General features: G+C 34.4%; 101 protein-coding genes (2 of these 101 running past the window's edge). 57 read left to right on the forward strand and 44 right to left on the reverse strand.

Annotated elements, in window-relative coordinates:
* The 11 genes from K7G76_RS04010 to K7G76_RS04060 form a co-directional block, all read right to left on the reverse strand.
* Positions 1-1,144: the 5' portion of a tetratricopeptide repeat-containing hybrid sensor histidine kinase/response regulator gene (locus tag K7G76_RS04010; protein ID WP_255572919.1), read on the reverse strand. It extends 1,034 nt beyond the left edge of the window; only the first 1,144 of its 2,178 coding nucleotides appear in the window; it begins with the start codon at positions 1,142-1,144; the stop codon falls past the left edge of the window.
* Between the two features lie 85 nt (positions 1,145-1,229).
* On the reverse strand, positions 1,230-2,246 hold the full coding sequence (gene gap / locus K7G76_RS04015; protein ID WP_223032909.1) for a type I glyceraldehyde-3-phosphate dehydrogenase: 1,017 nt from the start codon (positions 2,244-2,246) through the stop codon (positions 1,230-1,232).
* Entirely contained in the window at positions 2,246-3,124 is an 879-nt protein-coding gene (lipA, locus tag K7G76_RS04020; protein WP_223032910.1) for a lipoyl synthase, read from the reverse strand. The genes gap and lipA overlap by 1 nt, the downstream gene beginning before the upstream one ends.
* 63 nt (positions 3,125-3,187) lie before the next feature.
* Positions 3,188-3,925, reverse strand: a complete 738-nt coding sequence (locus K7G76_RS04025) for a glycosyltransferase family 2 protein (protein ID WP_223032911.1) — start codon at positions 3,923-3,925, stop codon at positions 3,188-3,190.
* A gap of 9 nt (positions 3,926-3,934) precedes the next feature.
* Entirely contained in the window at positions 3,935-4,483 is a 549-nt protein-coding gene (locus K7G76_RS04030; protein WP_223032912.1) for an RNA polymerase sigma factor, read from the reverse strand.
* On the reverse strand, positions 4,474-5,586 hold the full coding sequence (locus tag K7G76_RS04035; RefSeq protein ID WP_223032913.1) for a glycosyltransferase: 1,113 nt from the start codon (positions 5,584-5,586) through the stop codon (positions 4,474-4,476). The genes K7G76_RS04030 and K7G76_RS04035 overlap by 10 nt, the downstream gene beginning before the upstream one ends.
* Positions 5,587-5,591: 5 nt before the next feature.
* Positions 5,592-5,795 (reverse strand): membrane or secreted protein, encoded by a 204-nt coding sequence (locus K7G76_RS04040; protein ID WP_223032914.1) that lies wholly within the window; start codon positions 5,793-5,795, stop codon positions 5,592-5,594.
* A 102-nt stretch (positions 5,796-5,897) separates the two neighbouring features.
* Positions 5,898-6,695, reverse strand: a complete 798-nt coding sequence (locus K7G76_RS04045; RefSeq protein WP_223032915.1) for an anti-sigma factor — start codon at positions 6,693-6,695, stop codon at positions 5,898-5,900.
* A gap of 8 nt (positions 6,696-6,703) precedes the next feature.
* The gene (locus K7G76_RS04050; RefSeq protein WP_223032916.1) at positions 6,704-7,237 is read right to left on the reverse strand and encodes an RNA polymerase sigma factor; all 534 of its coding nucleotides are present in this window, start codon (positions 7,235-7,237) and stop codon (positions 6,704-6,706) included.
* 56 nt (positions 7,238-7,293) lie between these two features.
* A complete protein-coding gene (gene murB, locus K7G76_RS04055; RefSeq protein WP_223032917.1) occupies positions 7,294-8,304 on the reverse strand; it encodes a UDP-N-acetylmuramate dehydrogenase in 1,011 nt (336 codons plus the stop codon).
* On the reverse strand, positions 8,304-9,494 hold the full coding sequence (locus tag K7G76_RS04060; protein ID WP_223032918.1) for a pyridoxal phosphate-dependent aminotransferase: 1,191 nt from the start codon (positions 9,492-9,494) through the stop codon (positions 8,304-8,306). Before K7G76_RS04060 ends, murB begins: the two co-directional genes overlap by 1 nt.
* A gap of 120 nt (positions 9,495-9,614) precedes the next feature.
* Here K7G76_RS04060 and K7G76_RS04065 point away from each other — a divergent pair, with 120 nt between their 5' ends.
* Positions 9,615-10,958 carry a PDZ domain-containing protein gene (locus K7G76_RS04065; RefSeq protein WP_223032919.1) on the forward strand — a complete coding sequence of 448 codons (1,344 nt, stop codon included), beginning with the start codon at positions 9,615-9,617 and terminating at the stop codon, positions 10,956-10,958.
* Positions 10,959-11,012: 54 nt separating this feature from the next.
* On the opposite strand, the gene K7G76_RS04070 is transcribed toward K7G76_RS04065, so the two are convergent.
* Entirely contained in the window at positions 11,013-11,441 is a 429-nt protein-coding gene (locus tag K7G76_RS04070; protein ID WP_223032920.1) for a DUF1573 domain-containing protein, read from the reverse strand.
* Positions 11,442-11,627: 186 nt separating this feature from the next.
* Here K7G76_RS04070 and K7G76_RS04075 point away from each other — a divergent pair, with 186 nt between their 5' ends.
* Positions 11,628-14,264: a valine--tRNA ligase gene (locus K7G76_RS04075; RefSeq protein ID WP_223032921.1), complete on the forward strand. Its 2,637-nt coding sequence runs from the start codon at positions 11,628-11,630 to the stop codon at positions 14,262-14,264.
* Positions 14,264-15,073, forward strand: a complete 810-nt coding sequence (locus tag K7G76_RS04080) for a DNA/RNA non-specific endonuclease (RefSeq protein ID WP_223032922.1) — start codon at positions 14,264-14,266, stop codon at positions 15,071-15,073. Before K7G76_RS04075 ends, K7G76_RS04080 begins: the two co-directional genes overlap by 1 nt.
* Here the strand turns inward: K7G76_RS04080 and K7G76_RS04085 are convergent.
* The 4 genes from K7G76_RS04085 to gcvP all read right to left on the reverse strand — a co-directional run bounded on the left by K7G76_RS04085 (position 15,066) and on the right by gcvP (position 20,581).
* Positions 15,066-15,914 (reverse strand): glycosyltransferase family 2 protein, encoded by an 849-nt coding sequence (locus tag K7G76_RS04085; RefSeq protein ID WP_223032923.1) that lies wholly within the window; start codon positions 15,912-15,914, stop codon positions 15,066-15,068. The genes K7G76_RS04080 and K7G76_RS04085 overlap by 8 nt on opposite strands.
* A 22-nt stretch (positions 15,915-15,936) precedes the next feature.
* Positions 15,937-16,458 carry a methyltransferase domain-containing protein gene (locus tag K7G76_RS04090; RefSeq protein WP_223032924.1) on the reverse strand — a complete coding sequence of 174 codons (522 nt, stop codon included), beginning with the start codon at positions 16,456-16,458 and terminating at the stop codon, positions 15,937-15,939.
* Between the two features lie 31 nt (positions 16,459-16,489).
* Complete coding sequence (locus K7G76_RS04095) at positions 16,490-17,548, reverse strand: 3-oxoacyl-ACP synthase III family protein (protein WP_223032925.1); 1,059 nt, start codon at positions 17,546-17,548, stop codon at positions 16,490-16,492.
* A gap of 183 nt (positions 17,549-17,731) precedes the next feature.
* On the reverse strand, positions 17,732-20,581 hold the full coding sequence (gcvP, locus tag K7G76_RS04100) for an aminomethyl-transferring glycine dehydrogenase (RefSeq protein ID WP_223032926.1): 2,850 nt from the start codon (positions 20,579-20,581) through the stop codon (positions 17,732-17,734).
* Between the two features lie 118 nt (positions 20,582-20,699).
* Here gcvP and K7G76_RS04105 point away from each other — a divergent pair, with 118 nt between their 5' ends.
* Positions 20,700-21,533: a UbiA prenyltransferase family protein gene (locus K7G76_RS04105; RefSeq protein ID WP_223032927.1), complete on the forward strand. Its 834-nt coding sequence runs from the start codon at positions 20,700-20,702 to the stop codon at positions 21,531-21,533.
* On the opposite strand, the gene K7G76_RS04110 is transcribed toward K7G76_RS04105, so the two are convergent.
* From K7G76_RS04110 to K7G76_RS04135, 6 genes are all read right to left on the reverse strand, one after another.
* On the reverse strand, positions 21,516-21,773 hold the full coding sequence (locus K7G76_RS04110) for a hypothetical protein (RefSeq protein WP_223032928.1): 258 nt from the start codon (positions 21,771-21,773) through the stop codon (positions 21,516-21,518). The genes K7G76_RS04105 and K7G76_RS04110 overlap by 18 nt on opposite strands.
* A 3-nt stretch (positions 21,774-21,776) precedes the next feature.
* Positions 21,777-22,331 (reverse strand): sigma-70 family RNA polymerase sigma factor, encoded by a 555-nt coding sequence (locus K7G76_RS04115; RefSeq protein ID WP_223032929.1) that lies wholly within the window; start codon positions 22,329-22,331, stop codon positions 21,777-21,779.
* An 80-nt stretch (positions 22,332-22,411) separates the two neighbouring features.
* Complete coding sequence (locus K7G76_RS04120; RefSeq protein ID WP_223032930.1) at positions 22,412-22,840, reverse strand: hypothetical protein; 429 nt, start codon at positions 22,838-22,840, stop codon at positions 22,412-22,414.
* 13 nt (positions 22,841-22,853) lie between these two features.
* Positions 22,854-24,887, reverse strand: coding sequence for a M3 family metallopeptidase (locus K7G76_RS04125; protein WP_223032931.1), 2,034 nt, complete (start codon positions 24,885-24,887; stop codon positions 22,854-22,856).
* A 205-nt stretch (positions 24,888-25,092) separates the two neighbouring features.
* The gene (purE, locus tag K7G76_RS04130; protein WP_223032932.1) at positions 25,093-25,572 is read right to left on the reverse strand and encodes a 5-(carboxyamino)imidazole ribonucleotide mutase; all 480 of its coding nucleotides are present in this window, start codon (positions 25,570-25,572) and stop codon (positions 25,093-25,095) included.
* 2 nt (positions 25,573-25,574) lie between these two features.
* On the reverse strand, positions 25,575-26,729 hold the full coding sequence (locus K7G76_RS04135; RefSeq protein WP_223032933.1) for a 5-(carboxyamino)imidazole ribonucleotide synthase: 1,155 nt from the start codon (positions 26,727-26,729) through the stop codon (positions 25,575-25,577).
* Positions 26,730-26,899: 170 nt separating this feature from the next.
* Between K7G76_RS04135 and K7G76_RS04140 the strand changes: the two genes are divergently transcribed.
* From K7G76_RS04140 to K7G76_RS04160, 5 genes are all read left to right on the forward strand, one after another.
* Positions 26,900-28,009, forward strand: a complete 1,110-nt coding sequence (locus tag K7G76_RS04140) for an adenylate kinase (protein WP_223032934.1) — start codon at positions 26,900-26,902, stop codon at positions 28,007-28,009.
* 77 nt (positions 28,010-28,086) lie between these two features.
* Complete coding sequence (gene obgE, locus K7G76_RS04145; protein WP_223032935.1) at positions 28,087-29,085, forward strand: GTPase ObgE; 999 nt, start codon at positions 28,087-28,089, stop codon at positions 29,083-29,085.
* Positions 29,086-29,097: 12 nt separating this feature from the next.
* Positions 29,098-29,805 (forward strand): ion transporter, encoded by a 708-nt coding sequence (locus tag K7G76_RS04150; protein WP_223032936.1) that lies wholly within the window; start codon positions 29,098-29,100, stop codon positions 29,803-29,805.
* Positions 29,806-29,827: 22 nt separating this feature from the next.
* Positions 29,828-30,340, forward strand: coding sequence for a DUF4136 domain-containing protein (locus K7G76_RS04155; RefSeq protein WP_223032937.1), 513 nt, complete (start codon positions 29,828-29,830; stop codon positions 30,338-30,340).
* Between the two features lie 82 nt (positions 30,341-30,422).
* Positions 30,423-30,983, forward strand: coding sequence for a DinB family protein (locus K7G76_RS04160; protein WP_223032938.1), 561 nt, complete (start codon positions 30,423-30,425; stop codon positions 30,981-30,983).
* 27 nt (positions 30,984-31,010) lie between these two features.
* Here K7G76_RS04160 and K7G76_RS04165 read toward each other — a convergent pair whose 3' ends face one another.
* Positions 31,011-37,283, reverse strand: coding sequence for an alpha-2-macroglobulin family protein (locus tag K7G76_RS04165; protein ID WP_223032939.1), 6,273 nt, complete (start codon positions 37,281-37,283; stop codon positions 31,011-31,013).
* 143 nt (positions 37,284-37,426) lie between these two features.
* Between K7G76_RS04165 and K7G76_RS04170 the strand changes: the two genes are divergently transcribed.
* Both K7G76_RS04170 and K7G76_RS04175 read left to right on the forward strand, forming a co-directional pair.
* The gene (locus tag K7G76_RS04170) at positions 37,427-38,380 is read left to right on the forward strand and encodes a tetratricopeptide repeat protein (protein ID WP_223032940.1); all 954 of its coding nucleotides are present in this window, start codon (positions 37,427-37,429) and stop codon (positions 38,378-38,380) included.
* A gap of 77 nt (positions 38,381-38,457) precedes the next feature.
* Positions 38,458-39,813: a UDP-N-acetylmuramate--L-alanine ligase gene (locus tag K7G76_RS04175; RefSeq protein WP_223032941.1), complete on the forward strand. Its 1,356-nt coding sequence runs from the start codon at positions 38,458-38,460 to the stop codon at positions 39,811-39,813.
* A 300-nt stretch (positions 39,814-40,113) separates the two neighbouring features.
* Here K7G76_RS04175 and K7G76_RS15375 read toward each other — a convergent pair whose 3' ends face one another.
* The 5 genes from K7G76_RS15375 to K7G76_RS04195 all read right to left on the reverse strand — a co-directional run bounded on the left by K7G76_RS15375 (position 40,114) and on the right by K7G76_RS04195 (position 42,284).
* Positions 40,114-40,461: an RDD family protein gene (locus K7G76_RS15375; RefSeq protein WP_369412176.1), complete on the reverse strand. Its 348-nt coding sequence runs from the start codon at positions 40,459-40,461 to the stop codon at positions 40,114-40,116.
* A 59-nt stretch (positions 40,462-40,520) separates the two neighbouring features.
* The gene (locus tag K7G76_RS15380; protein WP_255572920.1) at positions 40,521-40,694 is read right to left on the reverse strand and encodes a hypothetical protein; all 174 of its coding nucleotides are present in this window, start codon (positions 40,692-40,694) and stop codon (positions 40,521-40,523) included.
* A 61-nt stretch (positions 40,695-40,755) separates the two neighbouring features.
* The gene (locus tag K7G76_RS04185; protein ID WP_223032942.1) at positions 40,756-41,130 is read right to left on the reverse strand and encodes a hypothetical protein; all 375 of its coding nucleotides are present in this window, start codon (positions 41,128-41,130) and stop codon (positions 40,756-40,758) included.
* Between the two features lie 111 nt (positions 41,131-41,241).
* Positions 41,242-41,835, reverse strand: a complete 594-nt coding sequence (locus K7G76_RS04190) for an FMN-binding negative transcriptional regulator (RefSeq protein ID WP_223032943.1) — start codon at positions 41,833-41,835, stop codon at positions 41,242-41,244.
* Complete coding sequence (locus K7G76_RS04195) at positions 41,835-42,284, reverse strand: DUF1569 domain-containing protein (protein ID WP_223032944.1); 450 nt, start codon at positions 42,282-42,284, stop codon at positions 41,835-41,837. The genes K7G76_RS04190 and K7G76_RS04195 overlap by 1 nt, the downstream gene beginning before the upstream one ends.
* A 67-nt stretch (positions 42,285-42,351) precedes the next feature.
* Between K7G76_RS04195 and radC the strand changes: the two genes are divergently transcribed.
* Genes radC through K7G76_RS04215 form a run of 4 tightly spaced genes read left to right on the forward strand, consistent with a single transcriptional unit; the run spans position 42,352 to position 45,840 of the window.
* Positions 42,352-43,050, forward strand: coding sequence for a RadC family protein (radC, locus tag K7G76_RS04200; protein ID WP_223032945.1), 699 nt, complete (start codon positions 42,352-42,354; stop codon positions 43,048-43,050).
* Positions 43,050-44,351, forward strand: coding sequence for a polysaccharide deacetylase family protein (locus tag K7G76_RS04205; RefSeq protein WP_223032946.1), 1,302 nt, complete (start codon positions 43,050-43,052; stop codon positions 44,349-44,351). Before radC ends, K7G76_RS04205 begins: the two co-directional genes overlap by 1 nt.
* Positions 44,341-45,030: a YjjG family noncanonical pyrimidine nucleotidase gene (locus tag K7G76_RS04210; protein ID WP_223032947.1), complete on the forward strand. Its 690-nt coding sequence runs from the start codon at positions 44,341-44,343 to the stop codon at positions 45,028-45,030. Before K7G76_RS04205 ends, K7G76_RS04210 begins: the two co-directional genes overlap by 11 nt.
* A 33-nt stretch (positions 45,031-45,063) precedes the next feature.
* The gene (locus K7G76_RS04215) at positions 45,064-45,840 is read left to right on the forward strand and encodes a hypothetical protein (protein WP_223032948.1); all 777 of its coding nucleotides are present in this window, start codon (positions 45,064-45,066) and stop codon (positions 45,838-45,840) included.
* Here the strand turns inward: K7G76_RS04215 and K7G76_RS04220 are convergent.
* Positions 45,837-47,114 (reverse strand): replication-associated recombination protein A, encoded by a 1,278-nt coding sequence (locus tag K7G76_RS04220; RefSeq protein WP_223032949.1) that lies wholly within the window; start codon positions 47,112-47,114, stop codon positions 45,837-45,839. The genes K7G76_RS04215 and K7G76_RS04220 overlap by 4 nt on opposite strands.
* A gap of 130 nt (positions 47,115-47,244) precedes the next feature.
* Between K7G76_RS04220 and K7G76_RS04225 the strand changes: the two genes are divergently transcribed.
* A complete protein-coding gene (locus tag K7G76_RS04225; RefSeq protein WP_223032950.1) occupies positions 47,245-47,979 on the forward strand; it encodes a rhomboid family intramembrane serine protease in 735 nt (244 codons plus the stop codon).
* On the opposite strand, the gene rlmB is transcribed toward K7G76_RS04225, so the two are convergent.
* From rlmB to K7G76_RS04255, 6 genes are all read right to left on the reverse strand, one after another.
* The gene (gene rlmB / locus K7G76_RS04230; RefSeq protein ID WP_223032951.1) at positions 47,976-48,710 is read right to left on the reverse strand and encodes a 23S rRNA (guanosine(2251)-2'-O)-methyltransferase RlmB; all 735 of its coding nucleotides are present in this window, start codon (positions 48,708-48,710) and stop codon (positions 47,976-47,978) included. The two genes, K7G76_RS04225 and rlmB, sit on opposite strands and share 4 nt — an antisense overlap.
* A 66-nt stretch (positions 48,711-48,776) precedes the next feature.
* A complete protein-coding gene (locus K7G76_RS04235) occupies positions 48,777-49,676 on the reverse strand; it encodes a hypothetical protein (protein ID WP_223032952.1) in 900 nt (299 codons plus the stop codon).
* A 25-nt stretch (positions 49,677-49,701) separates the two neighbouring features.
* Positions 49,702-50,556 carry a hypothetical protein gene (locus K7G76_RS04240; protein WP_223032953.1) on the reverse strand — a complete coding sequence of 285 codons (855 nt, stop codon included), beginning with the start codon at positions 50,554-50,556 and terminating at the stop codon, positions 49,702-49,704.
* A 19-nt stretch (positions 50,557-50,575) separates the two neighbouring features.
* Positions 50,576-52,066 carry a SusD/RagB family nutrient-binding outer membrane lipoprotein gene (locus K7G76_RS04245; protein ID WP_223032954.1) on the reverse strand — a complete coding sequence of 497 codons (1,491 nt, stop codon included), beginning with the start codon at positions 52,064-52,066 and terminating at the stop codon, positions 50,576-50,578.
* Positions 52,067-52,078: 12 nt separating this feature from the next.
* Complete coding sequence (locus K7G76_RS04250; protein WP_223032955.1) at positions 52,079-55,168, reverse strand: SusC/RagA family TonB-linked outer membrane protein; 3,090 nt, start codon at positions 55,166-55,168, stop codon at positions 52,079-52,081.
* A 120-nt stretch (positions 55,169-55,288) separates the two neighbouring features.
* Positions 55,289-56,986 (reverse strand): BamA/TamA family outer membrane protein, encoded by a 1,698-nt coding sequence (locus K7G76_RS04255; protein WP_223032956.1) that lies wholly within the window; start codon positions 56,984-56,986, stop codon positions 55,289-55,291.
* Between the two features lie 177 nt (positions 56,987-57,163).
* Between K7G76_RS04255 and rpsL the strand changes: the two genes are divergently transcribed.
* From rpsL to K7G76_RS04435, 36 genes are all read left to right on the forward strand, one after another.
* On the forward strand, positions 57,164-57,538 hold the full coding sequence (gene rpsL / locus K7G76_RS04260) for a 30S ribosomal protein S12 (protein WP_006795815.1): 375 nt from the start codon (positions 57,164-57,166) through the stop codon (positions 57,536-57,538).
* Positions 57,539-57,561: 23 nt separating this feature from the next.
* Positions 57,562-58,038, forward strand: coding sequence for a 30S ribosomal protein S7 (gene rpsG / locus K7G76_RS04265; protein ID WP_223032957.1), 477 nt, complete (start codon positions 57,562-57,564; stop codon positions 58,036-58,038).
* 6 nt (positions 58,039-58,044) lie between these two features.
* On the forward strand, positions 58,045-60,174 hold the full coding sequence (gene fusA, locus K7G76_RS04270; protein ID WP_223032958.1) for an elongation factor G: 2,130 nt from the start codon (positions 58,045-58,047) through the stop codon (positions 60,172-60,174).
* A gap of 12 nt (positions 60,175-60,186) precedes the next feature.
* Positions 60,187-60,492, forward strand: coding sequence for a 30S ribosomal protein S10 (gene rpsJ, locus K7G76_RS04275; RefSeq protein ID WP_007650482.1), 306 nt, complete (start codon positions 60,187-60,189; stop codon positions 60,490-60,492).
* Positions 60,493-60,621: 129 nt separating this feature from the next.
* On the forward strand, positions 60,622-61,239 hold the full coding sequence (gene rplC / locus K7G76_RS04280) for a 50S ribosomal protein L3 (RefSeq protein WP_223032959.1): 618 nt from the start codon (positions 60,622-60,624) through the stop codon (positions 61,237-61,239).
* Positions 61,239-61,868 (forward strand): 50S ribosomal protein L4, encoded by a 630-nt coding sequence (gene rplD / locus K7G76_RS04285; protein ID WP_223032960.1) that lies wholly within the window; start codon positions 61,239-61,241, stop codon positions 61,866-61,868. The genes rplC and rplD overlap by 1 nt, the downstream gene beginning before the upstream one ends.
* Before the next feature lie 7 nt (positions 61,869-61,875).
* On the forward strand, positions 61,876-62,166 hold the full coding sequence (gene rplW / locus K7G76_RS04290) for a 50S ribosomal protein L23 (protein ID WP_223032961.1): 291 nt from the start codon (positions 61,876-61,878) through the stop codon (positions 62,164-62,166).
* 10 nt (positions 62,167-62,176) lie between these two features.
* Positions 62,177-63,004 (forward strand): 50S ribosomal protein L2, encoded by an 828-nt coding sequence (gene rplB, locus K7G76_RS04295; protein WP_223032962.1) that lies wholly within the window; start codon positions 62,177-62,179, stop codon positions 63,002-63,004.
* A gap of 6 nt (positions 63,005-63,010) precedes the next feature.
* Complete coding sequence (gene rpsS / locus K7G76_RS04300) at positions 63,011-63,289, forward strand: 30S ribosomal protein S19 (RefSeq protein WP_072349809.1); 279 nt, start codon at positions 63,011-63,013, stop codon at positions 63,287-63,289.
* A 6-nt stretch (positions 63,290-63,295) separates the two neighbouring features.
* Positions 63,296-63,703, forward strand: coding sequence for a 50S ribosomal protein L22 (gene rplV / locus K7G76_RS04305; protein ID WP_223032963.1), 408 nt, complete (start codon positions 63,296-63,298; stop codon positions 63,701-63,703).
* Positions 63,704-63,711: 8 nt separating this feature from the next.
* Positions 63,712-64,428: a 30S ribosomal protein S3 gene (gene rpsC, locus K7G76_RS04310; protein ID WP_104735692.1), complete on the forward strand. Its 717-nt coding sequence runs from the start codon at positions 63,712-63,714 to the stop codon at positions 64,426-64,428.
* A 20-nt stretch (positions 64,429-64,448) separates the two neighbouring features.
* Positions 64,449-64,868: a 50S ribosomal protein L16 gene (rplP, locus tag K7G76_RS04315; protein WP_223032964.1), complete on the forward strand. Its 420-nt coding sequence runs from the start codon at positions 64,449-64,451 to the stop codon at positions 64,866-64,868.
* A gap of 12 nt (positions 64,869-64,880) precedes the next feature.
* Complete coding sequence (gene rpmC / locus K7G76_RS04320; RefSeq protein WP_223032965.1) at positions 64,881-65,072, forward strand: 50S ribosomal protein L29; 192 nt, start codon at positions 64,881-64,883, stop codon at positions 65,070-65,072.
* Between the two features lie 12 nt (positions 65,073-65,084).
* The gene (gene rpsQ / locus K7G76_RS04325) at positions 65,085-65,342 is read left to right on the forward strand and encodes a 30S ribosomal protein S17 (RefSeq protein ID WP_040492188.1); all 258 of its coding nucleotides are present in this window, start codon (positions 65,085-65,087) and stop codon (positions 65,340-65,342) included.
* A 2-nt stretch (positions 65,343-65,344) separates the two neighbouring features.
* Positions 65,345-65,713, forward strand: a complete 369-nt coding sequence (gene rplN, locus K7G76_RS04330) for a 50S ribosomal protein L14 (RefSeq protein WP_103051232.1) — start codon at positions 65,345-65,347, stop codon at positions 65,711-65,713.
* Positions 65,714-65,724: 11 nt separating this feature from the next.
* Positions 65,725-66,036, forward strand: coding sequence for a 50S ribosomal protein L24 (gene rplX, locus K7G76_RS04335; protein WP_223032966.1), 312 nt, complete (start codon positions 65,725-65,727; stop codon positions 66,034-66,036).
* 2 nt (positions 66,037-66,038) lie between these two features.
* Positions 66,039-66,590: a 50S ribosomal protein L5 gene (gene rplE, locus K7G76_RS04340; protein WP_223032967.1), complete on the forward strand. Its 552-nt coding sequence runs from the start codon at positions 66,039-66,041 to the stop codon at positions 66,588-66,590.
* A gap of 3 nt (positions 66,591-66,593) precedes the next feature.
* Entirely contained in the window at positions 66,594-66,863 is a 270-nt protein-coding gene (gene rpsN / locus K7G76_RS04345) for a 30S ribosomal protein S14 (protein WP_223032968.1), read from the forward strand.
* A gap of 71 nt (positions 66,864-66,934) precedes the next feature.
* A complete protein-coding gene (gene rpsH, locus K7G76_RS04350; protein ID WP_104735697.1) occupies positions 66,935-67,333 on the forward strand; it encodes a 30S ribosomal protein S8 in 399 nt (132 codons plus the stop codon).
* A gap of 20 nt (positions 67,334-67,353) precedes the next feature.
* Positions 67,354-67,896, forward strand: coding sequence for a 50S ribosomal protein L6 (rplF, locus tag K7G76_RS04355; protein WP_223032969.1), 543 nt, complete (start codon positions 67,354-67,356; stop codon positions 67,894-67,896).
* Positions 67,897-67,906: 10 nt separating this feature from the next.
* The gene (rplR, locus tag K7G76_RS04360) at positions 67,907-68,263 is read left to right on the forward strand and encodes a 50S ribosomal protein L18 (protein WP_223032970.1); all 357 of its coding nucleotides are present in this window, start codon (positions 67,907-67,909) and stop codon (positions 68,261-68,263) included.
* Positions 68,264-68,269: 6 nt separating this feature from the next.
* Positions 68,270-68,794: a 30S ribosomal protein S5 gene (gene rpsE, locus K7G76_RS04365; protein ID WP_103051238.1), complete on the forward strand. Its 525-nt coding sequence runs from the start codon at positions 68,270-68,272 to the stop codon at positions 68,792-68,794.
* A gap of 12 nt (positions 68,795-68,806) precedes the next feature.
* The gene (rpmD, locus tag K7G76_RS04370; RefSeq protein ID WP_104735700.1) at positions 68,807-68,989 is read left to right on the forward strand and encodes a 50S ribosomal protein L30; all 183 of its coding nucleotides are present in this window, start codon (positions 68,807-68,809) and stop codon (positions 68,987-68,989) included.
* A gap of 12 nt (positions 68,990-69,001) precedes the next feature.
* A complete protein-coding gene (gene rplO / locus K7G76_RS04375; protein WP_223032971.1) occupies positions 69,002-69,454 on the forward strand; it encodes a 50S ribosomal protein L15 in 453 nt (150 codons plus the stop codon).
* A 15-nt stretch (positions 69,455-69,469) separates the two neighbouring features.
* The gene (gene secY / locus K7G76_RS04380) at positions 69,470-70,813 is read left to right on the forward strand and encodes a preprotein translocase subunit SecY (RefSeq protein ID WP_223032972.1); all 1,344 of its coding nucleotides are present in this window, start codon (positions 69,470-69,472) and stop codon (positions 70,811-70,813) included.
* 10 nt (positions 70,814-70,823) lie between these two features.
* Entirely contained in the window at positions 70,824-71,039 is a 216-nt protein-coding gene (infA, locus tag K7G76_RS04385) for a translation initiation factor IF-1 (protein ID WP_007094967.1), read from the forward strand.
* Between the two features lie 4 nt (positions 71,040-71,043).
* A complete protein-coding gene (gene ykgO, locus K7G76_RS04390; RefSeq protein WP_013305171.1) occupies positions 71,044-71,160 on the forward strand; it encodes a type B 50S ribosomal protein L36 in 117 nt (38 codons plus the stop codon).
* 5 nt (positions 71,161-71,165) lie between these two features.
* Positions 71,166-71,540 carry a 30S ribosomal protein S13 gene (rpsM, locus tag K7G76_RS04395; RefSeq protein WP_223032973.1) on the forward strand — a complete coding sequence of 125 codons (375 nt, stop codon included), beginning with the start codon at positions 71,166-71,168 and terminating at the stop codon, positions 71,538-71,540.
* A gap of 106 nt (positions 71,541-71,646) precedes the next feature.
* On the forward strand, positions 71,647-72,030 hold the full coding sequence (gene rpsK, locus K7G76_RS04400) for a 30S ribosomal protein S11 (RefSeq protein WP_223032974.1): 384 nt from the start codon (positions 71,647-71,649) through the stop codon (positions 72,028-72,030).
* A 176-nt stretch (positions 72,031-72,206) separates the two neighbouring features.
* Positions 72,207-72,812 (forward strand): 30S ribosomal protein S4, encoded by a 606-nt coding sequence (rpsD, locus tag K7G76_RS04405; protein WP_223032975.1) that lies wholly within the window; start codon positions 72,207-72,209, stop codon positions 72,810-72,812.
* A 97-nt stretch (positions 72,813-72,909) separates the two neighbouring features.
* Positions 72,910-73,902 (forward strand): DNA-directed RNA polymerase subunit alpha, encoded by a 993-nt coding sequence (locus K7G76_RS04410; protein WP_223032976.1) that lies wholly within the window; start codon positions 72,910-72,912, stop codon positions 73,900-73,902.
* Between the two features lie 62 nt (positions 73,903-73,964).
* Positions 73,965-74,438 (forward strand): 50S ribosomal protein L17, encoded by a 474-nt coding sequence (gene rplQ / locus K7G76_RS04415; protein ID WP_223032977.1) that lies wholly within the window; start codon positions 73,965-73,967, stop codon positions 74,436-74,438.
* 86 nt (positions 74,439-74,524) lie between these two features.
* On the forward strand, positions 74,525-75,628 hold the full coding sequence (carA, locus tag K7G76_RS04420; RefSeq protein WP_223032978.1) for a glutamine-hydrolyzing carbamoyl-phosphate synthase small subunit: 1,104 nt from the start codon (positions 74,525-74,527) through the stop codon (positions 75,626-75,628).
* 148 nt (positions 75,629-75,776) lie between these two features.
* Positions 75,777-77,066: a phosphopyruvate hydratase gene (gene eno, locus K7G76_RS04425; RefSeq protein ID WP_223032979.1), complete on the forward strand. Its 1,290-nt coding sequence runs from the start codon at positions 75,777-75,779 to the stop codon at positions 77,064-77,066.
* Between the two features lie 183 nt (positions 77,067-77,249).
* Positions 77,250-78,536, forward strand: coding sequence for a citrate synthase (locus K7G76_RS04430; protein ID WP_223032980.1), 1,287 nt, complete (start codon positions 77,250-77,252; stop codon positions 78,534-78,536).
* Positions 78,537-78,596: 60 nt separating this feature from the next.
* Complete coding sequence (locus tag K7G76_RS04435; protein ID WP_223032981.1) at positions 78,597-79,511, forward strand: dimethylarginine dimethylaminohydrolase family protein; 915 nt, start codon at positions 78,597-78,599, stop codon at positions 79,509-79,511.
* A 2-nt stretch (positions 79,512-79,513) separates the two neighbouring features.
* Here the strand turns inward: K7G76_RS04435 and K7G76_RS04440 are convergent, their stop codons facing one another.
* Complete coding sequence (locus K7G76_RS04440; protein ID WP_223032982.1) at positions 79,514-80,044, reverse strand: YceI family protein; 531 nt, start codon at positions 80,042-80,044, stop codon at positions 79,514-79,516.
* 117 nt (positions 80,045-80,161) lie between these two features.
* Entirely contained in the window at positions 80,162-81,856 is a 1,695-nt protein-coding gene (gene lysS, locus K7G76_RS04445; RefSeq protein WP_223032983.1) for a lysine--tRNA ligase, read from the reverse strand.
* A 140-nt stretch (positions 81,857-81,996) separates the two neighbouring features.
* On the opposite strand from lysS, the gene K7G76_RS04450 reads away from it, so the two are divergent.
* From K7G76_RS04450 to K7G76_RS04465, 4 genes are read left to right on the forward strand one after another with little or no spacing between them, the layout of a single operon-like run.
* The gene (locus tag K7G76_RS04450; RefSeq protein WP_104735715.1) at positions 81,997-82,155 is read left to right on the forward strand and encodes a YqaE/Pmp3 family membrane protein; all 159 of its coding nucleotides are present in this window, start codon (positions 81,997-81,999) and stop codon (positions 82,153-82,155) included.
* 29 nt (positions 82,156-82,184) lie between these two features.
* Entirely contained in the window at positions 82,185-82,901 is a 717-nt protein-coding gene (lipB, locus tag K7G76_RS04455; protein ID WP_223032984.1) for a lipoyl(octanoyl) transferase LipB, read from the forward strand.
* A 58-nt stretch (positions 82,902-82,959) separates the two neighbouring features.
* A complete protein-coding gene (locus K7G76_RS04460) occupies positions 82,960-84,522 on the forward strand; it encodes a T9SS type A sorting domain-containing protein (RefSeq protein ID WP_223032985.1) in 1,563 nt (520 codons plus the stop codon).
* A gap of 13 nt (positions 84,523-84,535) precedes the next feature.
* Positions 84,536-84,763 (forward strand): hypothetical protein, encoded by a 228-nt coding sequence (locus tag K7G76_RS04465; protein ID WP_223032986.1) that lies wholly within the window; start codon positions 84,536-84,538, stop codon positions 84,761-84,763.
* Here K7G76_RS04465 and K7G76_RS04470 read toward each other — a convergent pair.
* The 7 genes from K7G76_RS04470 to K7G76_RS04500 form a co-directional block, all read right to left on the reverse strand.
* Positions 84,760-85,245: a DinB family protein gene (locus K7G76_RS04470; protein ID WP_223032987.1), complete on the reverse strand. Its 486-nt coding sequence runs from the start codon at positions 85,243-85,245 to the stop codon at positions 84,760-84,762. The genes K7G76_RS04465 and K7G76_RS04470 overlap by 4 nt on opposite strands.
* A 232-nt stretch (positions 85,246-85,477) precedes the next feature.
* Positions 85,478-86,983, reverse strand: a complete 1,506-nt coding sequence (locus K7G76_RS04475) for a DUF5018 domain-containing protein (protein ID WP_223032988.1) — start codon at positions 86,981-86,983, stop codon at positions 85,478-85,480.
* Positions 86,984-87,237: 254 nt separating this feature from the next.
* A complete protein-coding gene (locus K7G76_RS04480) occupies positions 87,238-87,495 on the reverse strand; it encodes a hypothetical protein (RefSeq protein WP_223032989.1) in 258 nt (85 codons plus the stop codon).
* 23 nt (positions 87,496-87,518) lie between these two features.
* Positions 87,519-88,046: a nuclear transport factor 2 family protein gene (locus K7G76_RS04485; protein ID WP_223032990.1), complete on the reverse strand. Its 528-nt coding sequence runs from the start codon at positions 88,044-88,046 to the stop codon at positions 87,519-87,521.
* A 62-nt stretch (positions 88,047-88,108) separates the two neighbouring features.
* Entirely contained in the window at positions 88,109-89,158 is a 1,050-nt protein-coding gene (locus tag K7G76_RS04490; RefSeq protein ID WP_223032991.1) for a nucleoid-associated protein, read from the reverse strand.
* A 41-nt stretch (positions 89,159-89,199) separates the two neighbouring features.
* Complete coding sequence (locus K7G76_RS04495) at positions 89,200-91,635, reverse strand: ribonuclease HII (protein WP_223032992.1); 2,436 nt, start codon at positions 91,633-91,635, stop codon at positions 89,200-89,202.
* 65 nt (positions 91,636-91,700) lie between these two features.
* The gene (locus K7G76_RS04500; protein ID WP_223032993.1) at positions 91,701-92,300 is read right to left on the reverse strand and encodes a ribonuclease HII; all 600 of its coding nucleotides are present in this window, start codon (positions 92,298-92,300) and stop codon (positions 91,701-91,703) included.
* Positions 92,301-92,369: 69 nt separating this feature from the next.
* Here K7G76_RS04500 and K7G76_RS04505 point away from each other — a divergent pair, with 69 nt between their 5' ends.
* Positions 92,370-92,430: the beginning of a putative porin gene (locus K7G76_RS04505; RefSeq protein ID WP_223032994.1), read on the forward strand. The gene runs 1,922 nt beyond the window's last position; 61 of the gene's 1,983 nt are visible here — the first part of the coding sequence; it begins with the start codon at positions 92,370-92,372; its stop codon lies beyond the right edge, outside the window.

Below are 92,430 nucleotides of genomic sequence, written 5' to 3' on the forward strand. Positions count from 1 at the left end.
GTGGCTTTGGGTCTTCATCCAAAAGCATGTTTGTAAGTCCTGTAACAGCATACAGAGGTGTTCGTAACTCATGGGTTACGGTAGATAAAAAGTTAGCCTTTGTTTTTGAAGCTAATTCGGCTTTTTCCTTCGCTATAATAAGTTCGCCATTTTTCTTATGAAGCATATTATTGGTTTTAAGCCTAATATTATTGTTTTTGTAAAGCGATAACGTTAGTAAAGACAGAATTGTAATTAAGGCAATACTTAAAATGGTTGTTAGTTGATTAAGGCTATTGGCTTCAATTTCTTCTTCAAGATTAGCGGCTTGTTCTTTTTGGAACTCTGTTTGATTGTCTAATAATACTTGAATACGCTTTTCGGGTGATAAATTCTCACGTTTAACCGTTAATAAAGAATCTGAAAGACTAATATGTTTTTTAAGATAATCATTAGCTAGTTTGTAATTTTCTGCAAGTTGATTTAAATCGCTTAAAATTAAATAACCATTACTTAAAACCGTATTAAAGGCATTGTTTTTAGCCATCACGATACCATCATTGGCAAACTTTAAGCCGCTTTCCATATTGCCTAATTTGGCCAAAGCTAACCCGTTATGAATCATGGCGCTACTCAATATTTTATTCAAATCGTACCGTGTAGCCAATGAGATGGACTTTTCTAATTGTTGATTAGCTTTTTTAAAATCTTCTAATTGAATTAAGGTTTTACCCTCGTTGAGTAAAACTTCGGCAACGAAGTCGTTCAAACCTTCTTGCTCAAAAAGCGTTTTTGATGAGGTGTAATAATCTAAAGCTTGCTGATAATCTTTTTTGCTGTTATAAACATTACCTAGAATCTTATAGGTTTCAGCCCTATTAACGTCATCTTTTGCAATACGTTGTATCTCGTTTGCTTTAAATAAATAAACTAGTGCTTCATCAGGTTCTTCAATGATATATTGAAGTTTTCCAATTTTTGAATAGATAAGACCAATGCTTTGCTTGTTGCCAATTTTTTCAGCAAGTACTAAAGCATCTTCAAGCTTTTTTTGAGCTTCAAAATAATCGTAGTTTTCAATGTCATTCTGCGCTTGATTAATACGATAATCAATATTAATTTGAATAGTCTCTTCGTCTTCACTAATATCGGTTTGTGCAGACATAGAGTAGCTAATCAAAAATATAATAGCACATATATATTTATGAATCTGGGACATTTTTATTCTTCACTATTATCGACAAATATAATTATTTATTCGATAAAAGTGACATTTTTATCGATAAATTGCAAATTAAATCAATAATTCTTTGTGAATAGCCCGTTTCGTTATCGTACCAACCAATAATTTTTACCATATTTCCAATAACTGAAGTCATTTGCGAATCGAAAATGCAAGAATGTGGATTTCCCACTATATCTATTGAAACTATAGGGTCTTCAGTGTAGGCAAGAATATTTTTTAAATAGCCTTCTGATGCGTCTTTAAAGGCATTATTGATATGCTCAATTGTTGTTGCCCTTTCAACATTAAAGGTAATATCGGTTAAGGATCCATTGGCTACAGGAACACGAATACCACATCCGCCAATAACATTTGATAAATTTGGGAATATTTTAGTTAGGGCTTTTGCAGCTCCTGTTGTAGTAGGCACGATGGATTGACCTGCTGCTCTTGCTCGACGTAAATCCCGATGAGGCTGGTCATGTAAACTTTGGTCTGTAGTATAGGAATGTACTGTGGTAATATATGCTTGTTTTACACCACAAAGTTTATTTATAATATCAATCATAGGGGCAGCATTATTGGTCGTGCACGATGCATTTGATAGTATAAGTTCCTCACCTGTAATGTTATTGTCATTAATGCCTAATACTATTGTTTTTATAGAATCGTCAATAGGAGGAACACTTAAAATTACTTTAGAAGCACCATTTTTTATGTGATTCTGAAGTGTTTCTGTTGTTTTAAATTTTCCTGTACATTCAATAACAAAATCAACATCATGAGTTTTCCAGTTAATATCTTTAGGGTGATTGTGATGCGAAAATGAAATTGATCTATTGTCAACAATAATATGAGATTGATCGTGAGATATACTGCCGGCGAAAATACCATGAATACTATCGTACTTTAACAAATGGCTTAAAGTTTTGGTATCTGCCAAATCGTTAACCGCTACAACTTGAATGTCTAGATTTTTGTCGAGTAGTCTAAAAATACGCCTACCAATTCGACCAAATCCATTAATGCCAACGCGTACCATTAATTAATGTGTTTTTGTGCTTTGTAAGATGATCGTACTAAAGCACTACTTTCTACATGCCTGAAACCTAAATCTAAGCCAATTTGTTTGTATTCTTCAAACTCATCAGGCATAATAAAGCGTTTTACGGGTAAGTGTTTTTTACTAGGTTGAAGATATTGTCCTATAGTAACCACGTCCACATTGTTATCTTTAAGATCGTGAAGCGTAGCGATAACTTCTTCCCGTGTTTCACCTAAGCCAAGCATAATACCAGATTTGGTACGCCTTTGGCCTTGTTGTTTTAAATAGTTTAAAACACTTAGACTTCTATCATATTTAGCTTGAATACGAACTTCGCGTGTTAAGCGCCTAACGGTTTCTATATTGTGCGAAACAACTTCTGGGGCAACATTAATTATTCGGTCTATATGGCGTTCTATGCCCTGAAAATCAGGTATGAGTGTTTCTAAAGTAGTTTCAGGGTTCATTCTGCGAACAGCTTTTACGGTCTCTGCCCACATTATGCTTCCCATGTCTTTAAGGTCGTCTCGATCAACGCTAGTTAATACAGCATGTTTGATTTTCATGATTTTTATAGAACGCGCAACCTTTTCTGGCTCATCCCAATCAACCGTTTCTGGTCTACCTGTTTTTACACCACAAAAACCACAAGATCGAGTGCATATATTGCCTAATATCATAAACGTGGCTGTGCCTTCTCCCCAGCATTCTCCCATATTCGGACAGCTTCCAGATGTGCATATGGTATTAAGCTTGTATTTGTCTACTAAACCACGTAATTCAGTATATTTTTTACCAGTTGGTAGTTTTACGCGCAACCATTTGGGTTTTGGTGCGCGACCTGGTAATATATTAGAGTCTACTTCTGTTTTCATTCGCTCTTAATTTGCCATGCAAAGATACAAAGTTAAGTTGTAATGTATTGTTAGAAGACCAATTTATGGGATAATCTTGAAGATATGTTTTTTAGCAATTTTAAATTTATTATCTATGTGTTTTTTACCTTCTCTATATTCTGATCCCCATTCATTAATAATATTTATTTTGCTTAATCTATTTGTATATTTTAAATGTTTACGATATAAATATTTTTTGCTTAAATACTTAAAATGGAGAAGTTTGAATTCAATTAAAATATCTTCTGCCCTTTTATCATAGAAATCAGGCAAACAAGTATGGGCGCCATAATCATAATTAATATTTTTAACCTTTTTTGGATTAAAAATTACTGACTTATCAAAACGATAGCTTCTTATGCCGTATTTAACTTGATCTAATAAAGATACGTTATAGTTTTTTGGGAATTTTTTAGAAAACATTTCATAGCCAATAACGCTGCCTATAGCGGGTCTATATTTATCTAATAAGTTTAATTTGCTTTCTAAATCTTCAGCATATAGAAATTCATCCATGTCACAAACTATAACATAATCAGCATCACTATCTTTCCAACAATTATTTTTTAGTTCTGTTTGAGTGTCTTCTCTAAATGAGTTTTCAATTCCAAAATTTTCAATTTTAACATTAGGATATTCATTTTGTACTATTTCAATTGAATTGTCACTACTGTTATTGTTCAAAATTGTTATTTCAGAACAAAATTTAGAATAGTAATTTAGGGTATGCCTAATCATTAATGATTCATTATAGCATAAAATGAAAGCACTTATTTTCATGATATACTATTATTTTTTCTGAATGATTTCCGCCAATAATTTTTTAGCCCGTAATAACTTAACTTTTACATTGGTCATAGGTTCGTCCAGTTGCTCGGCAATCTCTTTATAACTTAATTCTTGAAAGTACCTTAAGTTAATGACTTCTTGATAGTGTGGCTTGAGTTTTTTTATGTCTCGTAATAGTTTGGCTAGGTTTTGGTCGGTTATTAGTTTGTCTTCAGGAGAAGGAGAATCATCAACAACATCAAAGTAATCTTCGTCGTCTGTACTGCTTAATTTTTTGGAAAATGTGTTTTTTTCTTTTCTTACTAAATCAATATGTATATTTTTTGAAATAGTAATTAGCCAAGTTTTAAATTTGTAGTCGCTGTTATAGCTGTCAATTTTATCAAAAGCTTTAGAAAAGGCTTGTATGGTTATGTCCTCGGCATCGTTTTCATTTCCAATGCGCTTTAATTGAAAGCCGTAAACATCATCCCAAAAGGTTTCAACCAAATAATTAAAGGCTTTTTGATTGTTTAGCTTGGCTTGTTTTATAGCTTCTTCTATTTCCAATGTTTGGGTTTTGAGATAAGATTGGATATAAATATAGACAATTGAACTGCAATTAAAAAAAGCTCCAAAAAAGGAACAAAGGGAATAATATCTTGCTCATTAAGTTTTTGGGTTGCTTTAAAATAGGTAATAGTCTGCATTACAAGTCGTAGAGCTATTAACCCTAAAACTAATTTCCACTGAAATTGAAAAATTAAAAGTAAAAGAGCCAAAGTGACAAACAAGAATTGAGATATGAAATAGAGCCCGAGTAGAAACTTGTGCGTAGATTTATAGTGACTAGCTGTAGTTATGTGGCGCTTTTTTTGTGTCAACCAAGACGAAAGAGTTTTTTTTGGTAAAGATTCAGTAAAACTATTATGTTTCAAGCATATGGTTGCGTTATTGAAATTGGCAACTTGGTTGACAAACAAATCATCGTCCCCAGAGCGAATATGCATGTGCTGCATAAATCCATTTGCTTCAAAGAATTTTTCTTTTGTGTAAGCTAAATTTCGCCCTACACCCATATAAGGTATTCCAAGATTTGTATAGGAAACATACTGTATGGCTGTAAGAACGGTTTCGAATCGAATTAACTTGTTTAGCAGTGAATTTTTAACTTTTCTATAGCCACCATATCCTAAAATTATTGACTTTTTTTTGCTAAAACAGGTACTCATTTCTGCAATCCAATGCTCTGAAACAGGTTTGCAATCAGCATCTGTAAATAAAAGGTGGTTGTATTTAGCTGCTTTAATACCTAATGTTAATGCGTATTTTTTATTGGCCCAAAAGGCTTCATTGTTTTTTACGTTTACAATTTTAATATTGGTGTGTTTCAACGCAAATTCTTCCATGACTTCTAGTGTGTTATCATACGAAGCATCATTAATCAGGACTATTTGAAAATTAGGATAGTTTTGATTTATTACAGAAGGCAAAAAAGCTTTTAAATTCCCGGCTTCATTTTTAGCGCAAATAATAACAGATATTGGTAAGGATTCTATTGCTGTGTTTAACGAAGACGAATCCTTGAATTGCGAAAAAAATATGATGTAATAAATTACCTGAATGCAAACTATGGCAATAAATGCATAGAAAACTAATTCAAGAATCAGCATTAAAATTAAGAATGTTGAGGTTCGTTACAATCTTTAAATTGATCAGGTGTTTTACCGCAAAAACCACAAGCTTCACCTTCTTGATTTAGCATAGGGTTTTGGCTCGCGCAAGTACCGGCAAATTTACCGTCTTTTTTAGCCCATATTTTTATTGCTATTCCTGCAACGCCTAATCCTAATAAAGCTAATGTAATTAATAGAAGTTTCATGTATTTTTTTTGCAAAGTTAGTGAATTCCATACACTTTGGAAATAAAAACAGCCTTGCGTTTATGAAAGCAAGGCTGTTTGTGGTACTTTAAATAATTGTTTTTATTTTATGTTGTGAAGCGCTATTTCAGCTACAGCATTTTCTTTTGAAGCTTTTGGATTTACACCCTTAGGCTCAATTGTAATGCTTAAAGCTAAAGCATCTTCAGTGTAAGGAATTTCTTTAAGTTGTCTGTCGGTTTCTTTTAAAATCCCTAAATTTACCATTTTGTCTTCCACTTCTGCCCAAATTTGGTAACATTGGTCTTCTGGTAATTGAGGTAGAGAAACTACATCAATCATAGACTTTTTTTCTTTAGGGTTAATATAGGCAACCGTTTTCAGATTTTTAGCTCTACTATTACCGTTAATAATGTATTTCCGTGTTTCAGGATTATTAAGCTGTTTAAATTGCTTCATAATATCCGAAAGCATTTTGTTATTATTTTCAATATCACTTCTTAAATCAAAAATTTCATCAACAACAACTTGGTTTTCATGACTCAATTTTTGATTTTGAACATAAAACAAATAAGATGTGCTAGCAAACAAAAAGGCTGCAACACTAGCCGCAATACTATATTTGTACCAAGTTTTACGTTTATTGATCTTTGAGATAGATATTACGGGTTTTTCATCAAGTGCGTCTAAAATATTATTTAGAGCATCTTGAGGAGCTTCTTTGGCATTCAGTTTAGAAACGACTTCCAGGTTGTCTTGCAAAACATCATAAGCTGTTTTAACCGCTGCATTGTTGACAATTAAATTTTCAACCATATCAGTTTCACTTGCAGTGGTTTCACCTATTAGATACTTTTCTAAAAGGCCAGAATTTAAAAATGTAGTTATTTCTTCATTCATGACTGTATTTATTGAGGGTCGTAAATCTTTTTTAATTCACGTAGTCCTATTTTTAATCTCGATTTTATAGTTCCTAGTGGAATTTCTAATTCATCACTAGCTTCTTGTTGTGTCATGCCTTCAAAAAAGAGGGCTTGAATCACGATTTGATATTTGTCATCTAACGTGTTTAAATGTTTTTTGATGTCCATGACATCCTGATTTAAACCATCCGATGTTAACTTATATACGTTAGAATCTTGTATTTGGACTTCCTTCTTTGTTTTATTTGAAGAAGAACGTACTTTGTCTATGGATGTGTTGTATGCAATACGATATAACCAAGTAAATAATTTAGCTTTATTAGGGTCATATGTTTTTGCCTTTTTCCACACTTTTATAAAGGTTTCCTGTAGTGCATCCTGCGCCATTTCTGGGTCTGTTATAACTTTTGAAATTACGCCAAATAGAGCATCTGCATAATTTTCATAGAGTAGTGAAATGGCTCTTTTGTCTCCTTTTTCTAAAAGGGTTACAATTTCAATTTCTATAGGTTTACTCAAACTCGTGTTAATTAGGTTAGTTGTAATAACGTTAAAGTTATATATTTCGTTTAAAACTAAAGAATATTTACTTCTGCTTCAATAGTAATTCCAAAAATTCGATTAATGGTTGATTGAATTAATTCTGCCAATTTTAGAATATCATGACCTTTTGCATTACCATAATTAACTAAAACTAGTGCCTGTTTTTTATGGACTCCGTAATCTCCAAAACGCTTACCTTTAAAACCTGCTTTTTCAATTAACCAACCAGCAGGAACTTTTACTTCATGTTCTGAAACCGCATAGCCCGGTATATCAGGGAAGTTTATCTGTAATGCTTTGTATTGCTGTATTGAAATTACGGGATTTTTAAAAAAACTTCCGCTGTTACCAATATTTTTTGGATCTGGCAGTTTACTTTGCCTAATTGAGATTACAGCTTTCGAAACATCATGAATAGTTGGGTTTTCAACATTCATGATCTTTAGTTGTTCCGAAATTGCACCATAATCCGTATGTAGCTTGTGCTTATTTTTTGTTAGTTTAAACGTAACTTTGCAAACAACATATTTACCTTTCTGTTTCTTGAAAATAGAATTTCTGTATTCAAATAGACAATCGTCATTTTCAAAAGTCTCTAGTTCTAAAGTATTGGTGTTTAAAACTTCACAAGATTCCATAACATCTTTTAATTCTACACCATATGCTCCAATGTTTTGAATAGGAGCTGTGCCAACATTGCCAGGAATAAGAGAAAGATTTTCAATTCCACCGTAATTATTTTCAAGACACCATAACACAAAATTATGCCAATTTTCACCTGCATTAACTTGTACTAATACATGGCTTTCACTTTCAGAAACCACAGAAATGCCTTTGAGATTTAAATGTATTACAAGAGCATCAATGTCTTTGGTAAGTAGCATGTTGCTCCCGCCACCTAGAAACAAATAATTGCTGAAAGTGTCTTTTTTTAAAACGGTCTTTAAAGAACCGATACTGTTTACGGAAATAAAATGTTTGGCCAAACAATCTATGCCAAAAGTATTGTAATTTTTAAGTGATATGTCTTGAAGTACAGTCACTAATCTTTATAAACTTTTAAAGCTTCTTTAATAATATTTACGGCTTTTTTTAGACTGTCTTTGTTTAAAACATATGCAATACGAATTTGGTTTAATCCTACACCAGGTGTTGAATAGAACCCAGCTGCAGGAGCTACCATAACAGTTTCGTTACCTATATCAAAACTTTCTAATAACCATTGAGCAAAATCATCTGAACTTTTAATAGGTAGTTCTACAATACAGTAAAAAGCACCTTTTGGTTTGGCTACTTTAACACCTTCAATTTTTTCAAGTTCAGAAATTAATAAATCTCTTCTAGAGACATATTCCGAAATTACTTCGTCAAAATAACTTTGCGGAGTTTGTAAAGCAGCTTCACTAGCGATTTGAGCTAATGTTGGTGGACTTAAACGCGCTTGGGCAAATTTTAATGCGGTAGCGATAACTTCCTCATTTCTAGACACTAGGCATCCAATACGAGCACCACACATGCTATAACGTTTGGAGACAGAATCAATTACAATGGCATGCTCTTTTATATCATTTTCTTGAAGAATGGAATAGTGTTCGGCGCCATCATAAGCAAATTCGCGATAAACCTCGTCTGCAATTAAAAACAGATCATGTTTTTTAACAATTTCTGCTAATTTTCTAATTTCTTCTTTAGAATATAAATATCCTGTAGGATTTCCAGGATTACATATTAAAATGGCTTTGGTGCGTGGTGTAATTAATGATTCAAACTCCTCGATAGGCGGCAATGCAAAGTTGTTCTCGATTTTAGAAATCACAGGAACAATACGAACGTCCGAAGCTGTTGAAAAACCATTATAATTGGCATAAAAAGGCTCTGGAATTATTATTTCATCATCAATATCCATTATGGAACCAAAAGCAAACATTAAAGCCTCACTACCTCCTGTAGTGACAATTATATTGTCTTTTGTTACATCAATGTCATGGTTTTTATAGTAATTGGCAATTTTTGAGCGGTACTCATCAGAACCTTCGGATCTGGTATAAGCCAAAATATCTAAAGAATTAACTTTTACAGCATCTAACGCTAATTCTGGAGTTTTTATATCTGGTTGACCAATATTTAAGTGGTAAACTGTTTTTCCTTGTTTGTAAGCTGCTTCAGCATAAGGTACTAACTTTCTAATTGGCGATTGTGGCATTGAAGCCCCTTTTTTCGAAATATCTGGCATGGTCTGAAAAATTTAGTCGCAAAGTTCTGAAATTTTAATGAAATTAATAGTTAAATACCTCCTGAATTACCTTTGTTATTGATAATTTTTGTATATTTTAACTACCTTATAATCAAAGTCATGAAGCGTTTAGCTTTTGTCATGTTATTTTTTTGTGTGTTTTTGGGTCAGACTGCTGTTGCCCAAACAGGAACTTTTGAGCTTAAAAATCGATCAGGGTCGGATAAAATACAGTTCCAATTAATTAATAACCTAATTATAATTCCTGTCGAAATTAATGATGTGGAATTGTCGTTTATTTTAGATTCAGGAGTTAGCAAGCCTATTTTGTTTAATGCGAGTGAGGGAGATGAAGTGTTAAATGAGAGCAACGTTTCTTCAATTTTTTTAAAAGGTTTGGGTGATGGTCAAATGGTTGAAGCTATAAAGTCTAAAAGAAACAAGATTAAAATAGGCGACGCCATAAGTTTTAACCATACAATTTTTGCTGCTTTTAATACTGGGCTGGATTATTCGCCCAAATTAGGTATTCCCATTCATGGTATTATTGGTTACGATTTATTTAAAGATTTTGTTGTAGAAATAAATTACCATTCAAAATATCTTAAACTCATCAAACATGAGAATTATAAAGAGCGTATTTGTAAGAAATGCGAGCAGGTAGGTCTAACGTTGCGAAATGGTAAGCCCCATATTAAAGCATCTGTTGCTATTGCCGACCAGCGCATACCTATTCATGTTTTATTAGATACTGGAGCAAGCGACGCACTGTGGCTTTTCGAAGATGAGTCGCAGGATATTGTTTCAACCCAAAAATACATAGACGATTTTTTGGGTTATGGTTTAAGTGGAAGTTTATACGGTAAACGCTCTCGAGTTGAAGCGCTCTCTATTCAACAATTTAAATTAAGTAATTCTCTAGTGGCTTTTCCTGAAGGATCTTCAATTGAAATTTTAAAACAAAACAATGACAGGAATGGGACTATTGGAGCTGAAATTCTTCGTCGCTTTAATCTAATTTTTAATTATAAGGACCAAACCTTGATTCTTAAGAAAAACAGCAATTTTAAAAGTGAATTCACCTATAATAAAAGTGGAATCGATTTAGAACAAAGAGGTATTAGGGTTGTAAAAGATTACTATTACAACTTAAATAATGGGAGATTAACATTTGCCAAGGATGTTACTGAATTTGTTTCTGTTAGTAATACTGATCAAGATTATAGGTTTGATGTAAGACCTGCTTTTCAAATAGCGAAATTAAGAGATAATAGTCCAGCCAAAAATGCAGGTATGCTGTTGGGAGATATCATTTTAAAAGTTAATAACAAAGATATAAAAGATTATAGTTTACAAGAAGTTATTGAAATGCTTAATGGGAAAAGCGGAAAGCGAATGAAGGTATTGGTTGATAGGAATGGACGCTTATACGAATATCAATTCAAACTTATAGACTTAATCTAAATAAAAAACCTTGAGTAAATGCTCAAGGTTTTTTATTTAGATTTTATAAAGGTGTTATTTTTCCATAACACTTTTATCTTTTTTCTTTTCGAGAACACTTGTTTTACTAGGGTCAATTACTTCACCTTTAATTTTAAGTGCTACAGTAGGTGTGTCAGCATTAGAAATAACAGTTATTGTTTTTCTAATAGGGTTAACTCTATTTGTGTCGTATTTTACTTGTATTTCACCTGTTTCACCTGGAGCAATTGGCCCGTCAGGTTTTTTAGGAACTGTACAACCGCAACTTGAAGTTACTTTAGAGATAATTAACGGTGCATCACCAGTATTTGTGAATTCAAAAGTTCTTACACCATCAGCACCTTTTTCAATTGTTCCATAATCTACCGTAGTTGCTTTAAATTCAATTTTAGCAACTTTATCTTGAGCATTCACTGAAAACCCAATTAAACCGATAAATAATAATGTGATTAGCTGTTTCATAATATTTCTATTTAAATCGTTTGTAAACATACTTACTTTTTATTCATTGTGCAAAATTATTAGACGTAATGCATGCATGCAATTATCATCTACCCAAATAAAAGTACATAATACATTCATATAATTTTACTGAAAAAAGAAATATAAGTACTTTTGCATGTTATATTTCAAAAACTATTCCAAAGTATGCAAATTCCATCAAAATATGATGCCAATCAGGTAGAAGGCAAGTGGTATGATTACTGGATGAAACATAATTATTTTCATTCAAAACCAGATAGAAGAGAACCTTATACAATTGTTATTCCGCCACCAAACGTCACAGGAGTTTTGCATATGGGACATATGTTGAATAACACCATTCAAGATGTTTTGATACGACGTGCGCGCTTACAGGGTAAAAATGCCTGTTGGGTGCCTGGAACCGACCATGCATCCATTGCAACTGAAGCTAAAGTGGTTGCCAAGCTTAAAGAGCAAGGGATTGACAAGAACGATTTAACTCGCGAGGAGTTTTTGAAACATGCTTGGGATTGGACGCATGAATACGGGGGAGTAATTTTAGAGCAACTAAAAAAATTAGGTTGTTCCTGTGATTGGGATCGAACCAAGTTTACGATGGATGACGATATGTCAGAAGCTGTAACTCAAGTATTTGTTGATTTATATAACAAAGGCTTAATTTATCGTGGCTATCGCATGGTTAACTGGGATCCAGAAGCTAAAACAACACTTTCTGATGAGGAGGTTGAATATGTCGAAAAACAAGGAAAGCTTTACTATGTAAATTATAAGGTTGAGGGTAGCGATGACACCTTGACTATTGCTACAACTAGACCAGAAACTATTTTAGGAGATACCGCAATCTGTATCAATCCCAATGATGAACGTCATGCCAATTTAAAAGGGAAGAATGCTATTGTACCTATTAATGGTCGTATCATACCCATAATTGAAGATGAGTATGTGGATGTTGAATTTGGTACTGGCTGTCTAAAAGTAACTCCTGCTCATGACGAAAACGATAAGGTTCTAGGTGATAAGCACAATCTGGAAGTTATTGATATATTTAATGAAGATGCTACTTTAAACAGTTATGGTTTGCATTATGAGGGCAAAAACCGTTTTATAGTTAGAAAGGAAATTGTAAAAGAATTAGAAGAAAAGGGGCATATTCTCAAAATTGAAGATTATACCAATAGGGTAGGCATTTCAGAAAGAACGAAAGCCATTATAGAACCTAGATTATCAGATCAGTGGTTTTTAAAGATGGAAGAATTGGTAAAACCAGCAATTGAAGCGGTTTTAGGTGATAATCCTGAAATTAAATTGTTCCCCAAAAAGTTTGAGAATACTTATCGCCACTGGATGGAAAATATTCGTGATTGGAATATTTCACGTCAATTGCGTTGGGGACAGCAAATACCTGCATTTTATCATGGAGAAGGTAAAGAAGATTTTGTGGTTGCCAAAACTATTGAAGAAGCTTTAGTTTTAGCCAAAGAAATAACTAACAATCAACAATTAACAGTTAATGACTTACGCCAAGATTCAGATGTGGTTGATACATGGTTTTCAGCTTGGTTATGGCCAATGAATGTATTTGATGGTATCCGAAATCCAGAAAACGAAGAAATAAATTACTATTATCCAACTAATGATTTGGTTACGGGTCCTGATATCCTCTTTTTCTGGGTAGCACGAATGATTATTGCAGGCTATGAATATAAAGGCGAAAAGCCTTTTGAAAATGTATATTTAACTGGCTTGGTTCGTGACAAGCAGCGTCGTAAAATGAGTAAATCTCTTGGGAATTCGCCTGATGCTTTGAAGCTTATAGATGATTATGGGGCTGATGGTGTTCGTGTTGGATTATTATTAAGTAGCGCCGCCGGAAACGACTTGATGTTTGATGAAGCGTTATGTAACCAAGGTAAAGGATTTGCCAATAAAATTTGGAATGCGTTTCGTTTGGTAAAGGGTTGGGAAGTTATTAATGCTATAGGACAACCAGAATCAAGTAAAGTTGCGTTAGAGTGGTTTGAGGCCAAATTTCAAGAGACCTTAATTGAAATTGAAGACCATTACAGTAAGTATAGGTTGTCTGACGCTCTTATGGCAACGTATAAGCTAATATGGGATGATTTTGCATCTTGGTTATTGGAGATTGTAAAGCCAGCTTACCAACAACCAATAGATGCTAAAACACTAGAGGGTGTTATTGCGAGTTTTGAGGACATTCTAAAAATATTACATCCTTTTATGCCGTTCTTAACTGAAGAAATTTGGCAATACATGGAAGAAAGACAACCAGAAGAAGCGCTTATTGTGGCGAAATGGCCAAAGAAGAAATCTGTAAATAATGAGTTGATTTCTGGATTTAGCTTTATGCAAGAAGTAGTTTCGGGTATTCGTAATATTAGAAAAGAAAAGAATATTTCTTTTAAGGACAGTATTGGTTTCTCCGTTATAAATAATGAAAATGTGCCTTCCATCTTCGATGAGGTTATTAAAAAACTTGGTAATCTAGAGGCTATTGAATATGTTTCTGAAGCTGTTGATGGAGCATTGACTTTTCGTGTAAAATCAAATGAGTATTTCATTCCTGCATCCGGAGCAATTAATGTTGATGAAGAAATTAAGAAGTTAAAGGAAGAATTAGATTATACAGAAGGGTTCTTAAAATCTGTTCAGAAGAAGTTGTCAAACGAGCGTTTTGTTTCTGGTGCACCAGAACAAGTAGTAGCTGGTGAAAAGAAAAAGGAAGCAGATGCTTTAGCAAAAATTGAAACGCTAAAAGCGAGTTTGGCTAATCTTCAATAATGAGTAAACGTACATTATATTCAATGATTGCCATACTTTTGGTTGTTGGAATATATGGTTATGAATATTATCTCGATAAAAAAGAACAAGAAGCTATTGTTGAGCAAGGTAAACTGCCTAAAAATCCAACAATAGCTTTTTTTCTACCAACAAGTACAACAGGCCAAATTGTACATCATAAAGGGTATTCGTTAAGTTATAGTGAACCATATGAACAAGCCGAATGGGTCGCTTATGAACTAAAAAAAGAACACTTGTCCAATACTAATTTTAACAGACCCTATTTTGAAATTGATAAAGCTGTAAAGACAGGAGCAGCTAGTTGGCGGAATTATAAAAATTCAGGTTATGATAGAGGACATTTGTGTCCTGCTGGCGATAGGCGTTACAGTCAAGAAGCTCATGACGAAACCTTTTTAACCAGTAATATAACTCCCCAAAACCATGAATTCAATTCAGGAATTTGGAATACACTAGAGCAAAAAGTACGTTATTGGGCCAATCGTTATGATGGCGTTTTTGTGGTGACAGGTGGTGTTTTAAAAGGCGATATGACAACTATTGGTTCCGAAAATGTGGCTGTCCCCAATCAGTTTTATAAAGTCATTATGGATTACAATACTGGTAATCCAAAAGTTTTAGCTTTCTTAATGCCTCATGAGAATTCCAATAAGCCGCTTTTTGAGTTTGTAGTTTCAGTAGATGATGTTGAAGCCTTAACGGGCATAGATTTTTTTCCAGAATTGGATGATGCTGTGGAAGATAAGTTGGAAGCTTCCAGTAGCTATAAATCTTGGCGTTTTAAATAGATTTACCCATGATACCCTTCCAGCGTAATTTACGTATAAATTGACCTTGTTCCTCTGTCACTAACTGATCTATATTATTAAGTTTTGCTTTATAATAACCTGCCATATAATCCTTAAAAAGAGACAGACTGCTTTTTTTATAAGCCAACTTTAAAGCTGAAATTAAGGTAATAACAAATCCGTATCGCATCTTGTACATGGCTTCTCCTTGAAGATATTTAGCAGTCTTATTGTAGCTTTTACCTGTAGGTTTTAAATGTTTTATATGAAGAGTTTCATCGGTTAGTATTTTCCAATTGTAAAATTTTGCCAATAACTCATCCACTGTATCCCAGCCCATAGAGGGTTTTAATTTTCCAATTTGAACAAAACAGTCTTTTCTGTAAGCTTTCAATGCGCCACGAATGTGGTCTTTTCTGGTCAGATTTTCTAGAATCCACTCTCCATTGTTATCAATGTAGCAAAAACCAGAGGCCATTCCCAGTTTTGGGTTAGCGTTAAAATGAAAGGCCAATTGTTCCAAGTAATTGTTGGGAAAAATAAGATCAGCATCAAATTTGCAAATCACATCATAATTATCATCTAAAGTTTCAAAGCCTTTGTAAAATGCATTGACTATTTTAGAGCCTGGTAAATGTTGGTCAGACGACTCGGTATTTAAAAGTGAAATCCAATTATACTTATCTGCAAATGATTGAACTATTTCAGCAGTTTGATCCTTGGAATGGTCATTAACTACAACTACTTGTTTTGGAAGTAGGCTTTGATTCACCAAAGACTCTAAAGTTAAACCAATATAGGCTTCTTCATTATGTGCTGGTATGACGATGTAGAAATTCAATTTAGAAATCGTTTATACAAATTTACACTCTTTCAGCATAAACAATATAGTATCTTGGAACAAAGCATCTCAAAATAGGTCTTATTCCCAACTTATTGGTTGGGTTAGTCCATTTTTTTCTGTCAACAATTTTCCATCCTGTCTTTTCGAGCAACCAATCAAATTGCCAATCTTCAAACTCGTGATAATGTCTATCCCACATATCGGTTTTACTTCTATACGCAGATGAAAACCATAATTTTAATGGAACTGAAGCAACTAGTTTTTTTGCTTTTATGGATTGTAGGACTGTGAAAGGAGATAAAAGGTGTTCAAAAATTTCAAAAGCGGTCACTACTTCAGCATTAGAGTTTTTAATAGTTGAAGTATCTAAATCCAAATCTTCACCTGAAGTGTTTTCAACAGAATAGCCCAACTCTAGCATAATTTGAGTAAAAGGATTTACAACGCCTAAATCTAAAATTTTCGAATCTTTAGAGATATACTTTTGTAAAAATTCTGCAGTATGCTTAAAACGTTTGTTGGGAAATGTTTTTTCGTACATGTTTATTTTCCGGAAAAGCGACAAGCTGTTTTTATTGTTGATACACAACAGCATTAATATTCATGCCTGCACCAACACTGGCAAATATAATAATATCTCCTTTATGGATTTCTTGGTTGTCTAGCTTTCCATTTAAAATCATATCATATAATGTGGGAACTGTCGCCACACTGGAATTGCCTAAGGTGTTAATGGTCATTGGCATAACGCCTTCTGGTATTTCCATATCATAGAGTTGAAAAAAACGCTTTACAATGGCTTCATCCATTTTTTCGTTGGCCTGATGAATCAATATTTTTTTGACATCTCTTATATCAATACCACTTTTATCTAAACAGGTTTTTAGAGCCATAGGTACATTAGTTATGGCAAACTCATAAATTTTACGCCCATACATTTTTATATAACGTCTTTGGTCGTTTATTTCGGGATGGTTGGTTTCACCAAAATAAATAAAATGGGCTTCATCGTAAGTAAAAGTAGCAGTTTCGTGGGCTATAATACCGCCTTCATCATTAGTTTGTTCAACAATAACAGCACCAGCCCCATCACTGTAGATCATAGAATCCCGATCATGTTTGTCAATTACCCGTGATAAGGTTTCTGTTCCCACTACCAAGCAGCGTTTAGCTATGCCAGAGGCTATAAAGGCTTTGGCTTGAATAACACCTTCAAGCCATCCTGGGCAACCAAAAAGGATGTCGTAGCCAACACATTTTGGATTTCTAATTTTTAATAAATGCTTAATCCTGGAGGCTATGCTAGGAACGGTGTCACTTTGTTGTGTGTCGTGCTTAACGTCACCGTAATTGTGGGCAACAATAATATAATCAATACTTTCTTTGTCAATGTTGGCGTTTTCAATGGCTTTCTCGGCTGCAAAGAAGCCAATATCAGAATTCAGTAAATCTTTTTTAATATAACGCCGTTCTTGAATGCCAGTAATAGCCTTAAACTTTTCAACTATAACCTCATTAGGGCTATTAATTGAAGAACCATCTGCATTTAAGAACTCATGATTGTAAAAGCTTTCGTTTTTTTCAACTTTACTCGGTATATAACTTCCTGTTCCAGTTATTTTAACGCCCATAATTATTGCTATTAATTAGTGTTCCATTTACGAAGCTAGTCATTAAATCGTGAAGTCAAGCATGTTTTTTGATTAATGCATTTATTTTTATGATATTGGTAAAAAAGTGAATTTTAATTAAAAATTTTTCAAAAATAAAGCCTTCAAATTTGAAGGCTTTAAATATTTAGTTTTATCTGCTAATTACGCTTCCATGTATTCTTCAATAGGCGTACATGTACAAATTAAGTTTCGATCTCCATAAGCATCATCAACACGTCTAACAGAAGGCCAAAATTTATTTTCGCGAACATAATCTAATGGAAAGGCTGCTTTTTCTCTAGAATATGGCATTAACCATTCGTCTGCAGTTATCATATCAAGAGTATGTGGTGCATTTCTTAAAATGTTATTATCATCATCTTTTGATGTCTCATCAATTTCTTTTTTTATAGAGATCATTGCATCACAAAAACGATCCATTTCAGCTTTGCTTTCGCTTTCAGTTGGCTCAATCATTAGGGTTCCAGCTACTGGGAATGATACCGTTGGAGCGTGAAAACCATAATCCATTAAACGTTTTGCAATATCGGTAACTTCAATACCATTAGCTTTAAATGCTCTACAATCAACAATCATTTCGTGAGCAGCTCTACCACGTTCTCCAGAATATAAGGTGTCGAATTGTCCTTCTAAACGCTTTTTGATATAGTTGGCATTTAGAATTGCAATTTTGGTCGCTTCAGTCAAGCCTTTAGCACCTAGCATTTTTATATAAGCATAAGATATTAAGCATACCAAAGATGATCCAAAAGGAGCCGCTGAAATTGCAGTTATGGCTTTATCGCCACCTGTTTTTATTATTGGGTTACTAGGTAAAAATGGTGCTAACTGTTTTGCTACACAAATAGGACCAACACCTGGACCACCACCACCATGCGGAATTGCAAAAGTTTTATGCAGGTTTAAGTGGCAAACATCTGCCCCAATGTTTCCAGGATTGGTTAGGCCAACTTGCGCGTTCATATTGGCACCATCCATATAAACTTGACCACCATTATCATGAATAATTTGTGTGATTTCCTTAATAGCAGCTTCATATACACCATGTGTAGATGGATAAGTAACCATTAGGGCCGCTAAATTGTCTTTATGAAGTTCTGCCTTCTCACGTAAATCGTCTACGTCAATATTTCCTTTGTCTGTTGATTTTGTTACAACTACTTTCATGCCAGCCATAACAGCACTGGCAGGATTAGTGCCATGGGCAGATGATGGTATTAAACATATATTTCTGTGGTGATCACCACGTGATTCATGATATGCTTTAATAACCATTAAACCGGCAAATTCACCTTGTGCTCCTGAATTAGGTTGAAGTGAAGTTGCAGTAAAGCCCGTAATTACTGTTAATTGATCTTCAAGCTCTTTTAAAACGGTTTGATAGCCTTGTGCTTGCTCAATTGGAACAAAAGGATGTATGGTGCCCCAGTTTGGATAGCTTAATGGTAACATTTCAGCAGCAGCATTTAACTTCATGGTACAAGATCCCAATGAAATCATTGAATGATTCAATGATAAATCTTTACGTTCCAATTTTTTGATGTAACGCATTAATTCCGTTTCAGAATGGTGCGAATTAAATACATCAAGGGTTAAGAAATCGGAAGTACGTTGTAACGTTTGGCTGATATTGTTGTCTTCAGGTATTGACTGAATTTTAATGGTTTCTTTTTGAGCGGCTTTTGCAAAGATGGCAACAATCAAATTGGCATCTGCCAAATTTGTAGTTTCGTTTATGGCAATTACAACAGAATCTGAATCAGGATAGTAAAAGTTTACGCCGTTTTCCTCTGCAACGGTCTTGATCTTACTGGCATCAGCTTTAATGTGTAGGGTGTCAAAATATGATGTGTTTTGCTGTTCGAAACCTAATTGTTTTAGAGTATCTGCAACCGATGCAGTAGTATGGTGAACTTTATTGGCAATAAATTCAAGTCCTTTAGGTCCGTGGTATACAGCGTACATACTCGCCATAACGGCTAGTAATACTTGAGCGGTACAGATATTTGAAGTTGCTCTGTCACGCTTAATATGTTGTTCTCGTGTTTGAAGCGCCATACGTAAGGCGCGATTTCCATTCATGTCTTTGGTAACGCCAATAATACGCCCTGGAATATCACGCTTGTAAATTTCTTTGGTAGCAAAATATGCGGCATGAGGGCCTCCATATCCCATTGGTATTCCAAAACGTTGCGTGGTTCCAACAACCACATCAGCCCCAAATTTTCCAGGTGCTTCTAGTTTAACCAAACTTAAAATATCTGCTGCAATAGCAACTTTTATATTGCTTTCGTTGGCTTTAGATATGAATGATTTGATATCAGTTATTTGCCCATGCTTTCCGGGATATTGTAATATAGCTCCGAAAAATTCTGTTGAGAAATCAAAATTTTCTTCACTTCCAACAACCAAATCTATGCCAATTGGATTGGCACGTGTTTCTAAAAGTGATAAAGTTTGAGGTAAAATGTTTTCTGAAACAAAAAACTTGTTAACGCCAGCTTTCTTTTGATCTCTTTCGCGTACTGCAAATAATAGACTCATGGCTTCAGCAGCTGCAGTACTTTCGTCTAGTAACGATGCATTGGCCAGTTCCATTCCGGTTAAATCACTAACCATGGTTTGGAAGTTTAATAACGCTTCTAAACGCCCTTGAGCTATTTCAGCCTGATAGGGTGTATAGGCCGTGTACCATCCTGGATTTTCTAAAATATTACGCTGTATAACTGCAGGTAATATAGTTGGGTGATAGCCTAAGCCAATATAAGTTTTATATGTTTTGTTCAGTTTAGATAATTCATGAATATGGGTTAAATATTCCTGTTCGCTCATGGCCTCACCTAAATCGAGATCTTTTTTAAGACGAATCTCGTCAGGAATGGTTTCGTAAATTAGTTGGTCAATAGAATCTACACCAATAGTTTCTAACATCTTTTTTTGGTCCAATTCCTTTGGCCCAATATGACGCAGTGCAAATGCATTTGTATTCATGAATAATTGTGTTGAATTGAAGTGCAAAATTACGGAATAATTCACGTTAAAATGTTAACGAAAATGAAAGTTTTTAACCAATTAAAGTGTTTATTAACACTTTGCGTATTTTTGTTTTATGCGTATTTTAAAGATTGTTTTTGATTTTTACCTTAACAGTAGTATTCATGTGGCTTTAGCTGTGTATGCTTTAACATGGGTAACCTTAAATAATTTTGAAATAGCCTATGACGAGAATATCTTGTATTTTAATTTTTATGCAACCATAACAGGTTATAATTTTGTAAAATATTTTGGTCTCGCAAAGTTTCATCATCGTAGTTTGGCAAGTTGGTTGAAAGCAATACAGATATTTTCATTTATTTGTTTTTTGGCGCTTGGGTATTATGCTTTTAAACTCGAAATAAAAACTTTGCTTTGGATTGGCGGTTTTGGTTTAGTAACATTTCTTTATGCCATTCCCTTTTTGCCTAAACACTTATTTCTGGATCAACAACAAAATTTAAGAAGTATTAGCGGTTTGAAAATTTACGTTATAGCCCTTGTATGGTCTGGGGTTACTGTTTTGCTTCCCTTATTGAATAATGATTTTAGTTTTAATTACGATGTTGTAATAACTTTTTTGCAACGATTTCTATTTGTAATTGCGCTAATGTTACCTTTTGAGATTAGAGATATGAAATATGACAGTTTGAAGCTGTCTACAATACCACAACAAATAGGTATTACTAAAACAAAAATTATAGGCTTATTGGTTTTGATGGTGTTCTTTTTGCTGGAATATTTAAGGGATGATATCACATACCAGAAAATTCTTGTGCAATTAATAGTTACTGTTGTAACCTTATTGTCTATTCTTCTGGCATTTAAAAATCAGGGGAAATATTATAGTGCTTTTTGGGTGGAAGGGATACCAATTTTCTGGTTAGTTCTTTTAACCCTGTTTAGTTAGTTCCTTCTCGAATACCTTTTTTAAAACCTCACGTTCATTATTTTGCAGACAATCTACTTTAGATTTTTTAACCATTGAGGTTAATTGCTTATTTTTCTTAACATAAGCACGTGTGAATTTACACCAAGTATACCTAATATTTAATTCAATTTTTTCCCACAATGTAGCTTCATTGTATTGAGATTTGTCACAAATGTGTTTTGCCTCTTCGCAAGAAATAAATAAAAAACCTTTTTTCATCTTTTAATTAAACCAGTTTTTTTCCATGCATTCTGCCATAGTAGTACGTGCTCTATGAATTATTACCCACAAGTTAGACGCAGTGATGTCCAATTCATTACAAATTGTTTCTGTTTCTAATCCTTGTATGGTTTTCATTTTAAAGACTTGAGCTTGTTTGTTTGGTAATTTATCCAAACAAGCATAGATGGCTTCTCCCAATTCATCGTTTACTAAAGAGTCTTCAGCCGTTTTGTCAAAAGGATCGGCTACGCGTTCTTCAAGCCAACTACCTTCCTCCTCATCACTATTATAGTCCATGCGAACCTCGGCTTTTCCTTTTTTGGAATTAATTTTCCGATAATAGTCAATAATTTTTCTTTTTAAAATAGAAATAAGCCATGTACGTTCACTAGCTTCGCCTTTAAAGTTTTTCATGGACTTTAAACTGGCTACAAAGGTATCCTGAACCAAGTCTTTGGCCATCTCCCTATCATTTACACGCGAAATAGTGTAATTGAACAGGTAATCAGAATAGCGGTCAATCCATTTTTCAGGTTCAATTGTGTGTTTTGGCATACTTGTTAACTAGCAATTTTTACCAAAAATAAGAGAAAAAATTTATTTTGATCAATATTGTTTGCAAATGAATTTCCAAATTAATTCCTATCTATACTGATATTTACATTAATATCATCAGATTCGATGTCTTCATCATATTTTAGAATAAAGCGATCTACTTTATCTTCGTTTAACATACAGTTATCAATAGTTTTAGTGTCTAAAAGGCGTCTGATGAGCATCTTTTTTGTAAAAAGGATTGACTTTGAAGTGAAAGATTTTTTCTGGCTTAAAAAGGTCACTCTCATATAGCTCTCACCATCTCTTTTGTCATCAAGATACTTCATGAAAACAATTTCGTCACCTTCCAAATCGTAGAAAGATATATTTAATGGGTCGCCATCTGTTGTTAAACATTTTTCATCATCTATATAAATGACTCCTTTTTTTATTTTAATTTTTTGGGCTTGAGTTATATTAACAAAGGTTATGGTTATTAATATGGTAATTATGTGTTTTAGTTTCATTTTTCTTAATGTGTTATTTTTTGATTAAACCAGCTCGTTTCAATAAAGCTTCTGGTTGTGGTTTTTTTCCGCGAAAGCGTTTGTATAATACCATAGGGTCATCGGTTCCGCCTTGCGAGAGAATGTTATTTTTAAATTTATTGGCAACCTCACGACTAAAAATACCAGACTCCTTAAAAAACTCAAAAGCATCAGCATCCAATACTTCAGCCCATTTATAACTATAGTATCCTGAACTGTAACCGCCCTGAAAAATGTGTGAGAATGAGGTGCTCATACAGTTTTCTGCAACATCTGGATATAAACGTGTGTTTTCAAAGGCCTCTTGTTCATGGACTTTAACATTTGTTATCTGGCTCGGATCTTGACCATGCCAACTCATATCCAGTAACCCAAAACTTAATTGACGTAAGGTTTGCATGCCTTCATGAAACGTAGCAGATGCTTTTATTTTATTAATTAATTCCATAGGAATAACTTCACCAGTTTCATAATGTGTTGCAAACAGCTCTAAAGCTTCTTTCTCGTAACACCAGTTTTCCAATACTTGACTAGGCAACTCTACAAAATCCCAAAACACACTCGTTCCGGATAAACTTGGATATGTTGTGTTGGCAAGCATTCCATGAAGGGCGTGACCGAATTCGTGGAATAATGTAGTAACTTCATTAAAGGTTAATAACGACGGTTTGGTTTTGGTTGGTTTAGTAAAATTACAAACAATGGAAATATGCGGTCTACTATTCTCACCGTTTTTAATGTATTGTGGTTTATAAACCGTCATCCAAGCGCCATTACGTTTTCCGGCTCTTGGGAAAAAGTCGGCATAGAATATTGAAACTAAATTGTTGCTTTCATCAGTCACTTTATAGGTCAGCACATCGTCATGATATTTATCGATATCGCTAATTTCTTCAAACTGTAAACCGTATAATTTTTTTGCAACCATAAAGGCGCCATTGATAACATTATCCAGTTTGAAATAAGGCTTTAGTTTTTCGTCATCTAAATCGAATAGCTTTTGTTTTAATTTTTCAGAATAATAACCACCATCCCATTTCTGTAGTTGCTCAATACCATCTAGTTTTTTGGCAAAATCACTTAATGTTTTAAATTCACGTTCGGCAGCTGGTTTAGCCTTTTCTAATAAATCGTTTAAAAAGGTGTTTACAGTTTCAGGGTTTTTTGCCATACGCTCTTCTAAAATAAAATGCGCATGGGTCTTGTAGCCTAAAAGATTAGCACGTTCATGACGTAGTTTGGCAATTTGTAAAACGTTGTCTTGATTGTCCTGTTCATTGTTTTGAAATGCTTTTGCTCCAAAAGCTACAGCCAGTTTTTTACGCAATTCGCGATTATCAGCATAGGTCATAAATGGAATGTAACTCGGATAATCTAAAGTAATTAGCCAACCCTCTTTGCCTTTGCTTTCAGCCAATTGTTGAGCGGCTTCATTGGCGCCATCAGGTAATCCAGAAAGCTCATCTTCATTAATAATATGTAATTCGAAGTTGTTGGCTTCGGCCAACACGTTTTCGCCAAATTTCAGTTTTAGTTTGCTTAACTCTTTGTCAATTTCACGCAATTGCTGCTTTTTGTCTTCTGGCAAGTTGGCGCCATTTCGTGAAAAGCTCTTATATTTTTTGTCTAGAAGGGTTTGTTGCTCGGTAGTGAGATTTAGGTTGTCTTTTTCGTCATAAATAACCTTTACGCGTTTGAATAAATCTTCATTTAAAGTAATATCGTTGCTAAACTCTGAAAGTAAAGGAGACACTTCTTGTGCTATTTTTTGTATGGTATCGTTTGTTTCGGCTGAATTCAAATTGAAAAAGATACTTGAAATTCTGTCTAACTGTTCCCCAGAAAAATCTAAAGCCTCAATAGTGTTTTCAAAAGTTGGTTTATCAGTATTTGATATTATGGCATTAATTTCTGCCTTGGCATCTTCAATTCCTTTTTTAATGGCAGGGAGGAAATGTTCGTTTTCAATTTTTGAAAAAGGAGCTGTATTATACTTTGTATCGAAAGGTTTGTTTAGAATGTTCATTTTTAATTGTTTATAAAATCCAACGTGATACTTTTCTTACTAATCATTTGATTTTATGATTATTAACTTAATTTTAAGAGGATTAAATGTTGCAAATATGAGATTTAATACTACTTTTGTGGCAGATTTTTCATGAGAGTTAAAACTCTTAAAAATTTATTGATTAATAGCGTTAAAAACCTCGGTAACTACCGAGGTTTTTTTGTTATAAATTCTTGGAAGATTCTATGACTTTAGCTTTAAGGCCTTCCTTATATTCAATAATAGCATTTAGCACATCACTATTTGAACTTCCAATAATTTGAGCAGCTAAAATACCCGCATTTTTGGCACCATTAAGTGCTACTGTTGCAACTGGAACACCACCTGGCATTTGTAAAATTGATAAAACAGAATCCCAACCATCAATAGAGTTGCTGCTTTTTACTGGAACACCAATAACAGGTAGTGGTGATAAAGAAGCAATCATACCAGGAAGGTGGGCTGCACCACCAGCTCCAGCAATTATAACTGAAAATCCTCGTGTATGTGCATGCTTTCCATAATCGAATAATTTTTCAGGCGTTCTGTGTGCCGAAACAATATCGACCTCAACATCAATATTCAATTCCTTTAAAATATCAATAGCGTCTTGCATAACAGGCAAATCGCTTTTGCTTCCCATGATAACTCCAACTTTACTCATAATTATTCGCTTATAACTTTAATGGTTTTTTTAACTTTTTCGGCAATTTGCCTAGCTTCGTTAATATTTTCGTGAACAATGGTTACATGCCCCATTTTACGAAAAGGACGTGTTTGTTTTTTTCCATAAATATGAGGCGTTACACCTTCCATATTCATGATGTCTTCAATATGTTCATACTTTACATTGCCTGTATAACCTTCAGCTCCCACTAAATTAACCATAATTCCACCAACTTTACTATCGGTTTTTCCTAATGGTAAATTAAGTATGGCCCTAATGTGTTGCTCAAATTGAGACGTATAACTGGCTTCAATAGTTTGATGCCCAGAATTGTGAGGTCTAGGAGCTACTTCATTAACCAAGATGTCATCGTCTTGTGTTTGAAACATTTCAACAGCCAAAAGTCCAACATGGTTAAAGGCTTTAGAAGTTTGTAACGCAATTTTTTGTGCTTTTTGAGCTACAGAAGCATCAATTCGGGCAGGGCAAATAACATACTCAACTTGATTAGCTTCTGGATGAAATTCCATTTCAACAACAGGGTATGTTTTTACACTGCCATCAACATTTCTAGCTACAATTACTGATAATTCGTTTTTAAACGGTATCATCTTTTCTGCAATACACTCCACATTTGGTAAGTTCTCTAAACCTGCTAATGAACGAACAACTTTAACACCATTGCCATCGTAACCAAATTGCGCACTTTTCCATACAAAAGGGAATTCTAAACCACCATTGTTAATTGCATCTTCAATTTCTGAAGTGTAGGCAAAACGTGTAAAATCTGCGGTTGGTATCTCATGGTCACGATAAAACAATTTCTGTTTAGCCTTATTTTGAATGGTGCGTAATGTTTTTGAGTTTGGAAACACTTTTATGCCTTGTTTTTCTAATGTTTCTAAAGCGTCTGTATTAACGTTTTCAATTTCAAAAGTCAATACATCAACATCTTTTCCAAAACTAACAACGGTCTCATAATCCATTAAATCGCCCACATGAAAATCGTTTGAAGCAATCTTACATGGCGCTTCCGGACTTGGGTCTAAAACTTTAGTGAAAATATCGAACTTACGTGTTTCGGTAAGCATCATTTTTCCTAGTTGGCCACCACCTAGTATACCCAATTTAAATTCAGAAGAGAAAAAATTCATATTAATTTTCCACAACAGTGGAAGTTTGTTTTTTAATGAAACAATACTTTGATTTTGCACAAAAGTACAAATCAAAACCCTCTCAAAAAACTAAATGCTAAACAATCTAAATGAGAATTCGCAAATCCTTAATCAAATGATTATCTTTGCGTTTCTAAAATAATAAGCAAGTGATTAAACTCCACGATTTATACTTCAAGCCCTTTATATCTGAACAAGACATCCAAAAAGCTGTTTCCAAGATGGTCGATGTCATTGCTAGCGATTTAGGGGATGAAGTTCCAGTATTTATTGGAATTTTAAATGGGTCGTTTATGTTTGTTAGCGATTTTGTAAAAAAGTATCCAAAGCCTTGTGAGGTAACGTTTATCAAATTGGCTTCTTATGAAGGTGTGAAATCTACCGAAGATATTCAACGCTTGATTGGATTGACCCAAGATTTAACAGGACGTACAGTTGTTATTTTAGAAGATATCATTGATTCTGGTAATACCTTGCATGAAGTGCATCGTATTTTTAAAAATGAAAAGGTTAAGCAATTACTTATTGCAACTTTGTTTTACAAGCCAGAAGCTTATAAAAAAGACTTTAAACTACATTATGTAGGTATTGAAATTCCTAACAAATTTATAGTGGGTTATGGGCTTGACTATGATGGATTGGGAAGAGACTTACCTGAAATATATCAATTAAAAACAACGCAACACATGACAAATATCGTGCTATTTGGCCCTCCAGGAGCAGGAAAAGGAACACAAGCAAATTTTTTAAAGGAAAAGTACAATTTAGAACACATTTCTACAGGCGATGTCTTTCGTTTTAATATCAAAAACGAAACGGCTTTAGGTATGTTAGCTAAATCGTATATGGATAAAGGCGAACTGGTTCCAGATCAGGTAACCATTGATATGCTAAATGCTGAAGTTGAAAAGAATGCCGATGCCAAAGGTTTTATTTTCGATGGCTTTCCAAGGACCAATGCACAAGCAGAAGCATTAGACCAATTAATGGACAGTAAGGATTCTCAAATAAATGCCATGATAGCATTGGAGGTTGATGATGAAATTTTGGTTGAACGTCTTTTGGAGCGTGGAAAGAGTAGTGGTCGTGCTGATGATGCAGACGAATCCATTATTAGAAACCGTATTACAGAGTACTACAAAAAAACAGCAATTTTAAAAGATTATTATGCTGGACAAGATAAGTATTATGGTGTTGATGGTGTAGGTAGCATTGAAGATATTACGATTAGGTTGAGTGACGTAATTGATAAGCTGTAATTGTCATTCCTGCGTAAGCAAGAATCTCATGAATTTTAATTAATTTAAAACGGTTTCCGCTTTAGCGGAAAATGAATATGACTGAAGGTAACTTTGTTGATTATGTAAAATTGTATGTGTCCTCTGGAAATGGAGGTAAGGGCTCTGCTCACTTACACCGTGAAAAATATATTGAAAAAGGTGGGCCAGATGGTGGTGACGGTGGTCGTGGAGGCCATGTGATTATTCGTGGAAATCAAAACCTATGGACACTGTATACCTATAAATTTAAACGTCATTTTAGAGCTGGACATGGTGAACATGGTAGTAAACAGCGTAGTACTGGGGCTGATGGCGAGGATGTTTATATGGATGTGCCCTTGGGAACTGTTGTACGAGACAAAGAAACAAATGACATTTTATTCGAAATAACCGATCATGGTGAAGAAAAGATAATCGCCGAAGGTGGTATGGGTGGTCGTGGTAACTGGCATTTTAAAAGTTCTACCAACCAAACGCCTCGTTATGCGCAACCTGGAATTCCAGGTCAAGAACGCGATATTATTTTAGAATTAAAAGTATTGGCCGATGTTGGTTTGGTAGGATTCCCAAATGCTGGAAAATCTACATTATTATCTGTAATTACTGCTGCCAAACCCAAAATAGCAGATTACGAGTTCACAACCTTAAAACCTAATTTGGGAATTGTAGAATATCGTGACCATCAAACCTTTGTAATGGCAGATATTCCGGGAATTATTGAAGGAGCAGCAGAAGGACGTGGTTTAGGGCATTATTTTTTACGTCATATAGAACGTAATTCGGTATTGCTGTTTTTAATTCCTGCAGATGACGATGATATTAAGAAGCAGTATGATATTCTATTGGATGAACTAAAGCGATATAATCCCGAAATGTTGGATAAAGAGCGTATTATAGCCATTTCAAAAAGCGATATGCTTGATGATGAATTAAAGGCTGAACTGCAAGAAGAATTGGATAACAATTTACCAATAGATTATTTATTTATATCTTCCGTAGCTCAAAAAGGTTTACTGGAGTTAAAAGACAAGCTCTGGGCCATGTTACAAGACTAAACTATTCTCTATATGAGGCAGTATATCAAGCGTATTGTTGAATTTAATGATAATAGAGCCAGCAAAATCTTTGCTATTTTTATACAATGCTTGATACTTCTCTCTATAGTTACTTTTTCAGTTGAAACCATTCCGAATTTAAAACCCGAAACAAAAACTATTTTATATAGTATTGAGGTGTTTTGTGTGGTAGTTTTTACTATTGAATACCTGTTACGAATTTATGTGGCAGATAGTAAACCTCGATTTATATTTAGTTTTTTTGGAATAATCGATCTTTTAGCCATTTTACCTTTTTATTTGTCTTTTGGAATAGATCTACGCTCCTTAAGGGCTTTAAGATTTTTGAGATTATTTAGAATTTTAAAATTAGTCCGATATAATAGGGCTATGATCCACTTTACGACCGCTATTAAATCGGCAAAAGAAGAGATTTTACTGTTTTTATTTATCACATTAATTCTCATATACTTCTCATCGGTTGGTATATATTATTTTGAAAACGAAGCCCAACCCGAACATTTTTCTTCAATTTTTGATAGTCTATGGTGGGCAATTGTAACGCTTACAACTGTAGGTTATGGAGATGTGTATCCTATTACTGTTGGCGGAAAAGTGTTTACATTTTTTATTCTGCTTATTGGTTTAGGAATTGTAGCTATTCCAACAGGGATTATTTCTTCAGCGTTAACCAAATCGGTTGATAAAAAAGACGCTTAATTTTATTATCTTTAAAATAAAAATGAAAAAGTTAGCCTTAATTATATGTCTCTTATTATTTGTTTCTTGTGGTGTAACGGTTAATTATGATTATCAAAAAGGAACAGACTTCACCAAATATAAAACCTACCATTATTTTGATAATATGGAAACAGGTTTGAGTCAATTAGATAATAAACGTTTTTTTAGAGTCTTAAACGCAGCCCTTGAAGCGAAGGGATTTACTATGTCTAATGATCCTGATTTTTTAATTGATATTGCAAGTTCTTATCGCCAAGACACACAATCCAGTACTTCTGTAGGCTTTGGTGTTGGAACAGGAGGAGGAGGTGTTTCTGTAGGTGTTCCTGTAGGTGATGGTAACCTTTCTAGACAAATTATTTTTGATTTTGTCGATGCGAAAACCGAACAATTGGTTTGGCAGGCAGCAAGTAACGAACCGTATATGCCTGAAAATACACCAGAAGCTCGAGAAGCCCAATTTAAAGTAGTTATTGACAAAGTGCTTCAAGGATTCCCACCAAAAGCTAAATAGTCTTTTTTAAGTTAAGTAGCTGTTAATTATCTTCTTATAATGCTTTTGTTTCACTTTATTTGATAAACTAAAAATCAAAAAAATGAAAACACTCGCCAAATTATTGGTCGTTCTTATCATGACTGTTTCGGTTAAAGCACAGAACACTGTTGGACCAATGAAAGACTATTCACCTCAAGTAGGGACTTTAGTATCCATGCTTAATGACATGAAGAACCGTGTAGAACGTACAGTTAAAGATTTATCGGTAGAAGAATTGGATTACTTAATGGATGATAAAGCCAATAGAATTGGTTCTTTGATCATGCATTTGGCAGCTACCGAAGCTTTTTATCAAGTCTATACTTTTGAAGGTAGGGAATTTAATAAAGAGGAAGAGAAAAAATGGGGAGCAGCCATGAGTTTAGGTGACGAAGCTCGTGAGAAATACCAAGGTCATGATGTGCAATATTATTTGGATGCATACACCGAGGTGAGGAATAAGACCATGCAGTTGATGAAAGAAAAAGATGATGCTTGGTTGGCGAAATTAAATGCAAGTGGTAATATGAATAACCATTGGGGCTGGTATCACGTTATGGAACATCAATCCAGTCATTTAGGACAGATATTGTTACTTAAAAAACGATTGCCAAATAATTAAAAAAAAGTGGCTAGAAAGCCGCTTTTTTTAATCTACCTTTATTCTGACACCTTCACTATGGCTGCTAAATTCTGGTGCATACATACTTTGAATCGTCGTAATACCATTGCTCATATTACCAGCATTATTAACTCTTAGGTCATACTCGAATACGTAAACGCCTTTTGGTAAATAGTCAAAAAAGAAATTGGTACTAGCATCTTCAGTGCTCTCATAGTAGCCCAATCCATCTTGCCATTTGTATTTTGATAATACGTTTACGGGTTCTAAACCTGATGCACGCATATCCTTCATATGAATAAATTCCATATCATGATTACTTCGGAGTTCAATACGAACGCGAACCAAATCACCAACTTTTAATAAGGTTTCTGAAGTGATTTCGGTGATTTCTTCACCTGTGTCGGTATTGATTTTTTTGAACAGTTTTTTCTTAAGTTTCAATGGTGTTTCTGCTGAAGTAATGTTATCCAAATCTTCAAAGTACTGCCAGTACAAAGCTCCCCAAGCTATACCATCGCCTTTTTTGGTTAAGGTTACTTCTGCCATGTCAGGCTTTATTTCTTGGGTGTTCCAAGCTGTTTTATAATAGCCTGTTCCAGCTTCTACCTTGACGTTTTCTAATTTTGATGGTTCTATTTTTTCACCACCAACCAGCACATCAACAGTTTCTGAGACACTCAACCAATCACTGCCTTGAAGCAACAAGGCATAAACGGCTTCGGTAGTGGCTTTGGTAGTTTCCCATTTATTAGTCTGTTTATTTTTTAATAACCAAATTTTAAGATTATCAATTGTTTCTAGATTCTTCGTTTCACTCTGAATGACAGAACCCACTTCAGAAAAGGCTTCAATCAGTAAGGCTTGGGTTTCTATTGGTGCTTGATACCAATACCATGAAGCGGTATTCTCTTTCCAGTACATACCCAATTCCTCATTGGTAATGCTATTTTCTTTTAAAGACTTTAATATTTTTCCAGCTGTATCATCATCTTCCATTCGATGAGTAATCAATGCCATAAGACCTTTGGAATATAATGAACGACTCAACCAATACTTCTGAATTTGAGATAAGTAGTAAGCCGAAACCTCCTGAACCTTTTTAGACTGCTTTACCTCTGGGAAAAAGCTACGCATGTATAAATAATTGAGTTGCCTATGACTTAAATGGTCTTTACTTAAATCAACGTCCTTATTGTATTTAGTAAGGTCTTTATATTCTTCTACAAATTCTGAATCAAGATAATGTATGGCATTGTTGATCATTGATGCTTCACTATCATTTTGAACGACATTTAAATGTTTCAAGTGCCCAAAACCTGTGATGATGTGCTGGGTAATAAATCGGTTGGGACGTCCACCATGGAACCAAGGCCAAGCACCATTACTCATTTGATTTTGTTCCAGTTTTCTTAAGGCGTTTTGCAACTCGTTGTTCATTTTATTGAGATCAAACAACAAGGCAATACGCTTTTTTTGTTCGGTTTCACTTTGGGCATCACGTAACCAAGGCGTTTCTTGAATGAGGATATTTTTTAATTCTTCATTCTTTTCTAAATTGGATAATAGCGCATCGGTATTTCGCCATTGGTTGAAGACCTCTTGAATACGCAGGTTGCTATTGGCAATATGACTCGCCAATGCATTGGCATAATAACGGCTAAAAGTTTGCTCATTGCATTCGTAAGGATATTCCATAAGGTAAGGCAACGCCTGAACAGCATACCAAGCGGGATTGGAAGTCATTTCCAACGTTAGTTTATGGTACTTGAGTGTTGTTGAGGTATTTGTTTTTAGTTTATCTAGCGTAAAAGTTCTGGTTTCATTACTCTTTATCCACATGGGTAAGGTTTCAGTCACCAACATCCTGTTGGATAAAACAGGCATAGCATTCTGTTCACCATCACTAAAATCACCTGCTTTAGCAACCACTTTGTATTGCACAGCATCCACCGAATCTGGAATGGATAAACTCCAGGACACTTGGGTGTTGCCTTTGGCATCTACTGTGAAGGTCTCGACTACGCTCGACCTGACAATTTTGTCGGTTATCTCTTCACCTGAAACGGCATCAAACAATTGCAGCTGTGCTTGACCGGAAAGGTCACTATCCGAGAGGTTTGCAATTTTGGTACTAATAACAATTTTATCACCATGACGTAAAAAACGTGGTGTATTTGGAATAACCATCAATTCCTTTTGGGTAACAGTCTCCAAACTGATTACCGCACTTTCTAAAGTTTTGGTGTGTGCCAGTAATTGTAATTTCCACTGTGTTAGGGCTTCTGGAGTAGTAAAACTAAAACTCACATTACCTTCGGTGTCGGTTTGTAACTGTGGAAAGAAAAAGGCAGTTTCTTGTAGGTTTTTGCGGATGTTAACTTTGCTAAAGTCAATTTTCTTGGTAGTAACTACTATGACTCCATTTGCTCCTTGAGACCCATAAAGAGCGGCACCATTAGCCCCTTTTAAAACATTTACACTTTCAATTAATTCTGGTGATAATTCATCTAATTCTTCTTGAGAAACGATTTTTCCATCAATTACTATTAAGAGTTTATTATTTTCCGGCAAGGATCTATTACCACGAAGAATTATTTTATTGGCTTTAAAATAATATTCAGGATTTTCAATATCTTCAGCAGTTGTAAAACGGTCTTGATGTTCAAAACTGACACTGTCTTTCTCTCTTTTGATTCCATAAGCTGTTACAACAACTTCTTTTAAATGGTCTTCAGATTCTTCAACAACCAAACCTGAAACTCTTCCAGATAAAGAGTTTACTAAATAATGGTCTTGCCAAAAATAAAACCCAAACCAATTCAGTTGGTCATACGCTTGGTGCGGATAGCTGATGTAAGCACGGTTTAAATTTTGAATTCTAAAGTTTCTGGTGCCAAAACTATAACCTGCGTTTCTATGGTTGTAACTATTATAAGATGCTCTGTAGATTGGGTTAAAATTCCAATCATGTGTTTTAAATTGGTCTAAAGACGCATCATACATACTCGCCAAGAGTTCGGCAGAGACTTTTTCGCCTTTAGGACCTTTTATTTTAAAACTCCAAGTTTCCTCTTGTCCAGGTTGTAATTTATCTCTGAATGTGGTGGTTTCAATCTCTATATCGGTTTTCTGGTAAGGCACATTAATGTATTCCATACCTGATTGAAAACCATTGGCAAAGGAAAAACTGTAATGCACAGCAAAACCGCCTAAATCGTCTTTAGTAACCGGAATCTCAATGGTTTTCTTGTTATTGTTAAGCTCAAACACATAAGTGTTTATGGTCTTGTGGTCTTTTTCTACATCCAGTGTTACGGTTACGTTTTGTGCCGCAGAACCTACAGTAAGCAATACCGTTTCATTGGCCTGATAATTTGGTTTATTGGTGGTAATACTAAATAGTTGCTTATCGGCAAGGGTTTTATCTTGGTCACTATAGAGTGTGGTTTTGGTTTCAGCTTTCACATCTTGACCAAAGGCATCCTGACTTTCCAAAACAATCACATATTGACCAGATTGCCATTTTTTGATGTTACCTAAAGCTATAGTTTTGGATGTTTCCGTATCAAAACGCTTTTCAAAAACCAGTTCGCCTTTTTCCCAATTATTTGGGTTGTGTTCATCTTGATACGCATCGTGTGGAAATTTAGATTTAAACTCTGCTTCCGGAAGCATCGGGTAGTCTGGTGCTTGCCAAGGTCTTGCTCGCAGCACATAGTCAGGTGCTTTCAACTTATACATTTTAATGGTTCCTTTGGCAGGTACAAACTCACCGTTGAGGTTTTGGGTCGTGATTTCCAGTTTGTGCTCCTTGTTGGTTTTATTCAAAAGATTGTTAACCGAAATAGATGCCGTCATAGCATGATAGCCAACATTGACTAGAGTGGTGGCACTTCGGGTTTCGCCATTGATATCTGTTACATCAGCCGTGACTTCATAATTAAAAATGGGTTGTGAGTCTTTGTCAACACTCAAATCAGGAATGGCTTTAAATGTGATTTCAAATTCGCCTTTTTCATTGGTGGTGGTTTCACCATGAGTGATTTCTTGTGGCTCACTGTTAAAAGCTGGTCGATACCAATAATACCAACTAGGATAACGCACTTTTCGGTGGACGCGATACACTACCTTGGCATCAGTTATGTTACTGCCAGCATAGGCAAGCGCATTTCCGTTTAGGGTAATGGAATCATTAATTTTAAAGGTCTCGGTTATGGGTTTGAACGTGGTTTCAAACTTGGGACGTTTGTATTCTTCTACAGAGATATAGACATTGGTATTAGAAAGTGTATGGGTTTTTCCCAATAGCTGTATTCTAAATTGGCCCGTTAAGCCACTACTCGGCAATATGAACTCACCCGAAACCGAACCAAAAGCATTGGTTCGTAAATCCAAACGATGCACTTCCTGTCCGTTCACATCATATAAAATCACATAGGTATCTTCATTAGGCAATACTTCCGATTTACCATCTTCGGTTCTTATGGCAATACCCTTAAAATGGACTGTTTGACCTGGTCTGTAAATACTTCGGTCTGTAAACAGAAACCCTTTGTAACTTATTGGATCGGGTTTTGGTGTTTGTGAACGGTTTATGTAGTAATCACCAAAATAGGCCTTGTCATCAGGTGTCTGGGCTTCAATTTTTACTTGTGTCCATCGCTCGCCAGACTTTTCTATTTCTATAGTTCCTCTAGTATTGGAGGTCAGTTTTTTTTGTTTGGTGCCACTATTGTAGTTTTTTTGATAGGTGATTTTAACGTCAACACCCTCAATCGGCTTGCCATTATTTCGGTCAATAAACTGATAGCTTTGTTTGTGGTTCTCGCTTTTATCAACCAAAGCAATATTGGTCACCTGAATGGTTTGCGCCGCAAAAATGTCGCTATTAGGAACTTTGGCAACCATCAAGTAACGACCGTTCGCCAATAGCGGAATAAGGACTTCAGTACTGTGTTGCTGATAGTCTTTAACATCGCGTAAATTGGATTCCCAAGATTGGGTAAGATTCAAAGTTCTAAAAAACTCAATTTGATCTTCTGTTCGGTATGTTTTATTAAAGATTTCAAACTGCTTTTCGGTTAGCATATAGGCACTGAAGTCTAATGCATTAATATTTTTATAGCGAACCAACAAACGCGATTCCTGTTGGATAGGTATGTAGCTTTCTATCTGTAGTTGCAAGCTAGGTTGCAGAATCTGTTGTTTGAGTGCCTCGCATTTTTCAGCAGCAACACTTTTTGGAAACGCAAAAATGACCGATTGGCAAATGTCATAGGCTTCCTTAATTTTCCATTGATGGGTTTCGTCGGTTTTAGGTTGATATTGACTGCCTTGTTGAAACCATAGTTGCGCTATTTCAAAACTGTACAAACCTGATACAGGTTGTGAACCGTAAAAATTACGTGATGCTTTAAGCGTTTGTAATAACACGTCTTCCTTATTGCTGAATGTGGCATGTTGCGATACAAACTGAAGTCGATTGATATCTACATCCACCAAGGCTTCAGGGGAAGAATTCTTTAAATGAAATTGGATGAGGTCCTGATAGATTTTTAAGGCCTGCAACTGCAATGAGGTAGAATCTTTTGAAGATAACTTCAAGCGAGAAAAGGCGTTAGCATCACTCAAATAATCCAGATTGTCAATTTCAAATTTATAAGCAGGTTTGGTGATGCTGTTTTCATCGGTTTTGAAGAATTCTAGGGCGTTGTGAGCCAGTAAATCAAATAAGCTAGGACGAAATTGCTTGGAATTCTTTTGCTCGTTTATGATGACGGCATAATCTTCAAGCTTTGTTTGTTGCAAGATAAGTCCGTTTTGCAAAGAATTTTGATAGTGCAATTGGATTTCAGCAAAAAGGGTTTCTAAATCCCAGGTTCTAAAATCGGTTTCATCAACTTTTTCAGAAGTATTGGTTCGGTTATAGAATTTCCATCTATTCTGTTGAAAATACTGCCAATACATAGTGGCTAGCATATTCTCTAAAACGTTTTGCGTAGGAGCCTGACTATTTGCTATTTGAGCTTTAAAGTCGTTTATGATAGTCAACTGCGCATCTTCTTCCAGAATTAAGGCATACTTACTTTTAAATAATAATGATTTGATGTATTGCGGTTCGTTCTGTTCGGTCTTGGCTTGTTGCGAAATTTGTTCAACCAGCTCTAAAGCCGATTTAGGTAAACCTTCAGACTCCAGTTTGTCCACCTGTTTCCATAGTTTATCATAAGAAGGGTTTTGTGCTTGCGAAAAATGCATTGAACAAACAATCATTAAAATTGCAGTAAGCTGTTTCATAGTCATCATTTTGTACAAGGGTACATTCAAAAGTTGTTCCAAAAAAACGCGAATACGGTATTTTAGGTTTTGGTTGAGGGAAGGTAGCTATTTTTTGAGTGAGATAGAAAGGTTATCTTTGTAAAACCGACATTTTTAATGTTATGCGAAAGATTTGTTTCCTATTACTAATTCCTTTCACCTTGTATTCGCAAAATGTTGAGCAAGAGATAGAGTTCTTACTTGATAAAAAAAAATATGAGCAGGCAGAGGTGATTATGGAAGACCACCTCTTGGAAAACCCAAGCGACCCAAAAAGCATCGAGTTATTGGGTGATGCCTATGCTTATCAAGGTAAATGGGATAAAGCTATTGAGCAATATGAAAAGCTGGTAGATTTAAGTCCTGATAACGCTGAATTTCACTATAAATATGGTGGAGCCATGGGTATGAAAGCTTTGGAAGTTAATAAAGTTACTGCTTTGTTTATGATTGATGATGTGGAAGACGCTTTTTTAAAGGCAATAGAATTAGATAAAAACCATATCAATGCACGTTGGGCTTTGGTGGAGTATTATGTGCAATTACCGGGAATAATTGGTGGAAGCGTCAGTAAATCATTGCAATACGCCAATGAGTTGGAAGCTATTTCAAAGGTAGATGGTTATTTGGCCAAAGGTTATATTCATGAGTATGATGATGAACCTGAATTGGCTGAGACCTATTATAAAAAGGCTATAGAAAAAGGAGGATCCTTGACCTGTTATGAAAAGCTGACTGCTTTTTACGAAAAGCAAGACCAACCAGATCAAGCCATTCAAAACATTGAAGCGTCACAAAAAAAACACCAGAGGAATGCCTTGCATTATCAAATAGGAAAGGTTGCTGCTGAATATAACGTGCAATTACATAAAGGTGAAGCCTGTTTACAGCTTTACCTAAAGAACCATACAGCTGAAGATGGTGTGCCCAAAGCTTGGGCTCATTTCCGATTAGCGCAGATTTACAAGCATCAGTATAAAAAAGATTTGGCGCTCAATCACATTAATCAAGCCATTTCTGAACTGCCAAAGATTGACGTTTTTAGGAAAGAAAAAAGCCAAATTTTAAAATTGTAATTAGTAGAAAAACTTTGAACAACCAACTTCTCACTTCCAATAGCAATCCTTATATTTGATTTCTACAAAATTAGACCATGAATGTACATTTTATAGCTATAGGTGGTGCTGCTATGCACAATTTGGCCATTGCATTGCATAACAAAGGATATCACGTAACCGGAAGCGATGATACTATTTTTGATCCTTCAAAATCTCGTTTGCAAGCCAAAGGCTTGTTGCCTGAACAATTTGGGTGGTTTCCTGAAAAAATCAATGATAGTTTAGATGCCATCGTATTGGGGATGCACGCCAAAGCGGATAATCCAGAATTATTGAAAGCCCAGGAGTTGGGTCTTAAAATTTATAGCTATCCCGAATTTTTGTACGAACAATCCAAAGACAAAACGCGAGTCGTTATTGGAGGTAGCCATGGAAAGACCACTATTACATCCATGATTTTACATGTGATGCATTATCACGATCGGGATGTGGATTATATGGTTGGCGCTCAATTGGAAGGCTTTGATGTGATGGTAAAACTTACCGAAGAGAACGATTTTATGGTTTTGGAAGGTGATGAGTATTTAAGCTCACCTATTGATAGACGACCAAAATTTCATTTGTACAAACCCAATATTGCCTTGTTGAGTGGCATTGCTTGGGATCATATTAATGTGTTTCCAACTTATGAGAATTATGTGGAACAGTTTAGCATTTTTGTAGATAGTATTGTACGTGGAGGCAGTATCACTTACAATGCCGAAGATCCGGAAGTGGCTAGAGTCGTGGAGGCCTCTGAAAACACCATTCGCAAATTACCCTATTATACACCCGAATACATGGTTGAAAATGGTGAAACCCTATTGGAAACACCTGAAGGACCTTTACCAATTGAGGTTTTTGGTAAACACAATCTGAACAATCTGGCAGGAGCCAAATGGATTTGCCAACATATAGGCATAGACGAAGACGATTTTTATGAAGCCATTGCCACTTTTAAAGGCGCCAGCAAACGTCTGGAAAAAATTGCCGAAAGCGAAACCAGCGTGGCTTATAAAGATTTTGCCCATTCCCCAAGTAAGGTAGCTGCAACTACCAAAGCATTAAAAGAACAGTTTCCCAACAGGACTTTAGTAGCCTGTTTGGAATTACATACTTACAGTAGCTTGAATGCCGAATTTTTAAAGGAATATAAAGGAGCTTTGGGTGCTGCAGATGTAGCTGTGGTTTTCTATTCGCCTCACGCTGTCGAAATTAAAAAACTGGAAGAGGTTACCCACCAACAAATAGCCAATGCTTTTGAGCGCGACGACCTCATTATTTATACCAACCCAGACGATTTTAAAAACTATCTGTTTTCCCAAGACTTTAACAATAAAGCCTTATTGCTTATGAGTTCGGGGAATTATGGTGGTTTGGATTTTGATGAGGTAAAAAGTTTGATTGACTAGTCTTGCTATTATGAAAAAACCTGTCATTCCAGCGCAGGCAGGAATCTATTGTAATAACAAGTGACGTGATACGGTAATCTTTTTAGATTCCGCATCAAGTGCGGAATGACAAATCAGTTGTCATTACGGGACAGAGCGTTTAAAAACAGTTTGGTAATCTATATGTTTGAGTCTATCGAGTAAGAGATTGCTTCACTTTAGCTTGTCTTGAGCGACAGTCGAAAGGTTCGCAATGACGTCGTTAAGAGGAGGCACGACCAAATAATCTGTTTTTTTATCTATCATCAAGTTAATTTTTTACTATTCAAAATTATCTTTTACTACTTTGGTTTTTGATAATAAGTCGTGAATTCCATTTTTCATAAACAAGAATGAAAGTCGGTCAAATGGAATAAGTCGGCAAAAGGTCCGGGTGACTATATCTCCATTAGTTGGTTTTTCTCCGTTCATTTTCACAACGGTTGTTTTGGTTACATATTTTCCAACAGTTTTTTGAAATTTGGTTTCCATTATCGCATAGTACCCAATAAAAGTTCCAAAAATTATTAAATATCCTATGAGCATTTGAATGTCATTATTTGCATTCAAGGGATAAGTTAGAATTCCTGCAATTAGTATCCAAATAATAAAGTCAATTATAAAATTCACAAATCGAATACCTGGACCAGCTATATTGGAGTCAACTTTTTCTTTCTGTTCTTTTTCTGCTACTGCCTTTCTCGAATTGTTTCAAATTCAGATGTATCAATGTTTCGTTTTTCAACTTCTGCATCTGCTGCCTCGATTGCAGTGGGATTATATCTTGCCCTTTCAATGGTTACAATCTTAATTAATTCTTCATTTGTCCTTTCAGACATCACTTTCGCAAATTCGTTTTCCATTAGTTTATTTTTATTGAATTTTTGGTTAATATCATTTCGTCCTAATTAGCAACGAAGCTTTTTATCTATTAAATAAATATGAATAAACAACTACTGAAACAAACCCTAAAATAACTATCAACCAAGAAGCAATTTTAAAACGGAAATTATCCCACTTCGAATCTTTGATTAAATTATAAATAGTGGCATACTTTTTCTCATAAAAAAAGTAATAAAATAGCAATAACAAAAACCCAACAAATAGGATAATAACAGAAATTTTAGCGAGTTTCACATCCAATAAAGCAAAAGTAAAGAGTAAAATAGATGTAAACAACATACTTAAAGAGCAGGCAACAATTCCATAAGCGGTTAAATGCGGAATGTCATTCGAATAATTTCCATCTTTATAATATGCATTATAAACGTGAAAGAATAAAATATTTAAAATCTTCATATGTTTTTATAACAGCAAATTTGCTGGAGCATTATTGGTAACAATTTGTGGTCATTAAATAATTTATATCCACCGATAACGAAGTTCGATTATTTTATTTAAAAAGTCAAATCAAAACACCCTATCCAAAAAGGCTTTGATGCTTTCTTGGTTTTTTTGAATGAGTTCGGTTTTGGCATTTTGGGTGTCAGTCGTTTTCTTATCTTGTGAGAGTTTAAATTTACCTTCCCAATCCGTAATAGTTATTTCAAACATCTTGATATAGTCTAAATTCGCTTCCATTCTTGGATTATTTGCATCCAATACATACTTATGGTCTGGCGCTTCCAAAAACTCGGTCATCGTGATTAATGACCGCTTAAGTGCCTCTTTACTTTCAATAGCTTTTACAGTACCTTTTACATGTACTTTAATGTAATTCCAAGTAGGTAATTGAGTAGTTGTATAAACCGATGGAGAAATGTAACATTGCGGTCCTGAAAAAATAAGGTTCACACTATTGTTGTCTTTCAACAAGGGCGTCTGCGGATTGTAAATATCAATGTGTCCAATAAGTTTTCCTTCATCGTTTAATATCAATGGTAAATGGGTAATGAGCGGTTCTTGGTCTTTTACAGATATTACCGTAGCCAAAGGATAGGTTTTTATAACCTCTATTAAATGTTCGCGATTATGGTCTTGATGGTGTGGTGGTGGATAGGTCATTATACTCCAAATTGATTTAAATGATGGTCTAAATGCTTGTATTGCATCTTACCCCATTGATCCTGTGTAAAATACCCAAACATAGGATGTGGTGGCCATTCAGTTTGATCTTTTTTAGTATGAAATTTTTCGATTTCTTCTAACAAATCTGTTTTTTCATTACGAAAATTTTTGTCGTTTGACACCACAAATTCTTTTGTTGTAGGTAAGCTTTGTTTCCACGCTTTATCATCATATAAAGAGGATTTAAACATAGAGAATAATAGGCGTTTAAATACATTTGGTTTTTCCAAAGCCAGTTCGCCTAGGGCAACTTGTAATGGAAACTTACAATGAGCTAACATTTGTGAGGCATTCATTTTTCCCCATTTTGGATTTTGGTTTTCTTGTAGTAATTCTATTCTGGCTCTTATTTCAGAAACAGTATCTTCAGAAAATAATGATTTCATTTTTTTATTTATAAGGTTAAGTAATCCAAAAATTGCTTCTGAAAGTTACAATATTTATATTTACTAAATGACTGAAAAACACGCTTCATTTTCTATAAAAAATTGGTCACAAGATGACCAACCACGAGAGAAACTCCGCGACAAGGGAAAAGCGGCATTAAGTGATGCCGAGTTGGTGGCCATTTTAATAGGTTCGGGCAGTCGGAATGAAAGCGCAGTTGATTTGTGCAAGCGTATTTTAGTTTCGGTTGATAACAATTTGAATGAGCTGGGCAAGTTATCTTTAAAACAGTTGATGGCTTTTAAAGGCATAGGCGAGGCAAAGGCGATTACTATTGCAGCAGCTATGGAGTTGGGCAGAAGACGAAGAGGAGAAGAAGCCTTGGAGAAAAAGAAAATAACCTCTAGCATTTCGGTATTTGAATTGATGCAACCCATTATAGGAGAGCTCCCACATGAAGAATTCTGGATTATTTATTTGAACAACTCCAACAAGGTCATTCAAAAACAGCAATTGAGTAAAGGTGGTATTACAGGAACTTTAGTTGATGTGCGATTGGTTCTAAAAATGGCTTTAGAATTGGGTGCAACAGGCATTATTTTGGTTCATAATCATCCATCGGGAACCTTAAAGCCTAGTGAAGCTGACAAACAGATTACTCAAAAATTGAAACGAGCTGGAGAAAGTTTAGATATTAAAGTTTTAGATCATATTATTGTAACCGAAGAAGCATATTTTAGTTTTGCAGACGAAACTCTAATTTAATGGTACTTGTATATACGCACAAAATTACACCTCGATTAAAATATGCCTTTAAACATATTTTCACCCGTATTTTAGATGTTCCAGTGGCATTTACTACTACTATAGAGGAGTTTATTGCTCACGATTCAGTTAAAATATCCTATGCAAAACAACCGTTAGGGAATGAGATTTTTATAAGAAGTCATGATTTACTTTTTGAGCAAGGCTTGTCAGATTTAGATATACACGTGCAAGATTGGGACGATACTAAATGTTTTTTTACAACGAGTGAAAGAAGTAGTGTGCCTTTTGACATTTTTGCAGCGACATTTTATTTGTTAAGTCGGTATGAAGAGTATCTACCTCATGTTAAAGATGAATATGGTAGGTTTATGGCTGAAGAAAGTTTAGCCTACAAAAATAATTTTTTAAATCAGCCTGTAGTTGATATCTGGGCTTATAAGTTTAAAACAATTGTACAAGCTCAATTTCCTGAGTTTAAATTCCCGAATAGAAACTATAAGATTAAACCAATAATAGATGTGCCATCACCTTATAGTTTCAAATTAAAGGGCATTTTAAGAACCATTGGTGGGAGTTTAAAAGATTTGTCTAGCTTTAAATTTAAACGTATGTACACCCGATTTTTGGTAATCATAGGCTTAAAGCATGACCCTGATGACACGTTTAAGTATATTTTAAATAGGCAAAAACAATCTAAATACAAGTTTTTGTTTTTCTTTTTAATAGGGGACTATTCTACTTACGACAAAGGTGTAAATGCTCAAAAGAAACAGTTTGTATCGTTGATTAAGCATGTAGCCGATTATTGTAATGTAGGTTTAAAAATGTCTTTTTTTGCTTTAGAAGATCCATTAGTGTTAAAGGAGGAAAAGAATAGAATAGAAAGTATTTTAAATACGACCTTAACTGCGTCAAGGCAGTCGTTTTCTAAATTAAATTTACCTAATTCATACAGAAATTTAGTTGAGTTAGAGATATTGGAAGATTATACTATGGGTTATGTAAACCACATGGGTTTTAGAGCGGGAACATGTACCCCTTTTTTGTTTTACGATCTCGATTTTGAAATACAAACTCCATTAATGATACATTCATATCATGTAATGGATTATACATTGCTTAAAACCCAATCATTATTGGACAAGAAGAAGGTGTTAAACGAAATAATACGAGAAGTCAAATTGGTAAATGGTGAGTTTATTCCAGTTTTTCACAATTATACATTTAGTGATATTGATAGGTGGAAAGGGTTTAAAGAATTGTTTAATTTAATATTGGAGTCAGCAAATGAAGCTTAAAGGCATAACCGACGTTTTTTTTGATTTAGACCACACACTCTGGGATTTTGATAAGAATTCTGCGCTAACATTCGAAAAGATATTTGATATTCACAATGTAGGAGTTGTTTTAGATGATTTTTTAACAGTTTATGAACCTATTAATTTGAATTACTGGAAGCTCTATCGCGAAGAAAAAATAGACAAAGCTGCCTTAAGATACGGTCGGCTTAAGAATACCTTTGATGCTATTGACTATTATGTAGAAGATAGATTAATTAATCGTTTATCAGAAGATTATATAACACATTTACCATCAAACAATTATTTGTTTGATGGCACAATTGAAATATTAAACTATTTAAAACCAAAATATAGGCTTCATATAATCACTAATGGATTTCACGAAGTACAGCATGGAAAATTACAAAATTCGAATATTGATATTTTTTTTGAAACCGTAACAAATTCAGAAATGGTTGGTGTAAAGAAACCAAACCCCATTATTTTTGAGCAAGCTTTAAACTTGGCTAACACAACTGTAAACTCTAGTGTTATGGTTGGAGATAACTGGGAAGCTGATATACAAGGAGCTATAAATATTGGTTTGGATGCTATTTGTTTTAATGTTCATGGCACAAAGCTTGATAAGAATATAAAACAGATTCCAAATTTACTAGATTTGAAATTGTATTTGTAAATCAAGATGTATCTTTATAAAAATTTAATACACATGTTAAAAAGAATAGTACTGTTGATTGTTGTAACTACTTTGGGAAATGTTTTTGCACAACAGAATGTAAATAATTACAAGTATGTAATCGTACCAGACACTTACGATTTTCAGCACAATCCGGATGAATATCAATTAAATTCTCTTTCACAATTTTTATTCAATAAATATGGATTTACGGCCATAATGCAGGGAGACGAATTTCCTGAAGATTTACAAAAAAACGGCTGTTTAGCTCTTCGTGCAGATGTGGTAAAAGACAAAGGTATGTTCTTAACTAAATTACATGTGGTATTGAAGAATTGTAAAGATCAAATTGTTTTTGAAGGACTTAATGGAGAGAGTAGGGAAAAGAAGTATAAAGTTGCGTATAACAAAGCTTTGAGAGAAGCATTTTTGTATGTCAAAGAATTGAATTACAAGTACGAACCTTTAGAGCCCAATAGTCAAGAAAACCATGATGTTTCTGAAGTAAAGCCTGTAAAACCTATAGAGGTTACTGCAGAAACTACTGTACAAAAAACCGAAGTAACCGCACCTATAAAGAAGGTAGAAACTGACAGTTCAGAAGTTTTATATGCACAACCAATAAATAATGGGTATCAGTTGGTTGACAGTACACCAAAAGTTGTTTACATCTTAATTTTTTCAGGCAAAAAAGATTTTTTTATGGTAAAGGATAGGAATGCTACAGTCTATAAACTAAATGACAATTGGGTTATCGCCGAGACTATTGGTGAGGACCTACAAGTTAAAACGCTTAATATTAAATTTTAGTAATCGTATTTATCTTTCCAGCGTTTTTTTAAAAACTCCCTTTGGTTTTGCTCTCTAGAATTATTTCCTGGGTTGTAAAGTTGTGTGTTTTTAATCTCTTCGGGTAAAAATTCCTGCTTGGCAAAGTTGTCTTCGTAGTTGTGGGCATATTTATAATTATCACCATAACCTAATTCTTTCATAAGTTTAGTTGGTGCATTTCGTATTTCTAGAGGTACACTTAAATCGCCAGTTTCTTTTACTAACAGTTGGGCTTTATTTATAGCTTGATAGGATGCATTACTTTTTGGAGAGCAGGCTAAATATGTGGCACATTGACTCAAAATTATACGTGATTCAGGATTACCAATTGTAGAAACGGCTTGGAAGGTATTGTTAGCAATTACTAATGCCGTTGGGTTTGCATTGCCAATATCCTCACTGGCTAAAATTAACAATCGTCTAGCAATAAACTTAACATCTTCACCGCCTTCTACCATTCTAGCCAACCAATAAACAGCTGCATTAGGGTCACTACCTCTAATAGACTTTATAAATGCAGAAATAATATCGTAATGTTGTTCCCCAGTTTTGTCATAGCGTACCGTATTGTTTTGGACGTTTTGCAAAACCATGTCATTAGTAATCGTTATTTCGGCTTCAGATTGACTATTAACCAATAATTCAAATATATTGAGCAATTTTCTGGCATCCCCTCCAGAAAGACGAAATAAAGCATCTGTTTCTTTGAGTTTTACATTTTTTTGGGATATGATACTGTCTTTTTCAATAGCACGTCTTAAAAGTGCTTCTAAATCGCTTTTATTAAAGGCGTTTAGAATATAGACCTGACAACGTGATAAAAGTGCAGGAATAACTTCAAAACTGGGATTCTCTGTTGTAGCTCCAATAAGTGTTACCCAACCTTTTTCAACAGCCTGCAATAAGGAGTCTTGTTGCGATTTACTAAACCTATGTATTTCGTCAATAAACAATATGGGATTTTTAGTAGTAAAAAGACCTCCCGATTTTTTTGCCTTTTCTATAACTTCTCGAACATCCTTAACCCCAGAATTTATTGCACTCAAAGTATAAAATGGACGTTCTGCCTCATTCGCTATTATATTAGCTAACGTTGTTTTCCCAATACCTGGAGGGCCCCAAAGTATCATGGATGGAATGATGCCTTGTTTTATATGTCTAGTTAAGCTACCATTAGATCCAACTAAATGGGCTTGACTAATATAATGTTCAAGAGCCTGTGGCCTTAATCGTTCTGCTAAAGGTTCATTCATATAGTAAAATTAAACAATTAGATACATAGAGAATTACAAAGACATGAAATTTTTAGTTTTAATCTAGTTAGCATGACAATTTATCACATATAAGAATTTTGGAAACAATATTGTTAATGTATATTTAATTATGGAAAACCAAGAACATTTTAAGTTTTCTAATGGTGTAATAGTTTACCCATTGTCATTTGTTATGCTTGTATGGTTGGTATTCTGGTTTGAAATCCGTTTTCGTTTCGATTTTACAAATTTTGGGGTTTACCCTTTACGCTTAACAGGTTTAAGAGGCATAGTGTTTAGTCCTTTTATTCACTCAAGTATACAGCATTTGTATCATAATACAATTCCATTATTTGTGCTTTCGGCAAGTTTATTTTATTTCTACAGAAGTATAGCTTGGAAAGTTCTTATCTATGGAATTTTATTGTCAGGTTTTTTAACTTGGTTAATTGGTAGACCAGCATATCATATTGGTGCTAGTGGTTTAATTTATGTTTTGGTTAGTTTTTTATTTTTTAAAGGAATACTGGCCAAGCATTACAGGTTAATAGCATTATCCTTATTAGTCGTTTTCCTTTATGGAAGTATGGTATGGTATGTGCTTCCAATAAAGGAAGGAATGTCTTGGGAAGGTCATTTGTCAGGCTTAGTTGTAGGATTAGCTTTTGCTATTATTTACAGGAGTAATATTCCAAAGCCTACAAAGTATAAGTGGGAAGAACCTGATTATGATGAGGAAAATGATGAATTCTTAAAACATTTTGATGAAAATGGAAACTTTATTGAATCTAACACTTTAGAGTCCGATGATAGTGATGAGGTCCCGAGAACAATAAACTATATTTATAAGGAAAATAAAGACTAAAGGCGTTGTCTTACCGCTTCATATAGAAATGCTCCACAAGCAACAGAAACATTAAGTGATTCAATTTCTCCCAAAAGGGGTAATTTAGCTTTAGCATCTACTAATTTTAAGACTGAAGGGTTTATGCCACGACCCTCCGAACCCATAATAATGGCACTAGGTAATTTAAAATCTATATCATAGAGTAAATCAGAAGTTTTTTCAGTTGCGGCAACAACTTGTATCCCAGAAGCTTGTAATAAAAACATAGCATCTTTTATATGGTCAACGCGACATATCGGGATTTTAAAAACAGCCCCAGCACTTGTCTTAATAGCATCACCGTTTACTGGTGCACTTCCTTTTTTTTGTATAATAATTCCATGTACTCCCGTACACTCGGCCGTACGAATAATAGCTCCAAAATTGCGAACATCACTCAATTGATCCAAAAGCAAGAAAAAAGGCGTTTTGCCTAGTTCATAAGTAGAATTAATTAATTCTTCCAAATCATAGTAGGAGATAGGTGATATTTGAGCTACAACACCTTGATGATTATTGTTGGTCAACCTGTTAAGTTTTTCAACTGGGACATATGAAGAATTAATTTTTTTAGATTTAATTAGTGACTCTAAAACTTGAGATAATTCACCTTTAAGCCCTTTTTGAATAAAAATCTTTTCAATGGTTTCGTTAGCTTGAATAGCTTCAATTACTGCACGTAAACCGTATATTTGAGTTTGTTTTGACATGATATGCAAATGTATAAAAAAACCACCTCGATAAGAGGTGGTTTTTAATTTTATAATATTGGATTTTTAGATACCTTCTTCAGCAACTAAATTACCATTTACATCATAAATAGAATATAAGCCATTAACTACTTCTATCCAACCGATAGCCATTGCACCACCACTTCCGTTAGCAGAATCTTCACTATCAGTCATGTATAAGTCACCTAAATCCATATCAGCCATAACAACTCCAACTTTACCAATTGTAAGTCTTAATGGAACTGGAAGACCTGGAGTTACACCATGAGTATCCCATAAATCAACAACGATTACGTGAGTACCATCAGCTAATTCAGATGTCCATAAATTGCTTGGATTTACTGGCTCGATTAAATATTCAGGACAATCACCTGTAAATGCATAAGCACCAAATGAGTCTAAATATACATCAAAGTCCATGTCACATAAATGCTCATCAGCATCACCATCCCAAGCTAACTCTAAACCACAATTAACAGTGCTTGAGTTAGTAATGTTTACAGTGAAATCTATATGACCACCAGCTACAGTTGAATTACCTTGCTGACCTTGCGTCATTCTAAATTTTAATGTTTCAGGAGCTTCAGGATATAAATCTAATAGAGCAGTAATTGAAAATTCAACAGAACTTGCAGTTCCTGGGACAGTAACTTGCCATCCTTCAGGACCAATCTCAAACTCATCTAAATGAGCAGCATCTGTATCAAAATCATCTGCACTACCAGATAATAAATCTAATTTAAAATCTGAAGCGGCTGCTTGAGCTTTAGATAGATTGATTGTAAAAGTTGCAGTTTCTCCTTCAGCAATAGATGCAGAAGTCATATCTAAAGTTGCAACAGGTTTATTTTGAGCAGGATAATCTTGATCATCATCCATACAGCTAGTAAAACCTAGTAATACTGCAAAACCTAGAGCAAACTTATAATTTAAAATATTTTTCATATTGTTTAATTAATTCGTTAATAAATTATTGTCTTACAAAGTCAGCCATGTATGATCTGTTACCAGCACTGAATGTAATCCAGTATTCCATGTTGAAATCTAAAGTCGTTTGATCAACAGCACCATCAGGACCTGTTAGATTTGTACCATAAACCTCATTTGAATAATAACCTTGCGCTAGGCCTTGTAAAGGAACAAATACCTCTCCACAGATATCTTCAAAGTTTAAAGATGAATCTGGTGCAGAACCGATACCATTGGTACCCCATAACCCTGTACTCTCTGTTTCAAAGTAATTTGGGCCTACTAATGTAATTGCTTCAGGACGTACTGTTTGTGCTCCATCATCTCTTGTAGTTGTAAGAGTATAGTTACCTTCAAGTTGAGAACTACAACCTACAAAAGTAATACGCAATAAGTTTAACTCATTAATTGTTCCAATATTTGCGGCATTCCCTTCAACACTAGTAAGTTCTAAAACTAATTCTGTAGGAACATTTGGATCTAATCCACCAGTATTTAAAAGGATATTGAATAAACCGAAATCTTGACCAGCTGGAATTACTAATTGACCAGTGTTTTCAAGAAAATCAAATTCTTGACCTTCAGTAGCTGTAGATTCTGGGCTAATAATATAGTTAATTACCAAATCAGAATTTGAAGGAGTTCCATCTTGACCACCCACTAAATTTACTGGGTAAGAACGCTCGATAGCACCTATGTCTTCGAACCAACTTTCATTTGCTACATTTTGATTGAAACCTACCACATAAGGTGTGTTTCCAGCAGCATCTAACTTCGCATCTTCATCATCAACAAGGCACGATACGCTCAATAATGATGAGATGAAAATAACCGATAATAATTTAATTTTTTTCATAATACACATTTTTTTTTAATTAATTGTTATCCCAGAAAATATGAGTATTGAAAGCGTCTGAAGACGTTTGTGCTGGTACATTACCACCATTACCAATATATTCTGAAGAAGGATATAATAATCTATTAGGTTTTGATGACTGTTGAGCTGTTTGAGCTAAAGGTACCATTGGGTAACCTGTTCTAGTCATCTCTATCCAAGATTCTATTGCATTAATTCCATTAGTAGCAATCCATTTTTGCGTCATAATGGCTTCAAGTTTGTTTGTAGATGCATCCCATCCTATTTCAGGAACAATATTACTAGCCGCTACATAGGCAGAACCATCTAGACCATAGTGAGCGAATGAAGCCATAATACCTGCTTCAAAAAATGCTTTTGCATTACCTGAAATATAACCTCTTTCTGCAGCTTCAGCTTGTAAGAAGAAGCTTTCTGCAGCTAACATTACATAGGCATCTTGAGTATCATCAACCAATAAACCTGTTCCTAAAGCAGAAATTTCATCTGGAATAGCAGGATCATTACTATCAATACCTTGATCAACACCTACAACAGCACCTCCAATTGGCTCATATATGTAATCAATTCTTGGGTCATAAACACCAGTTAAGGTGCCATCTAAAAATTCTTGAGCATATAAAGAACATCTAATGAAACGATTAGTAGTTGTTGGGTTTCCTTCAACATCATAGCCATAAGTAGCATAGAAAGGATTTTGACGTCCTGAATCATTAGCAAAACCTGGGTTTAAAGTTGCAGAAGATGTAATAAAATCTTGATCTAATGAATTGAATTGACTATTTAGATAAGTAGCAGTTTCTCCATCTGTTTCAGCCAAAGTAGCTTGACGCATTAAAATACGTAACTTAAGCGTGTTTGCAAATCTAACCCAATCACTCATTGAACCACCATAAATAATATCTTCAGCACCTACTGGAATAGTAGCTACAGTATTATTATTAATTAAATCGACAGCATCATTAATTTCATCAATTAAGCTTCTGTATATTGCTTGGTCATCATCATAAGCTGGAGCAGGATTTAACCCACCTTGAAATGCTTGAGTATAAGGACAGTCACCATAGATATCTACAATATATTGCATGTAGAATGATTTCATGATTTTAGCAATTGCCTTATGATTTTCATAATTTTCAAATGGGCTATCAATAATGGCTTGATAGTTTGCACTTCTTAAATATAATTGATCCCAAATCGTGTTGTAGAACGTACTTGTGATAATTAATTGATATTCTTCATTGAATCCACCAGTAAACGAATTTACGTTTGCAGACCAATTGTTCATGAATACGTTTCCTAAACGATTCATTGTTCCTCCTTGAATTGAATTTGTTCTGGACATTGCTGCAGGTAAAATTAAATCTGGAGTTACCTGTTCATTTGTTGGACTATCTTGAGGATCATTCACATCCAAATAATCTGAACATGAAGTAGCAACAAAGCCTACTAAAACAGCAATTGTTAATAATTTAAATATATTTTTCATTTTCTATTTTTTTTAAAATGTTATGTTAAGGTTGAAACCAAGCGATCTAGTAGTAGGATATTGGTTGATAGCCGCAAGACCTTGACCATTTCCTGTAGTATTAGATGTTTCAGGATCGTTATAACTTCTATTTTCTTTAGGTAAAACTGTAAATGGATTTCTAGCATTTACACCTACTATAATATTACTTATAGCAGTCTTCTCTAACATTTTTGTAGGAAGTGTATAAGATAATGAAAGTTCTCTGACTTTAAATGCAGTTGCATCTAAAACAAAGTTTTCAGTTACAGTATAGTAATCATTAGAATAATAGTTCAATAATGAAGAGTAACTAGTTCCACCTGTAATGATACCAGTGTTAGCTTCGTAAACACCTGGAGATGTTTCGATAGCAGAATTAGGATAAATGAATCCACCATTACGTCCATGTTCCGCTGATTCTATTAAGTGACCAGACCATGATAACCATGATTTGGCACCAGACCAGAATTGGTGACCAGTTCTATAATCCATAGTAGCACCTAATCTAATACCTTTGTAAGTGAAAGATGTGTTTAAACCAAGAATGTAATCTGGATTAGACTTACCTAAAACTTGTAAATCTGATGTTACTCGTGGAGTACCAGTAGTAGGATCAATTAACACACGACCTTGAGGGTCTCTTTCATAGGCAGCACCTTTGATGATTGGGAATTCTTCACCAACAATTGCAAAAATACCAACTGGATTTGCATTGTTAGGGAATGCTTGAATAGCCAATTCATCTACTTCACCGTTAATAGACTTAACAATAGTTTCGTTTGTAGCATATGAAAGTCTCATATCCCAACGGAAACCTCTTGGGTCAGCAGACCAAAATGGTTTAACACCTAAATCAATTTCATAACCTTTAGTTTCAGTTTCACCAATGTTTACAGTATTGTTACTGATACCTGATGCAAAAGAAGTTGAAGAGTTATTAATTTGGTTAGAACCATCTTGAATATAGTAAGATGCATCTAATGTAATTCTATCATTAAGGAATCCTAAGTTTAAGTTAAACTCTAAAGACTCTAAAAACTCTGGCTCTAAAAATGGATCTGTAATACCTGTTGGCTGTACAAACGCATTTAGAGTACCATAAGGATAACCAGGAGCTGAAGCGTAAGTTGGAACAATAGCGCTAGCACCAATTGAACCATCATTACCTACACGTACCCAACTCGCAGCAACTTTCATGAAGTTTAAGACATCACCACCAAAATTATCAAATGCCTTTGTCGGAATAAATGATACACCAACAGAAGGGTAGAAGAATGAATTGTTAGAAGGATCTAAAACAGAAGTCCAGTCATTTCTAGCAGTAATATTTAAGAATAAGAAATCATCATATCCAAAGTCAGCTTGTCCAAAAACAGCTGTTCTTCTGATACGACTTCTTGAATTACTAACAGTCGGTGTACCTGTAACATTACTAATGTTGTAGAAACCAGGTACTGTTAAATTAATACCACTGTTTGCAACTTGGGCAAATCTTTGATCACGTAAGTTGTGACCTAAAGTAACATTCATGTTGATTTTTTCAGTTAAATCGTAATTGAATGTTAAAAATAAATCACCATAATAACTCATAAAGTTACTAGAATAATCACCGTAAGCTGATTGAGTAGTATAATCACCACCACCAACATTTAAAGTGTCTACAACTCCATTTACATAGTTGAAACCTGAACGACCTGTAGTATTAATGTTACCAGTATAACGTACATTAATATGCTCGTTAAACTCATAGCCAAGGTTTAAAATACCAATTAAACGGTCAGTTCTATCTTCTCTTCTCTCATTATCTCTAATCCAATATGGACTACGGTAATAAGATGTCCAGTGTGTTGCATTATTAGGATCTGAAAACTCCTCTACTGGAATATTAGTAGCTGTTTGCAATAATTCAGTATATAATGTACCAGTAGATTGCTCTGTTTTATTATTTAAGTAAGAAATGTTACCTTCTAAAGACCACTTACCAACTTTCTTACCTCCTTTGAAGTTGAAAGTACTACTATTAGACTCATCACCTTGAATCACAAATTCCTTATCAATCTTGTTAGCAGACAAATAAACATATCCATCTTCTAAACTACCAGCTGATAGAGATAATGTATTTTGGTAAGTTGTTCCTGTTTGAAAGAACTCCTTGATGTTATCATCAATAGGACTATATGGGAAATAACGGTAAGTACCATCTTCTAAAGGAAGACCAACAGGTACTAATTGACCATCAAATTCTGGACCCCAACCACCATTTTCATATGATGTATGAACTCCATTCCATCCTTGTCCATAACGAGTTTGTCTTTGTGGGATGTATGCTATGTCTTCAAAAGATGCAGCAGAATTAAACTGAATAGTCATTTTTTCAGACTGGTTACCTTTTTTAGTTGTTACAATTAAGGCACCGTTAGCACCAGCAGAACCATATAACGCAGCACCATTCGCACCTTTAATAACGTTAACCGATTCAATTAAGTTTGGATCGATGCTTGAAAGTACACTTCCGTTAGAAATAACACCATCAATAACTACTAATGCTTGGTTGTTTTGTGTTAAAGATCTACTACCACGTAACTGAATACGAGTAGATTGGTTTACACCACTATTAGTAGTGTTAATTTGTAAACCAGATACTTTACCAGATAAACCTTGTACCAAATCAGGGTTTTGAGCTTGAACAAGTTCTTCACTCTTTACAACTTGGTTTGCTGTAGTTAATTCATCTTGCTTTCTCTTAATACCTAAAGCTGTAATAACAACCTCATCAAGTGCATCGGCATCAACCGTCATTGCAAAGCTAATGTTGTTTGCTGCACCAACTGTCATTTCTTGAGTAGTGTAGCCTAAAAAGGAATAAGATAATACATCTCCAGTATTCGCACCAATAGTATAATTACCATCAAAATCGGTTTGAGTACCAGTAGTTGTACCTTTTACAATAATATTAACTCCGGGAAGCGGCAATCCGTTTTCATCGGATATAGTTCCTGAAATTGTTTTTTCTTGCGCAAACGTAAGTTGCACAACAAACGCTAGGAATAGCGTTAAAATTCCACTAAACTTTGTTTTCATTTTATATTTTATTTGAATTAGTCTACGCCAAAAATCATAATAAAAAGTTAATTAAACAATAATTAAGGGTTAAAATTTTAATTTTTTTTTCAAAAAACCGCTTTTAATGTACTGTAATTCTTAAAAAATTGCCGATAAACTTATATGAATTTGAGAATTTGATAGTTTGAAATTTTGATTTTCAGACTTTCCGTTTGCATAATTAAACTTTAACAATCCTGCATTGGTAAGAATGCCAAAGCCAAAACCCAAACTATATAGCTTTTCTTTTTGATTTATGATGTCATTTTCAAAATAGGCGACATCTATTATGGAATGAAGATAGAAATTAGAACTCAATAAGTATCTGTATTCTGTATTAAGTAAAGCATAAAAGGTGGCGTTTAAACTGTTTTCATTAAAACCACGAATGGAATTTATACCACCAAAACGTACTAATTCATTTTCTAGATAATCATCAGAAAATAAACTTATGTTCTTTAGCCTAACAAAAATACTGTTTCTTTTGTTAAGGTTGAAAATCTTTAATGCTTCCAATGAATATTCAAATTGATTAGTTGAGGAGCTTTCAAGTTTTCTACGTCCAGTCCCTAACTCTACATCAATTAATGCATTGTTGCGAAATAGTCTACTTTGGTTTTGTCGGAGTATAAACTCATACCTTACATTGTAAAATGTGGTTTTGTAATCTTGGATTAAGGGGTCGCTGTTTTCTTGATTTAAAAGATCGCTTGACTGTATGGCTTTTAAGCCTAAGGCTATTCTGTTCTTAGGGTTAATTTGATAGTACGATTTCAACCTTTGGTAAGAAGTAGTGAAAGAGGAGTCTTTCCTGAAAATGTTTAATTCACCTTCAATCCCAATTGGAGTTTGAAATAGGTAGGGTAAAAAAAGCTTAACATCAAAGGTCCTTAAGTCATTTTCGTCGCTCTTGTATTTTAGCGTAAATGATTCTCCAAGATTCAAATTGTTGACAAGTTGCAAATCTAAATAACCATTAAATTCAAGTTTGTTAGTGTTTTCATTTGTTCCAAATCCAAGAAACCCATCAAAAGCATTGCTTTTGTTTTTCTCAATATATAAATAGAGTATGGTCGAATCTTTTGAAAATAGTATTTCAGGTTCTTTTAACTGGTTGGCAAAAGGCAGTTCATTAAGTTGCTGAGTTTTATTTTTAATTTCTGTTAAATTCAAAACATCACTGGTTTTAATTTTTAGGTAATGTTTTAAATAAGATTTTGGAAACTTATCGTAACCGCGAACTATAATTTTATCTATCGTTCGAGATTCAGCAGTATTGGCTATTGCCAAGTTAGCCTCTAAACTGCTGTCACTGGTTTTTATTATGTTGTCAAGTTTTAATTCGGCAAAAGGGAGTCCTTTTTCAGATATTTTTAGATTAATAAATTCAAGAGCATTTTCAATGTTACTGAAATCCAATATGAATGCCTCTTCTGTTACGTTTTCCGAAACCTGATTCAGTATTGCTTTTGTAACCAGACTTTCATCATAATATACTTTGATGAAATTAAATCTTTTATTTAATTCCATTGTGGCAGAAAATAAAGAGTCGTTAACTTTGGATATCGAGCCCTTATGGCTTTCAATATAGCCTAATGTATTAATGGTGCGATAAAGCGTGTCGAGTTCTTTTTCTATTGATGAAAAATCACGATGCATTTTAGTGTACCCAATGGAATCTATCTTGGCTGTTTCAAGGCTGTCTATTCCAGTAACTATTAACTGGAGATTTTGGCATAACGCTATTGAAGAAAAACCTATATATATAATAAGGAGTAGTAGAAAAGTTTTTCGCACGTTTTAATTAAGGTTTTGAATTGTAAAATTAACGTAAAAACTATAGTTAAAATATAATGTGTTAGAGTATTTTTATTTTATACTGAAAATTAATCTATTAACATTTGAAAAATTCAAATTAATTTCTACCTTTGCAGCCCTCAAAAGTGAGGTTAAACAAAATTTATATAGAAATATATGCCAACAATTTCACAATTAGTACGAAAAGGAAGAGCCAAAATAACCAAGAAGAGTAAATCGGCTGCTTTAGATTCGTGTCCACAAAGACGTGGGGTTTGTACGCGTGTTTACACAACTACACCTAAGAAACCAAACTCGGCAATGCGTAAAGTTGCAAGGGTAAGGTTAACTAATGGTAAGGAAGTGAATGCTTACATCCCAGGAGAAGGTCACAACTTACAAGAGCACTCGATAGTATTGGTTAGAGGTGGAAGGGTAAAAGATTTGCCAGGAGTTAGATATCACATTGTTCGTGGTGCTTTAGACACAGCAGGTGTTGCAGGTAGAACACAACGTAGATCTAAATATGGTGCAAAACGCCCTAAAAAGTAATTAAAGAACTTTAAGAAGAAGACATGAGAAAAAGACAAGCGAAAAAAAGACCGCTTTTACCAGATCCACGTTTTAACGATCAGTTAGTAACACGTTTCGTTAACATGATGATGTGGGATGGTAAAAAGTCAGTAGCTTTTAAAGTATTTTATGATGCGATTGACATTGTAGAAGAAAAGAAAACTGACGACGAAAAAACAGCTTTAGAAACTTGGAAGGATGCGTTATCAAATGTGATGCCACACGTGGAAGTGCGTAGTCGTCGTGTAGGTGGTGCAACATTCCAAATTCCAATGCAAATTCGTCCAGACCGTAAAGTTTCAACTGCAATGAAATGGCTAATTGGCTATTCACGTAAAAGAAACGAAAAATCTATGGCTCAAAAACTTGCTGCTGAAATTTTAGCTGCTGCTAAAGAAGAAGGTGCAGCTGTTAAGAAGCGTGTAGACACACACAAGATGGCAGAAGCAAACAAAGCATTCTCACACTTTAGATTTTAATTTACGATGGCACAAAGAGATTTAAAATATACAAGAAATATAGGTATTGCTGCACATATTGATGCAGGTAAAACAACAACTACAGAGCGTATTCTTTTTTACACGGGTGTTTCTCATAAAATAGGTGAAGTGCACGATGGTGCTGCAACTATGGATTGGATGGAGCAAGAGCAGGAAAGAGGTATTACAATTACTTCAGCTGCTACAACCTGTACTTGGAACTTTCCGTTAGAAAATGGTCAGCCTACTGATGAAACTAAAGGTTATCACTTTAATATTATCGATACTCCTGGTCACGTTGATTTTACGGTTGAAGTAAACCGTTCATTACGTGTTCTAGATGGTTTGGTATTCTTGTTTAGTGCAGTTGATGGTGTTGAGCCGCAATCTGAAACTAACTGGAGATTGGCTGATAACTATAAAGTACCAAGAATTGGTTTCGTTAATAAAATGGACCGTCAAGGGTCAAACTTTTTAGCAGTTTGCCAACAAGTAAAAGATATGTTGAAATCAAACGCAGTGCCAATTGTTTTAAACATTGGTGATGAGATTGACTTTAAAGGTATTGTTGATTTAGTAAAAAACAGAGCAATCGTTTGGCATGATGAGACTCAAGGGGCAACTTTTGATGTTATTGAAATTCCAGACGAATTAAAAGAGGAAGCGAGAAAGTATAGAGCTTTACTTATTGAAGAAGTAGCTACTTACGATGAGAACTTATTAGAAAAGTTCATGGAAGACGAAGATTCTATTACTGAAGAGGAAGTGCATGCTGCGCTTCGTGCTGCTGTAATGGATATGGCTATTATTCCAATGATTTGTGGTTCTTCATTTAAAAATAAAGGGGTACAGTTCTTATTAGATGCTGTATGTCGTTATTTGCCTTCTCCAACAGATAGAGATAATATTGTAGGTACAAATCCTGATACTGGTGCTGACGAAGTTCGTAAGCCAGATGTAAAAGATCCGTTCTCTGCATTGGCATTTAAAATTGCTACCGATCCTTTCGTAGGTCGTTTAGCATTCTTCCGTGCATATTCAGGTCGTTTAGATGCTGGTTCTTATATTTTGAACAACCGTTCAGGCAAGAAAGAGCGTATCTCTCGTATCTATCAAATGCACTCTAATAAGCAAAATGCTATTGATTTTATTGAAGCTGGAGATATTGGTGCTGCTGTAGGATTTAAGGATATTAAAACAGGTGATACATTATCTGATGAGAAAGCACCTATCGTTTTAGAATCTATGGATTTCCCAGATCCTGTAATTGGTATCGCAGTTGAACCTAAAACAAAAGCTGATGTTGATAAACTAGGTATGGCTTTAGGTAAATTGGCAGAAGAAGATCCAACATTTACAGTTAGAACAGACGAGGCTTCAGGACAGACAATTATCTCTGGAATGGGTGAGCTTCATTTAGATATTATTGTTGACCGTCTTAAGCGTGAGTTTAAGGTTGAAGTAAATCAAGGTCAACCGCAAGTAGAGTACAAAGAAGCTATTACACAACGTGCAGAACACAGAGAGGTTTACAAAAAGCAATCTGGTGGACGTGGTAAATTTGCTGATATTGTATTTACTATAGAACCAGCTGAAGAAGGTAAAGAAGGTTTAGAATTTGTTTCAGAAATTAAAGGTGGTAATGTTCCTAAAGAATTTATACCTTCAATTGAAAAAGGATTCACAATGGCTATGCAAAACGGACCTTTGGCAGGATACGAAGTTGATGCTATGAAAGTAACATTAACGGATGGTTCTTACCATGACGTGGATTCGGATCAATTATCATTTGAATTGGCAGCAAAACTTGGATTTAAGAATGCTGCAAAAGCTGCAAAAGCTGTAATTATGGAGCCTATGATGAAACTTGAGGTTATTACACCTGAAGAAAACATGGGTGATATTGTAGGAGATTTAAACCGTCGTAGAGGACAAGTAAGTGATATGGGTGACAGAGCTGGTGCTAAAACAGTAAAAGCTATTGTTCCATTATCTGAAATGTTTGGATATGTTACAACATTAAGAACATTGTCTTCTGGACGTGCAACATCAACAATGGAATTTTCACACTATGCTGAAACTCCTTCTAACATATCTGAAGAAGTAATAAAGGCGGCTAAAGGCGTTGAAGCTTAAATCTAAAGAAAAATGAGTCAGAAAATTAGAATAAAATTAAAGTCTTACGATCACAATTTAGTAGATAAGTCTGCTGACAAGATTGTAAAAACAGTAAAAAGTACAGGTGCTGTTGTAACAGGTCCAATTCCGTTACCAACTCACAAGAAAATTTTCACTGTATTACGTTCACCTCACGTAAACAAGAAGTCAAGAGAACAATTTCAATTAAGCTCTTATAAGAGATTATTAGATATTTACTCGTCTTCTTCAAAGACTATCGATGCTTTAATGAAACTTGAATTGCCAAGTGGTGTTGAAGTAGAGATCAAGGTGTAAGTAAGGCGCAGAAACATGTCCTTAACGATGGTTAGGGAAAAACGGAAAAAATACAATTCAAGGCTGAAACGTATTTTTCAGCCTTGAGTTTTAATAAATAGAATAGTAACAATTAATAATTAATTAAATATGTCTGGGTTAATAGGAAAAAAAATCGGTATGACCAGCATTTTCGATGAGAATGGAAAAAACATTCCATGTACAGTAATCGAAGCTGGCCCATGTATCGTTACCCAAGTCAGAACTGAAGAAGTTGACGGTTATAATGCTGTACAACTTGGTTTCGATGACGCGACAGAAAAAAGTGCTACCAAAGCTGATTTAGGTCATGCTAAGAAAGCAGGAACTTCTGTAAAACGCAAAGTTGTTGAGTTTAAAGGTTTTGAGGAGGAGTACAAGTTAGGTGATGCAATTACAGTTGAGCACTTTGCTGAAGGAGAGTTCGTTGATGTTTCAGGAACTTCGAAAGGTAAAGGCTTTCAAGGGGTTGTTAAACGTCACGGTTTTGGTGGTGTAGGTCAAGCTACCCACGGTCAACATAACCGTTTAAGAGCGCCAGGTTCTATTGGTGCCGCTTCTTATCCTGCAAGAGTATTCAAAGGAATGCGCATGGCTGGAAGAATGGGAGGTGAAACAGTTAAAGTTCAAAATTTAAGAGTTTTAAAAGTAGTTGCTGAAAAGAATCTGCTTGTTGTTAAAGGATGTGTTCCTGGACACAAAAACGCTTATGTAATTATTAGAAAGTAATGAAAGTAGCAGTTGTAGATATTAACGGTAAAGACACAGGCAGAAAGGTTGAACTTTCTAAAGATGTGTTTGCTATTGAGCCTAATAATCATGCGGTTTATTTGGATGTTAAACAATATTTAGCAAATCAAAGACAAGGGACTCATAAAGCAAAAGAGCGTGCTGAAATAGCTGGAAGTACGCGTAAGATCAAAAAACAAAAGGGAACAGGTACTGCTAGAGCAGGTAGTATTAAGTCTGGTGTTTTTAAAGGTGGTGGGCGTATGTTTGGTCCAAGACCTAGAAACTATGGTTTTAAGTTAAATAAAAACGTGAAGCGTTTGGCTCGTAAATCAGCTTTAACAATGAAAGCTAACGAGAAGTCAATTGTTGTATTGGAAGACTTTAATTTCGATACTCCAAAGACCAAAAACTTCACTGCAGTTTTGAAGGCTTTAGACCTAGAAAACAAAAAATCTCTCTTTGTGTTGGGTGCGTCAAATAATAATGTATATTTGTCGTCACGCAATTTGAAAGGCTCTGAAGTTGTAACTAATTCAGAATTAAGTACTTATAAAATACTTAATGCAAATCAAGTTGTGCTTTTAGAGAGTTCTTTAGAAGGAATTGAAACGAATTTAAGTAAATAAGAAACAGATGAATATCTTAATTAAACCCATAATCACGGAAAAAGCGACTGCAGATAGCGAGTTAAGAAACTGCTATACATTCGCTGTGAATACAAAGGCGAACAAGGTAGAAATCAAAAAAGCGGTGGAAGCTGCTTATGGCGTTTCTGTTGAAAAAGTTCGTACTATAAATGTCCGTCCAGATAGAAGTACCAAGTACACAAAAACTGGTATTCAACATGGTAAAACAAATGCTGTTAAAAAAGCAATTGTACAACTGGCGGAAGGTGAAATGATTGATTTATACAGTAACATGTAATTAAAGACAAATGTCAGTAAGAAAATTAAAACCAATCACACCAGGGCAGCGTTTTAGAGTAGTAAATGGGTATGACGCCATAACTACTGATAAGCCGGAGAAAAGTTTATTAGCTCCGAAAAAAAGGTCTGGTGGTAGAAACAGTCGCGGAAAAATGACCATGCGCTACATAGGTGGTGGTCATAAGAAAAGGTATCGTATTATCGATTTTAAACGTAACAAAACTGGAATTCCAGCGGAAGTTAAGTCTATCGAATACGATCCAAACAGAACAGCGTTTATTGCGTTGTTGAACTATCAAGATGGTGAGAAAAGATACATCATTGCCCAAAATGGCTTACAAGTAGGTCAAACTATTGTTTCAGGAAATGAGAATATCGCTCCTGAAATTGGTAATGCAATGCCGTTATCTAAAATTCCTTTAGGAACAATTATTTCTTGTGTAGAATTACGTCCTGGTCAAGGAGCTGTCATGGCTCGTAGTGCAGGTACATTTGCACAGTTAATGGCGCGTGAAGGTAAATTTGCAACCATTAAGTTGCCATCTGGTGAAACACGTTTAATATTAGCTGATTGTATGGCTACTATAGGTGTTGTGTCTAATTCAGACCATCAATTACTTGTATCAGGTAAAGCTGGTAGAACAAGATGGTTAGGAAGAAGACCACGTACAAGACCAGTTGTTATGAACCCTGTTGATCACCCAATGGGTGGTGGTGAAGGTAAGTCTTCTGGTGGACACCCACGTTCTAGAAATGGTATACCTGCTAAAGGTTATAGAACCCGTTCTAAAACAAAAGCGAGTAATAAATATATTGTAGAACGTAGAAAGAAATAATAAGTCATGTCAAGATCATTAAAAAAAGGACCTTACGTTCATTATAAATTAGAGAAGAAAGTAGCTGCTAACGTAGAAGCTAACAAAAAAACGGTTATCAAAACATGGTCAAGAGCCTCTATGATAACGCCAGATTTTGTTGGTCAAACTATTGCAGTACATAACGGACGCCAATTTGTTCCAGTTTACGTAACTGAAAACATGGTAGGACATAAGTTAGGAGAATTTTCACCTACAAGATCTTTTAGAGGTCACGCAGGTGCTAAAAATAAAGGTAAAAAGTAGTAAGCTATGGGAAGTCGTAAAAAACAAATGGCAGACGCTATTAAGGAAGGAAAAAAGCAAGTTGCTTTTGCAAAACTTAATAACTGTCCTACGTCACCGAGAAAAATGCGTTTAGTAGCCGATTTAGTAAGAGGTGAAAGCGTAGAAAAAGCGCTTAATATTTTAAAATTTAGCCAAAAAGAAGCGTCTAATCGTTTAGAGAAATTGTTATTGTCTGCAATTGCAAACTGGCAAGCTAAAAACGAAGATGCTAGCATTGAAGAGGCTGAATTATTTGTTAAGGAGATTAGAGTTGATGGCGGAACAATGTTAAAAAGATTGCGTCCAGCACCTCAAGGTCGTGCACATAGAATTAGAAAACGTTCAAACCATGTAACATTAGTGGTTGGAGCTAACAATAACACACAAGCTTAAATAGAGATATGGGACAAAAAACAAATCCAATCGGAAATCGTTTAGGAATTATCAGAGGATGGGAATCTAACTGGTACGGAGGAAATGATTATGGCGATAAACTTGCCGAAGACGATAAGATCAGAAAGTACGTTCACGCACGTCTATCTAAAGCTAGTGTTTCTAGAGTAATTATAGAAAGAACTTTAAAACTTGTAACCGTTACTATCACAACGGCTCGTCCTGGTATCATTATTGGTAAAGGCGGTCAAGAGGTAGACAAGTTAAAAGAAGAACTTAAGAAAATTACCGGAAAAGAAGTTCAGATCAACATTTTTGAAATCAAAAGACCTGAACTAGATGCATTTTTAGTAGCATCAAGTATTGCTCGTCAAATAGAAAACAGAATTTCTTACCGTCGTGCAATAAAAATGGCTATCGCTGCTACAATGCGCATGAATGCTGAAGGAATTAAAATCCAAATCAGTGGTCGTTTAAATGGTGCCGAAATGGCACGTAGCGAGCACTACAAAGAAGGACGTATTCCTTTATCAACGTTTAGAGCCGATATTGATTATGCTTTAGTTGAGGCACATACTACTTACGGTAGATTAGGTGTTAAAGTATGGATCATGAAAGGTGAAGTATATGGTAAAAGAGAACTTTCTCCGCTTGTTGGTTTATCTAAAAAGCAAGGAAAAGGTGGACGTGGTGGAAGAGATAACAAATCACGTCGTAGAAAGTAATTTTTTAAAGAAAAGAAAGCATGTTACAGCCTAAAAGAACAAAATTTCGTAAGCAACAAAAGGGTCGCATGAAAGGTAATGCCGGAAGAGGGCATCGTTTATCAAGTGGAACCTTTGGTATAAAGTCGTTAGACTCAAGTTTTATTACAGCACGTCAGATTGAAGCTGCGCGTATTGCTGCTACTCGTTACATGAAAAGGGAAGGATCTATCTGGATTAAAATATTTCCAGACAAGCCTATTACAAAGAAACCTCTTGAAGTACGTATGGGTAAAGGTAAAGGTGCCGTTGAATATTGGGCAGCTGTTGTTAAGCCAGGCCGTATACTTTTTGAAGTAGGTGGTGTACCGTTAGATGTTGCTAAAGAAGCATTACGTTTAGCTGCGCAAAAGTTGCCAGTTAAAACTAAATTTATAATTGCTAGAGATTACGAAGCATAATTTATTTATACGATGAAACAATCAGAAGTAAAAGAATTATCAGTAGCTGAGTTACAAGAGAAACTTGGTGAGACAAAAAAGAGTTATTCAGAAATGAAATTGGCTCATGCAATTTCTCCTCTAGAGAATCCAATTCAGTTACGTTCAGTAAGAAGAACTATAGCTAGAATTGCGACAGAATTAACAAAAAGAGAATTACAATAATTCTGCAGAAAGATGGAAACAAGAAATTTAAGAAAAGAACGTATAGGAATTGTTACTAGTAATAAAATGCAGAAATCTATTGTAGTTTCTGAAGTTAAGAAAGTAAAACACCCTATGTATGGAAAGTTCGTGTTAAAGACAAAGAAATATGTTGCGCACGACGAGACAAACGATTGTAACATTGGAGATACTGTAAAGATCATGGAAACAAGACCTATGAGTAAATCTAAATGTTGGAGATTAGTTGAAATAATTGAAAGAGCGAAGTAATTATGGTACAGACTGAATCAAGATTAAAAGTAGCTGATAACACCGGAGCGAAAGAAGTTTTAACTATTCGCGTATTAGGTGGTACAAAAAGAAGATACGCTTCTGTAGGAGACAAAATTGTTGTTTCTGTTAAAGATGCAACTCCTAATGGAAACATTAAAAAAGGAGCTGTTTCTACTGCAGTAGTTGTACGTACTAGAAAAGAAGTAAGAAGACCAGACGGATCTTATATCCGTTTTGATGATAATGCATGTGTGTTATTAAACCCAACGGGTGAAATGAGAGGCACACGTGTTTTTGGTCCTGTTGCTAGAGAACTTCGTGATAAACAATTCATGAAAATTGTATCATTAGCACCTGAAGTGCTTTAATGAAAAATAAAATGACAAAGCTTAAAATTAAATCAGGAGATACTGTAAAAGTAATAGCTGGAGATCATAAAGGATCTGAAGGTAAAGTACTTCAAGTATTAATAGATAAGAACAAGGCGATTGTTGAGGGTGTAAACTTGGTGAAAAAACACATGAAACCAAGTGCGCAAAGTCCTCAAGGAGGAATCGTGGAAAAAGAAGCGGCTATTCATATTTCTAACTTATCGTTATTGACATCAAATGGTGAAGAGACACGAGTTGGATACAGAATGGAAGGCGATAAAAAAGTGAGATTTTCCAAAAAATCAAATGAAGTAATATAGTTATGGCATATTCACCGAGACTTAAAGAAGAGTATAAAAGCAGAGTAATTGCAGCTCTTACAGACGAATTTGGTTATAGTAATGTTATGCAAGTGCCAAAACTTCAAAAGATAGTTTTATCTAAAGGAGTTGGTGCAGCAGTTGCAGACAAAAAGTTAATTGATCACGCCGTTGAAGAATTAACAACTATAACAGGACAAAAAGCTATAGCAACAATGTCTAAAAAAGACGTTGCATCATTCAAATTACGTAAAGGTATGCCAATTGGAGCAAAAGTTACGTTAAGAGGAGAAAGAATGTACGAATTTTTAGACCGTTTAATTACATCAGCCTTACCACGTGTAAGAGATTTTAATGGAATTAAAGCTACAGGATTTGACGGAAGAGGTAATTACAATTTAGGTATAACCGAGCAAATTATATTCCCAGAGATTGATATCGATAAGGTAAACAAGATTTCTGGTATGGATATTACATTTGTAACTTCTGCAGAAACTGATAAAGAAGCAAAATCATTATTAACCGAATTAGGATTACCTTTTCAAAAGAATTAAGATATGGCTAAAGAATCAATGAAAGCCCGTGAGGTAAAAAGAGCAAAAACGGTAGCAAAGTATGCTGAAAAACGCAAAGCTTTAAAAGAAGCTGGCGATTATGAAGCATTACAAAAATTACCAAAAAATGCTTCTCCTGTACGTATGCACAACCGTTGCAAATTAACAGGAAGACCAAAAGGTTATATGAGAACATTTGGTATTTCTCGTGTATTGTTCAGAGAAATGGCTAACCAAGGATTAATCCCTGGTGTTAAAAAAGCAAGTTGGTAAAAAATTATTAATTGGTTTCAGGTTTAATTCCGATAGTCGTAATTAAAAACCGTTACCGCAAATTTATAACTATGTATACAGATCCAATAGCGGATTATTTAACAAGAATTAGAAACGCAGTGCGTGCTAACCACAGAGTGGTTGAGATTCCTGCATCTAATCTTAAAAAAGAAATCACTAAAATATTATTCGATCAAGGATATATTTTAAGTTACAAATTCGAAGATTCAGCTGTACAAGGGACTATCAAGATAGCGCTTAAGTACAACAAGGAAACTAAAGAACCTGTAATTAAGAAGATTCAAAGAATAAGTAAACCAGGTTTACGTAAGTACGCAAGTTCAAAAGAACTTCCTAGAATTCTTAATGGTCTTGGTATTGCAATCGTTTCTACCTCCCATGGTGTAATGACTGGAAAACAAGCTCAAAGAGAAAATGTTGGAGGTGAAGTACTTTGTTACGTTTACTAATTTTAAAAAGACTATAAGACATGTCAAGAATAGGTAATAACCCAGTAGCAATTCCAGAAGGAGTTACAGTTGAAGTCAACGATAACATAGTTACAGTAAAAGGAAAATTAGGTGAGTTAACTCAAGAATTTTCAAACGTATCTATCAAAGTTGAAGAAGGAAATGTTTTAGTTGAGCGTTCTTCAGATAAAAAAGAAGATAAAGCTAAACATGGTCTTTATAGAGCACTTATTTTCAATATGATTGAAGGTGTATCTAAAGGATGGACAAAAGAGTTAGAGTTAGTAGGTGTTGGATATAGAGCAACAAATCAAGGTCAAAAACTAGATTTAGCTTTAGGTTTTTCGCATAATATCATTTTAGATTTAGCTCCTGAAGTTAAAGTAGAAACGGTATCAGAAAAAGGAAAGAACCCTATAGTAAAACTAACTTCTCACGATAAGCAATTGGTTGGACAAGTTGCAGCCAAAATACGCGGATTTAGAAAACCAGAACCTTACAAAGGTAAAGGTGTGAAGTTTGTTGGTGAACAAATAAGAAGAAAAGCAGGTAAATCAGCTTAATAATTAAGTTATGGCATTAACAAAGAACGAAAGACGATTAAGAATTAAGAACAGAGTTCGTAAAATAGTTTCAGGTACTGAAGCTAGACCAAGATTATCTGTTTTTAGAAGTAATAAAGAAATTTATGCTCAAATAGTTGATGACGTTACTGGTAAAACTATCAGTGCTGCATCTTCAAGAGATAAAGACATTAGTTCTGCAAAAGGTACAAAAACAGAAGTTGCTGCATTAGTAGGAAAAGCTGTTGCTGAAAAAGCCCTTAAAGCAGGTGTAGAAACAATCTCTTTTGATAGAGGAGGTTATTTATATCACGGAAGAGTAAAATCATTAGCAGAAGGTGCTAGAGAAGCAGGACTTAAATTCTAAGAAATTATGTATCAGAAATACAAAAGCGCAGAGCTAGTAAAACCAAGTGGATTAGATCTTAAAGATCGTTTAGTTGGAGTACAAAGAGTTACAAAGGTAACTAAAGGTGGTAGAGCATTCGGATTTTCAGCAATAGTTGTTGTTGGTGACGAAGCTGGAGTTGTTGGTCACGGATTAGGGAAATCTAAAGATGTGGCTAGTGCAATTGCAAAAGCTGTTGAAGACGCCAAGAAAAATTTAGTGCGTATACCAATCGTAAAAGGAACCTTACCTCACGAACAAAAAGGTAAATATGGTGGAGCAAGAGTAAACATCATTCCTGCAGCTCCTGGTACAGGAGTTATTGCTGGTGGTGCTGTAAGAACAGTACTTGAAGCAGTAGGTGTACACGATGTATTATCAAAATCTCAAGGTTCATCTAACCCACATAATGTTGTAAAAGCAACTTTTGATGCTTTATTACAATTAAGAGATGCAAGAACAATTGCTCGTGACAGAGGAATTTCTCTTGAAAAAGTTTTTAAAGGATAATAAAGGAAAACGATGGCAAAGATTAAAGTTAAAAAAGTAAGAAGTGCAATCAATCGTACTAAAAGACAAAAGCTAACATTAGAAGCTTTAGGTCTTAAAAAGATTGGTCAAGTAGTAGAGCACGATGCCACACCAAATATCCTTGGTATGGTTGCTAAAGTTTCACATTTAGTTTCTGTTGAAGAAACAAAATAATAAAACACTGAAATGGATTTAAGTAATTTAAAACCTGCAGAGGGTTCAGTTAAAAGTCAAGGTAAACGAGTAGGTAGAGGACAAGGTTCTGGAAAAGGTGGTACTGCAACACGTGGTCACAAAGGAGCAAAGTCGCGTTCTGGTTATTCAAAGAAAATTGGTTTTGAAGGTGGTCAAATGCCGCTTCAAAGACGTGTGCCTAAGTTTGGCTTTACAAATATCAATCGTGTAGAGTATCAAGGTGTAAATTTAGATACTTTACAACTAATGGTAGATGACAAGAAAATAAAAGATACTGTAGATTTAGACACATTAATGGCTTTAAACCTAGTTGGCAAGAACGATCTTGTTAAGATTTTAGGAAGAGGTGAATTAAAAGCTAAATTAACAGTAACAGCACATAAGTTTACTGCATCGGCAAAAGCTGCTATTGAAGCTGCTGGAGGAGAAGCTGTAACTTTATAATCCCCATATAAGCGCATGAAATTTATAGAGACATTAAAAAATGTTTGGAAAATAGAAGAACTAAGAAACAGAATTATAGTAACATTAAGTCTGTTATTGGTTTACCGTTTTGGTGCACAAGTAGTTTTACCTGGTATTGATGCTGCGCAATTAGAAGGATTACAAGGTAGTACAGAAGATGGGTTGTTAGGTTTATTAAATGCTTTTACAGGAGGTGCTTTTGCTAACGCTTCTGTATTTGCTTTAGGAATTATGCCATATATATCAGCTTCTATTGTTGTACAATTAATGGGAATAGCTATTCCTTACCTACAAAAATTACAAAAAGAAGGTGCTAGTGGTCAGAAGAAAATTAATCAAATTACACGATGGTTAACCATTGCAATTTGTTTGGTTCAAGCACCAGGCTATTTAGCAAGTTTACCGGCTTTAGGAATTCCAACTTCGGCCTTTTTATTAGGTCAAGGTACCTTATTCTATTTTTCATCTGTTATTATTTTAGTAACAGGCTGTATCTTCGCGATGTGGTTAGGAGAAAAAATTACAGATAAGGGTATTGGTAATGGTATTTCGTTATTGATTATGGTGGGTATTATTGCAACCTTACCAAAAAACTTCTTATTAAATGCATCGTCTAGATTAGAAACTAATAGCGTGATGCTAATTCTTTTTGAATTGGTAATCTGGTTATTAATCATTCTAGCTTCAGTTATGCTAGTAATGGCAGTAAGAAAAATTGCAGTACAATACGCAAGACGTACAGCATCTGGTGGTTATGAAAAGAATGTTTTTGGATCTAGACAATATATTCCTTTAAAATTAAATGCGTCTGGTGTAATGCCAATCATTTTTGCACAAGCCATTATGTTTGTTCCAAGTTTAATAGGTGGTTCATCTTTCTTAAAGGAGACTTCTGCTGGACTGTGGATGCAAGCTAACTTTGCAGATATTTTTGGGTTTTGGTATAATGTAGTATTTGCTTTTTTAATTATTGTGTTTACATATTTTTACACGGCAATTACGGTACCTACCAATAAAATGGCAGACGACTTAAAGCGAAGCGGTGGTTTTATTCCTGGTATTCGTCCAGGGAGTGAAACATCTGAATATTTAGATAAGATTATGTCTCAAATAACCTTACCAGGTTCAATATTTTTAGCGCTTATTGCTGTGTTCCCTGCAATTATTGTTAAGCTAATGAATGTACAATCTGGATGGGCTTTATTTTTCGGAGGGACATCATTATTAATTATGGTTGGAGTTGCAATTGACACTATGCAACAAGTAAATTCATACTTGTTGAATAGACACTATGACGGCTTGATGAAAACAGGTAAAAATAGAAAAGCAGTAGCTTAATATATATACTATGGCAAAACAGGCAGCAATAGAACAAGACGGAACAATTATAGAAGCATTATCAAATGCTATGTTTCGTGTTGAATTAGAAAATGGTCACATTGTGACAGCACATATATCTGGTAAAATGCGTATGCATTACATTAAGTTATTACCAGGAGATAAAGTAAAATTAGAAATGAGCCCGTACGATTTAACAAAGGCTCGAATAACTTATAGATACTAATACGATGAAAGTAAGAGCATCAGTAAAAAAGAGAAGTGCAGACTGTAAGATCGTCCGCAGAAAAGGTAGACTTTACGTCATTAACAAAAAGAATCCTAGATTCAAACAAAGACAAGGTTAATTATTATGGCAAGAATTGCAGGTGTAGACATACCAAAAAACAAAAGAGGAGTAATCTCACTTACCTATATCTATGGAATAGGTAAAAGTAGAGCAAAAGAAATTTTAGCTACTGCTAAAGTTGATGAAAGTACTAAAGTTCAAGATTGGACAGATGACGAAATTGGAAACATTCGTGAAGCTGTAGGATCTTACACTATTGAAGGTGAATTACGTTCTGAAACACAATTAAACATTAAGAGATTAATGGATATTGGATGTTACAGAGGTATACGTCATAGAGCTGGTCTTCCATTAAGAGGACAACGTACTAAAAACAACTCTAGAACAAGAAAAGGTAGAAGAAAAACTGTTGCTAACAAAAAAATGGCAACTAAATAAAAATTAGACAATAGTCATTAGAGTTTAGAGGTTAGATGAATCTGTTTGAAATAGCAATGTTTAGGATTCTAACAACTAAAAACTAACAACTAGAAACTTAAAAAATATGGCAAAGTCAAGTACTAAAAAACGTAAAGTAATTGTAGATGCAATTGGTGAAGCACACGTAACAGCTTCTTTTAACAACATCATCATCTCTCTTACAAACAAAAAAGGCGATGTAATTTCATGGTCTTCAGCTGGTAAAATGGGATTCCGTGGATCTAAAAAGAACACACCTTATGCTGCACAATTAGCTGCAGAAGATGCTGCGGCAGTTGCACAAGAAGCTGGATTAAAGAAAGTAAAAGTTTATGTTAAAGGTCCTGGAAATGGTAGAGAATCTGCTATTCGTTCAATTCACAATGCAGGTATAGAGGTAACAGAAATTATTGATGTTACACCATTACCACATAATGGTTGTAGACCTCCAAAACGTAGAAGAGTATAATTTACATTATTAGAATCATTAATATCAACTGTTTAAACGGTTGATATTAATTTTTTTATACGTAAATTTGCAAACCGAAAAAAATAATAAACAAGTATCAACGAGAGACCAACGATTATCGAAGGATAAGATTAAGACCTTAATTCATAATCACTCTCATAATTTAATTTTATAAAATGGCAAGATATACTGGTCCTAAAACTAAAATAGCTCGTAAATTTGGTGAAGCTATTTATGGAGAAGATAAGTCTTTTGAAAAGAGAAATTATCCTCCAGGTCAACATGGTGCAAACAAGCGTCGTGGTAAAAAATCTGAATACGCTATCCAATTAATGGAAAAACAAAAAGCAAAATACACTTACGGTATTTTAGAGCGTCAATTCAGAAACATGTTCAAAAAAGCAACAGCTGCTCCTGGAATTACTGGTGAGGTGTTGCTACAATTATGTGAATCGCGTTTAGATAACGTTGTTTTCAGAATGGGCATGTCTCCTTCAAGAAGTGGTGCAAGACAATTAGTATCGCATAGACACATTACTGTAAACGGTGAAATCGTAAATATCCCATCTTACCAATTAAAAGCTGGTGATGTTGTTGCAGTAAGAGAAAAATCAAAATCACTTGAATCAATTACTAATTCATTAGCAAACTCAAGTAACGTGTACGAATGGATTACTTGGAATAATGACACGAAGGAAGGAACTTATGTATCGGTTCCTGCAAGAATTCAGATTCCAGAAAATATCAACGAGCAATTCATCGTCGAATTATACTCTAAATAATAATTTAAAAACATTGGTATTTAGCCAAAGGGTTTATTGGTACTTCTTCAAACTTTTAAACCGCGCAACTAAATAACAATTAAAACGAAGAAATAATATGGCAGTATTTAGTTTTCAAAAACCCGACAAAGTAATCATGATTGATTCAACTGACTTTGAAGGGAAATTCGAATTTAGACCTTTAGAACCAGGTTATGGTTTAACAGTTGGAAATGCATTAAGAAGAGTTTTATTGTCTTCTTTAGAAGGTTTTGCAATCACATCGGTTAGAATTGAAGGTGTAGATCACGAGTTCTCTACAATAGCAGGTGTTGTTGAAGATGTTACTGAAATGATTTTAAATTTAAAACAAATCCGTTTTAAAAGACAAATCGAAGATGTAGACAACGAATCAGTTTCTATTTCTATTTCGGGTCAAGAACAAATTACAGCGGGCGATTTCCAAAAGTTTATTTCAGGATTCCAAGTATTAAATTCAGAATTAGTAATCTGTAATTTAGATCCTAAAGTGAACATCAATATGGAAATTACCATTGAAAAAGGAAGAGGTTATGTTCCAGCAGAAGAAAACAAAAAAGCTTCAGCTCCAATAGGAACAATCTTTACAGATTCAATCTACACACCAATTAAAAATGTTAAGTATAGCATTGAAAATTATCGTGTAGAGCAAAAAACAGATTACGAAAAATTAGTTTTCGAAATCATTACAGATGGTTCTATTAACCCACAAGATGCGTTAACTGAAGCCGCTAAAACATTAATTCATCACTTCATGTTATTCTCTGATGAGCGTATTACATTAGAAGCTGATGAAATTGCACAGACTGAAACTTATGATGAAGAATCCCTTCACATGAGACAACTATTAAAAACGAAATTAGTTGATATGGATCTTTCTGTTCGTGCATTAAATTGTTTAAAAGCAGCAGAAGTTGATACTTTAGGTGATTTAGTATCATTCAACAAAAACGATTTAATGAAGTTCCGTAACTTCGGTAAAAAATCTTTAACAGAGCTTGAAGAGCTTGTAAACGTTAAAGGATTGAATTTCGGGATGGATTTATCAAAATATAAGTTAGATAAAGATTAATTAATCATATTTTGCTCCCACGCAATGGCGTGGTTTGGTAGCAAGATGATAAAACAAACGTCATGAGACACGGAAAAAAAACGAATCATTTAGGTAGAAAAACAGCTCACAGAAAAGCAATGTTAGCCAATATGGCTTGTTCTTTAATAGAGCACAAGCGTATTAATACAACCGTTGCCAAAGCTAAAGCTTTAAAGCAATTTGTTGAGCCTTTAGTAACTAAGTCTAAAGAAGATACAACACATAACAGACGTATTGTTATGTCGCGTTTAAGACAAAAAGAAGCTGTTGCTGAATTATTCAGAGAAGTTGCCCCTAAAGTTGGTGATAGACCAGGAGGTTACACCAGAATTATTAAATTAGGAAATCGTTTAGGTGATAACGCTGATATGGCTATGATAGAATTAGTTGACTACAACGAAATCTATAACGCAGATAAAGCGAAGAAGAAAACAACGCGTAGAAGTAGACGAGGAGGCTCAAAACCTGCCGCTGCTGCTCCAGTTGAGACTCAAGCAACAAACGAAGAAGAATAAATGTTAATAAGCATTTAAAATATAAAGGATAATCTATTTTAGGTTATCCTTTTTTTTATGCAATTTTGCAAAACCTTTTTTTAGAAATGAAATACAACAAACGAGACAAAGCTATAGTTCTACTTGCAGATGGAACTATATTTCACGGCAAATCAATTGGCAAAAAAGGAACTGCTTTTGGCGAAGTATGTTTCAATACGGGAACAACAGGTTATCAGGAAATATTTACCGATCCTTCCTACTTTGGGCAGCTTATGGTAACTACGAATGCGCATATAGGGAATTATGGAACGCATGAAGATGAAATAGAATCTGATTCAATTAAGATTTCAGGATTAATTTGTAAAAATTTCAGTTTTAACTATTCTAGACCTTCAGCTGAAGGAAACCTTGAGCAATTTTTTGAAAAGCATAATGTTTTGGCTATTTCAGATGTTGATACCAGAGCTTTAGTATCATATATCAGAGATAATGGTGCTATGAATGCAGTAATTTCAACAGATGTTGATAATATTGATGGTCTAAAAAAGCAGTTGGCAGACGTACCAAATATGGAAGGTTTGGAGTTGGCTTCAAAAGTATCAACTAAAGCCCCTTATTATTTTGGTGATGAAAATGCCAAGTATAAAATTGCTGCTTTGGATATTGGTGTAAAAAAGAATATTCTACGTAATCTGGCCAAACGTGATGCTTACATTAAAGTTTTTCCATATAACTCTAAATTTGAAGATTTAGAGGCATTCGAACCAGATGGGTATTTCTTGTCTAATGGACCAGGTGATCCTGAACCATTGGTTGAAGCTCAAGCTGTGGCAAAGGAAGTTATAAGCAGGAATTTACCACTGTTTGGAATTTGTTTAGGGCATCAGGTTATTGCTCTAGCTAATGGTATTTCAACTTACAAAATGCATCATGGACACCGAGGAATAAATCATCCAGTTATCAATAAAGTAACAGGAAAGGGTGAAATTACCTCGCAAAACCATGGTTTTGCTATCAATCGAGAAGAAACTGAAAAGCATCCTGATGTAGAAATAACTCATGTACATCTAAATGATCATACAGTTGCAGGAATTAAGATGAAATCTAAAAACTGTTTTTCTGTACAATATCATCCAGAAGCTAGTCCTGGACCAAATGATTCAACCTATCTTTTTGATCAGTTTATAGAAAACATCAAAAACGCATAAATTGAAAAGCCTCAAAGAATTTCAAGTTTCTTTGAGGTTTTTTTATTACGAAAACATTATCGTAAGAATTTAATACAATACTCATATAAAGAATATGCTTTAGTAAGAGTATTTTGTAAATTTGTAATCCAATTAAAAAATCAACTAAATGAGCATTATAATTGATATTCACGCAAGACAAATTTTAGATTCACGTGGTAACCCAACAGTTGAAGTTGATGTTGTTACCGAAAACGGTATCATGGGACGAGCAGCTGTTCCATCTGGTGCATCAACTGGAGAACATGAAGCTGTAGAGTTAAGAGATGGCGGTTCTGCTTTTATGGGTAAAGGTGTTTCTCAAGCAGTTAATAATGTTAACACTGTTATTGCTCAAGAATTACTTGGTGTTTCTGTTTTTGAACAGAATATGATTGATCAAATGATGATTGATTTAGATGGCACGCTAAATAAATCAAAATTAGGGGCTAATGCTATTTTGGGTGTTTCTCTTGCTGCTGCAAAAGCTGCTGCAAACGAGCTAGGTCAACCTTTGTATCGTTATGTAGGTGGTGTTTCGGCAAATACACTTCCGGTTCCAATGATGAACATCATCAATGGAGGTTCGCATTCCGATGCTCCAATTGCATTTCAAGAATTTATGATTATGCCCGTAAAGTCTAAAAATTTCACCCATGCTATGCAAATGGGAACCGAGATTTTCCATAACTTGAAAAAAGTATTGCATGATAGAGGTTTGAGCACAGCCGTAGGTGATGAAGGTGGTTTTGCCCCAACTTTAGATGGAACCGAAGACGCTTTGGATACCATTGCTAAAGCGGTTGAAAAAGCAGGATATCAATTGGGTAATGATGTGATGATTGCTTTAGATTGCGCTTCAGCGGAATTCTATATTGATGGGAAATATGATTATACCAAGTTTGAAGGAGATAAAGGTCAGATAAGAACCAGTCAGGAACAAGCTAATTATTTAGCTGAATTATGTGAAAAGTATCCAATAATATCAATTGAAGATGGGATGGACGAAAACGATTGGGACGGTTGGAAATACCTAACCGAAAAAGTAGGCGATAAGGTTCAGTTAGTAGGTGATGATTTATTTGTGACTAACGTAGAACGTTTATCTCGAGGTATTGAAAATAGTATTGCTAATTCTATTCTTATAAAAGTAAATCAAATAGGAACATTAACCGAAACCATTGCAGCTGTAAATATGGCGCATAATGCAGGTTATACTTCTGTAATGTCGCATCGTTCTGGCGAAACAGAAGACAATACCATTGCCGATCTAGCTGTGGCTTTAAACACAGGACAAATTAAAACAGGTTCGGCTTCACGTAGCGATCGTATGGCTAAATACAATCAATTGTTACGTATAGAGGAAGAACTAGGGCATGTGGCTTATTATCCTCAAGAAAAAGCATTTAAGGTTAAGTAAAACCTTTACAATTTTATAGTTTTAAGCGATTACTATTTACTGGTAATCGCTTTTTTTGTGATAATAAATTTTAGTAATATCAAAATTGATAAATCCTTTCTGTATTCTTTATATATCGTGAGATATTTCGTATTTTAGTAGCGTCAAATTCGACACCTAAATATCAAAAATTTTATAAAGAATATGTCAGATAAAGCTACAATAGAAATTAACGGTCAAAAATACGATTTTCCATTAGTTAAAGGAACTGAAGATGAAGTTGCTATTGATATAAAGTCATTACGAAGTGCTACCAATGGTGTAGTTACAATAGACCCTGGTTACAAGAACACAGGTTCATGTACAAGTGCGATTACGTTTTTAGATGGAGAAAAGGGGATTTTAAGATACAGAGGGTATTCTATTGAAGAATTAGCTGAAAAGGCTGACTTTTTAGAGGTTGCTTATTTATTGATTTTTGGTGAATTGCCAACTCAAGAGCAGTTGGATAAATTTCATGCAGATATTAAAAGCCACTCGATTGTAGATGATGATGTTCGTAAGATTGTAGATGCTTTTCCAAAATCAGCTCATCCAATGGGTGTTTTGGCGTCTTTAACAAGTGCCTTAACAGCATTTAATCCATCTTCAGTAAATGTAAATTCTGAAGAGGACATGTATAAAGCCATTGTACGTATAATGGGTAAATTCCCAGTATTGGTGGCTTGGACTCTACGTAAAAAACACGGTTTACCATTAGATTATGGTGACAAGAATTTAGGCTATGTTGAGAACGTTCTTAAGATGATGTTCAAACAACCAAATGAAGATTATAATTTAGACCCAGTGGTAGTCGATGCTTTAGATAAATTATTAATTCTTCATGCCGATCACGAACAAAACTGCTCAACTTCAACAGTAAGAATTGTTGGTTCGTCTCATGCTGGATTATTTGCTTCCTTATCTTCAGGTATTTCTGCGCTTTGGGGTCCACTTCACGGTGGTGCTAATCAGGCTGTTTTAGAAATGCTAGAGGCTATAAAAGAAGATGGTGGAGACACTAAAAAATATATGGCTAAAGCAAAAGATAAAGAAGATCCTTTCCGTTTAATGGGATTCGGGCATCGTGTCTATAAAAACTTTGATCCTCGAGCGAGAATCATCAAGAAATCTGCAGATGAGGTTTTAGGAAATTTAGGTATTGAGGATCCAATTCTAGATATAGCCAAAGGGTTAGAAAAAGAGGCTTTGGAAGATTCATACTTTGTAGATAGAAAACTATATCCAAACGTTGATTTCTATTCAGGTATTATTTACCGTGCCATGGGAATACCAACTGATATGTTTACGGTTATGTTTGCTTTAGGCCGTTTGCCAGGTTGGATTGCGCAATGGCGTGAAATGCGTTTAAACAATGAGCCAATTGGTAGACCAAGACAAATTTACACTGGAGAAACGTTAAGGCCTTTTAAAGCTATCAATAAGCGTTAATACTATTAATATCATATTTAAGCTTCATAGATTCTATGAAGCTTTTTTTATATTTACAGCATGCTAAAACTAAATGTTAAAAACGAAACATCACGATTGCGAGCCGTTGTATTGGGAACTGCAAAAAGTAATGGACCCACACCTAGTATTGAAGATGCTTACGACCCAAAATCGTTGGAACATATAAAAGCTGGGACTTACCCTCTTGAAGAGGATATGGTAAAAGAAATGGAAGCTGTTGCAGCTGTTTTTGAGAAATATGATGTTCAAGTATTTCGTCCAGAGATTATAAAAGATTGTAACCAAATTTTCACTCGTGATATCGCTTTTGTAATAGATGATAAGTTTGTAAAAGCCAATATTCTTCCAGACAGAGAAGAGGAATTTACAGCTATCGAGCATGTTTGGAAGCAAGTCCCCAAAGAACAGAGAATTCGGTTACCAGAACATTGCCACATTGAAGGAGGTGATGTGATGTTGTATAACGACTATATTTTTATTGGCACGTATAGAGGCGACGATTATTCCGATTATATAATTGCCAGAACCAATATGGCTGCAGTAGAAGCTATGCAAGAATTGTTTCCTCATAAAAAAATTAAGTCGTTTGATTTACGGAAGTCCAATACTAACCCACGGGAAAATGCTTTGCATTTGGATTGCTGCTTTCAGCCTGTTGGAAAAGGGAAAGCCATTCTTCATAAAAATGGTTTTTTGATTGAAGAAGAATATAACTGGCTGCTCAATTTCTTTGGAAAAGAAAATGTATTCGAGATAGATAAGGAAGAAATGTACAATATGAACAGTAATATTTTTTCAATTTCTGAAGATGTTGTTATTTCCGAAAAAAACTTTACCAGATTAAATGCATGGTTGCGCAATCAAGGCATTACAGTAGAGGAAGTGCCTTATGCTGAAATAGCCAAGCAAGAAGGTTTACTCCGTTGCTCGACCTTACCATTAATACGGGATTAACTTTATTCTATTTTACAAATTATTGTAACATCTGCGGTTTCGCCAACACGAAATGTACCGTAATCTTCGCCAATTTTGTAATCTAAACGATTAATCTCCAGGTCACCTTCAAATGTATTGTTCTTAAAAGTAAATGGAATAGTCACTGTTTTTGTGACCCCATGTATGGTCATCTCTCCTGTGGTTTGATAACCATCATTGGTTTTGGTAACCGTGTTAGATTTGTAGCAGATAGTCTCATAATTTTCTACATCAAAAAAATCAGCAGACCGCAAGTCTTTATCACGTTTGTCATTTTTTGTATTAATACTTTTGGCATCTATACAAATATCAAAACTAGAACCTGAAATATTTGATTCACTAAAATTAAAATCACCTTTCATACCTGTGAATGTACCTTTGACTGTAAAAATACCACCTCCGGAAATTTTAAATTTAACTTCCGATTTATTTGAATTTATGGTTTGTGCTTGGGCAACATAAGTTGTAGCCAATATAAAATAAACCAATAAAGCACTTTTTAAAATTTTCATAACGTCAAGTTTTAGAGTTTGTTTAGTCGTTGCAAAAACGATTCCATTTCTTTAAAAATAAAAAAAAGGAACTACATTTCTGTAGTTCCTCGACTTATAATTACGTTAAATGTTGCCTTATAAAGCTTCAACCATTAAACCATCATCTGTTTTTTCAACCTTGGCAACTTTGTTTTTTGTCAAGTCTTTAATGGCTTTATCCCATTTTTTATTGCTTAAACCAGATTGTCCCTTTAGATCATTCAAATCCATTTTTTCAGACTTGTTTAAAATCTCCAAAACCGCTTTAGCATCTTCACTAATAGCCAATGGTTTTTTTTCAGGTTTCATTTGCGGGAAGAATAACACTTCCTGAATAGATTGGTTATTGGTCAAAAACATGATTAGTCTATCCATTCCAATTCCCATGCCCGACGTAGGTGGCATTCCGTATTCCAAAGCACGTAAAAAATCGTAATCAATAAACTCGGTAGCTTCATCATCTCCTTTTGCTGCTAGTTTTAATTGATGCTCAAAACGCTCACGTTGGTCAATAGGGTCATTTAGTTCAGAATAGGCATTGGCAATTTCCTTACCACAAACCATCAATTCAAAACGTTCGGTCAATTCAGGGTTATCGCGATGCTCTTTACACAACGGGCTCATTTCTTTTGGATAATCTGTTATGAAAGTTGGTTGTATGTAATTGCCCTCACACTTTTCACCAAAAATCTCATCAATCAGTTTGCCTTTGCCCATCGTATCATCTACTTCAATGTCCATATCTTTGGCAGCTTGACGAATTTCGGCTTCTGTTTTTCCGGTAATATCAAAACCTGTAAAGTGTTTTATGGAATCAGCCATAGTTACTCGAGCATAAGGTGCTTTGAAATCAATTTCATGCTTGCCAAAAGTGGCTTTGGTTGTTCCGTTAACGGCAATAGCGCAAAATTCCAGAAGTTGCTCACAGAAATCCATCATCCAGTTGTAATCTTTATAAGCCACATAAATTTCCATAGCTGTAAACTCTGGGTTGTGAGTTCTGTCCATACCTTCATTTCGGAAGTTTTTGGAAAACTCATAAACCCCATCAAAACCACCAACAATCAAACGCTTTAAATACAATTCGTTGGCAATTCGCATGTATAATGGAATATCTAAAGTATTATGATGAGTGACAAAAGGTCTAGCTGCTGCACCACCAGGAATAGGTTGAAGTATTGGCGTTTCAACTTCAAAATAACCAGCTTTGTTAAAGAAATCACGCATAGCATTAAAAAGCTTGGTACGTTTCATAAATACATCCTTAACATGTGGATTTACAACCAAGTCTGCATAACGCTGTCTGTAACGTTGTTCAGGGTCGGTAAAAGCATCATGGACTTTACCATCGGCATCAACACGTGGTTGAGGTAAAGGTTTTAGGGCTTTACTTAAAATGGTAAAATCTTTTACCATAACGGTTTTTTCACCAACTTTGGTGGTGAATAACTCGCCTTCTACACCTATAAAATCACCAATATCCAGCAATTTTTTGTAAATGGTGTTGTACTTTGTTTTGTCTTCACCAGTACAAATTTCATCACGATTAAAATACACCTGAATTCGGCCATCACTATCTTGTAATTCAGCAAAACTAGCATTTCCTTGAATACGACGCGACATTAATCGACCAGCAATTACTACCTTCTTACCTTCCTTAAAGTTCTGTTTCACCTGTTTGGAAGTCTCTTCCACAGGAAACAAATCTGCAGGATAAGGGTTAATGCCTAACTCACGTAATTTGGTAAGCTTGTCTCTTCGTACTAATTCTTGTTCAGATAATTGCGACATAAATTATATGGTGTTTTTTTTGAAGGCACAAAGATAATCACTATTCATTAGGTTTTCAATTTATTATATTGAAATTAACGTGTAACAAAATTGTATTTTTTGTGACTTATTAAGTACAATCATCAATTAAAATCAATCACATGAGTTTTTGGAGAGTTTTACTTTCAATTATTTGTCCGCCACTAGCAGTTTTAGACAGAGGTTGCGGCTCAATTCTAATCGTCTTTTTATTGTGGCTTTGCGGCTGGGTTCCTGGCGTGATAGCTGCTTTGGTAATTTTGAATAATCCGAAATCCTAATCGCTAAAATAGTTGTAATTTTGTAGTCTATGAATAAAACAGTTTCCATTCAGGAATTAGGCTTAAAAGACTACAAAGAAACTTGGGATTATCAAGAGACATTATTTAAAGACATTGTTGATACCAAGATTAAAAATCGACGTGAAGATGCTAATTTACAAACACCTAACTATTTTTTGTTTGTCGAACATCCACATGTTTATACGTTAGGAAAAAGTGGCGATATGTCTAATTTGTTGGTAGATGAAAAACAATTAGCTCAAAAAGGTGCCACATTTTATAAAGTTAATCGCGGAGGTGATATTACGTATCATGGTCCTGGACAAATTGTTGGCTATCCTATTTTGGACTTGGATAACTTTTTTACCGATATTCATAAATACCTACGGTTTTTGGAAGAAATGATTATCCTCACATTAGCCGAATATGGTCTTAAAGCCGAGCGTAGCCAAGGCAAAACAGGTGTTTGGTTGGATGTAGGAACGCCTTTTGCCAGAAAGATTTGCGCCATGGGTGTTCGTGCCAGTCGTTGGGTAACTATGCATGGCTTTGCTTTGAACGTCAATGCTGATTTAGGCTATTTTGACAATATGATTCCTTGTGGTATTCGTGGTAAAGCAGTTACTTCTTTAAATGTTGAACTAGGTAAACAAACAGTTGATGAAGCTGAAGTAAAAGAAAAGCTGTTAAAGCATTTTGCTAATTTGTTTGAAGCTGAATTACAACCTCAAGAAGCAAAAGTTTGATTTTTATGTAAACGTTATAAGATATTCATATATTTGTAAATGAATATAACTTACATTTATGAAGCAGTTTTACTTGTCACTATTTTTAGTAGCTTTCTTTTTCGATTCACACTCCCAAAATTCTTTTAATTATACTGTTGAATCTATACCCTATCAAGAGTTTCAGGAACAAGATATCATACAGTTTAACGGTGATGATTTTTATTCAGATGTTATTGATTTACCATTCCTATTTGATTTTTATGGATTGACAGGTCAGACTGAACTGGTAGTTGGTTCAAACGGAGATATAGTTTTTGATGCATCACAGGCAAATACAGGTGATCCTTGGCAAATAAATGCTGCTCCTATTCCTGATTATGCCAATGTACCGCGTTCTGCTATATTTGGTCCTTATCACGATATGGACAATAGTGTTGCTTCATCCGAAGGAGGTGTTTATTATGGGGTTTCTGGAGAATCTCCAAATAGGCGTTTTTATATTTTTTATGAAGATATTCCGCAATATTATTGTAATGAACTGCTCTCAACATCTCAAATAGTACTGCATGAGTCTTCAGGAATAATAGATGTGTTAATTAAAAACAAAGCTATTTGTAATACATGGAATAATGGACGCGCCATTTTGGGTATTCAAAATCAATTTGGCACAAAAGGCATTGCACCACCAAATAGAAATACTGGTCAATGGGAAGCGTATAACGAAGGTTGGCGTTTTAAGCCAACAGGTGATTTTAATGTGGTCATTTGTGATATAAATAATGACAATAGTGAATTGTTTAATATTGATGATTATAAAACAAGGGTTCTAGGGTTGTTTAATTTAGATGCTTCAGAAAATACAGTTGATATTTTAGATGCATCCAATGCATCGGTTTCAGGTGATGTTGCCATTAGTTCTGGGAATAATAATTTCACCATAGTTATAAACCCAACTATAGATAATGCGCAATTTGAGTTAACTGTAAGTTTTACTAACTGTGATAATGACGATGAGAATGATGGTATTCCTAATGATATGGAGGATGCCAATGGCAATGGTGATTTAGGCGATGATGATACGGATGGTGATGGTATTCCAAACTATCAAGATGATGACGATGATGGTGACACAGTCATTTCAGAATATGAAATTGTTTTTGGTGGTAGAACTTCCAATAATAGGGTTAATCCACCTACATTTTTAGATACAGATAATGATGGTATTCCAAACCATTTGGATATGGATGATGATGGTGATGGTGTTATTACCTTGGATGAAGACTACAATGATAATGGTGACCCTACCGATGACGATGTAAATGGAAATGGTATTCCTGACTATCTAGATGCTCAACAGTTAAGTGTCGAAGACATTAGCATAAACACAAAGTTGTTTACAGTATATCCAAATCCTGCAACCAATATGCTTAATGTGCAATTTCCTGCAGAAATTACTTTTTCTGATTCAGCGATTGAATTAAAAGTTTATGATATGCAAGGTAGACAGATTTTACAATCTCAAAATAAGTTGTCAAATAATAGGACTAAAATTAATGTGCAAAGTCTTGCGACTGGTCAATACATATTAGTGATTAAAAAGGACAACCTGTTAAAGGCAAAGAAGTTTATTGTAGAATAGAATTTTGGTCAACATGAAATTTATTTTCATTTTATTGGCAATCGTCGTACTTATTGTGATAGTAAGAAGCATTACAAAGAATCGCAACACCCAAGAATCTAAAATAAGTGCTTTTGAGCATCCCAGTACGTTTAAAAAACCGCCAATAGAAATGTCAACAAAAGAACCGATTAAAACAATTTCTTTTGAAAAGAATAACAGTTCTAAACCTGATGATGCTTTTGATGTTACTAAAAGTTAGTTAGATTCTGCTTCTAATTCTAAAATCATTTTCTTGATTATGGACACTTGCCCTAAATGGTAGTAGCTGTGTTCAATAACGCCTTCAATATTTCTTCGGTAGGTTCCATATTTTTCATCAACAAAAGGTAAGTCTAGGTCTGTATCTGATAATTGTTCAACATAATTAGCAAAGCGTTCTGCATTTTGCCACAAGTTGTTTAATAAATCATCCCATTCTTTTTGGGTTGTAATTTTTGGATGGTCAAAACTGTATTTATCTTTAATGGTTAGAGAACCTCCTGCAAATACAGGAAGTATGCCTTCAATATAATAATTAATATGATAAGCCAATGCTAAAAGCATATTTAGAGAACCAACTTTTGTAGTGGCTTGTTTTACAGTTGTGCCAGATAAGGCTTTTTTGTAATTGGTATTGGCAATCCAAGTGCCATTTAGTAAAACTTCTCTAAAACGATTGGCTAGTTGTTTTGCAGATGGCATGAGTTAGTGTGTATTTAATATTAAATTGTATTGTTTTTTTCAATTCATTTCTTTAGAAAAGGTTTTTGAAAAAACTTAAGAATATTTGGTGTCCAGAATTCATATTGATTAAATAAGTTATAAAAATCCAGTTTCTTCAACAAGCGCTTTTTTGCTATTTAAAAGTAAATAATAATAACTACAACATGATTTAAAATTAATAAACGTTTCGAAAATAATAAGAAAAATAAAACTAGTTAAAATCTAAAATAATAGTTTCTCCATATCTTAGATTATAAAAAATTATTACGTGAGTAGGATAAGGAGAAGAAGGAGGAAACATACTTTGATTAACATTTAAAGGAAAGGTCAATTCTGTACCATTTGAATTAACCGAAACATAATTCTCATCATATTGATAAATAGTAATATTGTGAGCGGCAATTCGTAAACCAGGCACCAAATTATTTCCAGTAAGAATTAAAGTGTCGTTAAAGTTGTAACTTGTTTGATTTGAAGAAATAATATCAGGAGCATTTTCAACTAATATATCAATTTCAAAATCTGATATGGATATCACTTCGTTATCTACAATATATTTTAATTTATAATCAGTTGAAGAAACAATGTCTTGAGGGAATTCGATAAAAAAAGACGTGTCTAAATCATTATTTGAAGTCATGAAGGTGTAGTAATTGTAATGGTTTAAGTCATAACTATTTTGATTGTTTTCTAAAATAATTTTTGAATTAGGAACAGTTAGATCAACATTTCTAGTTCTGACTTTCGGTGTGGCATTGTAGTAGTATCTAGTAAACAAATTTGATGTGTTGTGAGCACTATTTATAGAATAAAATCTAACCCATTTAGTTCTGACTGTGTAAGTATTGGTAGATTGGTTAGCGGCAGTTACAACATATTGAACATCTTCTGTAAAATCTTGAGGTTCTTCATTGTTGGGGGAAATTGTAGCGCCATCAGATATTGTAATAGTTGGGGAAATATTGGAAGGATTATGGTAAGTTTCTATGTCAATAGTTAGGTTTGAATGATTAATTACGCCTTCGAAAATATCTCCGTTAATGTCAAACTGGAAAGATAAAATTTGTTTTTCTCCTGACAGAGCAGTGTTGTTGGTTATTACAGTATATGTAGCATCGTTACCATTTTGCGCTGTTACGGTATATTCTAGGTCTAAACTGAAATCCCGTTGTGTTAATGGACTTGGATTGATAGTAGCGTTAGGGGAGATTTCAATTTCTGGAATCAAAAGGTTATTTAACTCTAATCCTGTAGATTCAATTGTAATAACTCTATTTTGATGGTCTATTTCTCCTTGAAAAATGATGTCATTTGGTTTGATGCTAAAAGATGTTATTTTGTTATCTGAACTTATTACAGTTACACTGTAGGTTGCTTTATCTCCATTTTCGGCAGTAACTGTGTACCTAACAACATTATTAAATAATTGGGGATTAGTTGCAGAAGGGGAAATTGTCGCGTTTTTTGATATTTCAATTATTGGAGTAATCGGACTTGATAGATCTAAATTATTCGTGGTAATTCCAATGGTTTTAGTTGTATGATTAATTATCCCAACAAATTCTTCATCATTTCCATTTATAATAAACGAAGTAATTTTATTCTCAGAATTTAAGTTAGGTTCAGCATCTTTTGAACAATTAAAGAAAATTGAAGATAATAACAGTAGTAAATAAATGCTTGGGTTTTTTAATGATTTGGTTTTGATAAAAAGCATAAATGAGGTTTTTGTTAAAAAGGTTAAATTAGTAATTTTTGTTAAATAAATCTGAATTTTCGCACACAATTTAATCACATTTAATTTCAACAAAATCTTCTTTTTTTTTCATCATATTCAACATATGTCTTTTCGATTAAAACCATTTCATTATTTACTACTTTGTATGTTGCGTTTATATGACTTCTTCCTGCACAGTATTGGTTATGTTCAATATATTTGGTGAAAAATAATCCGATTACTTCAGAAATAGGTCAATCTGAAAAACCAATTAAATTATATATTGAATCATTCAACTGAAATCGCAATCCTGAAATTCTATTTTCACAAGTTAATTTCCCCATTTCAATTTTCAATTCAGAAAAGTTCTTGATAGTATCCAAATTAATGTTGTTTTTGGTTTTGGATGAAATAAAATTATTGGAGTATAATTCAACTTGATTTTTATTCTCTTCTAAATTAGAGCAAGAAAATAAAATCAGAAACACTGTTATTACAGTAAAGTATTTCATTTTAAATGAATAAAATTTTATTGTTATTTACTCAACGCCTCCCATTCTTCTTCGGTTGCTGGATCTTTTTGATATTCCATAACGCCTAACCATTTACCATCTTTTTTTACCAATAACATTTCAAAATGCACCGCAATTTCTTGTTTGTTGTCACCATTAGCATCAGAGGTCCAATAGTTAAATATCCCTGTTTCATGAGCAGTGGTGTCATCACCAATGCGTTGCGATAAACGAAAGGTAACACCTGCTTTGTTTTTGCCGGCTTTGGTATCGTCAAAACCTTGTTTCCAGCCAGCAAGTGCTTTCGCTAATGGCACAGATGTTTTGTTTGGTCCTGTTGCGAAAATAACCACAGCGTCTGGATGGTAAGCTGCACCATAGCCCTCAAAGTCACCATCTGAAACGGTTTTAGAAAGAGCTTCCCAATACTTGTCTAGTTCTGCTATTCGTAGAGAATCTGGATTGATTTCAAAACTTGGTAATACAGGTGAATGAGCAGAAATAGTTTGAACGGAAACTAATATTGCAATGAGTAGAATAATTTTTCGCATGATTTTAGATAAAACAGTTAAACACTCATAAGGTCTGATAATTTTATTAGAAAGACAAAAAATCAACCTTCGGCATTAAAAAATACTTTGTAGTAGTGCATTTTCTTTTCGTCGTCGTAGCCACGCTCTAGATATTCGCTTGAAGCTTCAGGCGCATCAATATCTAGCTTAATTTGAATGTTGGTATCGAGCTTGATTTCGGTTTTTATTTTTTTCTTTTCCTTATTGACTACCAAATCAGATACATCAAATTGATTACGAATAACAATATCCTTTTCGCCTTCAAAGGTTTTTTTATAGTCGTCAAAAAGTGTTTTATGCTTATCCTCTTCAAAAATATCCTCTTTAAATTCCTCAACCTTTACAATTTCATGTTCTTTCAAAAAGTCGATAGTTTTTGCCAAGAATGTATTTTGCTCTTGGTTGCCGTAGGATATCTTCAAGATATCTTCAGAAAAATCTTTGCAAAGCTCCAGATACTGTTGTGTATGGCTATTGGCATCATCGGCATACTTGATATTTAGGAAATGATTAGTCCAATATTGCGCATCGTAATTATTGTTGTCTGCACTCAATACAATGTGACCTTCGGTATCACTCTGGTTTAGAATTAAACAGCCTTTATCTACTTTTTTACTGCTAATACCTTTTTGTACCAATACATCATAACTATTGTTTTCCAGATAGGTTTGAAAGAAATTAATCTTGTTTTCTATTTTAAAAACACCTAGAGCATTGGTGGTTATCTCATTAAATTCAATGCCTTCAAATAGAACAACCAAAACGTCTCCTGTTTTTATTTGTGCTGAATTGGACTGTTCAAATAAATGCTTGACAATATGTTTTGAGGTCTCAATAAAATCATCTTCATCATTAAAAATTTGCGCGCTGTAAGTATTGATTTCGTTTAATGAAATATCGGCATGATGGTTAAATCTGTACGATTGCACCACAGAGCCAAAAGGTCTCAATAAAAATGGCAGCATGAGCTCATAGCTGGCTTCATCAAAATGAACTTCTTTTTCTGAAAAGGCATTTTTGGTATTGTTGAATTTGTTGCCAACTTTATGGATAATACATCTAGAAATAGAGGCTTGGGTACGTTTTATCATGTGTTGCGAGTCAAAACTGACTAGTTTATTTAAGTTGAAATTTAATTAATTTGATAGATAAGAATAGTATCGCTTTCTCCTTTGGTAACAAACTCTAGGTTACGGTCTTTGTCCATGTTTTCCATATCTATTTGAGATGTGCCATAAACAGGAAAGTTGGACAGTAGCTTGGCGTTGCTATCAAAAAGATATACCTTTTGGGTTTGGATATCAGTAACAGTGACATAAATTTTATCGTTGATATAGAATATTTTAGGTTCACTGTAATTTCCGTAATCCAACTCGTAGGTATTTTGCTTGATTCGCAGTTTGTTTTCAGAAAGCGCTACTAGCGTTTTACTGGTTGTAACAAGGTCATGCGATTCAATTATGCCTATATCTTGCGAAGCTGTATTGCCATTGTTGTCAATAGTTACCAATTTGCCGTTTGTTGTTGTAGTGGCAAAATTACCTTTGTAAAGGTACATGGCTTCAGGGGAATAGTTGAAGGTGTTTTTTGGTGTTATTCTTGTTTTTCCGGTTCTGTCAAGTATGTATAGTTTATAGGCTGTTTTAATTAGCAGATAATCTTTACGACCAATTCTTATATGTTGCGGTTGGTGGATGATGTTATCAGCTGCATTTTTAAAATTAAACCCTTTTACTGTTTTTCCTTTGGCATCCAACATAAATACCTCTTTGCCTTGCGTGACCAATAAGCGATATTTTTTATTATTGTCATAATCAAAAACCGAGAGCGGTTGTGTAATGGCATCGTTAAATTTTAAAGGAAAAGGCGATACGTCTTTGCCGTTTCTGTCCAACACATAAATACGGCTTTTTGTTGCAAAAGCTAATTGCAAGCGACCGTTTTTATACATGTCTATTTGCTCAATGCGACCTAAAACAGCGCCTTGAAGTTGTTTTTTCCATAGAATTTTTCCACTATTTGAAATAAGATATAGGTTGTTGTTGATATCTTGAACAACAATGTCTTTTTCATTGGTTACATGATTGGTGACCAATTGAGGTGTGTTCAATAGATCGGCATCTAATTTAATGGAACTGGATTCTGAAATAGAATTTTCATATACACGAGTCTTTGCCTTTTGAATTACGGCATTAACATGTGCAAAATTTGAATCGTAAATAAATTGGATGCCGGAAGTTTGATAGTTGTCTAATTTGAAATTCAAATCATCTCCCAGGTTTCTGTTTAAAAGTGTTTCCAATATATTGTAATTAACAACACTTAAAATAGAGGCTTCGTCGCTAAACTTTTCTTGCAATAAATTGTAGTGATTTCTCGAACTGTAGGTTGTTTGGTTTTTGTAACTCGATATAATGTTTTGAAGCAAATCCATATTATCCGAAAACACAATAAAATTATCTACAATACAATATTTGTCTGCTTTTGTATAATTTATAAACGGATTAAAAGCCTGTTTAAAAAGTTCTGGGTTGCTAAAACCCAAAATATCTACGCCACGATAGGTGTCCAAAATATCTTGGTCATTCAATAAGGCATCTTTTGTAATGTATATATCTAATGAATTCAAGACAACCGCTTGAATATCCTTTTCGTAAATCACACCTGCTTCAATAATGTTGTCAAAAAGCAAAGGATGAGAAGCTATAGAGTCTAATTGCTCAATAGCTTTTAGATTGTTGTGAAAAACATTAAAATCGTTGAAAGTAAGACTTAAAAAACCATCACTATTCGCTGGTGTAATTTGTGATAGCCTATTTTCTTGCGGAAAGGTGTTTTTAAAGGCATCAATTAGTTTTTTTGTAGAGTCTGACGAACGTGTTACACCATTAATAAGGATTTCATTTTGATTGATATCCACATCAAAAAAAAGATAATCCGTCAAACTTTTTGTTGCGATATCTGAATTGATAAATAGCGACCTAATATCATTGTCTTCTTTCTTATTGATTAAAACAGATAATTGGTTTTCATCGCTTGATGAGTTGACTAAAGATTCTAGTTGCGGATGAATTCTAGGCGATTTTAAAGTGCTGTTTAGCAATTCTTGGTTAGTGGCGCCAATAAAAATACTGTCTTTTATTACGCTAAAAAGAATATTGTGGTCTACAGTGCTTTTGGTGATGGTTTTAGACTGATAGTTTAAAGTTTCTATACTGTGGTTTGGTAAAGAGTCAATATCAAATAAATTAGCTTTTAGTTTGGTTATTATGGTAAATTGTAAACTGTCCTGTTTATCCTTAAAAAGGGAAACATAAATATCGTCTTCGGTTTTAAGGTACTGAATTAAACCTAGTTTTTTTGACAAGTTTTGATAGGAACTTGAGGATTCCAATTGTTGTAAAAACGGATTGTTGTTGATATTGCCATTTAAGCTACCAACATTTTGGACTTTGATAATTGCCGAAGCATCAGCGTTGAGGTAATCAGTAATTTTAGTTTTTTTAGTAGAAGAATCACAGCCAAAAATTAGCGTGATTAAAATAGCATAAAAACAAACCTTTTTCATTAACGAGGGAATTTGTACAAATCTATATAAATAATATATGCCTTTAAAATGATTGCAGTTCTAATTCATAAATCCAATTGCAATTGTTCGGGTAATAAACGAAACGATTTTCTATGGTATTTTGTAATACCATATTGTTTTATAGCTTCACGATGTTCTTTTGTTGGGTACCCTTTGTTTTGTTTCCAGTTATACATCGGGAATTCTTCGTGTATTTTTTCCATGTAGGCATCGCGATAGGTTTTTGCTAAGACAGATGCTGCTGCAATACTTAAATATTTACTGTCACCTTTTATAATAGTATTAAAGGGAATATTATTTAGAGGTTTAAACTTATTGCCATCTACAATAATGTATTCCGGATTTGGATTCAATTGCTCAATTGATTGATGCATAGCCAAAATAGAAGCGTTCAAGATATTTATTTTGTCAATTTCTTTAGGATAAATGTGAGCGAATGCAAAAGTAATGGCTTCTTGTTCAATAATAGGTTTTAGATTATTACGTTTAATTTCAGATAGTTGTTTAGAATCATTTAGAATATTGTTATTAAAATTTTGAGGTAAAATTACTGCGGCAGCAGTAACAGGGCCGGCTAGACAACCACGACCCGCTTCGTCAGTACCACATTCATATTCAAAACCTGAATAATTTAATTTTAGCATTTAAATAATTCTTAATATAATGGCGTTATTGTAAATTGTATATACATTTGCAAGGTCGAAAAAATTATTATGCGGAAAATAATATTATTAGGTTTTTTATTTTGTTTTTTTTCAACCTTATATGGGCAAA

The organism is Hanstruepera marina (assembly GCF_019880635.1).
Classification (GTDB): Bacteria; Bacteroidota; Bacteroidia; order Flavobacteriales; family Flavobacteriaceae; genus Hanstruepera; species Hanstruepera marina.

Bases quoted from the DNA above. Each gene is read 5' to 3' on its own strand.
- gap (WP_223032909.1), bottom strand. From the start codon at position 2,246: ATGGTACGCGTTGGCATTAATGGATTTGGTCGAATTGGTAGGCGTATT.
- lipA (WP_223032910.1), bottom strand. From the start codon at position 3,124: ATGAAAACAGAAGTAGACTCTAATATATTACCAGGTCGCGCACCAAAA.
- K7G76_RS04025 (WP_223032911.1), bottom strand. From the start codon at position 3,925: ATGAAAATAAGTGCTTTCATTTTATGCTATAATGAATCATTAATGATT.
- K7G76_RS04035 (WP_223032913.1), bottom strand. From the start codon at position 5,586: ATGCTGATTCTTGAATTAGTTTTCTATGCATTTATTGCCATAGTTTGC.
- K7G76_RS04040 (WP_223032914.1), bottom strand. From the start codon at position 5,795: ATGAAACTTCTATTAATTACATTAGCTTTATTAGGATTAGGCGTTGCA.
- K7G76_RS04045 (WP_223032915.1), bottom strand. From the start codon at position 6,695: ATGAATGAAGAAATAACTACATTTTTAAATTCTGGCCTTTTAGAAAAG.
- K7G76_RS04060 (WP_223032918.1), bottom strand. From the start codon at position 9,494: ATGCCAGATATTTCGAAAAAAGGGGCTTCAATGCCACAATCGCCAATT.
- K7G76_RS04065 (WP_223032919.1), top strand. From the start codon at position 9,615: ATGAAGCGTTTAGCTTTTGTCATGTTATTTTTTTGTGTGTTTTTGGGT.
- K7G76_RS04070 (WP_223032920.1), bottom strand. From the start codon at position 11,441: ATGAAACAGCTAATCACATTATTATTTATCGGTTTAATTGGGTTTTCA.
- K7G76_RS04075 (WP_223032921.1), top strand. From the start codon at position 11,628: ATGCAAATTCCATCAAAATATGATGCCAATCAGGTAGAAGGCAAGTGG.
- K7G76_RS04080 (WP_223032922.1), top strand. From the start codon at position 14,264: ATGAGTAAACGTACATTATATTCAATGATTGCCATACTTTTGGTTGTT.
- K7G76_RS04090 (WP_223032924.1), bottom strand. From the start codon at position 16,458: ATGTACGAAAAAACATTTCCCAACAAACGTTTTAAGCATACTGCAGAA.
- K7G76_RS04095 (WP_223032925.1), bottom strand. From the start codon at position 17,548: ATGGGCGTTAAAATAACTGGAACAGGAAGTTATATACCGAGTAAAGTT.
- gcvP (WP_223032926.1), bottom strand. From the start codon at position 20,581: ATGAATACAAATGCATTTGCACTGCGTCATATTGGGCCAAAGGAATTG.
- K7G76_RS04105 (WP_223032927.1), top strand. From the start codon at position 20,700: ATGCGTATTTTAAAGATTGTTTTTGATTTTTACCTTAACAGTAGTATT.
- K7G76_RS04110 (WP_223032928.1), bottom strand. From the start codon at position 21,773: ATGAAAAAAGGTTTTTTATTTATTTCTTGCGAAGAGGCAAAACACATT.
- K7G76_RS04115 (WP_223032929.1), bottom strand. From the start codon at position 22,331: ATGCCAAAACACACAATTGAACCTGAAAAATGGATTGACCGCTATTCT.
- K7G76_RS04120 (WP_223032930.1), bottom strand. From the start codon at position 22,840: ATGAAACTAAAACACATAATTACCATATTAATAACCATAACCTTTGTT.
- K7G76_RS04125 (WP_223032931.1), bottom strand. From the start codon at position 24,887: ATGAACATTCTAAACAAACCTTTCGATACAAAGTATAATACAGCTCCT.
- purE (WP_223032932.1), bottom strand. From the start codon at position 25,572: ATGAGTAAAGTTGGAGTTATCATGGGAAGCAAAAGCGATTTGCCTGTT.
- K7G76_RS04135 (WP_223032933.1), bottom strand. From the start codon at position 26,729: ATGAATTTTTTCTCTTCTGAATTTAAATTGGGTATACTAGGTGGTGGC.
- obgE (WP_223032935.1), top strand. From the start codon at position 28,087: ATGACTGAAGGTAACTTTGTTGATTATGTAAAATTGTATGTGTCCTCT.
- K7G76_RS04150 (WP_223032936.1), top strand. From the start codon at position 29,098: ATGAGGCAGTATATCAAGCGTATTGTTGAATTTAATGATAATAGAGCC.
- K7G76_RS04155 (WP_223032937.1), top strand. From the start codon at position 29,828: ATGAAAAAGTTAGCCTTAATTATATGTCTCTTATTATTTGTTTCTTGT.
- K7G76_RS04160 (WP_223032938.1), top strand. From the start codon at position 30,423: ATGAAAACACTCGCCAAATTATTGGTCGTTCTTATCATGACTGTTTCG.
- K7G76_RS04165 (WP_223032939.1), bottom strand. From the start codon at position 37,283: ATGAAACAGCTTACTGCAATTTTAATGATTGTTTGTTCAATGCATTTT.
- K7G76_RS04170 (WP_223032940.1), top strand. From the start codon at position 37,427: ATGCGAAAGATTTGTTTCCTATTACTAATTCCTTTCACCTTGTATTCG.
- K7G76_RS04175 (WP_223032941.1), top strand. From the start codon at position 38,458: ATGAATGTACATTTTATAGCTATAGGTGGTGCTGCTATGCACAATTTG.
- K7G76_RS15380 (WP_255572920.1), bottom strand. From the start codon at position 40,694: ATGGAAAACGAATTTGCGAAAGTGATGTCTGAAAGGACAAATGAAGAA.
- K7G76_RS04185 (WP_223032942.1), bottom strand. From the start codon at position 41,130: ATGAAGATTTTAAATATTTTATTCTTTCACGTTTATAATGCATATTAT.
- K7G76_RS04190 (WP_223032943.1), bottom strand. From the start codon at position 41,835: ATGACCTATCCACCACCACACCATCAAGACCATAATCGCGAACATTTA.
- K7G76_RS04195 (WP_223032944.1), bottom strand. From the start codon at position 42,284: ATGAAATCATTATTTTCTGAAGATACTGTTTCTGAAATAAGAGCCAGA.
- radC (WP_223032945.1), top strand. From the start codon at position 42,352: ATGACTGAAAAACACGCTTCATTTTCTATAAAAAATTGGTCACAAGAT.
- K7G76_RS04205 (WP_223032946.1), top strand. From the start codon at position 43,050: ATGGTACTTGTATATACGCACAAAATTACACCTCGATTAAAATATGCC.
- K7G76_RS04210 (WP_223032947.1), top strand. From the start codon at position 44,341: ATGAAGCTTAAAGGCATAACCGACGTTTTTTTTGATTTAGACCACACA.
- K7G76_RS04215 (WP_223032948.1), top strand. From the start codon at position 45,064: ATGTTAAAAAGAATAGTACTGTTGATTGTTGTAACTACTTTGGGAAAT.
- K7G76_RS04220 (WP_223032949.1), bottom strand. From the start codon at position 47,114: ATGAATGAACCTTTAGCAGAACGATTAAGGCCACAGGCTCTTGAACAT.
- K7G76_RS04225 (WP_223032950.1), top strand. From the start codon at position 47,245: ATGGAAAACCAAGAACATTTTAAGTTTTCTAATGGTGTAATAGTTTAC.
- rlmB (WP_223032951.1), bottom strand. From the start codon at position 48,710: ATGTCAAAACAAACTCAAATATACGGTTTACGTGCAGTAATTGAAGCT.
- K7G76_RS04235 (WP_223032952.1), bottom strand. From the start codon at position 49,676: ATGAAAAATATTTTAAATTATAAGTTTGCTCTAGGTTTTGCAGTATTA.
- K7G76_RS04240 (WP_223032953.1), bottom strand. From the start codon at position 50,556: ATGAAAAAAATTAAATTATTATCGGTTATTTTCATCTCATCATTATTG.
- K7G76_RS04245 (WP_223032954.1), bottom strand. From the start codon at position 52,066: ATGAAAAATATATTTAAATTATTAACAATTGCTGTTTTAGTAGGCTTT.
- K7G76_RS04250 (WP_223032955.1), bottom strand. From the start codon at position 55,168: ATGAAAACAAAGTTTAGTGGAATTTTAACGCTATTCCTAGCGTTTGTT.
- rpsL (WP_006795815.1), top strand. From the start codon at position 57,164: ATGCCAACAATTTCACAATTAGTACGAAAAGGAAGAGCCAAAATAACC.
- rpsG (WP_223032957.1), top strand. From the start codon at position 57,562: ATGAGAAAAAGACAAGCGAAAAAAAGACCGCTTTTACCAGATCCACGT.
- fusA (WP_223032958.1), top strand. From the start codon at position 58,045: ATGGCACAAAGAGATTTAAAATATACAAGAAATATAGGTATTGCTGCA.
- rpsJ (WP_007650482.1), top strand. From the start codon at position 60,187: ATGAGTCAGAAAATTAGAATAAAATTAAAGTCTTACGATCACAATTTA.
- rplC (WP_223032959.1), top strand. From the start codon at position 60,622: ATGTCTGGGTTAATAGGAAAAAAAATCGGTATGACCAGCATTTTCGAT.
- rplD (WP_223032960.1), top strand. From the start codon at position 61,239: ATGAAAGTAGCAGTTGTAGATATTAACGGTAAAGACACAGGCAGAAAG.
- rplW (WP_223032961.1), top strand. From the start codon at position 61,876: ATGAATATCTTAATTAAACCCATAATCACGGAAAAAGCGACTGCAGAT.
- rplB (WP_223032962.1), top strand. From the start codon at position 62,177: ATGTCAGTAAGAAAATTAAAACCAATCACACCAGGGCAGCGTTTTAGA.
- rpsS (WP_072349809.1), top strand. From the start codon at position 63,011: ATGTCAAGATCATTAAAAAAAGGACCTTACGTTCATTATAAATTAGAG.
- rplV (WP_223032963.1), top strand. From the start codon at position 63,296: ATGGGAAGTCGTAAAAAACAAATGGCAGACGCTATTAAGGAAGGAAAA.
- rpsC (WP_104735692.1), top strand. From the start codon at position 63,712: ATGGGACAAAAAACAAATCCAATCGGAAATCGTTTAGGAATTATCAGA.
- rplP (WP_223032964.1), top strand. From the start codon at position 64,449: ATGTTACAGCCTAAAAGAACAAAATTTCGTAAGCAACAAAAGGGTCGC.
- rpmC (WP_223032965.1), top strand. From the start codon at position 64,881: ATGAAACAATCAGAAGTAAAAGAATTATCAGTAGCTGAGTTACAAGAG.
- rpsQ (WP_040492188.1), top strand. From the start codon at position 65,085: ATGGAAACAAGAAATTTAAGAAAAGAACGTATAGGAATTGTTACTAGT.
- rplN (WP_103051232.1), top strand. From the start codon at position 65,345: ATGGTACAGACTGAATCAAGATTAAAAGTAGCTGATAACACCGGAGCG.
- rplX (WP_223032966.1), top strand. From the start codon at position 65,725: ATGACAAAGCTTAAAATTAAATCAGGAGATACTGTAAAAGTAATAGCT.
- rplE (WP_223032967.1), top strand. From the start codon at position 66,039: ATGGCATATTCACCGAGACTTAAAGAAGAGTATAAAAGCAGAGTAATT.
- rpsN (WP_223032968.1), top strand. From the start codon at position 66,594: ATGGCTAAAGAATCAATGAAAGCCCGTGAGGTAAAAAGAGCAAAAACG.
- rpsH (WP_104735697.1), top strand. From the start codon at position 66,935: ATGTATACAGATCCAATAGCGGATTATTTAACAAGAATTAGAAACGCA.
- rplF (WP_223032969.1), top strand. From the start codon at position 67,354: ATGTCAAGAATAGGTAATAACCCAGTAGCAATTCCAGAAGGAGTTACA.
- rplR (WP_223032970.1), top strand. From the start codon at position 67,907: ATGGCATTAACAAAGAACGAAAGACGATTAAGAATTAAGAACAGAGTT.
- rpsE (WP_103051238.1), top strand. From the start codon at position 68,270: ATGTATCAGAAATACAAAAGCGCAGAGCTAGTAAAACCAAGTGGATTA.
- rpmD (WP_104735700.1), top strand. From the start codon at position 68,807: ATGGCAAAGATTAAAGTTAAAAAAGTAAGAAGTGCAATCAATCGTACT.
- rplO (WP_223032971.1), top strand. From the start codon at position 69,002: ATGGATTTAAGTAATTTAAAACCTGCAGAGGGTTCAGTTAAAAGTCAA.
- secY (WP_223032972.1), top strand. From the start codon at position 69,470: ATGAAATTTATAGAGACATTAAAAAATGTTTGGAAAATAGAAGAACTA.
- infA (WP_007094967.1), top strand. From the start codon at position 70,824: ATGGCAAAACAGGCAGCAATAGAACAAGACGGAACAATTATAGAAGCA.
- ykgO (WP_013305171.1), top strand. From the start codon at position 71,044: ATGAAAGTAAGAGCATCAGTAAAAAAGAGAAGTGCAGACTGTAAGATC.
- rpsM (WP_223032973.1), top strand. From the start codon at position 71,166: ATGGCAAGAATTGCAGGTGTAGACATACCAAAAAACAAAAGAGGAGTA.
- rpsK (WP_223032974.1), top strand. From the start codon at position 71,647: ATGGCAAAGTCAAGTACTAAAAAACGTAAAGTAATTGTAGATGCAATT.
- rpsD (WP_223032975.1), top strand. From the start codon at position 72,207: ATGGCAAGATATACTGGTCCTAAAACTAAAATAGCTCGTAAATTTGGT.
- K7G76_RS04410 (WP_223032976.1), top strand. From the start codon at position 72,910: ATGGCAGTATTTAGTTTTCAAAAACCCGACAAAGTAATCATGATTGAT.
- rplQ (WP_223032977.1), top strand. From the start codon at position 73,965: ATGAGACACGGAAAAAAAACGAATCATTTAGGTAGAAAAACAGCTCAC.
- carA (WP_223032978.1), top strand. From the start codon at position 74,525: ATGAAATACAACAAACGAGACAAAGCTATAGTTCTACTTGCAGATGGA.
- eno (WP_223032979.1), top strand. From the start codon at position 75,777: ATGAGCATTATAATTGATATTCACGCAAGACAAATTTTAGATTCACGT.
- K7G76_RS04430 (WP_223032980.1), top strand. From the start codon at position 77,250: ATGTCAGATAAAGCTACAATAGAAATTAACGGTCAAAAATACGATTTT.
- K7G76_RS04435 (WP_223032981.1), top strand. From the start codon at position 78,597: ATGCTAAAACTAAATGTTAAAAACGAAACATCACGATTGCGAGCCGTT.
- K7G76_RS04440 (WP_223032982.1), bottom strand. From the start codon at position 80,044: ATGAAAATTTTAAAAAGTGCTTTATTGGTTTATTTTATATTGGCTACA.
- lysS (WP_223032983.1), bottom strand. From the start codon at position 81,856: ATGTCGCAATTATCTGAACAAGAATTAGTACGAAGAGACAAGCTTACC.
- K7G76_RS04450 (WP_104735715.1), top strand. From the start codon at position 81,997: ATGAGTTTTTGGAGAGTTTTACTTTCAATTATTTGTCCGCCACTAGCA.
- lipB (WP_223032984.1), top strand. From the start codon at position 82,185: ATGAATAAAACAGTTTCCATTCAGGAATTAGGCTTAAAAGACTACAAA.
- K7G76_RS04460 (WP_223032985.1), top strand. From the start codon at position 82,960: ATGAAGCAGTTTTACTTGTCACTATTTTTAGTAGCTTTCTTTTTCGAT.
- K7G76_RS04465 (WP_223032986.1), top strand. From the start codon at position 84,536: ATGAAATTTATTTTCATTTTATTGGCAATCGTCGTACTTATTGTGATA.
- K7G76_RS04470 (WP_223032987.1), bottom strand. From the start codon at position 85,245: ATGCCATCTGCAAAACAACTAGCCAATCGTTTTAGAGAAGTTTTACTA.
- K7G76_RS04475 (WP_223032988.1), bottom strand. From the start codon at position 86,983: ATGCTTTTTATCAAAACCAAATCATTAAAAAACCCAAGCATTTATTTA.
- K7G76_RS04480 (WP_223032989.1), bottom strand. From the start codon at position 87,495: ATGAAATACTTTACTGTAATAACAGTGTTTCTGATTTTATTTTCTTGC.
- K7G76_RS04485 (WP_223032990.1), bottom strand. From the start codon at position 88,046: ATGCGAAAAATTATTCTACTCATTGCAATATTAGTTTCCGTTCAAACT.
- K7G76_RS04490 (WP_223032991.1), bottom strand. From the start codon at position 89,158: ATGATAAAACGTACCCAAGCCTCTATTTCTAGATGTATTATCCATAAA.
- K7G76_RS04495 (WP_223032992.1), bottom strand. From the start codon at position 91,635: ATGAAAAAGGTTTGTTTTTATGCTATTTTAATCACGCTAATTTTTGGC.
- K7G76_RS04500 (WP_223032993.1), bottom strand. From the start codon at position 92,300: ATGCTAAAATTAAATTATTCAGGTTTTGAATATGAATGTGGTACTGAC.